This is a genomic window from Pantoea sp. JKS000250 (genome assembly GCF_003201065.1).
In the GTDB taxonomy this organism is placed as follows: domain Bacteria; phylum Pseudomonadota; class Gammaproteobacteria; order Enterobacterales; family Enterobacteriaceae; genus Pantoea; species Pantoea vagans.
On sequence record NZ_QICZ01000001.1, the window covers coordinates 3094954 to 3207904 of the forward strand.

Sequence of the window (112951 nt, forward strand, 5' to 3'; positions counted from 1 at the left end):
GATTACGAATTTTCCAAGCTGAACCGCGGCATTGAGAAAACCGAAACCTTCTGCAAAATTACCGACAGCCTGGCACTGGCGCGTCGAATGTTTCCCGGCAAGCGTAACAGCCTTGATGCGCTCTGCTCACGTTACGAAATAGACAACACCAAGCGTACCCTGCACGGCGCACTGCTCGATGCCGAGATTCTGGCTGAAGTGTTCCTGACCATGACCGGCGGGCAGACGTCACTCTCCTTCTTATCAGAAAGTGAAAGCGCCCGGCAGGCACAGGGAGAGAGCATTCAGCGCATCGTGCGTCCCGCTTCTGCACTGCGTGTGGTGACGGCCAGCGAAGAAGAGGTCGTTGCTCATGAGTCCCGTCTGGATCTGGTGATGAAAAAAGGCGGCAGCTGTCTGTGGCGCGGCTGAAGAGCCTGTTTTTGTGGATAAAATCAGCGCCAAGCTGAAAAAAACAGCAAACGATTCATTCACCTGGAAAAAGCGTTGACGCCGTAACGGCCTGCCATTACTATGCGCCTCGTTCCCGACGGGGAACAAAGCGCGGAGCGGTAGTTCAGTTGGTTAGAATACCTGCCTGTCACGCAGGGGGTCGCGGGTTCGAGCCCCGTCCGTTCCGCCAATCTCTTTAAAAAAGCCGATTCAGAAATGAATCGGCTTTTTGCTGTCTGCTATTCAGCGGCGGCTTGCTTCTTCTGCGCCATTCCCTCGCTATGCCAGCGGGTCACATCCTCCTTCTCGCGATCTTCACGGGCGATAAAGCGATAGCAGCCTGCCGCCAGACCGGCACCAATAAACCAGCTGAAGTTCGCCACCTGATGCAGGGAAGGAATAAAGCTAATCACCAGGCAAATCGCTACCGACGGCAGCAGCGCGCCAATCGCTTTGGGGTTAAAGCCACCGCGATACCAGTAACGGCCTGCTGGCGTATCGTTAAACAGGTCATCGACCGAGATACGTGCACGTTTAATCAGGTAGAAATCGGTCAGCAGAATGCCGAACAGTGGTCCGATGAACGATCCCAGTACATCCAGCGTGTAATGAATCAGCTCAGGGGACTGGAACAGGTTCCACGGCGTTAACAGCACGGAACCCACGGCGGCGATCATGCCACCGGTGCGGAAGCTGATTTTCTGCGGTGAACAGTTGGAGAAGTCAAAAGCAGGTGATACGAAGTTCGCCACGATATTGATGCCGATGGTAGCAGTAATCATCGTCAGCAGGCCAATCGCCACCGCCAGATCGTTGCCGACCATGCTCACGGTTTCGATGGGATCGGTAATCATCTTGCCAAACAGCGACTGGGTACCTGACACAATCACCACCGTCACCACAGAGAACAGCAGGAAGTTGAACGGCAGGCCCCAGCGGTTGCCACGGCGAATCTCGGACATGTTTTTGCCATAGCGTGAAAAGTCACCGAAGTTCAGCAATGGACCGGAGAAGTAGGAGACCACCAGCGCCGTGGCCGTAATCATCTGCCACGTCTGCTCACCTGCAGTCAGTGATTTGCTGGCAAGGGTAAAGGAGATCCCATCGAAGCCGGTCTTGTATACAATCCAGCCCGCCAGTGCCACCATCACCACATAGACAGCCGGTCCTGCGACATCAATAAAGCGTTTAATCGCGTTCATGCCGTGCCAGAACACCATCGCCTGCAGTAACCACATAATGCCAAAGCAGCACCAGCCCAGCAGCGACAGGCCCAGCCAGTGCGGTACGGTCATCGACGTTAGCGACGGCGCGAACTTCAGCAGCACCAGCATCAGGGCGTTCGCCGCCAGGTAGGTCTGGATGCCATACCACGCGAACGCGATCAGCCCGCGGATCACTGCCGGAATATTGGCGCCAAACACGCCAAACGCCTGACGGCAAATCACCGCATAAGGTACGCCCGCCATCTGGCTCGGTTTCGCCACCAGATTCGCACAGATCTGCACGATGCAGATCCCGGCCAGCAGACAGAGCAGCACCTGCCAGCTGGCTAATCCCAGCGTGAAGAAGCTGGCGGCCACCACATAACCACCCATGCTGTGCACATCGGACATCCAGAAGGAAAAAATGTTGTACCACGACCAGTTCTGATCGCGTGTCGGTGCCAGGTCTTCGTTACAGAGCCGTGGGCTGTAACGGGCACTGGCTTCAGAGGCCGTGCTGGCCACCGTTGATTGATTTGGCATGAAACCTGCTCCTATACCCGAGAGTGAAATGAATAATCTGGTAAAACGGTATTGCAGGATTCAGGCCAGATCTCTTTTCTTGTATACAATATTTAATTCTCACGTATACGATAGTGGCACACAGCGAGCGACCGGAGCAGGTAATGACGAGTAAAACAGGCCAGCGAGACGCCACCAGGCTGCAGGATAAGGATGAAGGGATCTACCAGGCGCTAATGAACGCCATTGTTGAGCACCAGCTGCCGCCGGGCAGTAAATTGCCGGAAGAGGCCCTTTCCGGAGTATTTGGCGTGAGCCGCACCGGCATCCGCAAAGTGCTGCAGCGCCTCGCGGCGGTGCAGATGGTCACCCTGACGCCCAAACGTGGTGCGCAGGTGGCGACACCCGGTGTTGAAGAGGCGCGGGACATCTTCTCTACCCGCAGTTTAATGGAGTGCGCCAATCTGCCTGCGGTACTGGCGCATCTGCAGCCGCCTCATCTGGTGGCGCTGGAGCAGCTTATCGCGCAGGAGAATCAGGCCCTTGCCGATCAGGATGGTCCGGCAGCGATCCGGCTCTCTGCGGCATTTCATATCCAGCTGCAGGCGATCTCCGGCAATCAGGTGCTCACCGGCATGGTGACCAGCCTGACGCAGCGCTCGTCGCTGGTGATTGCCGCTTATGGCGCGCCGTGGCAGCGCGGCTGCCGTTGTGACGATCACGCGAATCTGCTGAAGTTACTGCGCGCGCGTGCGCTGGAACCGCTGACGCAGGCGCTACAGCATCACTTTGAGCATATCGTTTCCAGCCTGCATTTTGAGCGCAGCGGGGAAACCCTGCCTGATTTCTCCCGGCTGTTTGCCGCAGGCTCTGGAGTTGCCTCATGAGCGTGATTCAGGTCATTAACCCCAACACCAGCCTGGCGATGACTGAAACCATCGGCCAGGCCGCCCGTGCGGTCGCCGCGCCAGGCACCGAAATTCTGGCGGTCTCACCGTCGCAGGGCGTGCCCTCGATTGAAGGCCACTTCGATGAAGCGATCGCCGCCATCGGCGTGCTGGAGCAGATCAAACTCGGCAGGGAGCAGGGCGTCAGCGGTCATGTGATTGCCTGCTTTGGCGATCCGGGTCTGCTGGCGGCACGCGAGCTGGCCAGCGGACCGGTGATCGGTATTGCGGAAGCGGCGATGCATACCGCCACGCTGCTGGCGACGCGTTTCTCCATTGTTACCACGCTGCCACGCACCCTGGTGATTGCGCGTCATCTGCTGCAGCAGTATGGCTTTACCCATCACTGTGCCGCGCTGCACGCCATCGATCTGCCGGTACTGGCGCTGGAAGATGGCAGCGGCCTGGCGCAGGAGAAAGTGCGGGAACGCTGTATTCAGGCGAAACGGGAAGATGGCAGCGGGGCGATTGTGCTGGGCTGTGGCGGAATGGCCACGCTGGCTGCTTCGCTGACCCAGGAGCTGGGGCTGCCGGTGATCGACGGCGTCAGTGCGGCGGTGAAAATGGTGGAGTCGCTGGTGGCGCTTGGCTTTGGCACCAGCAAACATGGCGATCTGGCCTGGCCTTTGCAGAAACCTCTCTCAGGTGCGTTTCAGCATCTAAACTAACGGAACTTTCCCGATTTAAGACAGGAAGCGAGTGATGACTGACGCTGCAGAGAAGAAAGAGTACAGCTTTAACAAAAACTATCCGCGCGATTTAATCGGTTATGGCGCTAATCCGCCGCACGCCGCCTGGCCCAACAACGCCCGTGTGGCGGTGCAGTTTGTTCTGAACTATGAAGAGGGCGCAGAAAACAGCGTGCTGCATGGCGATGCGGGCTCAGAACAGTTCCTTTCGGACATCATCGGTGCAGCCAGCTATGCCGATCGTCACATGTCGATGGAGTCGCTGTATGAATATGGCTCCCGCGCTGGTTTCTGGCGCATTCACAATGAGTTTCAGAAGCGCGGTTTGCCGCTAACCGTGTTTGGCGTGGCGATGGCGCTGGCGCGTCACCCGGAAGTCGTCGAGGCGATTAAACAGGCGGACTACGATGTGGTCAGCCACGGCTGGCGCTGGATCCACTATCAGGGCATGGATGCAAAAACCGAACGTCAGCATATGCAGCAGGCGGTTGATGTGCTGGTGGATCTGTTTGGTAAAGCACCGACCGGCTGGTACACCGGCCGGGATAGCCCGAATACCCGCCGGCTGGTGGTGGAGCAGGGTGGTTTCAGCTACGACAGTGACTACTACGGCGACGATCTGCCGTTCTGGACGCAGGTCACCTGTCAGGATGGCACGGTGAAACCGCACCTGATTATTCCTTACACCCTGGAATGCAATGACATGCGCTTTGCCTCGCCGCAGGGTTTTAACACCGCCGAACAGTTCTTCACCTATCTGCGGGACACCTTCGATGTGCTGTATGAAGAGGGGGAAACCGCGCCGAAGATGATGTCGATCGGCATGCATTGCCGCCTGCTGGGGCGTCCTGGCAAATTCCGCGCGCTGCAGAACTTCCTCGATCACATTCAGCAGCACGATGACGTCTGGATTTGTACCCGTCAGCAGATCGCTGACCACTGGATCACCACGCACCCGGCTCCGTAAGCCCGGTCCGGCGCTTGCCCCGTGCTGATTGGGCGAAGCGCCGGAGGCCGTCAGCTCATCAGACTGACCTGCGCCGCCACGATGCACCAGCCGTGGGGCATGCGCACCCAGGTCTGCTGCTGGCGGCCAATTTTATCGCTGCCGGTGCGGGTAAATTCGGTGCTGCAGACCGCATAATCCTCACCAAAGGTGGTAATCACGGTGTTGCGCAGCGTCCGGTCCAGCCCGGCTGACGGACGCGCGGCACGGAAGGCCCGAATCTCATCAATGCCATACAGATTCTCACCCGCGCCGAGGCGCACGGTTCGCGGGTCGTGCCAGAACAACGCATCCAGTTCGTCCACATCATTGCTAACCAGCGCCTGCTCGTAGCGGTAAAACTGCGCCGTCACCTCGCTGAGCACCTGCGGTAAATTAATCTCTCTGTTCATCAGGCTCCTGCCATATTGATTTGCGGTATCGTAATGCCCTGTTGTTCCAGTGCCCAGGCGGCGCGTAGCACTGCCTCTTCGTTAAACGGACGGGCGATAAGCTGTAAACCAATCGGCAGGCCGCTCCGGGTCGCCAGCGGCACGGTACAGACCGGCAATCCCAGGAAGGAGATTGGCTGAGTCAGCATCCCCATGCTCGCTTTAGCGGGCAGGGATTCATCCTGAATCGACAGCGTCTGCTGGCCGATCGTGATCGCGCTGCAGGGCGTTGCCGGGGCGATCAGCACATCGAAATGATCAAACAGCGGTAACACCTGCTGCTGGAAATGACGACGGAAGCGCTGCGCCTGCACATACCAGGCGCCTGGCATCATGGCACCCGCCAGCAGACGCTCGCGTGAGTTCGGTTCAAACTGCTCCGGCATCTGACGCAGGGCAGGCAGATAGTGATTGCCGCCTTCTGCGGCGGTCATGATAAACGCCGCCGAGCGTGCCAGCTCCGCGTCGGGCATCAGCACCTCTTCCTGTGCATCCAGCGCGGCCGCGACCACCGCGACGGCATCGCGCGCGTCATCATCGCACCAGCGGGAAAAAAAGCCGCCCAGCACGCCGCAGCGTAAGCCTTCGCTGCCCTGTGACAGCCCCGGCAGCGTCGCGGCAAGCGGACGATCGGCCTGAAACGCATCGGCGTGGTCTGCGCCCTGTAACAGATCATAAACCAGCGCCAGGTCTTCAGCCCGCCGGGCCAGCGGCCCGATATGGTCAAGGCTGGCGACAAACGGATGGCTGCCGCTACGCGACAGACGGCCAAAGGTGGGCTTAAGACCAAAAATACCGCACAGCGACGCGGGCACCCGAATCGAACCGTTGGTATCGGTGCCCAGCGAAAAGTGGACCAGCCCGGCGGCTACCGCGGCGGCTGAACCGCCTGACGAGCCGCCCGCCACGCGGCTGAGATCGCGCGGATTGTGGGTCGCACCATAATGGCTGTTCTCGGTGGTAAAACCGTAGGCATAGGCATCCATGTTCAGCATACCCGACAGCAGCGCACCAGCATGACGCAGCTTATCAACGGCAAACGCATCTGCCTGTGCCGCAGGGCGATCGCGGAACAGGCTGGCACCGGCCAGGGTGCTGTGACCCACCACATCAAACAGGTTTTTCACCGCATACGGAATGCCCGCCAGCGGTGGCAGCGTTTCGCCGCGCTGCCGCTGTGCATCAATGACGCTGGCCTCTTTTAACATGCGCGGCCCGGTCACTTCCGTCCAGGCATTCAGCGCCGGGTTGTGCTGCTCAACCGCCTGCAGCGTGTGCTTCGCCACCTCCAGTGCGCTGATCTCACCCTGCTGAATCGCCCGTTGCAGCGTCTGAATTGAAACATCACCTAATCTCATGCCTGATATACTCCTGCGACTTCCAGCCGGTCATCCAGCGGAAACGCCATCAGCGGCGCAGCCATTTCCGCAATGCGTGAAAGCTGGATCAGCAGCTCAGCGCGACGTGCCTCATCCAGTTCCAGTTGCAGGATCTGCTCCATATGGCCGATGTAGCTGGCCCAGTCGTGTTGATTCATGATTCGCTCCTGTTAAAAACCGGCAGCGCTGCCGTTACTACGCGGGTCGCTTGCGCCCTCAAACATGCCGTTGCTGTGACGCACAATCGCGCCCGCATGACCTACGGATTCGCTGAAGTCCGGCAGCCGTTCCACCTCATGTCCCCACAGGCGCAGCATCAATACCGTTTCGTCGTCAAAGCGGCCTTCCAGTTTTAATGAGTCGGACGATTGCCCCCAGGTCCGGCCCAGCAGCCAGCGCGGTGCACTGACCGCCTGCTGTAACGGCAGCCCCTGAATCACATGGCGGGTAAAAATCGCCGCCTGAGTCTGCGGCTGCCCATCTCCGCCCATCGCGCCATACACCATTGTCCGGCCATCTTTCAGCCGCGCGGCGGCGGGATTGAGGGTATGGAACGGCTGCTTACCGGGCGCGAGCGCCAGGAGATGGTCAGGGTCGAGGCTGAACGCAGCGCCCCGGTTCTGCCAGGTGATGCCCGTGCCAGGCAGCACCACACCGCTGCCAAACTCGTGGTAAATACTCTGAATAAAGGAAACAGCCAGGCCGCTGCTGTCCATTACGCCCATCCAGACCGTATCGCCCGGTCCGCGTCCGCTGCCCCAGGCGGCGGCCTCGCCATCGGCGATCTGGCTGGCGAGCGTATCGAGATGATCACTATCCAGCAGCGCCTGCACATCTTCGGTGACGTGACGCGGATCGGTGATGTGTTTGTCGCGCAGCGCAAAGGCTTTTTTGGTGGCTTCCACGATGCGGTGCACCGTCTGCGCGTCGTCAGCCTCCGTCATCTCCAGCCGATCGGTGATGCCGAGGATCGCCAGCGACACGACGCCCTGGGTTGGCGGAGCGATATTCCAGATGTCGCCTTCGCTGTGGGCGAGATGCAGCGGTGTCGTGCGACGAGCGTAATGCTGCTGCAGATCGGCCAGCGTCACCGGCATGCCCAGCGTCGCCATCTCACCGGCCATATGGTGAGCCAGCGGGCCGCGATAAAAGCTGTCGAGTCCCTCTTCGGTGAGCTGGCTCAGGGTGTTCGCCAGCGCGGGCTGGGTAAAACGGCTGCCCGGCTGCGGCACATCGCCGTCGGGCATAAAATGGGCACGAAAGCCGGGCTGATGCTGCAACTCACTGAGGAAGTTCGTGGTCGCGGCGGTCTGTGAGGCGGTCACCGGAATCCCGTCGGCGGCGTAGCGAATCGCATCCCGCAGCAGACGGGCCAGCGGCAGTGGCGGGGTGGCCATCTCTGCAGAGAGCGTCAGTGCCTCCTGCCAGCCGCTGACCGTACCGGCCACCGTCAGCGCCGCTTTCGGCCCGCGATGGGGGATCTTCGGGTGATCGGCGTAAAAATCGCGGTGCGCCAGTGAACCGGCCGCGCCGCTGGCGTCGATAGCGACCGGATCGCCGCCAGGCGGCAGAATCAGCCAGAAGCCATCGCCGCCCAGTCCGTTCATGTGCGGATAGACCACGGCGATTGTTGCGGCAGCAGCCACCATCGCTTCAATGGCATTACCGCCATCGCGCAGCACCGCGAGCGCACTTTCACTCGCCAGATGGTGTGGCGTCACCGCCATCCCCTGCGGGGCCATATTGCTTTGAATCATCTTTTTCTCGTTCTTTGGGTGACAGAACCCATAACAAAGCAAGAGCTGTTCCAGTTTTCATGCTCAGCTGACAATGCGCCGGTTAACCTGGCGTAAATTGTGCTAGCTTCTGCTGAAACAAAAGTTACAGGACGCCTTATGAAACAGCTTGATGAACGACTCAGAAGTCACTATCCCCAGCTCTCTCCGCAGGAGCAGCGTATTGCCGACTTCGTGTTTGACCACTTCGATGACCTGATCAGCTACAACAGCGCCGAGCTGGCGCGGCTCAGTGGCGTGTCGAAAGCCACGGTCAGTCGACTGTTTAAGCGTCTGGGCTATGAGAAGTACAAGGATATGCGTGATGAGCTTCGCATCCTGCGGCAGAGCGGCATGCCGCTGACCGATAACCGTGATGCGGTGCAGGGCAATACGCTGCTGGCGCGCCACTACAAGCAGGAGATGGCTAATCTGACGCAGTGGGTAAACAGCCTGGATGCCCGACACTTTAATGAGGTGATTCAGCAGCTGGCGCAGGCTAAACGTGTCTTTATTATCGGCATGCGCAACGCCTATCCGGTAGCGCTGCATCTGCGACAGCAGCTGGTGCAGGCGCGTTCGCAGGTGCATATCCTGCCGCAGCCAGGCCAGACGCTGGCTGAGGAGCTGGTGGATATCACGCCGGACGACATGGTGATCGTGATGGCGTTTCGCCGCCGTCCGCGCATCATCCGCCCGCTGATGCAGCAGCTGCAGGCGGCGGGCATCCCGCTGCTGGCGCTGTGTGAGCCGCAGGCGCAGACGGTAATTTCGCTGGCGCGCTGGCAGCTCTGTACGCCACTCGACAGTGTTTCCGCCTTCGACAGCTACAGTGCCGCCATGAGTCTGGTTAATCTGATCGCCAATGCGCTGCTGCATGAAATGCTGGCACAGGGACGTCAGCGTATTCATCAGATCGCCGACCTTTACCAGCAGTTTGACGAGCTGGAGCACCGTTAACAGGCACCGTTTTGGTGCTTTGCCCCATTTCAGAACACCACTTCCCCGGCGTGATTGCCCCGATTACGCCGTATTTACACTGAAATCTCTGCCGCTTAACCCTTTTTCTGTTGCCGCCCGTATTGGCACATTAGTTGCAGATTGCTTGTCAAAGAATCTTTTGTTTCACGTTAATCTCACCGGGGTGCATAATGAAAAAAGTTTTGATGGCAGTTGCGACAGCGGCATTACTGATGGCACAAACGGGCAGCGCGTTGGCCGATCAACTGCAGGATATCCAGAAGCGCGGCGTCATCCGTGTCGCCGTGCCGCAGGATTTTCCGCCGTTTGGCTCGGTCGGCACTGACCTGCAGCCGCAGGGATATGACATCGACACGGCGAAATATCTGGCGAAGCAGATGAAACTTAAGTTGCAGCTGGTGCCGGTCAGTAGTGCCAACCGCGTGCCTTATCTGCAAACCGACAAGGTCGATCTGGTTATCTCCAGCATGGGTAAAAACGCCGAGCGTGAGAAAGTGATCGACTTCACCCGTGCCTATGCGCCGTTCTTCCTGGGCGTCTTCGGACCGAAGGGCGATGAAATCAAAGCGGCGTCGGCTCTGAGCGGCAAGTCGATTGGCGTCACGCGCGGTGCGGTAGAAGATATGGTGCTCAGCGAAGTGGCCCCGAAAGATGCGCAGGTGAAACGCTACGAAGATAACAACACCACGTTGTCTGCGTATCTTTCTGGTCAGGTGCAGTATGTCGCAACCGGTAACCTGGTCGTCGCCGCGATTGCGCGCCAGAATCCGGCCAAAGCGCCCGTCGCGCAGTTTATGCTGAAAGATTCACCCTGCTATATCGGCCTGAAAAAAGATGAGCCTGCATTGAAAGCGAAAGTGAATGAGCTGATTGAGCAGGGCATTAAAGACGGCACGCTGAATAAACTCTCAGAAGAGTGGCTGAAAGCACCGCTGCCTGCGAACCTCGGCGCCTGAGGACGGATTCATGATCGGGCAACTTAACTTTCCCGCCCTGTGGCCCTACTGGCCGGAGCTGCTCTCCGGTCTGTGGGTCACCATCCAGCTGACGGTGCTGGCGACCACCGGTGGCGTGGCGCTCGGCATTGCGGGTGCGGCGCTGCGCAGCGGCAAACCGAGCTGGATGAGCCGTCTGTGGGGCATCTATGTCGAGCTGATCCGCAATACGCCGTTTGTGGTGCAACTGTTCTTTATCGTTTTTGGTCTGCCTGCGCTGGGGCTGAAACTCACTGCGGGTGAGGCGGCACTGCTGGCGATGCTGATTAACCTTGGCGCCTACAGCACCGAGATTATCCGCGCCGGGATTCAGGTGACGCCCAAAGGGCAGTGGGAAGCGGGACGGGTGCTGGGATTAACCCGCAGCCAGACTTTTCTGCGGGTCGTGCTGCCGCCTGCGCTGCAGCGCATTTATCCGGCGCTGGTGAGTCAGTGCATCATCGTGATGCTGGGCTCGTCGGTGGTGTCGCAGGTCTCCTATGAGGAACTGACCTTCGCCGCCAACCTGATCCAGTCGCGCACCTTCTTAAGTTTTGAGGTCTATCTGGTGACCACGCTGATCTACCTGGCGTTGTCGATTGCGATGCGCCATCTGCTGCTGGCGATTGGCCGTAAATGGTTTGGAGTGCAGCCATCATGATGACGACCTTTACCGACTGGGACATCCTGCGCAACCTGCTGCTGGCGGCGCGCTGGACCCTGTTGCTGTCGCTGGTGGCCTTTATCGGCGGCACGCTGGTGACGCTGCCGCTGCTGTTTATGCGGCTGCTGCAGCGTAAGTGGCTGACGCGCCTGATACGCGGTTACACCGCGCTGTTTCAGGGCACGCCGCTGCTGATGCAGCTGTTCCTGGCATTTTTCGGCGTCGGCCTGTTTGGGATCGATGTCGCCCCCTGGACCGCCGCCTCACTGGCGCTGACCTTCTACACCAGCGCCTTTCTGGTGGACATCTGGTACGGCAGCATCCGCGCCCTGCCGAAAGGGCAGTGGGAAGCGTCGCGCTGCCTCGGCCTGACCTTTGGTCAGACGCTGTGGCGGGTGGTGGCACCGCAGGCGATCCGCATCGGTATCGCCCCGACGGTGGGATTCGCCGTGCAGGTGATCAAGGGCACCGCGCTGGCGTCGATTATCGGCTTCATCGAGCTGACCAAGGCCGGCACCATTCTCAACAACGTCACATATCAGCCGTTTAAAGTCTTTGGGCTGGTGGCGCTGGGCTACTTCCTGATGTGTTATCCGCTGTCTCGCTACAGCCAGTATCTGGAGAAAAAATTCAATGCCGCTCATCACCATTAATCAGGTGCAAAAATATTACGGCGACAACCATGTGTTGAAAGGCGTGGATCTGGATATCGACATGGGCGAGGTGATCTCGATCATCGGTCGCAGCGGATCGGGTAAAAGCACGCTGCTGCGCTGCATGAATGGGCTGGAAGGTTATCAGGAGGGCAGCATCAAGCTGGGCGGAATGACGATCACCGACCGCGATTCGCAGGCGCGTGAAATCAGCCGCTCGGTCGGAATGGTGTTTCAGAGCTTCAACCTGTTCCCGCACATGACAGCGCTGGAGAACGTCATGCTGGCACCGCGCCGCGTGCTGAAGAAAAGCGAGGCCGAGTGCCGGGCGCTGGCGGCACAGATGCTGGAGAAGGTCGGACTGGGCGAACGCCTTAACTACTATCCTGCCAGCCTCTCCGGCGGTCAGCAGCAGCGCGTGGCGATCGCCCGTGCGCTGGCGATGACGCCGAAAGTTTTACTCTGTGATGAGATCACCTCCGCGCTCGATCCTGAACTGGTGGGCGAAGTGCTCAAGGTTCTGGAGCAGCTGGCGGCAGAGGGCATGACGCTGATCCTCGTCACCCATGAAATGAACTTCGCCCGCGACGTGGGCGATCGTGTGGTCTTTATGCATCAGGGGCGCGTCTGGGAGCAGGGCGACAGTAAAACGCTGTTCGCCCAGCCGCAGACGGCGGAGCTGAAGCAGTTTATTTCTTCGGTTCGTCTCTGAGTCTTAGAAAAGGAAATGATGATGGATATAACACAATTCCCGCAACTCAATCCGCCACAGCGTTTGCTGATGGGACCGGGGCCGATCAACGCCGATCCCCGTGTGCTGCGCGCCATGTCGAGTCAGCTGTTGGGTCAGTACGATCCTGCGATGACCCACTACATGAACGAAGTGATGGCGCTCTATCGCGGCGTGTTCCGCACCGAAAACCGCTGGACGCTGCTGATCGATGGCACGTCACGTGCCGGTATCGAAGCGATTCTGCTGTCGTCTATTCGCCCTGGTGACAAAGTGCTGGTACCGGTGTTTGGCCGTTTCGGTCATCTGCTGTGCGAAATTGCTCGCCGCTGTCGTGCGGACGTGCACACCATTGAAGTGCCGTGGGGCGAAGTCTTTACCCCGGACCAGATTGAAGATGCGATCAAAAAAGTACGGCCGCGTCTGTTGCTGACGGTACAGGGCGACACCTCGACGACCATGCTGCAACCGCTTGAGCAGCTGGGCGCAATCTGCAAACAGTATAGCGTGCTGTTCTACACCGATGCGACCGCGTCGCTGGCGGGTAACGCGCTGGAAACGGACGCCTGGGGACTTGATGCGGTGTCGGCGGGGATGCAGAAATGCCTGGGCGGGCCATCGGGCACCTCGCCGGTCACCCTGAGCGCAGAGATGGAAGCGGTGATCCGCAAACGCAAATGCGTAGAGCAGGGGATCCGCACCGAGGCACATCAGGATGGCGAAGAGGAGATGATCTACTCCAACTATTTTGATCTCGGCATGATCATGGATTACTGGGGCCCGGAGCGGCTTAACCATCACACTGAAGCGACCAGTGCGCTGTTTGGCGCGCGCGAATGCGCTCGTCTGATCCTGCAGGAGGGGCTGGATAACGGCATCGCCCGTCACAAGCTGCACGGTGAAGCGATGCTGAAAGGCATTCAGGGGATGGGGCTGGAGACCTTCGGCGACCTGAAAAACAAAATGAACAACGTGCTGGGCGTGATGATCCCGTCCGGCGTGAATGGCGATCAGGTGCGCAAGCTGATGCTGGAAGATTTTGGCATTGAGATTGGCACCTCATTTGGTCCGCTGCATGGCAAGGTCTGGCGCATCGGCACCATGGGCTACAACGCGCGCAAAGATTGCGTGATGCAGACCCTGTCGGCGCTGGAAACGGTGCTGACCTACGTCGGCTATCGCACGCCGCAGGGTGCCGCCGCACAGGCCGCGTGGGATCACTACGGGAGCCACGCATGATGATGAGCGCCAGCGAAGCCCAGGTCGCGGCACAGCGCGTGATGGCGCGCTGCGATACGCTGGCCGCGATCAGCGAAACGGCTGAGGGACTGACCCGCGTCTACCTCTCGCCAGAACATCTGCGCGCTAACGCCTGCGTCGGTGAGTGGATGCAGGCGGCGGGAATGCAGGTGTGGCAGGATGAAGTTGGCAATATCTGTGGGCGCTACGAGGCGGCAGAAGCGGGTGCGCCTGCGCTGCTGCTCGGCTCGCATCTCGACACGGTACGCAACGCCGGGCGCTATGATGGGATGCTGGGCGTGCTCAGCGCCATTGAAACCGTGCAGTGGCTTAACGAACATCAGTGCCGTCTGCCGCTGGCGATTGAGGTGATTGGCTTCGGCGACGAAGAGGGCACCCGTTTTGGCATTACGCTGCTCGGCAGTCGCGGTATTACCGGCAGCTGGCCGCAGAGCTGGGTGACGCATCCTGACGGCAACGGCATCACCGTGGCCCAGGCGATGACCGATGTCGGGCTCGACAGCGACAGGATCGTATCTGCGGCGCGGCGGGTTGAGGACATCGTCGGATATCTTGAGCTGCACATTGAGCAGGGCCCCTGTCTGGAGCAGGAGGAGCTGGCGCTGGGCGTGGTCACGGCGATCAACGGTGCGCGCCGCCTCAACTGCCGTTTTACCGGCGAAGCGGGCCATGCGGGCACGGTGCCGATGACGCACCGCAAAGATGCGCTGGCCGCCGCTGCCGAGTGGATGGTGTTTATCGAGCAGACCACCCGTGAGCAGGACCCGCAGCTGGTCGCTACCGTCGGTACGATTAACTGTGCGCCGGGTGCGGTGAATGTCATCCCCGGCGAGGTGTCGCTGTCACTCGACGTACGTGGTCCGCTGGACACGCCGCTGGAGACGCTGCTCTCCAGCCTGTTAACCCAGGCAGAGGCGATTGCACTGCGCCGTGGACTTCAGTTTGAATCGAACGAATATTATCGCATCGGTGCCACCGCCTGTGACTCTGCGCTGCAACAGGCGCTGAGCCATGCGGTGGAAACGGTGCAGGGTCGCAGTCTGTCGCTGCCGAGCGGTGCCGGACACGACGCTATCGCCATCGCTGAACGCTGGCCGGTCGGCATGTTATTTGTGCGTAACCATCGCGGCATCAGTCACCATCCGGCGGAGTCGGTGGCGGTGGACGATGTGGCACCTGCGCTGCAGGCCTATTTACAGGCGGTCTCGCTGATTGCCGGACGGAGCTGAACATGGAATTAGCCACATTTAATCAGCTTTCCGCTGACGAAGCGCAGGCGGCCATCCGGCACTGTGTGGCGATCCCGCACTGGCAGCAGGCGCTGGTGGCGGCCCGGCCTTTTGCCAGCACCGATGCATTACTGGCTACTGCCGATACGCTGGCGCGTCAGTGGCAGCAGCCTGAACTGGAGGCCGCCCTGTCGGCACATCCGCGCATCGGTGAGCGCGTGAACGGCGCAGATAAGGAAGCCGCGTTGTCACGTGGCGAGCAGTCTGCAATGCAGCAGGCCGATCACGCGCTGCAACGGGCGATGCAAAAGGGAAATGACGCGTACGAAGCGCGCTTTGGCCGGGTGTTTCTGATACGCGCTAAAGGGCGCAGCGGCGAGCAGATGCTGGCAGAGTTGCAGCGTCGGTTGCAGAATGATGATATTGCCGAGCAGCAGGAGGCGCTGGATCAGCTGCGTGAAATTACCCTGTTACGCCTTAAGGAGATGATGCAATGAGTACCGTGACGACCCATATTCTTGACACGGCGCTGGGCAAACCGGCCAGCGCCGTGGCGATTTCACTGGAGCAGAACAGTCCGGAAGGGTGGTTTCCGATTTCACAGGGTGAAACGGACAGCGACGGACGTCTGAAAGATCTGACGCCCGAGCCGCTGACGCCGGGCCATTACCGTTTAACGGCGGAAATTGGCGACTATTTTGCCGCTGCCGGTCGGGATGCGCTCTACGTCAGCGCCCAGATCGATTTTGTCATTGCCGAGGCGGGCAGCCACTTCCATCTGCCGTTTCTGATTTCACCCTGGTCGTGGTCAACCTATCGCGGCAGCTAATCGTCGGTGGTTTACAGCGAAAAACGATCCGCATCCTGCCACGCCGGGAAACGCTCGCGGTAGGCCTTCAGCGCGTCCAGCGACAGCTCAGCATCCAGCCGGGCGCGCTGATGCGGCTCGGCCGCGCTGAGGATCTCGCCCTGCGGCGAAATAATCTGACTGTCGCCGCTGTAGTGATGCTGATTGCCGTCACTGCCAACACGATTACAGCCTGCCACATAAGCCTGATTTTCAATCGCCCGCGCTAACAGCAGCGCCTGCCAGTGCAGCGTACGTGGCGCTGGCCAGTTGGCAACATAGAGCGCCAGATCGTAATCGTTGCGGTTGCGCGAGAAAACCGGAAAGCGCAGGTCGTAACAGATTTGCGGCAGAATGCGCCAGCCGCGCCACTCAAACACCTGACGCTGTTCGCCGGGCAGATAGTGGTGATGTTCATCCGCCATGCGGAACAGGTGACGCTTGTCATACTGATGCAGCGTGCCGTCCGGCTCGACCAGCAGGAAGCGGTTAACCGCGCCATTGTCGGTCTGAATCGCCGCGCTGCCGCCGACCAGGGCATCGGTGCGGCGGGCATGCTGATGCAGCCATTCAACCACCTGCGCCTGTGGCAGCGAGCTTTTCGCTGCCTCCATCGCAAAGCCGGTAGTAAACATCTCCGGCAGCAGAATCAGGTCACGTCCGGTGAGTCCGGCCAGCTGCGCGTCAAAATGTCGCAGGTTGTCCTCGCCATCCATCCAGCTCAGCGTCTCCTGCAAAACGGTAATTTTTAAAGCTGACATAAGCGCTCCGCGGCGGCATCTAATGTCGCCGGCTGTTTGGCAAAACAGAGGCGGATCAGTTTATGAGGGAAAGCATCGGCGCAGAACACCGACAGCGGAATCGCGGCGACGCCCACTTCGCGGGTCAGCCACTGGCAGAAACTGACATCATCCAGATCGGAGATGGCGCTGTAATCGACCAGCAAAAAGTAGGTGCCTTCGCAGGGCAGTACCTTAAAGCGGCTGTTGCTCAGCGCCGTCGCCAGCCGATCGCGCCGGTCACGATAAAACGCCGGCAGCTCAAAATAGTGTTCCGGATGCTCACGCAGCATATCGGCAATTGCCAGCTGCGCAGGGGTATTCACCGAGAAGGTCAGGTACTGATGCACCTTGCGCAGTTCAGCGCTAATCGCCGCAGGAGCAATGCAGTAACCCACTTTCCAGCCGGTCATGTGGAACGTCTTGCCAAACGATGACACCGCAATGGCGCGCTGGCGCAGTTCAGGATGGGCCAGCACGCTGGCGTGGCCCGCCTCATCGAAACAGATGTGCTCATACACTTCGTCGCTCAGCACATAGATTGGGTGCTGAGCAATCGCCTGCCACAGCGCGGCGAAATCCTGCTGCTGCCAGACGGTAGCCGAAGGATTGTGCGGCGTATTCAGGATTACCAGCCGGGTCTTGTCACTCAGCAGCGCAGCAAATGCCTGCCAGTCCACCCGGAAGGCAGGCGGCTGCAGCGTAATGCGTTTCATCACGCCGCCCGACAGCTCCACCGCAGGGGCATAACTGTCGTAGCTGGGATCAAAGCAGATCACCTCATCGCCCGGCCGCACCAGCGCGGTAATCGCCGCATAGAGCGCTTCGGTCGCGCCCGCCGTCACCGTAATTTCCGTTTCCACATCCGGACGATAGTCATAAAGCCGCGCGGTTTTCTCTGCAATCGCCTCACGCAACGGCAGCGCACCGGTCATCGGCGCATACTGGTTCGCGCCCTGGCTGACGTGATACGCCAGGCGCTGCTGCAGATAGTCCGGGCCGCTGAAATCGGGAAAGCCCTGGGAGAGATTGATGGCGTTATGCTGCTGCGCCAGCGCACTCATCTGGCTGAAAATCGTGGTGCCGAGCAAAGGGAGTTTGCTCTCGGGGATCAGGTTGTGCTGCGTCATGGTGTCAGGCCTTAAGCGCGAAGATTGATGCGGTGTCACCCGGTGTTTGTGCCACTATAAACAGGATGGTAGTATTTGGCAATCAAGACGCTTAGACGGCTAAATGCGTCATGCTCCGCACCTCAGCTTCGTTAGCTTCGTTTGCTTACCCCGGTCACTGACAAGTGTCAGCTCCCGGGGATGCGCGCACTCGCTGCCTCGCTGAGATGCGGATCATTTAGCATTTACATGCTTCATGAGCCGCGCGTCGGCGGCGTTGGCTACGCGTACTTACCCGGAATCTCATTTCACCGCAAGGAACCATTATGTCGCAGAGTCTTCCGTTAGATCAGCTGGTCGCCGCCTGTCACTGGATTGGGGCAAAAGGCTGGGCACCTGCCACTGGCGGCAATATGTCCGTGCGCCGCGATGAACATGTCTGCCTGCTGAGTGAATCAGGCAAAGATAAAGGCACGCTGACGCGGGATGACTTTATCGAGGTCGACATTGCCACCAGCCAGTCGCTCTCTGGCCGTAAGCCGTCGGCTGAAACCGGGCTGCACACGATGATCTATCGCCTTTTTCCCGAGGCGGGTGCGGTGCTGCATACCCACACGGTGAATTCGACCGTGCTGTCGCGGGTGGAGCAGGGCGCGGCGCTGCTGCTGCACGGCTATGAGATGCAGAAATCGTTAAGTGGCCAGCACACCCATCTGGATACGCTGGCGATTCCCGTATTCGACAACAGCCAGGACATTGCGGCGCTGGCGTCAGAAATTGAAGATTACGCCGCCCGCTTTCCGCTGCGTTACGGCTTCCTGCTGCGCGGCCACGGCTTAACCTGCTGGGGCCGGGATGTCAGCGAAGCCCGCCGTCATCTGGAAGGTCTGGAATTTTTATTCGAATGTGAACGTCAACGTCGCCTGCTGGAGAAAGCATGATTCGCGCCATTGTTACTGATATCGAAGGCACCACCAGCGATATTCGCTTTGTACATAACATCCTGTTTCCCTATGCCCGCCAGCACCTGCCGGACTTCGTGCGTGACAATGCGCAACAGCCTGAGGTGGCGGCGGCGCTGCAGTCGGTGCGTGAAGAGGCCGGTCAGCTGCAGGCCGATCTGGACGGGGTGACGGACATTCTGCTGGGCTTTATGGACCAGGATCGCAAATCCACCGGCCTGAAAGCGCTGCAGGGGATGATCTGGCGCGACGGCTACGTGAACGGCAGTTTTACCGGTCATCTCTATCCCGACGTCCTCCCAGCACTCACCCGCTGGAAGGCACAGGGTATTGAAATTTATGTATATTCCTCCGGATCGGTTGCGGCGCAGAAATTGTTATTTGGCTACAGCGACGAAGGTGATATTACTGGCCTGTTCAGCGGCTATTTTGACACCCGCGTCGGCGCCAAGCGTGAAGTCACGGCTTATCGCGCTATCGCCGCTGAAATTGGTCAGCCAGCGGCGCAGCTGCTGTTTCTCTCCGATATTCATCAGGAGCTGGATGCCGCCGCGGAGGCGGGCTGGCAGACGTTGCAATTACTGCGTGGCGAGGCGGATGACGAGAGCCGCCATCGTCAGGTGACGGATTTTTCCCAGATTAACCCGGAGTCGATTTAGGATGAGCGCACTGACTATTTTTACCGACCGCGAAGCCAGCCAGCCGGTGTGGCACAGCACCGACGCAGAAGCGATTCGTGACCGTCTGAATGCTAAAGGCGTCCGTTTTGAACGCTGGGAAGCCGATCGCGATTTGGGTGAAAACCCGGATGCCGAAACGGTGATCAACGCCTATCAGCATGCGATCGATCGGCTGGTGGCGGAGAAGGGCTATCAGAGCTGGGACGTGATCAGCATGCGTGCCGACAATCCGCAGAAAACCGTGCTGCGCGAGAAGTTTCTCAATGAGCATACGCACGGTGAAGATGAGGTGCGTTTCTTTGTCGAGGGGGCCGGGCTGTTCTGCCTGCATCTGGATGGCGAGATCCTGCAGATCCTGTGCGAGAAAAACGATCTGATCTCGGTGCCTGCGGGCACGCCGCACTGGTTTGATATGGGATCGTCACCGCACTTCACGGCGATCCGGATTTTCGATAATCAGGAAGGCTGGGTGGCGAACTTTACCGGCGACAAGATCGCGGATGCCTATCCGCGTCTGGCGTAATCTGTCAGCCTGCACGGTGAGGCGTCTGCCATCAGCGGCAAACGCCTTGCAGCGCGTTACTGCGGCTGGAAGATGCCGTTCTGTACCTGGTCAGGCGTGACCACGCCAGTATCCAGTACCCAGCCGCTGATCAGGGCGGCAGGCGTGACATCGAACGCCGGGTTGTAAACCTTCGCCGCTTCCGGTGCCCACTGTACGCTGCCAAAACTGCCGGCCACGCCCGTCACTTCGCTGGCGGCGCGCTGCTCGATGGGAATCGCTGCGCCGTCAGGACAGCTGCGATCCAGCGTGGTATGGGGAGCCGCCACGAAAAATGGAATCTGATGATAATGCGCCAGTACCGCCAGGCTGTAGGTGCCAATCTTATTGGCGACATCGCCGTTGGCGGCAATGCGGTCAGCGCCAACCCACACCGCATCCACCTCGCCACGGGCCATCAGGCTGGCGGCCATGGAATCGGTGATCAGCGTGTAAGGAACCGCCAGTTCGCCCAGCTCCCAGGCGGTCAACCGGCCACCCTGTAGCAGCGGGCGGGTTTCATCCACCCAGACATTCTTAGCCAGTCCCTGCTGATGGGCGCGGGCAATAACGCCCAGCGCGGTGCCCACGCCAGCAGTGGCCAGCCCGCCGGTATTGCAGTGGGTCAGCAGCTGGCTGTTGGGTTTTACGAGTGTGCAACCTGCGTCAGCGATCGCATCACACAGCTGCTTATCCTCCTGCACGAGCCGCCAGGCTTCTTCAACCAGCGCGGAGGCAAAGTCCGGCTGAGTCAGCGCCACTTTCATCCGGTCAAGATTGTTCATCAGGTTGACGGCAGTAGGGCGGGCGGCGCGCAGCGTCTCCAGCGCCTGTGCCAGTTCAGCGCGCGTCAGTCCCTGTTCTGCCAGCAGCGCCAGCAACAGCGAAGCGGAGAGACCAATCAGCGGCGCACCGCGCACCCGCAGCGCATGAATATGTTCAACCAGCTGAGGCACGCTGTGCGCAGGCAGCCAGTTTTTCTGCTGCGGCAGCGCCTGCTGATCCAGAATCCAGAGCTGATTGTCACGAACCTGTAAACTGGTGGTTTGAAGTGTCTGCATTGTGGGTGAAATCCATGTTGCGTTAATGATGCGTATTGTGCCAACATGCTGGACGGATGTATAGACGTCTGAACGGCTTATTACACCAGGTTATCCCCCTTCGAACGATAAGGAACAGGCAATGTCGCAATACCGTACCTTTACTGCTGCTGATGCTGTGGACTATGCCCGACAATTTGGCGGCGTGGACAATCCTGCCGCGCTGAGCAGCGCAGAAGAGATTGGTGATGGCAACCTCAACCTGGTGTTTAAGATTTATGACGATCAGGGCAACAGTCGCGTCATCGTCAAGCAGGCACTGCCCTATGTGCGCTGCGTGGGGGAGTCCTGGCCGCTGACGCTGGATCGGGCGCGGCTGGAAGCGCAGACCCTGGTCGAGCACTACAAGTATTGTCCGCAGCACACGGTGAAGATCACCCATTATGATGCGGAGCTGGCAGTGATGGTGATGGAAGATCTTTCCAGCCATCGCATCTGGCGCGGCGAGCTGGTGAAGGGCGTGTATTATCCGGAAGCGGCGCAGCAGCTAGGCGACTATCTGGCGCAGACTCTGTTCCATACCTCCGATTTCATCCTGCATCCACATCAGAAAAAAGCGGAAGTGGCGCGTTTTATTAATCCGGAAATGTGTGAAATCACCGAAGATCTTTTCTTCAACGATCCCTACACCAACCATGAGCGCAACAGCTATCCCGCGGCGCTTGAGCCGCTGGTCGCCAGCCTGCGTGATGATGATGCGTTACGCATTGCGGTGGGCGGCCTTAAACATCGCTTCTTTGCCCACGCTGAAGCGCTGCTGCATGGCGATATTCATAGCGGCTCAATTTTTGTTGCGGACGGCAGCCTGAAAGCGATTGATGCGGAATTTGGCTATTTTGGCCCTATCGGATTTGATATTGGCACTGCTATCGGCAATCTGCTGATTAACTACTGTGGTCTGCCGGGGCTGCTGCCTCCGCGTGAGGCTGCCGATGCACGTGAACAGCGTCTCAGCGATGTTCACACCCTCTGGACGACCTTTGCGTCAGGCTTCCTGGCGCTGGCAGCTGAGAAAACCCGCGATGAGGCGATGGCTTATCCAGGCTATGCGGCGGCGTTTCTGCGTAAAGTGTGGGCCGATACCATCGGTTACTGCGGCACAGAGCTGATTCGCCGCACGGTGGGGATGTCACATGTAGCGGATATGAAGCTGATTGCCGATCCGGCGATGCGTATCGACTGCATCCGTAATGCGATTAACCTGGGACGCACGCTGATTCTGGCCGCCGATCACGTAGAAGATGTGGATGCGCTGATTGCCCGTATCCGTCAGGCGGGATAAAAAAGGCCGACGTGATGTCGGCCTCTAAAAACAGTACTGGCTCAGGGAGCATACGCCCTCCGTAAAGGCGCCAAAGACGCCATCCCTGGCTGGCTCAGCGCGGGCCATCCCTGGCCCGCTATGCTTTACTCCGGGCGTATGCTCCCATCGCTTTAAATTCAGTACCCGATGCCGACATCACATCGGCACTGAATCCTATGCCGCCTCACTCGCCCGTGACGCAGGCTGAGGGGCTTTCTCCGGCACCGGGACTGCCAGTGCCTCCGGCTCAAACTCATCAACGTTAATCGACCGCAGACGACTGGCTTCAGCACGCTGCAACACATCCGCCTCTTTAGCATCAATCCAGCCCTGCTCCAGCGCGCGCTTCGCCAGCGCGTCCAGCCGGGTAAAGGAGAGATGCTGCTTCGTCTGTTTGCACAGCCTGTCGTGGATCACTTCTGCCGCCATTACATCCTGCAGAGCCTGTTCCAGCTGACCGGCAGGGTTGTGCTCGCTCGGCGTCAGGTACATGCCACGTCCCAGACGGCTACGGGTAGCTGACGGCTGTTGCAGCATTTTTGCCAGTTGATGATCCAGGCGATCAGATGGCGCAGGACAGTGATGACCGCCAGCAAAAATGGTCATCCGCAATGCGCCCGCCACCAGACGGTTGGGGAAGTTACGCAGCAGATCGTCGATAGCCACTTCCGCCTGATGCAGCGCATCCTGCACGCCCCAGTGAACCAGCGGCAGATCGGCTTCGTTACGGCCTTCATCGTCATAGCGTTTCAGCGTCGCGGAAGCGAGATAGAGCTGGCTCAGCACATCGCCCAGACGCGCCGAGATACGCTCGCGACGTTTCAGGCTGCCGCCCAGTACCGCCATCGACACATCAGAGAGCAACGCCAGATTGGCACTGATGCGGTTCAGGTGCTGGTAATAACGGCGGGTGCCATCGCGGGTCGGGCTGGCGCTGGTACGTCCGGCGGTTAAGCCCAGCCACAGACTGCGCAGGGTGCTGCTGCCCACATAACCGATATGGCTGAACAGCGCGTGATCAAACGCGTTCACATCGTTGCTGGCGGCGGCTGCCATCTCCTGCAGCACATAAGGATGGCAGCGAATCGCGCCCTGTCCGAAGATAATCATGCTGCGGGTCAGAATGTTAGCGCCTTCCACCGTGATAGCGATCGGTGCGCCCTGATAGGCACGGGCCAGGAAGTTGCTGTTGCCGAGCATGATGCCTTTACCGCCCGCAATATCCATGGCGTCGATAATGGCGCGCTGGCCGCGATGGGTGCAGTGATATTTCACAATCGCCGACAGCACCGCCGGTTTTTCACCCTGCATAATCCCGGCGGTAATCAGCGTCGCTGCCGCATCCATCACGTAAGCGTTACCGGCGATGCGTGCCAGCGGCTCTTCAATCCCTTCCATCTTACCGATTGAAACCCGGAACTGACGGCGGATATGGGCATAGGCCCCTGTCGCCAGCGCCACACTTTTCAGGCTGCCGGTTGAGTTCGAGGGCAGCGTAATGCCGCGGCCCACTGACAGACACTCCACCAGCATCCGCCAGCCCTGTCCGGCCATTTCCGGCCCGCCGATAATATAGTCAATCGGTACAAAGATATTATTGCCGCGCGTTGGGCCGTTCTGGAATGGTACGTTAAGCGGGAAGTGGCGATGGCCAATTTCCACGCCGGGGGTATTCGTTGGGATCAGCGCACAGGTAATGCCCGGATTCTCGTTGTCGCTGAGCAGATGCTCCGGGTCAGAGAGTTTAAACGCCAGGCCCAGCACGGTGGCGATCGGTGCCAGCGTGATGTAGCGCTTGTTCCAGGTCAGGCGCATGCCCAGCACCTGCTGACCCTTCCATTCACCCATGCAGACGACGCCGGTATCGGGGATTGCGCCGGCATCTGAACCCGCTTCCGGGCTGGTCAGCGCAAAGCAGGGGATCTCATCGCCGCGTGCCAGCCGCGGTAAATAGTGATTTTTCTGCTCTTCGGTGCCGTAATGCTGCAGCAGTTCGCCCGGACCCAGTGAGTTAGGCACGCCTACGGTAATCGCCAGAATCCCGGAGACGCCAGACAGTTTCTGCAACACACAGGCCTGCGCATAGGCGGAGAAATCGAGTCCGCCATACTCTTTTTTGATGATCATCGCGAAGAAACGATGCTCTTTCAGATAGGCCCAGAGTTCCGGCGGCATATCGGCCAGCTCATGGGTGATCTGGAAATCGTTAGCCATGCGGCATGCTTCTTCAACCGGGCCATCAAGAAAAGCCTGCTCTTCGGCGGTGAGGCGCGGCTGCGGATAGTTGTGCAGCTTCTGCCAGTCCGGTTTGCCCTGGAACAGATCGCCTTCCCACCAGGTGGTGCCCGCATCAATCGCCTCTTTCTCGGTGCGCGACATCGGCGGCATCACCTTCTGGAAGCGCTGAAAGATCGGTTTTGAAAACAGGCTGCGGCGCAGTGACGGCAGGTTAAATGGCAGCAGGACGATCGCCAGCGGCAGCAGCAGCCACGGCGTCCAGAGGTGAGCAACAGCCATCGCCGCAGTCCACAGCAACAGGATTGCGCTGCTGAGCCGTAACGACAGGCGGTGATAGAACAGAGCGCCAATCAGCGCCAGCGTGGCAAATATTGAAACAATTATCATGATGAACCGCTCCAGGAAGTAAGAGGTCTGACCTGTTGTGTAGAGAGGTTTAGAGTAGTTGGCGGGATTTATCAATTTGTTTACATCGCAATTACAACCTGCCTCACAAAAACCGTTTTTAGCCCATTTTTGCATCAACTGTGGCAATGTTAATCGCCGCCACTGCCTGGCCGGACATGGCATGACGCTTTGCGCTGACCGGCCATTCCGTTAAACTTGCTGCGATTAACCTCTCCTAAAAAAGGACATCCCTATGTACCAGGACATCATCCGCTCTGAGCTTAATGAAGCTGCTGATACGCTGACAAAATTCCTCAGCGATGACGCCAATATTCATGCGATCCAACGTGCTGCGGTGCTGCTGGCTGACAGCTTCAAGGCGGGCGGCAAGGTGCTTTCCTGCGGTAACGGCGGTTCACATTGTGATGCCATGCACTTCGCCGAAGAGCTGACCGGTCGCTACCGTGAAAATCGTCCTGGCTATCCGGCGATTGCCATCTCAGATGTCAGCCATCTCTCCTGCGTCAGTAATGACTTTGGTTATGACTATGTCTTTTCGCGCTATGTGGAAGCGGTAGGACGACCAGGCGATGTGTTGCTGGGCCTCTCAACCTCCGGGAACTCTGCCAATATTATTAAAGCGATTGAAGCTGCACGTGCGCAGGGGATGAAAGTGATCACCCTGACCGGTAAAGATGGCGGTAAGATGGCAGGCAGTGCCGATATTGAAATCCGCGTGCCACACTTTGGTTATGCCGATCGCATTCAGGAGATCCACATTAAAGTGATCCATATCCTGATGCTGCTGATCGAAAAAGAGATGGTGAAGTAACAGCGTGGGCCTCCCGCCTGACGGGAGGCCTCAAAATCAGAGGTGGTGGCTATGTGCGAATTGCTCGGGATGAGCGCCAATGTTCCCACGGATATCTGTTTCAGCTTTACCGGACTGGTTCAGCGTGGCGGTGGAACCGGGCCTCACAAAGATGGCTGGGGCATTACCTTTTACGAAGATAAAGGTTGTCGTACGTTTAAAGATCCGCTGCCGAGCTTTAACTCGCCGATTGCGCGTCTGGTGCAGGAGTATCCGATCAAATCGCATTCGGTGGTGGCGCACATCCGCCAGGCGAATCGCGGACAGGTGTCGCTGGAAAACACCCATCCGTTTACCCGCGAGCTGTGGGGGCGAAACTGGACCTATGCGCACAACGGTCAGCTTAAGGGCTATCGTCAGCTGGAGACCGGTACATTCCGGCCGGTGGGTGAAACGGACAGTGAGAAGGCGTTCTGCTGGATCCTGCATCAGCTGGCGACGCGCTATCCACGCACGCCGGGCAACTGGCCTGCGGTGTTTCGTTTTATCGGAGAGCTGGCCGGTTCGTTGCGGCAGAAGGGCGTGTTTAACATGCTGCTGTCAGATGGCCGCTATCTGATGGCCTTCTGCTCCACCAACCTGTTCTGGATCACCCGCCGGGCACCGTTTGGCCGGGCGCAATTACTGGATCAGGATGTGGAGGTTGATTTTCAGCAGCACACCACGCCGCATGACGTGGTGACGGTGATTGCTACGCAGCCACTGACGGCCAATGAAACCTGGCAGCGGATTGCGCCAGGTGAATGGGCGTTATTCTGCCTTGGAGAGCGCCAGGAATGAACGTGAAGCGGCTTCGGGACTGGCTAACACCGGTGCCGGGCTGCTGTTCATCACATATTTCCCGCTGGTAACATTGACCATCGGCGGCTGGTGATATTTCGCAAAGTACGCATAGCCCGGCTGCAACTGCTGCCAGAAACTGGCGTCGCTGGAGTAGCGGTGACGCTGCATGTTGCTGTCGGTCATGCGGAACGGATAGATGCTGATGCCAACATCCTGCTGACCGTTACGCAGCGCCGCGTTCACATAGGTAAAAATCTCATCCATATAGGCGTTCGTCATGGCATAGCAGCCAATTGACTTACAGTCGCCATGAATCATCAGGTAGTTGCCGCTATACCCCTGATTACGATCGTACTGATTTGGGAAGCCGATGTTGATCGCGCGATAAAAGCGGCTATCCGGCTTCAGTTGATTCAGCTTCACGTTGTAAAAACCTTCCGGGCTTTTGAAATCGCCTTCACGACGTTTCGGGCCGAGGCCGCCAGAAAAGTTACAGATGCGATAGGTATCCAGCAGGCGGAATTCGTTACCGATTTTGCCGTAGAGTTCGAGCGTGCGTTCTTCCTTGAAGATCTGGATATAGACCGGGGTGCCGAGTAACTGCTTTTTTAATTCTTTGCTGACCGGTGCCGCTGAGACGGGTTCGGGTGTCATTGCCATGCTGAGGGCTGGCAGTAAAATCATCGCAAACAGGAGTGCGATTTTGCCCATGCTGTGTATACCTTGAGGTGAAGAGAACGTGACGCAAATTGTGCGTCTTTGTTTGCATTATCGGAACTGTCCGCTACCGCAGCGCAACATTAAACATTGTCTGTTTTTTTAGCAAGACGCCGACAGCCAGATTCGCGATTTACTGAAAGATATTCGGCCACAAATTTGTAAACTTTAATTGTGGGCCCGACAAATATTGCAGTTACCCCTGCCAACTGTATACTTATCCAGTGCCGGAGGGGTATGCGTAAAATCATTCATGTCGATATGGACTGCTTCTATGCCGCGGTGGAGATGCGTGATAATCCCCAGCTGCGCGATATCCCGATCGCCATTGGCGGCAGTCGCGAACGCCGTGGCGTGATCAGCACTGCCAACTATCCGGCCCGCAAATTTGGCGTGCGCAGTGCGATGCCAACCGGCATGGCCCTCAAGTTATGCCCGCATCTGCGCCTGCTGCCAGGCCGTTTCGACGCCTACAAAGAAGCCTCCGCACAGATTCGCGACATTTTTACCCGCTACACACCGCTGATTGAACCGCTCTCACTCGATGAAGCCTATCTGGATGTCACCGACAGTCCGCACTGTCACGGCTCCGCCACGCTGATGGCGCAGGAAATCCGTGCGACCATCTTCCGTGAAACCGGGCTTACCGCGTCAGCGGGTATCGCGCCAATTAAGTTTCTGGCGAAGATCGCCTCGGACCTGAATAAGCCGGACGGACAGTATGTAATTACCCCGCCGGAGATGGCCGGTTTTCTGCTGTCCCTGCCGCTGGCGAAAATTCCCGGTGTCGGCAAGGTCTCGGCCAAAAAGCTGGAGGAGATGGGGCTGGTCACCTGTGGCGACGTACAGAAGGCTGATTTAGCGCTGCTGCTGAAGCGCTTTGGTAAGTTTGGCCGGGTGCTGTGGGAACGCAGCAACGGCATTGATGATCGTGAGGTGATCGTCGAGCGCGAGCGTAAATCACTGGGGGTGGAACGCACGCTGGCGGAAGATATCAGCGACTGGGACGCCTGCCTGGAGATTATCGACTTTCTCTATGCTGAACTGGATCGCCGGCTGACGCAGATTCGACCGGACAAGCAGGTGGCGCGGCAGGGCGTGAAACTGAAGTTCAGCGATTTTCAGCAGACGACCCAGGAGCATATCTGGCCGGTGCTGAATAAAGAGGACATGATTGCCATCGCCCGGAAAACCTGGGATGAGCGTCGCGCCGGGCGTGGCGTGCGGCTGGTGGGACTGCATGTCACCATGGTGGATCCCCAGCTGGAGCGTCAGCTGCTGCTGGGTCTGTAACGGTCAGCCTCACCAGCCGGCAAGGCTGACGCCGGATTACTTCTTGTATTTCGCCTCAAGGGTCGCAAACCACGGTGCGATGAAATCTTCATTGCCGCCCCAGCCCGGAATAATCTTGTTCAGCGAGGCAACGTTCACCGCGCCAGGCTGACTGTTGAGCTGCTGCTGGGAGATCGACGCGGCTTTAAACTGATACGTCGCTGGCGTCTCTTCACCGGCAATTTTCTTCGCTACCAGACGCATATTCACCGCGCCGATGGTTTTAGGATCGACCGCCACCGTCTGCACCCATGGGCTGTTTTTCTCGCGCATCAGCTGCAAATCCTGGTTCGAGACGTCGATGCTGTAGAGCTTGATCTCGGTTCGGCCATTCTCCTGTAGCGCTTTGTAAGCACCCTGACTGAAGGCATCCCAGGCGCCCCAGATGGCATCGATTTTGCCTTTCGGGTATTTCGCCAGAATCGCGCCAATCTTGTTGGCGGTGTCGCCCTGAACGTCTGTTGACACTGCGCCAATCGACTCCAGCTGATGAATGCCCGGGTTCTCTTTCAGCAGTTTTTCATACACGACCTGACGGCGCTCCATCGGCGGGAAACCGGCGACCCACAGCTTGACGATGTTCGCTTTGCCGTTGAAATCGTGGATAAGCTGACCCAGCGACAGCTGCGCCAGCGAAGCATCATCCTGCGCAGTGACGGTGACGCCATGAATCGGGTTATCCACCGGGGTATCAAACACGGACAGCTTAATACCGGCATCGGCAATACGCTTCACCAGTCCGCTGGCGTAGGGTGCTTTGCCGTGCGACAGCACGATGCCGTCATATTTCTGGCTGATCGCCTGATTCACGAAATCCTGGAAGCGCGCATCATCGCCGTTGCTGAGAAAGGTGCTGACCTTAAAGCCCAGCTGGCGACCCTGCTGTATGGCACCGGCAACAAACTGGGTGGTGTTGTCATCGGAGCCGAGGTTGCGGATCACCGCAATACGAATCGGGCCATCATGGCTGGCGATTGCCGCAGGCACCGGGGTGACGGTGTCCGCGAAGGCGGCGCTGGCGTTCAGCAGGCTCATGGCCAGCAGCGAGAGTGTTATTTTTTGCATTGTTATCAACTCCGGTAAACGCGCCTCAGCGGCGCTGGATATAGGTAATCGCCAGTGCTAACGCCAGCACCAGTCCTTTAATAATGTCCATGGCGTAGTAGGGCACAGAGAGCATGACCAGGCCGTTCTGCAGCACGCCGAGGATAACCGCGCCGACCAGCGTGCCCAGCGCGTTGGGCTTGCCGGAACCGGCCAGCGAAAAGCCAATCCACGCCGCCGCGACCGCATCCATCAGGTAGCCGCTGCCGGCATTGACCTGCGATGAACCGATACGTGAAGCAAGCAGGATGCCGCCCAGACCGGCGAGCAGTGAGGCGATCACATAAGCCAGCACCCGGTAGCGGGTGGTACGGATGCCCGAGAGGCGCGCCGCTTCCGGATTACCGCCCAGCGCATACATGCGGCGGCCATGCTTAGTCAGCGACAGCGCCAGCTGTGCGGCAAGGGTCACCACCAGCATAATGATGACGATGGTCGGCACCTGACCCAGCAGGCCAAACGCGGCCGGAATAGTGCCTTCCGCCATATCACCGCTCGGCAGCACCATGTTCTCGGTGATCGATCCGCCAAAGCTGTAGGTCATCGCCACACCCTGAATCACAAATAGGGTTGCCAGCGTCGCCAGCATGTCGGGGATGCGCAGGATCACAATCAGGAAGGCGTTGAACAGCCCGACCAGGGTGCAGAGCGCCAGGGTAATCAGGATTGCGGTCGTGGTGCCGAAGCCGTACCAGACAAACAGCGAAATCACTAACGCATTGGCGAGTGAGGCGGTTGAGCCGACCGACAGATCAAAGCCGCCCACGGTCAGCGAGATGGACACGCCGATCGCAATCACCGTCACAATCGCAATCGATCGCAGAATGTTGATGATGTTGTTGGGCTCAAGGAAGCTGTCAGAGGCCAGGCCAAAGGCAGCGATCAGGATCACCACCGTGAGTAACATGCCCCATTTATAGAGAAAGTCGAACAACTGGTGACGCCACGGCGCGGCCGTCAGGTTCAGGCTGGTTTCTTTGCTGCTCACGCAGGGGTTCCTCCGGTGGAATAGAGCAAAAGCGTCTCTTCGGTGACGTCGCGTGCGGCCAGTTCGGCCACAATACGTTCATCCCAGAGCACGCAAATCCGGTCGCATAAGCCGACCAGTTCAGAAAATTCACCCGACGCGTAGATGATGCCTTTCCCCTCGCGCGCCAGGTTGTCGATCAGGGAGAACAGCTCGGTTTTGGCTTTAATATCGACGCCTTTGGTCGGCTCATCGAAAATCAGCACGTCAGCGTTGTTGCGCAGCCATTTGCCAATCGCCACCTTCTGCTGGTTGCCGCCGGAGAGACGCCGCAGTGTCTGTGCCGGGCCGGTGGTGCGTACCTGCAACTGCCGGATAACCTGCTCCGCCCAGCGCCACGCCTGGCGATGCCCGAACAGGCTCCAGCGCGAAAAGCTGTCGTCGGCGCTGACGCTAAGGTTCATCGCCACCGACTCATCGATAAAGATCCCCTCTTTGCGCCGCTCTTCCGGCACCAGCGCCATGCGGCGACTGACGGAGTCGTGCGGCGAGCGCGGCTGCCACGGCTGACCGTGCAGTTCACCGCGACTGACGCGGCTTTTGCTGGCACCAAACAGCGCCTTGCAGAGTTCGGTTTTGCCGGCACCGGCCAGTCCGGCGATGCCCAGAATTTCGCCTTTGTGCAGCCGCAGCGAGATATCCTGCAGCAGCTGCTCATCGTGCAGTCCTTCCACCGCCAGCAGCAGCGGCTGTGTCTGCTGTTCACGGCGGGCCGGGAAGATATCGGTGAGCTGATGGCCCAGCATCTTCTCCACGATCTGCTCGCCGCTCAGCGCCGCCATCGGGCCGGTTTCGATCAACCGGCCATCACGCAGCACCGTCAGCTGGTCGCAGATGGCTTTCAGTTCATGGATGCGGTGAGAGATAAACACTATGCCGATCCCACTGGCCTGCAGACGACGTACCACGGCAAACAGTCGCTCGCTTTCGTGCTGATCCAGCGGGGCAGTGGGTTCATCCAGAATCAGGAAGCGGCAGTGGTGCGACAGCGCCCGCGCCAGCAGAATTTGCTGCTTTTCCGCCAGGGTGCAGCGCTCCACCAGACGGTTGACGTCCAGTGCCACGTCGAGCTGCGTCAGCAGCGCCCGCGCCTGACGGCGGATCTCACCCCAGCGATAGCGGTGGCCGGGTTCTGCCAGCCGATCCAGCAAAATGTTTTCCGCCACGCTGAGCTGCGGCACCAGCGCCACGTCCACTTCCTGCTGAACCAGATGGATACCCAGCTGTTTTGCATCACGCGGCGTGCGGATGGAGACCGGTTCACCATCCAGCAGGATTTCGCCGCTGTAGTGGCTGTGCGCGCCGGAAAGGATCGCCATCAGGGTAGATTTACCCGCACCGTTCGCGCCGGTCAGGGCATGAACCGAATGGCCGTCACTGCGGAAATCCACCGACGATAGCGCGGCAAACCCGCCAAAAGCGATGGAGATGTTACGCATCTCAAGGCGGTTTAACCCTGGCATGTCATTACTCTCCTGAAGAATCACTGGCCGCATTTTTTCCTGAACCTTCAGGCGCGGCAACAGCCGAAAGCGCATAAGCTAGCACGAAATCTTATTAGCCATCCAGACATCCGGACATAACGGCGGCTGTGACCAGCGAAGCGCGGGAACGTGGCGGAATAGCGGGGTAAAGCGCGGAAAAGGCAGCGAATTATGCTGGGGATAAGTGACAGGCATAAAAAAACCAGGCCCGAGCCTGGTTTACTTTTTTTGTGACAGAATTACTTTTCTGGCACCACATTCAGCAGGGTGGTCAGTAATTTCCAGTAAAGACCAACGCTTTCGATGTGAACCTGCTCATCCGGCGAGTGCGGCCCGGTGATGGTCGGCCCAATCGAGACCATATCCATATCCGGATAAGGCTTTTTGAACAGACCACACTCCAGACCGGCGTGAATCACCTGAATGTTCGGGGTCTTATCAAACAGCGCGATATAGGTCTGACGGGTCAGTGCCATGATGGCGGAGTCCGCATCCGGCTGCCAGCCTGGGTAGCCACCTTTCGCTTTGGTCTGCGCGCCCGCCAGCTGGCCCAGCGAGGTCAGCATCTGCACCACATAATCGCGACCGGTGTCGATCAGCGAACGGATCAGGCAGTTAATCTCTGCGTGGTCATCTTCCATCGTCACCACACCGATATTCAGTGAGGTTTCGACCACACCTTTCGCCACGTCTGAATTGCGGATCACGCCGTTTGGCGTGCTGTTCAGCAGATTCAGGAAGCGATCGCGGCTGTCAGTGCTCAGGGCATTACCCTGATGCGCCAGCGGCTCGGTGACCAGTGCGATATTTGGCTCTTTAACGCCGTGCTCGTTTTTGATGGCGCTCAGGAAGTGCGCCGCTGCGGATTTCAGCGCATCCGCTTTGTGGCTCTCGACGGCTACGGTAGCAAAGGCTTCACGCGGAATCGCGTTGCGCAGCGTACCGCCGCTGAACGCCAGCAGACGCAGATCCAGTTCAGCCGCGTGTGCCGCCAGGAAGCGTGCCAGCAGTTTGTTGGCGTTGCCGAGGCCCATATGAATGTCGGCACCGGAGTGACCGCCACGCAGTCCCTTCAGCGTCAGCTTAAGGGTCTGAAACTCAGCAGGCACGGCTTCGCGGGTCAGTGGCAGGGTAGAGACGAAGTCGATACCGCCTGCACAACCCATGTAGATCTCACCTTCTTCTTCGGAGTCGGTGTTGATCAGGATTTCAGCCTGCAGCCAGTTGGGTTGCAGACCGAACGCGCCATCCATGCCAGTCTCTTCGGTCATGGTCAGCAGCACTTCCAGCGGGCCATGCGTCAGGCTGTTGTCAGCCAGCACCGCCAGCGCAGAAGCCATACCGATGCCGTTGTCCGCGCCCAGCGTGGTGCCGCGTGCTTTTACCCACTCGCCGTCAATCCAGGGCTGAATCGGGTCTTTGGTGAAGTCATGCACGGTGTCGTTATTTTTCTGCGGCACCATGTCCAGATGCGCCTGCAGCGCAACCGGGGTACGGTTTTCCATGCCTGCGGTGGCGGGCTTACGAATCAGGATGTTGCCGACCTGATCGCGCTCACACCAGAAGCCCTGCTCTTTAGCCCAGCCGGTGATGTAGTTCGCCAGCGCTTCTTCGTGAAAAGAGGGATGGGGAATAGAGCAGATCTTAGCGAAAATATCCCACAGTGGCTGTGGAGAGAGTTGAGACAATTCAGACACGACAGGTCTCCTGTGTCAGTGTACCGGCGAGGCCGGACATCGCGAGTTTCCAGTGAAAAATCGCCGTCAGAGAATCTGACGAGCCAGGCCTGAGAATATCACTGTTTTTTACCGGGTGCGCTCTCAGACGCGCTAAAAAGCCGCAACCAGCGCGCGGGTGCTGGTTTTTAGTGCGTCAACTCCTTATAATCTCGCGCAACCTTTTCCCCGTTGCACATTTTTACGCCACCTCGGTTGGCTGGGATTTCTATTTTATGAGCGAAAAATACGTCGTTACCTGGGACATGCTTCAGATTCATGCCCGTAAACTGGCCCAGCGCCTGCTTCCTGTTGAACAGTGGACAGGCATTATCGCGGTGAGCCGCGGCGGTCTGGTACCGGCTTCGCTGCTGGCACGTGAACTGGGTATCCGCTACGTTGATACCGTCTGCATCTCCAGCTATGACCACGATCATCAGCGCGAAATGAAAGTGCTGAAGCGTGCGGAAGGCGACGGTGAAGGCTTTATCGTGATCGATGACCTGGTGGATACCGGCGGCACCGCTCAGGCGATTCGCGAGATGTACCCGAAAGCGCGTTTCTGCACCATTTTCGCGAAACCCGCTGGTCGCTCACTGGTTGATGATTATATTGTCGATATTCCGCAGGATACCTGGATTGAGCAGCCGTGGGATATGGGCGTGGTCTACATTCCGCCGATTGTAAAAAACTGATTGATACACATCAGACAACGCCCGGTTTTCCGGGCGTTGTGCTTTCTGAGCCTCGCACCCCGAATTGCCGTACAGTACACTTAGCCATCGCCGTTCTGTTGCAGGAGAAGTGAGTATGACGAGCAAAAATCTCAGCGAGGAGCTATTCAAGCCGCGCTTTAAGCATCCTGAAACCTCTTCCCTGGTTCGCCGCCAGCATCACGCTACCCCGGATATCCACTCAGCCCTGGATGGTGACAGCCAGCGTGGCTGGTATCGCATGCTGAACAAGCTGATGTGGACATGGCGCGGCCTGACGCCGCAGGAGATCAGTGAAGTGCTGGCGCGTATTGCCATCAGCAACGTTGAACATACCGATGAGACGCTGCTCGATACGGTAATCGGTTTCCGCAGCGGTAACTGGCATTTTGAATGGTGCAGACAGGCAGGCATCTGGCAGCAGAAAGCGCTGGAGGCGACCGACGACAGCGAGGCGGGTGACTACTGGCTGCACGCGGCGCACCTCTATAGCGTTGCCGCTTATCCCTATATAAAAGGCGATGAGCTGGCTGACCAGGCACAGACGCTGGCCAATCGCGCCTATGAAGAGGCCACTCAGCGGTTGCCAGGCGAACTGAAATCCCTGACGTTTGCCATCACGGGCGGCAGTCCGGTTAGCGGCTTTCTGCACATACCACCGGATGTCGAAGCGCCTTATCCCACCGTGCTGTTCTGCGGCGCGCTCGACTCGTTACAGAGCGATCATTACCGCCTGTTCCATGACTATCTTGCCCCGCGCGGCATTGCGATGCTGACCATTGATGTGCCGTCGGTGGGTAACTCGGTGAAATGGACGCTGAATCAGGACACCAGTTTTCTGCATCAGCAGGTGTTGCGCGATCTGAAAAACGTGCCCTGGGTTGACCATACCCGTGTGGCGGCGTTTGGCTATCGCTTTGGCGCGAACGTGGCGGTGCGGCTGGCCTATCTGGAATCGCAGCGGCTGCGCGGCGTCGCCTGTCTTGGCCCGATTGTGCATGCGCTGCTGACGCAGACGGCGTTGCAGGATGAGATCCCGGATATGTATATGGATATGCTGGCAAGCCGGTTAGGCATGGCGACCGCTTCCGACAGCGCGCTGCGCACCGAACTCAATCGTTATTCGCTTAAAACCCAGGGATTGCTGGGCCGCCGGACGCCGACACCGATGCTGTCGGGTTACTGGCAGAACGATCTTTTCAGTCCGGAAGAAGAGAGCAAGCTGATCGCTAACTCGTCGTCAGACGGCAAAGCGCTGCTGATTCCGGTGAAGCCGATGATGGCCAGTTTCGACAAGGCGCTGAATGAGATTTGCGACTGGCTGGAGAAGCGTTTAAAAAGGTAACTGGCAAAATTTACAGTATTTGCTACAACTAGTAGCGGAATTCTTCCGGGCGGCCTTATAAAGGCTTATGACGTAATCGGGCCGCCCGGAAATCAAGGCTGTATAGCGGTCAAAACCTATGGAGAATCAGCATGACGTTACCAAGTGGTCATCCCCGCAGTCGCCTGCTTAAGCGTTTTACCGAGCTTGGGCCTTATATTCGCGATGGGAAATGTGGCGAAACCCGCTTCTTCTTCGACTGTCTGGCTGCCTGCGTCAATGTGAAACCGGCACCGGAACTGCGTGAGTTCTGGGGCTGGTGGATGGAGCTGGAAGCGCAGGCTGACCACTTTACCTATGTCTATCATATTGGTCTGTTCGATAAAGAGGGCGACTGGTCGGTGGTAAACATCAAAGGTAAAGAGAACACGGCACGTGTGGAAGAGACCTTACGGAATTTCCATACCCGCCTGAAAGCGATGCTGAAGGAGTTAGAGCTGGATCTTATCCCGGCCAGCGACTTCGATGAGAAACCGGTGAAGCTGAGTGCTTGATTAGGTAGTTCAGTAAAATAAAGACGAAAAAAATGGCGAGTTTAAAAACTCGCCATTTTTGTTGAAGTCTGGCCCGCTGTTAGATCGCGTTTTCGCAGAGAACACGGTCAGATCGGAAAGACGCAAAAGCCGCTATCCATGGCACGCTTTGCTCACGCAATTACGCACCTCATCCCTGAGGTGCGTCCGTAAACGGGCCAACGCTTTGCGTTGTTCAAAAACGCTCCCGGCGTTTTTGTCCGTGGCGTGGGACGCTTTCCTCTTCTGACCGTGTTCCCTGCGTGTTGAATTTATGCGTTGCTGCCAGATCCAAATCCGCCCGGTTTTCGAGCCTCAAATCAGAACTGGTAAGTCACACCCATTGCCACAATGTCGTCGTTGTTGATCGACAGCGCGTTGTCATCATCCAGCTGGTTGATTTTGTAATCCACGAAGGCGGACATGTTTTTGTTGAAGTAGTAGGTTGCACCCACATCGATATATTTCACCAGATCCGCATCGCCGATACCGTTTTCGATATCTTTGCCTTTGGTCTGCACATAGCCAATAGAAGGACGCAGGCCGAAATCAAACTGATACTGCGCCACCAGTTCGATGTTCTGCGCTTTGTTGGCTGCGCCCGCGACGGCAGCGCCGGTATTACGGTTGGTGCCGCTGATTGGCGTCATGTTGCGGGTATCGGTGTAAATCGCCGCCAGGTAAACGCTGTTGGCATCATACTTCACCCCTGCGCCCCAGGAATCTGCGCGGTCACCGCCGCCATAGGCGCGCGCCTGCTGCTGGTTGGTGCGGTCAGATGAGGTGATGGCACTCATCAGGCTCACGCCGCTATCACCCAGCGCATAGCCCAGTGAAGCACCGTAGCCGTCGCCGTTCTGGCGGTTAATGTCAGTACGGCTGTTGGCGCTGGTGGCGTCGTTCTTGCCCTGATACTGCAGCGCAAATTTCAGGCCATCGACCAGACCAAAGAAGTTGTTGTTGCGGTAAGTCGCGACGCCGGTGGCGCGCTGGGTCATAAAGTTATCGGAACGGGCCGTGCCGTCCCCACCGAATTCCGGGAACACGTCGGTCCAGGCTTCAACGTCATACAGCACGCCATAGTTACGGCCATAATCCACCGAACCATACTGCGAGAATTTCAGGCCTGCAAAACCCAGGCGGGTCTTGTTGCCGTTATTGGCGTCGCTGCCTTCAGAGTTATTAACGTTGTACTGATATTCCCACTGACCGTAACCGGTCATCAGGTCATTAATCTGCGTCTGGCCTTTAAAGCCGATACGGGTATAAGACTTGTCACCGTCTGCGCTGGCATTATCGCTGATGTAGTGCTCAGCTTTAACTTTGCCGTATAAATCCAGTTTGTTGCCGTCTTTGTTATAGATTTCGGCAGCGTGCGCGGCAGAAGCCAGCGTCAGCGTGGAGACGATCATGGCCAGTGTGCTTTTCTTCATTTGCTATCAATCCCAATGTGAACGCCGTAAAAAAACGAAAGTTTTTGTAAAACACCGACTTTTTACCCGTCTGTGATGAACTTTTTATGACACTTTTCCGGATTTCTTGTTAATGCTGAACTTTTGGTCTACCGCCTTGTCCGCGTAAATTCGTGCTTTTCCCCCGCTGGCTGTTGGCTTCCGTATCGACTCCTGTTAAAACGTCCTTTCGTAAAAAATTTTTCACTACGGCAGGAAATATGAGTGGCAGTCAGACCTTAGTGGTCAAGTTGGGTACCAGCGTTCTTACCGGCGGCTCTCGCCGGTTAAATCGGGCGCACATGGTGGAACTGGTTCGTCAGTGTGCGCAGCAGCATGCCGCAGGCCACCGCATTGTGATCGTCACTTCTGGCGCGATGGCCGCCGGACGCGAACATCTGGGCTACCCCGAACTGCCACCCACCATCGCCTCAAAGCAGCTGCTGGCTGCGGTGGGGCAGAGCCGTCTGATTCAGCTGTGGGAACAGTTATTCTCCATCTATGGCATCCATATTGGTCAGATGCTGCTGACCCGTGCCGACATGGAAGATCGCGAACGTTTCCTGAATGCCCGCGATACGCTGCGCGCGTTGCTGGATAACCACATTGTGCCGGTGATCAACGAGAACGATGCGGTTGCTACCGCTGAAATCAAAGTGGGCGACAACGACAATCTTTCGGCGCTGGCGGCGATGCTCGGCGGTGCCGACAAGCTGCTGCTGCTGACCGATCAGCAGGGTCTGTTTACCGCCGATCCGCGCAACAATCCTGACGCTGAGCTGATCAGCGACGTCCACGTGATCGATGATGCGTTACGCGCGCTCGCGGGTGACAGCGTATCCGGTCTCGGCACCGGCGGTATGTCGACCAAGCTTCAGGCGGCGGATGTTGCCTGCCGCGCCGGAATAGACGTGATTATCGCCTCGGGCAGTCGCAGCGGTGTGATCAGCGATGTGATTGACGGTAAGCCGGTTGGTACGCGATTCCATGCACAGCAATCGCCGCTGGAGAACCGTAAACGCTGGATTTTCGGTGCGCCACCGGCGGGTGAACTCACCGTCGATGACGGGGCACTGGCGGCCATCATTGAACGCGGCAGTTCGCTGCTGCCCAAGGGCATTCGCGCAATTCAGGGGAATTTCTCGCGCGGTGAAGTGATCCGCATCCGCAGCCTGCAGGGCCGGGATATTGCTCACGGTGTTTCTCGCTACAACAGTGACGCGATGCGCATGATTGCCGGCCATCACAGCCAGCAGATCAGCGAAATTCTGGGATATGAATATGGCCCGGTGGCCGTTCACCGCGACGACATGATCGTCAGTTAAGGAGCGGACAATGCTTGAAGAGATGGGAAAAGCGGCGCGTGCCGCAGCGTATACCGTGGCCGATCTGTCGACGGCTGAGAAGAATCAGGTTCTGATGACCATTGCTGACCGCCTTGAGGCGGAGAGCGCAGACATTCTGGCTGCTAACGAGCTGGATTTAGCCGATGCGCGTCAGAACGGCATGAGTGCCGCGCTGTTAGACCGGCTGACACTCAACCCGCAACGCCTCGCCAGCATCGCCAGCGATGTGCGTCAGGTCTGTCAGCTGGCCGATCCGGTGGGACAGTTAATCGACGGCGGTCAGCTCGACAGCGGACTGCGTATTGAACGCCGTCGCGTGCCGCTGGGCGTTGTTGCAGTCATTTATGAGGCGCGTCCTAACGTCACGGTTGATGTCGCCAGCCTGTGTCTGAAAACCGGCAACGCCGCCATTCTGCGTGGCGGCAAAGAGACCTGGCGCACCAATGCGGCCACCGTCCGGGTGATCCAGAACGCGCTGAAACAGCACGGTCTGCCGACGGCTATCGTGCAGGCGATTGAAAATCCGGATCGCGAGCTGGTGAATAAGCTGCTGAAGCTGGATCGCTACGTCGATATGCTCATCCCGCGTGGCGGAGCCGGGCTGCACAAGCTGTGCCGGGAAAACTCCACTATCCCGGTGATTACCGGCGGCATCGGCGTCTGTCACATCTACATTGATGAGACGATGGAGATTGAACCGGCGCTTGATCTGATCGTCAACGCCAAAAAACAGCGTCCCAGCGCCTGTAACTCGCTGGAAACGCTGCTGGTGGATCAGGCGATGGCCGAACGTTTCCTGCCCGCTTTCAGCGCGCGTATGGCGCAGGAAGGCATCGCGCTGCATGCTGACAGCAACGTGCTGGCGCAGCTGCAGCAGGGCCCGGCTTCGGTCATCCAGGTTAATCCTCAGCAGTACAATGATGAGTGGCTGTCGCTGGACCTTAACGTCAAATTAGTGGCGGATATGGATGAGGCGATCGATCACATCCGTACGCACGGCACGCAGCACTCGGATGCCATTCTGACCCGTGACACCCGCAACGCCGCGCGTTTTGTTCGTCAGGTCGACTCCTCAGCGGTCTATGTTAACGCCAGCACCCGCTTCACCGATGGCGGGCAGTTTGGCCTGGGTGCCGAAGTGGCGGTCAGTACCCAGAAGCTGCATGCACGCGGCCCAATGGGATTAGAGGCGCTGACCACCTATAAATGGATTGCCTGGGGCGACGACACGCTCCGGTCATAGCTACGATAATTTTTAACAAAACGGGAGTCTTTCAGAGACTCCCGTTTTTTTTAGCCCGGCTTTCCGGTCCAGTGAAAGATAGAGTTTTCTGCCCATCTGATCAATTTTCATTCCCATCCTGTCACCGTTGCCCGCTATGCTGGCTGAATTTCACGCAATTTCTTACGGAACATTCCTGAAAGGCGGGGCTATATGCGGCCTGAGGCAATATTTTTTGTTCAGCTGCAGGCCGAAGCGGATAATGATAATTAGAAATGCTTGATAAAGCGGTTAGGTAGTAAACGAGCGGTAATATAAAATGAACTGGTAGCAATAATGAAAATAACATCCAGTATCTCTTCTATGGCTGATTATTAACTAATGGTTAAAAAAGAAAGTACAAGACAAGCTTTCACCACCAGGCTGATAGCGGCGTGTGAGAGTGCCGGCATTGTCGGACATGGACGAAACAAACAGGTTGCCAGAGCCCTGCAGCAGCAGGGCTGTAAGATTTCAACACCAGGAGTGTGGAAGTGGTTTAACGCGCAGTCAGTGCCTGATGGCGGCAATTTACTGGCGCTCAGCCAGCTGCTGGGAGTCAGGGTAGAGTGGCTGCAATACGGTATGGAACAACCCGCAGACCCGGTAACGCTGAGTACGTTTACCGGCCATAAGAATGTGTTTCGGGTGGATAGCCTTGATATCGGGCAGCGAAGCGCTGCGGGTCTGCCCGCGCGTGATGAGTTTGTAGAGACCATCCAGGCGATCGAATATGGTCTGGATGAGGCGCGGGTGCTATTCAACGGGCGGCCGGCGGAGAACATCCGGTTAATTGCCATCAATAGCGACTCTATGGCTGACACCTTTGCACCGCGCGATCAGCTGTTTGTGGATATCAGCGTGCGGATGTTCGACGGTGATGGCATCTATATTTTTACCCTCGATGAGCAACTCTATCTCAAGCGTCTGCAGCTGCAGCATAAGAAAATTGCTGTAATTTCAGATAATAAACGCTATGAAACCTGGTATCTCAATCACGACGACGTTACCAGCCTGAAGGTCCTGGCAAAAGTGATCATGAGTCAGGCGCGTCACTATCAGATCCTCGGCTAAGGCCGCTTTTGCCGCCTTTCTCAGACAGGCTGCAAAAAAATAATCGGCATAAATTCATAAATTTAACCAGCAGTAAATAAAAAATTAACCAACAGTGTTTGATAAAGCATAAGAACCTGTTAATAATTTGGATATGGATGAACGAAGCAGTTCTTTCACGGATGAGCCGCTCTTAAACAATTGAGGCGCTGCACAAGCGCGAATCATACCACCCAAAAGTCAGTGAACTTTGGGATGGGGTGGATGCGCAAAATGCAGCGTCGTCAGATGCCGTTTATTTCCCCTCGCTTACTTTCCACCTGGCTGCTAACGCAGCCGGGCGGCGAGCGTGCGAGCGCGATACACGTCATTCGGGCCCGTTCGGATCACCGAAAGCTCGCGCCTGCCACCCCATCGCCAAAGACTCATTCACAGGAGGAGTTATGGCGATAATTCACTATGGCAAAAGCGTTTTTGTGGGCAACGCACGTACTCGTCGCCATCGGCGGCGCCAACCTCTCAGCAGCCTGACTCAGAGCATCGACCAGGCCCTGAACTTCCCAACTGAACCCCCCGTCCTGAGACGTGCAGAGCAAATCTGCCAGCGTCAGGTCGCCCCGCGCGTTGATCGCGCAATCACTGCACCCCGCGTCACCAGTCAGGAAACACCCAGTTTCGACAATTGCTGTCTTCCGCATGTTCACCTCTACGCCGTGAGCTGAAGCGCGAAGAAAGCGTGCATTTCCGTTCCGGCTAACTCTTCGTTATCTCCAGCTCTCACTGGACGCAATTTGCTGAATTACTGTTCAGTTTTGCTGCAGGGTCAGTCAGGCCTCTTGCCGCGCCTGAACGGGTAATGATCAGCAGGCGTTATGTATTTCTTTTCACAATGGTGAATTGCTTTAACCCGTCATTAAGGAGTCGTTATGAGCCAGATAATTGCAGTACTGAATTTTGAAGAGGGATATGTCGACACGCCTTACCTCGACACGCTGGGCTTTCCCACGGTCGCGGGCGGTATCCGCATCGGGCCTAAGGGGGCATCGCTGAGTAATTACACTTTCCGCGTGCCACGGCGCGTCGGGGATGTCTGGAAGCAGTGCATTCTTGAAAACAAAGTTCAGGAGATGCAGGGCAGGGATCTGCTGCGTAACGCGCTGGCGAAGTGCAATGACGCCCGCACGGATGTGTTGCTGAGCATGACCTATCAGCTGGGCGTCGAAGGCGTTATGCAGTTCAAAAACATGCTCACCGCCATCGCTGCTGAACAATTCAATGAGGCAGCTGACGCGATGATGAACAGCCTCTGGGCCCGCCAGACACCGGGCCGCGCCCGGCGTCATGCGGAGATGATGCGCAGCGGAACCTATGCGGTTTACAGGGGGCTGCTATGAGATGGCTCATGTTTCTCGTCGCCGTACTGACGGCGATCATCATCCTGCTGCTGTTGCAGCGCTTCACCACCCTGCAATTTGTCTCTCATGCCCGCCTGCTCTTCAAAACCTGGTCCGTCTGGCTCGCGTCGCTGGGATCCATGCTCAGCGCCTGGGCACAGTCATTCCCTTCTGCCGCCGTTGATGCCTGGAACGTGCTGCCGGAGGACGTGAAATCGATTCTGCCACACAACTACCTGGGGTTTGTGGGGGCGTTCATGGTGGCGATGGGCGTGATTGCACAATTTGTTCGTCAGAAAAATCTGCTTAACGCGAAAGAGCAAACGGAAGGAGCGAAACCATGACGCTGATTACCACTTTACTGGGCGGCAGCTGGCACTGGCTTGCTGCACTGGCCGGCATCATTGCGGCACTGGGCGCCAGTTATTTCGGCGGCAGGAAAATCGGCAAAGTGCAGCAAAAAGCGCGATCTGACGTCGCAAACGCGCAACAGGAGGCGTCCCGCGTCAGCGCAGTGGCGCAACAACAACAACATAACCGCGAGGAGGCTAACCGTGTGGCGACTGACAACCATAGCCTTGATGACGCTGCTGCTCGCGACAAGCTGCAGCAGTCGAAATACCACAAACCCTGAGCCGGTGGCGATCACCGACTCTGCCTGCGTACTTTTTTCCCCTCTTTATACCTACGGCGATGACGCGCAAAAAATGGACGTCAGGACAGTGCGCGCCATCAACACCCACAACGACATGTGGGACACCCTTTGCGGCCATCCGGCTGCGGCTAAGTAGTGCGCTGATGGTCAGCGCGATATCTCAATGATCCTGAGGAGGATTCTATGATCGAAGTTAACTCTTTTGCTGAACTGCGCACCACTGTTCCACCAAAATCAGGTGAAGTCGCGAGCCTGAAACGCTATTACGACAAAGACTCCAGCTTCCGTGGCGGCGCAGACTTTGTCGGTTTCCTCACCACCACGCCGCTGAAAGATGATGGCGGTACAGTGGCGGTGGGTAACGGTTTCTACTGGAAGCGCACCATCAACGATCCCGCCGAAGTGAATGTCCTGCACTTTGGCGCGAAAGGGGATGGCGTCACCGATGACACTGATGCCTTTAAGCGCATGCTGGCATGGACGCAGAGCTACAACACCTATGCGAAAGCGATTCCGGTACGTTTTCCGGGTGGTCGCTTCCTGATTTCACCTATCGATATCAGCGATACAGAGTTGCCGTTCTTTGGTCTGGCAGGTGACGATATCGAACTCGGCTCGTCACCGCGCACCACTATTATTTCTGACAAAAGTGCTACTCCGGTGTTTAAGGTTAATGCGCGTAAAATCGCCATCAAAGGCATCTGCTGGCACGGACAGGCTAATGCCGGGACTGTCGACACCACACTCAAAGTCACCGTCACGCCTGAACAGTGCAGCAACGTTCAGCCGTTCTTCGAAAACACGATTGTCGGCGGCCAGATCGTCAATATCTTCTGCTTCAAGGCGCAAAGTACCGGGGGAACCGTCTTTAAGCTGCAGGATACGCTCGACAGTAAGTTCGATCAGATCTACACCTCCACGACCTATTCACGCGTGTTTGATGTCGGCTGGTCAAACACACCGAAGGGGAACTGGGACCACTCAACCGCCATTGAGCTCTGTAATGCCAACTTCCAGTCGGGCTACGGCGACGCCACGCTCTACATGCCGCGCGTTACGCAGGGCGTCATGCGCAACGTCTGGATTGAGCACACGACTAACCCGGGGGATCTGTCGGACGGCGGCTGGAACATTGAGACGCTCAATATTGAAGATTGCGCCACGCCGCTCAATCTCAATAATGCCCGCGTGGTAATGCGCCATATTAACCTGCAGGCGGGGGCGAAAATCACTAATGATCTGGCCGGGAGTAAGTGGTTATCGACCTTTGAATATGGCTATCGTCGGGATGAGAACTACGGCACGTTCATGACCGGTTCGCTGCGTGCTGGCTATTACAGCGGCTATAAAGTGGTGAATAACACTGCGACCGACAACTGGTATCGGCTGGGGCAGCTCTATTTCCCGGCGCCTAACCAGCAATGGGTGATGGAACTGATCAGTAAAGCGGATGCCACCACGCCGTCCGGCACCGCCGGTTCACCGGTCAATATGCCTGCCACTGGTAAAACCCTGATCAACCTGCAGCGACTGGAGACGGTCTGGGCCGATGCTTACCACATGGGACAGCCTTCCGTGCTGGACATTCGTTATGGCCGGGTAGGGACCACCTATGCCGTCATCTGGGTCAAGCTGAAAGCCAACAGCGGCGAGACCATGTTCAACCTGAAGACCACCGGTCCGACCCGTTTCGACACCGGTTCCTGCTCGCTGTTCCAGTCGGATATGTCGGTGGTGACGGACATCACCAATATCAGCAACCTGAAACCTGCGGCACGCTTCGGCATGCACAATGGACTGGCAGGTATTGGTGCTAACGAGAAGGGCGTGGTGACGCTCGCGACCGCTGCGGGTACACCGACCAATAAAACCGCGCCAACCGGTTTTGTGCTGATCAATATCAACGGCGTTGACCGCAAGGTTCCTTACTACGATTGATGATCGGCATGTTTTGGGCGAGGCTCCGGCCTCGCCCTTTTTTAACCGGTAACAAAAGTCAGGTGAAAATATCATTGTCATATGGGTAAATATGAATGCTTTTCAAACAAGTGCACTTGACGTAATAACGGCTCTTTTTTACCGTAGCACCCGTACTTCTCATCCTTGCCGGTATAGCTCAGTTGGCAGAGCAGCGCATTCGTAATGCGAAGGTCGCAGGTTCGACTCCTGTTTCCGGCACCACTCCGCTCTTTTTCAGCCTCACGCCGGAATAAATTTCTGCAGGCCATTCTTAAGCCTTCATTCTGATTAAAGAACCCACACTGAGAATTTACTGTCGCCAGCCGCTATCTGCTGGCGCGGCAGGGTTTGTCTGCCATAAACAATGCGCGCTCTGGCCAGGTTGTCAGTCCGGAACGCTGAACCGTTCACTCATCGCCGCTAAGTTCAGGCCACGCTATTTGCGTTTAATTTGAATAACGGCTTGCGTCGCCTGGTGAAGTGTGGCCTAATGAATCGTCGGTTTGATTAACAGACACTATCAAAGTAAGTAACCAAAGCAGTTCTCATCTCTAAGTTTGTCGCGAGACATCCCTTCTTTTTGAGTCTTCTCTTACGTTCTGATTAAAATCTGTTCTCAGGCCATTATGCCGGAAGGCTCGATATATTAAGGATTTAAGCATGTCTAACAAAATTCGCGGTACCGTTAAATGGTTTAACGCAGAGAAAGGCTTCGGTTTCATCTCTCCTGCAGACGGCAGCAAAGATGTATTCGTACATTTCTCTGCAATCCAGGGCACCGATTTCCGTTCATTAGACGAAGGTCAGCAAGTTGAATTCACAGTAGAAAATGGCGCCAAAGGCCCAGCTGCTGCGAACGTTGTTGGTCTCTAAGGACTGAAAATTACTTTTAAATGTCCTCACTGTAATGGCTCACAGTTTCGTACATCACATTTTGATGTTACAAGAGCCAATCCGCATGGAGCGAAATGCATTTTCTGCAAATCTGTCGTTGTTCAGGTGAACGCGGCGAGGATTGCAATTCAGAGCCAGCTTCGCGCTCTCTGATAAAGGCTAGTGAGCTTTATAGCGTTGTTGCATTTACAGTAATAAAAGGCTGCCTCTGGCAGCCTTTTTTGTTTTCTGCTGTTCCCCTCCGCCATCCCTCATCCTTTCTTCTGTACCCGCCGGAATACCTTAGCTTACCTGCGTAATTCTTTGCTCAACCACCTGTAACCTGTTCGTTTACTGTCACCGATCTGAAACAGGCCCGCCGGAGCAGGCCATTAAAGGGAATCAGCGAAGAACGGGTTGCAGTGCGAGCTTGCCGGTATTAAACACGCTCATCGCCTGCGCCATACGCTCAGCCTGATCCTGCAGTGCCTGTGAAGCAGCTGATGCTTCCTGAACCAGCGCGGCGTTCTGCTGCGTTACCGCTTCCATCTGGGTAATCGCCTGATTGATCTCATTGATGCCGCTGCTCTGCTCGCTGCTGGCAATGGTGATTTCGCTCATGATGTTCGCCACGCTCTGCACGCTGTTTACCACCTCACCGATGGTCGAACCCGCATGAGTGACCAGTTTGCTGCCTTCATCGACTTTAGCGACCGAATCTTCAATCAGTACCTTAATCTCTTTAGCCGCGGAGGCTGAGCGCTGTGCCAGATTACGCACTTCACTTGCAACCACCGCAAAGCCGCGACCCTGTTCACCCGCCCGCGCCGCTTCAACGGCGGCGTTCAGAGACAGAATATTGGTCTGGAAGGCGATGGAGTCGATAACGCTGATGATATCGACAATTTTGCGTGAGGAGAGGGCGATCGCTTCCATCTTCTCGATCACTTTTTCCATGACCACGCCACCCTCACGCGCTACGCTGGAAGTCGTCGATACCAGGTGATTAGCTTCACGTGCGTTGTCGGCATTGTGTTTCACGGTCGACGTCATCTGCTCCATGGCAGAGGCGGTCTCTTCCAGCGAACTGGCCTGCTGTTCGGTGCGGGTCGAGAGGTCCAGGTTACCACTGGAGATTTGATTAGAGGCGACTGCGATAGTGTCGGAGCCGGTGCGTACTTCAGTCACAATCGACAGCAGGTTATCGTTCATTCGCTGCAGCGCCTGCATCAGGACGCCAGTTTCATCGCGCGAGGTGACCTGCATCTGGGTACTCAGATCGCCCGCGGCAACGCGTTCAGCAACGTCAACCGCAGCAACCAGCGGACGCACAATAGAGCGGGTCAGGAAGTAGCCCAGCATAATCGCGGCCAGAATCGCCAGCGCGGAGAAAATCAGCGTGATGGTGATGGCGGACTGACCATTTTCCACAATACCCTGACCTTCGCTGCGCAGCTGCGAGTCCTGAGAGTTGGCAAAATTTACCGCATCCTGCAGGAATTTATTCTGGGTGGCGGTCATCGATTTCAGGACATAGGCGCTGGCTGCATCAAAATTGCCCGCTTTGATCAGGCCGATCAATTCAGTTTTGACCTGCTCAAATGCGTGAGACGAGGCCAGCAGACCAGCGATCTTTTTCTTACCGACGGGTGTAACCTGGATGTCCTCAATCTTTTTCATCGCGATGTTAGTGCGTTGTGTGGCTTCATCCAGCTGCCCATAACGTTTCACATTCATTTCCGGACGGTTTGTGTCGATCACCATGCCGCGCAGGTATTTGATCTGATCGTTGACGCCATCGCGCACATCAAATGCCAGTCGTACTTTCACATAGCGATCGTCAACGATCGATGAGATCGCGGTATTAATACTGTTAATTCTGGTAATGGATGTTACGCCAATCACTATCAGTAACGTCACAATAATACCGAAGGCTGCTGCGAGCCGCATTCCCACCTTCATATTCTTGATACTGAACATGTTCTCTTCCCCGTTTTATTATTAATCAGTTTGTTAGCAACACTCAGGTTCTCTGCTGTTGTGCGCAGTGCCTTGCTGATGTCTGTGGTCACAGCCGCAGGCAAAAAGGTGATCTCGCGCATACAGTTATCGGAGCACAAACATGTACCTTTAATAATTTTTAAGTAATAACGGTGCGTGAATAAATAGTCACTGAAAAGCTTCAGAAAGGGTTAACAAATAAACAAAGGGAAAACTCAGGCAAAAAAAAGGGCCGTCAGCAGGAATGCTGACGGCCCGATCCAGACAAGCATGACCGGATTCAGAAAACTAAGAAGTAGAGGCCTACCCAGAATGCGACACTTAACGTGACGGCGGTAATCCAGGCCAGCTGGCGTAAACGGCCACGCAGCACTTTCTGAGGAGAAGGGGTAGCAGGTGCCGGTGTAACAGGTAAAGTTTCAATATGCATAGTCGGTTCCTGATCAGGCCAGTCATTCTGCTGGCTAAAAAGTAAAAACATACCGGGCATTCTTCGCGGCCCGGATTTGTTTAGCGTGCAGTGTCGAGAACGTTGAAAATCACGTCTGACAGCTCATTCAGTTCAAACTTCGCCACATAACCGTCGGCACCCACTTTGCGCACATGATCTTCGTTGGCGCTGCCAGAGAGTGAGGAGTGAATGACGACCGGCAGAACCTTGAGAATCGGGTCCCGCTTAATGTTGCGGGTCAGCGTAAAGCCATCCATCTCTGGCATCTCCAGATCGGTCAGGACCAGCGCAATTTTGTCGTGAATCGACTCGCCCGCAGCCTGTGCTTCCTGGCTCATCAGCTTAATTTTTTCCCAGGCTTCCAGACCGGTATTAAACATCAGCGCCGGAATGCCCATGCTCTTCAGACCCTGCTCCAGCAGCTGACGCGCCACTTTAGAATCTTCTGCCACAATGGCGACTGCACCAGGACGATAGTTGAACGCACGCGGTCTGGCCGCTTCCGGTTCAACGCCGCGCACTGAAGGAATGATGTCATACAGAATCTGCTCAACGTCCAGCACCATCGCCAGCTCGTTGCTCTGTTTGTCGCTGTCCAGGCAGGCGATGCTGGTAATATTGCGGCCGCTGATACCGGCTTCAGCGGTATGCACCTGGCTCCAGTCGAGACGCACGATGTTCTCAACTGACTCCACGGCAAACGCCTGGGTGTTACGGGCATACTCGGTCACCAGCAGCAGGTTAAGACCGGTTTCAGGCACACAGCCCGCTACTGCAGGCAGGTCGATCACCGGAATGAACTGACCACGAATACTCGCCATCCCCAGCAGCGGCGAACGCATGCCCGCGGCTTTAGTGATGGTCGGCATCGGTACAATTTCACGCAGCTTGAAGACGTTAATGCCAAACAGTTCAGACTTGCCTTTCAGCTGATCGGAACCTAAGCGAAACAGCAGCAGCTCAAACTTGTTCGATAACGCGAGGTTCGCTCTTTCATCGATCTCTTTTTGAAAATTATCCATGGTTGCCTCTGCATTAACGCAGCTGGTGAAATAGGGTGTGAACAGGTTATCGGCAGCAAAAGGAAAAAGGTGAGAAGAGAAGGGTGAAATAAAACGGATGCCAATTATTGTGCCAGGCTTAACCCTGAAGGTTCAACATGGACACCTTTCCAATAAAGGAGTGTGAAATGAAAAAAGTGATTTTAGCGTCGTTGCTGGTGATGATGAGCACGGGCGTTTCAGCTGAAGAGGGCGGATACAAATCAGGCGATACGCCGCCGCCGCAACACAAGCAGGATGCCGGCTATAAAGGGTCAGAAGATACCGGCCAGACCCACATCGATCAGATCCGCGATTTCCGTCAGGGCGGATATGTGACGCTGGAAGGCTACATCGTGAAGAAAGAGCAAGGCGAGCGGTATCAGTTCCGCGACAACACCGGGACCTTACCGATTATTGCCCCGAAGAAGACCTTTGATGGTAAAACCTACACCGCTGAGGACAAAGTACGCGTCAGTGGCAAGGTACAGGGTAAAGGCGATAAAACCACGCTGCACGTGTCACGCATCGAAGAGCCATAACAGACCGGGCGAGGTCATGACCTCGCCCTTTTTTATTTAGTCTTTCAGCAGAATCGCCCGGCAGGTTTTGCCTTTGATTTTGCCCTGCTTAAGTTTCACCAGCGCCGCTTTGGCCTGATTTGCCTCAATCGCTACGTAGGCATGGGTCGGGGTCAGGACAATTTTCCCAATCTGCTCAGCGCGATAACCCGCTTCACCCGTCAGCGCACCCAGAATATCTCCCGGACGTATCTTGGCTTTACGGCCACCATCAATGCACAACGTCATCATGGCGGCAGGCAGTGGCTTACTGCTGCCCTTTTTCAGCGTGCTGGCCGAGACCCACGGCAGTTTCTGCTGCAGGAAATCTTCCAGCGCATGCGCACGCGCCATCTCATCGGCCGCGACCAGGCTGACGGCAACACCATGCTCGCCTGCACGCGCCGTACGACCAATGCGGTGCAGGTGAACTTCAGGGTCCCAGGCGAGCTGATAGTTGACCACCATCGCCAGCGATTTGATGTCGAGTCCGCGCGCGGCGACATCGGTGGCGACCAGCACACGACCGCTGCCGTTCGCGAAGCGAATCAGCACGCGTTCACGATCGCGCTGCTCCAGGTCGCCATGCAGTGGCAGGGCGCTGATATCACGCGCGTTAAGTGCTGCAGCAACATCATCACACTCACGTTTAGTGTTGCAGAAGACCACGCAGGATGAAGGCTGACGATCGCTGAGCAGGGCTATCAGCAGGCCCAGTTTTTCATTGTGGCTGGCTTCAAAGAACTGCTGGTCGATTGAGGGCAGTTCGCTGACATCTTCAGTGACAACGCTCAGTGCATCACGCTGAAAGCGGGTGCTGATAGCGGTGATGCCGTCGGGCCAGGTAGCGGAAAAGAGCAGCGTCTGACGCGAGGCGGGCGTCGCTTCAATGATCGTTTCCATATCATTGAGAAAGCCCATCTCCAGCATCCGATCCGCCTCATCCAGCACCAGCGTGCTGAGCTGGTCCAGCTTGAGGTTTTCGCGGTTGATGTGGTCGAGGATACGACCCGGCGTGCCGACCACAATATGCGGTGGATGCACCAGCGAATCACGCTGCGCGCTCATTGGCTGTCCGCCACACAGGGTCAGGACTTTGATGTTGCGGGTGAAGCGTGCCAGCTGGCGCAGCACGTTACCCACCTGATCCGCCAGTTCACGGGTCGGACAGAGGATCAGTGCCTGCGTCTGAAAGCGGGTGCTGTCGATATGGTGCAGTAAACCAATACCAAAGGCAGCCGTTTTACCGCTGCCGGTTTTCGCCTGCGCACGCACGTCGCGTCCCTGCAGAATGGCGGGCAGCGTAGCGGCCTGCACGGGCGTCATGCTGGTGTAGCCCATCTCGCGCAGGTTATCGAGCTGGCTGTCGGGAAGCGAATTGAGGGTAGAAAAAGCGGTCACGGGCGCGGCCTCTGAGGCTGAAAGTGTCGGGCATTATTGCGGGGCAAGTCTGGCAGAAAGCACGCCTGACAGCAACGGGAACCTCGATGGTTAGCGGTATGAAACTAAATCTGCCGGTGCGCTTAGGAATAAGCTGAAGTTTACTGAAAAAAGGTGGTTTATTTTTATAGATTAACGCCGGCTTAACGTGGTTGTACCAGAGTGACGATCGGTTAATACCAGTAATTATTTTATAAGTAACCGTTTTTAAAAAAATATTTCATTGTTAATCAGATAAATCCTCAACTAAGACTCCAGTAATAGAATTAATCATTAAAAAATATCACCACTGGTGCCGATAAAAATCCTGATCTAATTGCTTTATATTTATCGCGCCATATTCCTGGTACAACGACCGGTAGAGGGTATTTGCATTGAGTAATAGCATCCAGGGACCACATGAAAATGTGCTTAAAATAGTAGGCCGCGCCGTACTGACACTGCATGTTCATGGCGAGAGTTTATCTGCGGATAAAATCGCATCCATGATCGGCTGTTATGCGGAAGATGAGCCCTGTGATCAGGAAGATCGTCGCTTATACGCGCTGGCAATGGAATTAATGTCGAATGATCAATGGGCCAAAAGCGCGTAACCCGCACTCCGCTCAGGTAAATGCAGAGCCTCCCGTGTGGAGGCTCTGTTGTTTTTAGGGGGCGTATGAGGGGGACATGTTCAGGCAGTAAGGTCGCTGCTGGCAAATCCTGAGCAGGTATGTGTTAGCCGCAGAGCAGGCTTCAGGGAGTATATGCCCTCGACAAAGACGCAAAACTGCTATCTGTGGCCCGCTATGCTTTGCTACAGGCATAGGCTCCCTTCGCTTCACGTCCGGCAGACGCTTCCCGTTCAGGACCGTCGCTGCTGGTAAATCACGGGCACTGAGAATCTATCAGCAATAAACAAGCTTAAAGCGCAGGGAAGCCGGTCAGGAGAGGAAAGCGTCCCGACGCCTGGATAAAAACGGCGGGAGCGTTTTTGAACAACGCAGAGCGTTGGCCCGACTACGGGCGCACCTCAGGGATGAGGTGCGTAATCGTGCGGGCAGAGCGGCCATGGATGGCTTAAGCGCCTTTTCGATCTGACCGGTTTCCCTGAGCAGGCTCGATCTCACCGCTAGCTGAGAAGGCTCAGGCCGAGGCCAGCGCAAAGACCGGCTTACCGCGTGAGAAGGTCGCCACTACCGGTGAAATGCGCGCCACGGCTTCAGCGGAACAGCTCGCTGCTACCAGCATCATGCTCGCATCATCGCCCGGCGCAGGCCACTGACGATCGCCCTGAGCAGAGAGCGGCAGCCGATCGTCTGTGGCGATGGCCAGCGCTCGCGACAGCGAGAACTCGTCCGAACCACGATAGAGCTGTGCATAGAGATTCGCTTTTTCCAGCATGCTGCCGGTGCCAAACGGGGACCAGTGATCGATCACGCTGTCGGTGCCGGTCATCACCTTTATGCCCGCCGCCTGCAATTGAGGAATCGGCATAGTGAGCCTGCCAATCGGCAACGTGGAAGCGACGCTGAACTGCTGCTCCGCCAGCCCTTCGATCATGTTATCCAGCGCACTGCCGGTGAGCGTCGCCAGCGCAAAACCGTGGCTCAGCGTCACTTTACCTTTCAGCACCGGATTCTGCGCCACGGTGTCAATCATGTACTGAATCGCCGTCACGCCAGCCGGTGAGGTTTCATGCAGATGAATATCCACACCGCGCTGATAGTCGAGCGCAATCTGAAACATGGCATCCAGCGACTTCTCCATCGCACCATCCACGTTGGTGGGATCCAGCCCGCCGACATATTCAACGCCGTTCTGCATCGCCTCACGCATCAGGCCATCAACCTGCGAATGCAGCAGGCCGTGCTGCGGGAAGGCAACAATTTCACAGGAAAAAGCAGGATGACGGGCTAATGCCGCCTGCAGATGTTCCAGACTTTTCAGGCCGCTGACCGGATCGATATTGCAATGGCTGCGGGCGCGGGTAGTACCTTTGGCGTGCAGCAGGGCGATCAATCCTTCGGCACGGGCCTGGGAGTGCGGCAGCAGCTGCGGAATCAGCACCTGCTCGCGCGCAATCATATCCATGATGGTTTTGCCCTGACGTGGACGTGGAGCCTGCCACGGACCACCGTAGAAGGTTTTATCAAGATGGATATGCATATCCTGCGTCGCGGGCAGCAGCAGCGCCTCCTGCGCATCCCACGACGATAGCGTGCTGTCACCCTGGCCCGCCGAGGTCAGTTGGTCAATTTTGCCGTCGCGCACGCTGATGTCGTAAAGACCGGTCCGGGTCGCGACGACGTCGTCACCCTCGCGGATAAAACTCTCTTCCAGTCGCACATTGCGCAGCAGATAGTGGTCCTGTCGGGGCAGGGCGGCGGGCTGGTCGGGATTGATGGCGGACAACGATGAGCGGGTGGCGGCACTGGCCTGACCGAGACCGGCGGCCAGCAAGCCGCCTGCGGCGGTCCAGCGAACGCTTTGCCCCAGGAAATCACGGCGGCTCGGCGAAGAGGAAATAGGCATCAGAGGCTCCTGCAAAGTGAACAAGGTCTTAATCTGACAAACGACGCGTCACCCTGCTGCGTTATTTTCCACTGACGGCTATTCGATATTTCACTGCCAGCGCAGCTTGCCGAATGCCGCCAGTGACGCCGCCAGTTCGCGCTGCAGCGGATCCTGAGGATGACGGCAGAACAGCGCCAGTTCAAAGGTATTAATCACCGGCAGACCCTGTTCAGGACCCAGAACCCGGTGCTCCGGCAAACGGCAGCTGGCAGGCAGTAACGTCAGCCCCAGCCCCTGTGCACTGGCGGCGGCCAGCGCGACCAGGCTGGCGCTGCTGTAGCTGATGCGCCAGCTTCGGCTCAGCGCATCAAGCGTCTGACAGACCTCATCGCGATAGAGCCCCTGCTGGGGAAACAGCACCAGCGGCACCGGCGTCTGCTCAAAGCAGGGCCACTCTGCGCTGTCGAGCCACAGCAGCGGTTCAGGACGCGACGCCAGCGGACGGTCGCCAGCGGGCTGTTTAATCAGCATGATGTCCAGCTCTTCACGCTGCCAGGCACGACGAAGCTCCACCTGCATACCGCTCATCACATCCAGCCGCAGCTGCGGATGATCACGACTGAAGTGCGCCAGCAGACCGGCCGTGGGGGCGGCAAAATCTTCCGGCACGCCAAGGCGCAGCACGCCATCGCGCCACTGGTTACTCAGTACATCGTGCGCTTCCCCGTTCAGGGCAATAATCCGCCGGGCGTAACCTAAAAGTTTATCGCCTTCTTCGGTGATCTTTACCTGATGCGAGGAGCGGACCAACAGTTCTTTACCGACCATCTCCTCCAGCCGCCGCACCTGCTGGCTGACCGTAGACTGCGACAGGTGCACTCTGTCGGCGGCGCGGGTAAAGCTGGCGGTTTCGCACACCGCCACAAAGCTGAGCAGCTGTTGCGGAGTGAACATCGGCTGACGATTCATTTTTCCACTACCTGGCAGAGTAATATTTCATTTCCAGATAGTAGCGACTGCTGTCAGGCTGGCAACTTTTAATGGCGTAGATTTCATATGAAGAGAGAGAACAACCTGCTGCTGGCGGCGCTGGTGCTGGCCGGACTGAATATGCGGCCACTGATGACCTCTGTCAGTCCGTTACTCGGTGAGCTGCGGCAGAGCATCGGTCTGTCACCGCTGGCGGCCTCGCTGCTGCCTGCGGTGCCGATGATGATGATGGGTGCCATTGCCCTGGTCAGTGCGCCGCTGATGCAGCGCTTTGCGGTACGTAAATTACTGCTGGGCGGGCTGTTGCTGCTGTTGCTGGCGCTGGTGAGTCGATGGTTTGTGACTGACGGACGCGGGCTGGTGCTGACTGCCGTGCCGGGTGGGGCGGGCATTGGTATCGTCCAGATGGCGATGCCGGGATTGATTCGTCAGCGCTTTGGCAGCCGCAGTGCGGGCGTGACCGGACTATGGGCAGCGGCGCTGATGGGCGGCGGCGGGATTGGCGCGGCGATCTCGCCGTGGCTGAGTGCACATGCTGGCTGGCAGGGGACACTGAGCAGCTGGGCGCTGCCGGTGGTGCTGGCTATCCTGCTCTGGCTGTTGATCACCACCACGCCACCCGCAGCCCGCACGCAGGCTGACGCAGTGCCTTCGCTGTGGCGAAAAACCCGCGCCTGGACGCTGGCGCTGAGCTTCGGGCTGGTGAACGGTGGTTACGCCATTTGTGTTGCCTGGCTGCCCGATTTTTACCATCAGCGTGGCTGGAGTGCGCAGGCGGGCGGTTCACTGCTCGGTATGATGATCGGCTGTCAGGTTACCGGTGCGCTGCTGCTGCCGTTGCTGGCGCGGGGCCGCGATCGTCGTCCATTGCTGCTGCTCACCCTGGCTATACAGTTCTGCGGCATGCTCGGCTTCCTGTTTGCACCACAGCTGGCACCATGGTTCTGGGCGGGGATAGCGGGCTTCGGGCTGGGCGGGGCGTTTCCGCTGGCACTGGTGCTGGCGCTGGATCATCTGGAGCAGCCCCATGCTGGCGCGCGGCTGGTGGCCTTTATGCAGGGCGTCGGCTTTATTATTGCGGGCAGCATGCCGTTTATCGCCGGTCAGCTGCATGCGCTCACCGGAAATTTCACCAGCGTCTGGATTCTGCAGGCGACGGTCACGCTGCTGCTGATTGTGCTTAATCTGCGTTTTCATCCGCACAGCTATCAGCGCGCCTTCCCGGAGATAAATCGCTGATTTTGGTCCGACCAATTCCGGTAATATTTTTCTCTGGTTCACACTCCGGGAAAATTCGCCCAACTTCTGTTGCCATAGATTAACAATGCATTAACTATCTGTTGCCATAAGCCCCAATACAGCGGTTTGGTCTGACCAATCCGGGGGCAGATGGCATACAGTACTGCATCTGCATGCCACATCACCTTTTCCTCTGGAGATACTGGCATGCAGATCTGGCAACAAAACTACGATCCGCTGGGTAATATCTGGCTCTCAAGCCTGGTCGCGCTGATCCCGATTCTGTTTTTCTTCTTTGCACTGATTAAGCTGAAGATGAAAGGCTATCTGGCCGCCACCACCACCGTGGTGCTGGCGCTGCTGGTGGCGCTGTTTCTCTATCAGATGCCCGTTGCCCAGGCGCTGGCCGCCGTGGTGTACGGTTTTCTCTATGGGCTGTGGCCGATTGCCTGGATTATTGTCGCCGCCGTGTTCGTCTACAAAATCTCGGTCAAAACCGGTCAGTTCGATATTATCCGTGCATCTATCCTCTCCATTACCCCCGATCAGCGTCTGCAGATGCTGATTGTCGGCTTCTCGTTCGGGGCGTTTCTGGAAGGCGCGGCAGGCTTTGGAGCGCCGGTGGCGATTACCGCGGCGCTGCTGGTGGGGCTGGGATTTAATCCGCTCTACGCTGCCGGGCTCTGCCTGATTGTGAATACCGCGCCGGTCGCTTTTGGCGCAATGGGCATTCCGATTATCGTGGCGGGTCAGGTCACCGGACTGGATAGCTTCGCCATCGGCCAGATGGCCGGACGCCAGTTGCCGCTGCTGACGCTGATTGTGCTGTTCTGGATTATGGCGATTATGGATGGCTGGCGCGGCGTGAAAGAGACCTGGCCAGCGGTCGTTGTGGCGGGTGGATCCTTTGCCCTTGCCCAGTTCCTCAGCTCCAACTTCCTGGGGCCGGAGCTGCCCGATATTATCTCGTCGCTCGCCTCGCTGATTTCGCTAACGCTGTTCCTGCGGGTCTGGAAACCGGTACGCATCTTTCGTTTTGCCGATGCAGAGGCGAAGCACGGCGATGTGCTGCAACCGCCACAGAAGTATCGGCTGGGGCAGGTGATCCGGGCGTGGATGCCGTTCCTGTTTCTCACCGCCACCGTCACGCTCTGGAGCATCCCGCCTTTTAAAGCGCTGTTCGCCAAAGGTGGTGCACTCTATGAGTGGGTGCTGGCGGTGCCGGTGCCGATGCTGAATGAGCTGGTGGCGCGGATGCCGCCCGTGGTCGGCAGCGCCACGCCTTACCCGGCGATCTTTAAGCTGGATCTGATTTCCGCCACCGGCACCGCCATTTTAATTGCGGCGATTATGGCGATGCTGTTCCTGCGCATGAAGCCAAAGGCAGCGCTGCAGACCTTTGGTGAAACGCTGAGAGAGCTGGCACTGCCGATCTACTCCATCGGGATGGTGCTGGCCTTTGCGTTTATCTCCAACTATTCCGGTCTCTCTGCCACGCTTGCTCTGGCACTGGCGCACACCGGCCATGCATTTACTTTCTTCTCGCCGTTCCTGGGCTGGCTGGGCGTCTTCCTGACCGGATCCGATACCTCATCGAATGCGCTGTTTGCCGCGTTACAGGCGACTACCGCCCAGCAGATCGGCGTTTCCGATGTTCTGCTGGTAGCGGCTCATACTACCGGCGGTGTGACGGGTAAGATGATCTCGCCGCAGTCGATCGCCATCGCCTGTGCGGCGGTCGGGCTGGTGGGAAAAGAGTCCGACCTGTTCCGGTTTACGGTTAAACACAGCCTGATTTTCACCTGTATGGTGGGGGTGATTACCACACTTCAGGCCTACGTCTTCCCCTGGATGATCCCATGAGCAACACTGCCGATCCGCTGGTGACACGCCTGCGGGCCTATATCACCGAACATCAGCTCGAGCCGGGCATGCGCCTGCCCGCCGAGCGCCAGCTCTCTGCTGAACTCGGCGTCTCACGTTCCTCGCTGCGTGAAGCGATACAGCAGCTGATCAGCAGCGGCATACTCATCAGCCGGCGCGGCGGCGGCACCTGGATTCGTCAGCAGCTGGCACCCTGGTCGGAACAGCGCATCGTCGAACCGATTCGCCAGCTGCTGCGCGACGATCCCGACTACCGCTACGACATTCTGGAAGCGCGCCATGCCATCGAGGCCAGTACTGCCTGGCATGCGGCACTGCGCGCCACCGATGCCGACAAAGAGAAGCTGCAGTACGCCTTTGACGCCACCCTGAAGCTGAAAGAGAGTGACGATCCCGACCTCGCTGCCCAGGCGGATGTGCGCTTCCATCTGGCGATTGCCGAGGCGTCACACAATGTGGTGCTGCTGCAGACCATGCGCGGCTTTTTCGAGCTGCTGCAGTCGTCGGTGATGCAGAGCCGTCAGCGCATGTACACCCAGCCAGCCATTTTTGCCCGCCTGACGGAACAGCATCGGGGGCTGCTGGATGCGATCCTCGCGGGCGACGCCGACGCGGCCCGTCAGGCGGCGATGCAGCATCTGGGCTTTGTCCATACCACGCTGAAAAGTCTCCATGAAGATGAAGCGCGCCAGGCGCGCATCACACGCTTACCGGATAACGACACACGCAACCCAAAGGAATCTGACTGATGATTATCTCAGCTGCCAGTGACTATCGCGCCGCCGCGCAACGTATCCTGCCGCCGTTCCTGTTTCACTATCTTGATGGCGGGGCTTACGCCGAGCACACCCTGCGACGTAACGTGGAGGACCTTTCTGACGTGGCGCTGCGCCAGCGCATTCTGAAGAACATGTCGGAACTTAGCCTCGAAACGAAATTATTTAATGAAACCCTGTCGATGCCGGTTGCGCTGGCACCGGTCGGCCTGTGCGGCATGTATGCCCGTCGCGGCGAAGTGCAGGCGGCGCGTGCGGCAGCCCTGAAAGGCATTCCGTTTACCCTGTCGACAGTCTCGGTCTGCCCGATTGAAGAGGTGGCCCCGCAGATCAATCGTCCGATGTGGTTCCAGCTTTACGTGCTGCGTGACCGCGGCTTTATGCGCAATGCGCTGGAGCGTGCAAAAGCCGCTGGTTGTTCAACGCTGGTGTTTACCGTGGATATGCCGACGCCGGGCGCGCGCTATCGCGATGCGCACTCCGGGATGAGCGGTAATCACGCGGCGCTGCGTCGTTACTGGCAGGCGGTCACCCATCCACAGTGGGCGCTGGATGTGGGACTACAGGGCCGTCCGCACGATCTGGGGAACATCTCCGCCTATCTCGGCAAGCCGACCGGGCTGGAAGATTATATTGGCTGGCTGGCGAACAACTTTGATCCCTCGATCTCGTGGCGCGATCTTGAGTGGATCCGCGAGTTCTGGGACGGGCCGATGGTGATCAAGGGCATTCTCGATCCGGAAGATGCACGCGACGCGGTACGTTTTGGCGCGGATGGCATCGTGGTCTCTAATCACGGCGGACGCCAGCTGGATGGCGTGCTCTCCTCAGCCCGTGCGCTGCCAGCGATTGCCGATGCGGTCAAAGGTGACATTACTATTCTGGCAGACAGCGGTATTCGCAACGGGCTGGATGTGGTGCGGATGATTGCGCTGGGGGCAGATAGCGTGCTGCTGGGACGTGCATTTATCTATGCGCTGGCGACCCATGGACAGCGCGGCGTGGAAAACCTGCTGAACCTGATTGAGAAAGAGATGCGCGTGGCCATGACGCTGACCGGCGCAAAATCGATAAGTGAAATTACCCGCGATTCGCTGGTGCAGGCGGAGGCGCTGCTGACACCAACAGGCACGGTATCACGTCCCCGCGCGGTGAGTTAGCCTGCGAAAATGAATGTATTGTCTATACTTAGCTTCTTTACCAACAGGAGGAATGACATGACCATTCATAAGAAAGGTTCGGCGCACTGGGAAGGCGATATTAAAGGCAAAGGCACCGTCAGCACCGAAAGCGGCGTGCTGAGCCAGCAGCCTTATGGCTTTAATACCCGTTTCGAAGGCGTCAAAGGCACCAACCCGGAAGAACTGATTGGTGCAGCGCATGCGGCCTGTTTCTCCATGGCACTGTCGCTGATGCTGGGCAATGCGGGCCATAAACCGGAAAGCATTGATACCACGGCTGATGTGTCACTGGATAAAAAAGGCGAGGGCTTTGCCATCACCAAAGTGGCGCTGACCAGCACCATCTCCCTGCCAGGCATTGATGAGTCGACCTTCGACGAAATCATTAACAAAGCCAAAGCGGGCTGCCCGGTTTCTCAGGTACTGAACGCGGAAATTACGCTGGATTACACCCTGAACAACTGATGCCGGCAACGGGTCGCCTTTTGGTGGCCCGGACGTTATGCTATGCCTCCCGGTCCTGTTGCTGACCGGAACAGATGCGCCTTCTGGCGCATCTTCGCTTTCTGATTAGGGGAGACCGAGGTGACAAGATACCGGGCGGCCAAAAAGTACTGGAAGATGGTGCTGGTTCTGTTGTGCATTTGCGGCGCGCTGCTGCTGATACGCTGGGCTGCCATGATCTGGGCCTGAGCAGATGAAGTGGATTAGTCGCCACTCGCTGGGCATATTAGTGATGGTAATTATCGTACTGGAAGTGGTTTATTTTCTGCTCACCGCCTCGTGGCTGCCGTGGCGATAAACGCATTCAGACAAAGGCATCCTCGCGCCGTTTAGTCCGCACATCGCTGCGCGCAATGCGATAAGCCTTACGCGGATCGCCCACCACAAACTCAAACGTTGGCGTGTAATAAAATGGCAACCAGCCGCCATAGCTGCTCTCCCACTCCCATCGGACGGGGCAGGGCCACAGAATGCCATCATACAAAAGATAGTAAACCCAGCGTCCACCAGGACGACGGGGGCGTGATGTTTTCATGGGATTCACAACGGTAATGGGTAACAACAGCTTATATTTTGTACGCTAAAGCGCCAGCTTGCAATGTTGCAGCCCTGCTTTATTGAATCTGGTCCTGAATCAGCGATGGACCTCACCACAAAGCAGGACCACATTCGGTCTGACTTTATGAATACGGTTTGCCATCGTTTCACAGTCCACCTTCGTCGGATAAATGCGCTCCGAGACCGGCAGCGCTTCGCAGGCGTCGTAGCCACACGCGCTCACTAACAACACAAATCCTATCAACATAGATCCTCTCCTTTACACGGTCTGGTGGTCCGGACTGTGGTGCTTTTTATCCCTTTTTAACATCCAGTATAGACAAACGTGACGGGGCGGCATTGTCAGTGTGAGCTATGACCTGCCAGGAAGCGGTCTGCGGCAGGATGAGGGCTGTGTAAGACAAGGACGCAGGCGGGGAGTCAGCCAGCGAAATACCAGGCGGGCAGCAGCGCAATCAGGTTATTCAGGGTGTGCAGGAAAATGGGCAGCGCCAGACTGTTACTCCGCAGCCGCGCATAGCAGAGCAGCAGTGAAAACAGCGTCAGAGCGATAAGGGTCTGCCAGTGCACATACTGTGTATGCATCACCGCAAACAGCAGTGAGGTCAGCAGCATGCAGGCGAAACGGCTGCGCGGCGCCCACAGCAGAAAACCCTGTAACAGGAAACCGCGGAACATCACCTCTTCAAACACCGGCGCCAGCAGTACGGCGGTCAGCAGCAGGATCAACAGCGAATTGCGTCCCTGCTGGGCCTGCATCACCAGCCAGCCTTCCGGCTGCATGAACTGCATCTGTGCCGCCATCAGCACAAACAGCGCGCCGGTAAACAGCAGGGTTTGCAGCGTATAAAGTTCACCCAGCGGCAAATCGGTGCGGCGCTGGCAGTAGAAGCGATAAAGCGGATAGATAACAGCAAATTCAAACAGGCAGAGTACGGGCACCAGCAGGCCGTCATTACGCAGCACGCTGTAATTAGGGAACAGCGTGATCAGCATGGTAACCAGGTAATAGACCACAAAGCTGCCGACGTAGAACAGCGTCAGGGTCACTCTGTCGGAATTGGTGTTCATAGGCGACTCAGCCAGCGAAGGTAAGCGCATAGTAGCAATGCACCCGATCGCTGTCGAGTGAGCCTGTTACACATTATTTAAGCGCAAAATGTTAGCCGCAGACTAAACACCAGAGCACCCAGGCCGATAACTGATGAAACTAATCTGGCCAGCAACGCATGTTGTATTGCAGGTCTGTGATCTCAACCCCTGGCTGTGTAGTGAGCACTCTTAATGACTTTTAACCCTCCGGCGCCGCCGTCGCCGCCATTCAGACATGCCGCTGAAGATCGCACTGTCCGCTTTACGCGGCGCAGCCTGCGTACGCTTTCGCTGCTGCTGTCTGGTGTGCTGGTGCTCTCGATGCTGATGGTGCTGACGATTGCGCAGCGTCAGAACAGCGCATCGGTTGAGCATGACCGCATGCTGATGCAGCAGACGTGGCAAAATCGTCAGGAGGCGATGGTCACCGATATCCGGGATTATGCCTTCTGGGGAGAAGCCTGGCGCAATCTCCATGTCAGGGTGAACAAGGTCTGGGCGTTTGACGAAGAGAACTTCGGACCGGGTCTTTACGAAGAGTATCACTATGAAGGCGTGTTCGTGGTTGACGGCAAAGGCCGCACTACCTACAGCGTGATTAATGGGCAACTGGCGGATACGTCGCTGGAAGCCTGGCTGGGTAATGAAACACCGTTGCTTATTGCGGCAGCGCGTCAGCTCAATAATAAAGCGATGACCCGCAATGCGCTGATCAATCATCTGCCCGCGATTGTGGTGGCTGCACCTATCAGCAGCGGTAAACTGCCGAACGTGCCGCCTATGGCCGGACCTGCGTCTATCATGGTGTTCGTGAATCTGTTCACACCCGCCAAATTACAGGCACTCGGCGCGACGCTGGATGTGCGCGAACTGCGTCTGCCCGCCAGTGAAGAGGATGCCCTGCGTGAACCGCGAATGGTACTCCCGTTGCCAGGCAGCGAGCCCATTGTGCTGCGCTGGACGTCAAAAATGCCGGGCATGGGCCTGATCGGGTTGCTGTTGCCACTGCTGCTGCTGACGGCGATCATCATCGGCATCATCACCCATCGCGTCAGCCGCCATGCGCTCTCTAATGCGATTCTCTCTGACCGCCGCTTTGCCATGCTGGCAATCAGTCAGCAGGAGCTTGCCAACAGTGAAGCGCGGTTTCGCGATCTCGCTGAGGCGGCGTCAGACTGGATCTGGGAAACGGATGAAGAGGGCCGTCTGGTCTATCTGTCAGCGCGTTTTCATACCCTTACCGGCCATGACATCACACACTGGCTGGGACGTCACATCGATCACCTGCTGACTCATCCCAGCCATTCGCTGGTCGCCTGGCTGCTGCGGCAGGAGGCGGAAGAGCAACAGATGCCGCTGCGCTGTCAGTTTATGTCGGCTCAGGGTCACCGCCGCATCGGTCAGCTGGTAGCGAAAACCATCTGGCATGATGCGCGACGTATCGGGTTTCGCGGCACGGTATCGGACATTACCCAGGGCATGGAAGCGGAGGCTCGCATTCAGTTTCTGTCGCGTCACGACGTTTTAACCGGTCTCTCGAACCGCGTGCAGCTGCTGGAGTTTCTGACGCTGCACCTTGCGCTGCCTGATGGCGCTGCGCCGCTGACGCTGATTACTCTCGATCTCGATCAGTTCCGGCCAATCAATGAAACCTGGGGCCATGCGGCGGGCGATGAGGTACTGAGCCAGATAGCGCAGCGTCTGAAGCACTGTATCGGCCCGCAGGAGCTGGTGGCGCGGCTGAGCGGAGATGAATTTGTCCTGGTGTTGCGGGAAACGAACCGTGAGCGGATCGATCAGCGTTGTGCTCAGCTGGTGCACGAGGTTCAGCAGCCAGTCAGCACCGGCCAGCATGTCCACTATCTCACCATCAGCATGGGCATTGCCTGTGCGCCGCAGGATGCCAGCCATCCGGAAGCGCTGCTGCAGATGGCGGATATCGCACTGAATGAAGCACGCGATGCGGGACGTAATCAGTGGGTCTGGTACGCCAATGAAATGGCGAGCCAGCGCGAAGATAAGCGTGAAATGGCGCGGCGCATTGAGAAAGCGCTGACTAACAACGAATTTCGTCTGCACTATCAGCCCCGTTATCAGCTGCTGACCGGTCAGCTGGCCGGCGCTGAAGCACTGATTCGCTGGCAGATTGCCCCGGATCAGTGGATTACGCCTGACCACTTTATTCCGCTGGCGGAAGAGAGCGGTCTGATCGCCACTATCAGCGACTGGGTTCTGATGCGCGCCTGCCAGGATGCGCTGGGCTGGGGCGGCGATCGCTATGTGTCAGTCAATATTTCGCCGATGGAGTTTCGCACCAGCGATCTGGTGCAACGGGTGGCAGATGCGCTGGCGAAAAGTGGTCTGCCAGCGACAAGGCTGGAGCTGGAGATCACGGAGAATGTCACCTTTGAACATCCACAGCATGCGCTTGAGGTGATGCAGGGCTTACGGTCGCTGGGCGTGAGATTAACCGTTGACGATTTCGGCACCGGCTATGCCGCGCTGGGCTACCTGAAGACCTTCCCGTTTAACGGTCTGAAAATTGATCGCTCCTGGATGAAAGATTTCCCGGAGTCGCAGCAGGCGCAATCGGTCGTGGCGGGCATTATTGCGCTGGCACGTGCCTTTGCCCTGACGATTACGGCGGAGGGAATTGAGACAGAAGCGCAGCTGAACCAGCTAAAACAGCTCTCGTGCGAAGAGGGGCAAGGCTACTTCCTCGGTCGGCCGATGCCGTTGGCTGCATTCAGTACGCTTCTGGAAAGAACAACGCAGAATCAGGCTGAGCCGGTCTAACGGACTTTGACCGCCACGGCGGTCATCAGTATTGCGCAGACAACAAAAATAATCAGTTCCATCATGACCTCCACAGGGCTAAGAATAGTCTTAAGATAGTGTAGCGGCTCACTGTGCTTTTTTTAGGTAGTGAGTGCGATTAATCTTAAAAAACGACCCTGTGAGACACCCGGATAAGCGCTCACTGTAACAACTTTACCTTTTCCGGCTTCTGGTCAGCAGGCACGCTTTGCTACTCTTGGGGCAGGTTTTACACGTCCAACAGGAGAACAAACGTGAAATTTTATGGAAAAGGGCTGCTGGTAGTGGGTCTGTTTGCATTAACCGCCTGTCAGTCTGCCAGTAAACCTGACACCGCCAGTGTGCCGCAGGATCCTGAAGCCGACCGCTGCGGTGCCTCTCAGTTTCAGAACTATGTCGGCAAATCGTTAACCGTGCTTCAGGGTCAACACTTTGAACAGCAGGTGCGTCCAATCCCCTACAATTCTGCGGTCACCATGGACTTCAACCTCAACCGGCTTAACTTCCTGGCCGACAAAAATGGCAATATCAGCTCAGTTTATTGTGGCTGACGGCCGGTCTGTCATAGGCTTGTCATAACGGCAGGCGAGGATAGCAGCGCGTTTAAGAAACTTCCTCGTCACACAATAAATAGTGCTCGTCTTGTTTATTCCCGCCCCGGCGGGAATTTTTTTAGCGCCTTCGGGCCGGAACAGGAGCGGAGAAGATGAAACGCATCATCGTGGCACTGCTGCCCACGTTGTTACTCAGCAGCACGCTGGCACAGGCATCCAGTGAAGCAGCCTGGCAGAAGAGCCGTCAGATCATGACACAGGCGTGTATTAACGCCAGCCACCTGAGCAAAGTAAAGGTGCTGGGCGAGCCGATTGAGTATGACGACAACACAGGTTACAGCGCACTGTTGCTGGAGGGGCGCTATCCCCAGCAGCATATGAAAAACAGGCGTGGACGGGAGCTCTGCCTGTTTCAGCGCAGCAGCGGACGGGCCAGCGTCAGCGAAGCGGATAAACTGCGCTGGGTGAAGTAAACCGCCGTTTTATACCGACGGCTGCGTGTCGATGAGCTGTGCCAGCAGGGTGCGATACCGCTGTAACTGCGCTTCATCGCCTTCCACTTCCAGTTTGTCGATCACCCGCGCAATCAGTGCCTTACTGGTTGCGGGTTCTCCCGCCTCCATAATTTCACGCAGAATAACCGCCAGCAGATCGGACTCTGGCGGTGTTCGCCAGTTCGGGCTGTTGAAATAGTCACTGATAGCGCGGCTGGCACTGTTCGTTTGCACTCTCATTTCCCTACCTCCGCTGAAACACTACCCCGACCCTTACACAGGTGTAAGGGCATCTATGCATGTCATAAGCTGAACTGCCTCGCGTAGCCGGATGGCCTGGACCGTTTTTTAGCGGAGGACGTCGCGCCAGGCAGAATGAACGCCATATCGCCACGACTGGCGATTTTTTAAACATAGAAGCGGCGTGAATCGTTGTCAGTAACAGAATGACATATTTTTCCATATTGATGAGGCATGGTTGAGGAAGAGGGTGCCAGGGCAGGCCGTTGGCCACGGGATTCACGCTGTAAACCGCTGGTCAGAGAAAATTTTCGCGGGTAATTGCGCTGAATCAAGAGGAATCCGGTCTTTTGCCGTTTGTGCCATGTTATGTCGGTCACGTTAAGAATCGTCGCGTTAAACTAAGTACTCCCTCTCTTTGAATTATCTGCTCATGCCACGCATTATTGAACCCTAGAAGATAAACCTGATCTCGGTCTGGTTTGGCTGTTTTTTTACTGGCCTGGCCATCAGCCAGATTATCCCGTTTCTGCCGCTCTACCTTGAGCAGCTTGGCGTCACCGGAGGCGAGTCCCTGAGTCTCTGGTCGGGGCTCACCTTCAGTATCACCTTCGTGGTTTCGGCGGCGGTCGCCCCGCTGTGGGGCAGTCTGGCCGATCGCAAAGGCCGTAAATTGATGCTGCTGCGTGCGGCGTTTGGTATGGGCGTGGTGATCCTGCTGCAGGCTTTTGTCACCGAAGCCTGGCAGTTGCTGCTGCTGCGCGCCCTGATGGGGCTGACCTCCGGCTATATCCCCAACGCGATGGCGCTGGTGGCGGCTCAGGTGCCGCGTGAACGCAGCGGCTGGGCGCTGAGCTGTGTCTCCACCGGACAGATTGGCGGTGTGATTCTGGGGCCGATGCTGGGTGGGCTGCTGGCTGACTGGGTCGGTTTGCGCACGGTATTTATCGTCACCGCGGCGCTGCTGATGGTCAGCTTTCTGGTGACGCTGTTCCTGATTAAAGAGACCGGTTACACCCCGGTGAGTAAAAAAGAGAAACTCAGCGGACGCGAGGTTTTCCGCTCGCTGGACAACCCCAGGCTGATGCTCTGCCTGTTTTTCACCACCATGGTGATCCAGATGTGCAATGGATCGGTGAACCCGATCCTGACGCTGTTTGTGCGCGAGCTGGCGCCCACCGCAGAGAATATCGCGTTTCTCAGTGGCGTAATTGCGGCACTGCCCGGCGTCTCTGCACTGCTGGCCGCGCCACGTTTGGGACGACTCGGTGACCGCATTGGTACGCAGCGTATCCTGCTGGCGACGATGGTTATCTCGCTGCTGCTGTTTATCGCGATGTCTTTTGTAACCAGTGCCACGCAGCTGGGCGTCTTACGTTTTCTGCTGGGCTTCGCCGATGGCGCGATGATGCCTGCGGTACAGACGCTGCTGGTACGTCACTCGCGTGACAATATCACCGGCCGGATCTTCGGTTATAACCAGTCGTTTATGTATCTTGGCAATGTTGCTGGCCCCTTACTGGGCGCAGCAGTATCGGCGGTGGCAGGTTTCCGCTGGGTCTTTTGTGCCACCGCCGTTGTGGTGCTGATTAACGTGCTGTTTCTGAAACGCTTTTACCGGCGTCCGAAGACTGTGTTGCCCGCGTCGGCTGACAAATCTTCAGTTCAGCCTGCCAGCGCTGCTGAGTCAGCAAAAACTCAGGACTGACGCTGGGGCTCCAGGAGTCATCACCGCCTACGCCCATATGGAAGGCATCCAGATGCAGCCAGCAGCCCGCCTCCGGACGCAGAAGGTGGCGGTGGGATGCCTCACGCAGCTGTTCCAGACTGAAGCGGCTCAGTGAGAAAGCAAAATCGCCGCTGACCTGCCAACTGCCGCTGTCGAGCTGGCGGGTGCCGCCACGCAGACCATTCTCACCGGGGAAAACGTAGGGTGTTGAAAGCTGATCCAGCGGTAGTTGCCAGCGTGAGAACTGCGCGGCCAACTGGCGATCGGGATAGTTTTCATGTGGTCCCAGGCCGAGCCAGCTTACCTGCTGCGGGATCTGCGCCAGCTCGCAGCGCAAGCCGATACGCGCGGGTGGCGGTAATCCGCGCGATTGCTCAACGGAAAGCTGTAACTGCAACTCCCCCTGCGCATTGATCAGATAACGCTTACGGCTGATAAAGGCGAGCTTGCCACTGGCGAGCCAGCTATGCAGCGTTTCGATCTGCACCGCCTGCGGCAACGCATACGCGGCTATCGACACCAGCTGGCTGCTCATCTGGTCATATCCTGCCGCCTTCCAGCGTTCGACCCACGCATTGGGATCTACCCTTTCCGCTTCGCTGGTGCCGATGTCATTGTCCAGCGGCGCGCGAATAAAGCAGTCCTGAAGCGGCGAGAGTAGCGTCGGTGTCTCATTGACGAACCACTGCGTCAGTTCGCCGCTGTGGCGAGAAAAATGCCAGCGTTGCTGTTGATGGGTGACGACAATCTCACTGGCGTCATCATGGAGGGCCGGTGCTTCAGCTTTTTCCGGCAGCGGGGGCAGCGCCAGCAGCGAAGGCAGCGCCCACTGATGCCAGGCGACACGCCAGTCGGCAGCACTCCAGCGGGTCGGGTGAATCTGATGAACAGCAACATTAAGCCAGCATTCGCCCTGTAAGGCGGGCGGTGACGGCAGAGTGATCCGCTGCTGACCCTGTGGGCCGATATCCAGTAAAACTTCACCTTCCGTCACTACCAGGCCTTCCTGCTCAATGCGCCAGCGCAGCACTTCATTGTCACTGTGACGGAATAAGTAGTCGCTGCTGACCGTAACGCTCAGCGGGTCGCCGGGATCGACGGTGAACTGCCAGAACTGCTGTGCGCGCTGCGCCTCATACAGCGCCGGATGCGGCGTGCGATCGGCAAACACCAGCCCGTTCATACAGAATTGACGATCGTTGGGCTTATCGCCAAAATCACCGCCGTAAGCCTGCCACGGGTTGCCCTGATCGTCATAGCGGGTCAGGCTCTGATCCACCCAGTCCCAGACGAAGCCGCCCTGCAGGCGCGGGAACTGGCGGAAGGCCTCCCAGTATTTCGCGAAACCGCCAAAGCTATTGCCCATGGCATGCGCATACTCACACAGGATCAGCGGACGCGTTTCGCCCGGCAGGCCGATCCACTTTTTCAGCGACCACTTCGGCACCGCCGGGAATGGCTGATCTTCATCGACCCTGGCATACATCGGGCAGATGATATCGGTCGCGGCGGTGTCCGCACCACCGCCTTCATACTGAACCGGACGGGTAGGATCGCTGCTTTTCACCCAGCGGTAGAGCGCGTCATGCGTGGCGCCATGTCCCGACTCATTGCCCAGCGACCAGATAATAATGCTGCAGTGATTACGATCGCGCTGCACCATACGCGTCACACGTTCGCTAAAGGCAGCGAACCAGCGGGGATCGTCGGAGAGCCGGTTCATCGGCTGCATGCCGTGGGTTTCGATATTCGCTTCATCCACCACATAAAGCCCGTACTGGTCGCACAGCCGATACCAGAGCGGATGATTGGGATAGTGCGAACAGCGCACCGCGTTGAAATTGTGCTGCTTCATCAGCTCAATGTCGCGGCACATCGTTGCCTCATCCACCACCTGACCGAGCTCCGGATGGTGTTCGTGGCGATTAGTGCCACGGATCAGCAGCGGTTTGCCGTTGAGACAGAGCAGGCCGTTATCGATAGTGACCTGACGGAAGCCGACATCATACGCTTCCACCTCGATCAGCTGCTGATCCCCATCCAGCAGCGCCAGCGTGGCGCGATAGAGGTGTGGCGTTTCAGCGCTCCACAGCGCGGGCCGTTCCACCGGCAGGCTGAGCAGGGCGCGTTCAGGATAGTGACCCCGCTCGTCAATAATGGCACTGCCCAGCAGCTGCTGACACTGCGCAACCGGCTGTTCACCCTGCCATAGCGTCAGGCGCAGCTGATAGCGCGAGGTGAGGTCAGGCGGCAAGGCAACGCGGACCTGGGCGCGCAGCTCGGCACGGGTAAACTCCGGGCTGAGCCGGGTTTCCAGTTGCACGTCAGCCAGATGCACCTGCGGCTTATGCAGTAACGTGACATCGCGGAAAATGCCGCTCATCCGCCACATATCCTGATCTTCAAGATAGCTGCCGTCGCTCCAGCGCAGCACCATCACCGCCAGCCGGTTTTTGCCCGGTCGCAGATAAGGGCTCAGGTCGAATTCGGCGGGCAGGCGGCTGTCCTGAGAGTAGCCAATCCACTGTCCATTGCACCACAGATGAAAGGCTGAATTGACGCCGTCAAAGATGATGCGTGTCTGCCCGGAAGTGAGCCAGGCGGCGTCCGTGCTGAATGTGAGCGAGTAACATCCTGTCGGGTTCTCTTTGGGTACAAACGGGGGATTAACCGGAATGGGATACTGCACGTTGGTGTAAATAGGCGCATCAAAGCCGTGCATCTGCCAGTTTACCGGCACCGGAATCGTGCTGGCATCCGGTAGATCCTGCAGTAACCAGCTGGCCGGGACCGCCTCAGGCTGCGCAAAGTAACTGAAACCCCACTCCCCATTCAGGCTCTGCAGTGACACCGAGGGCGTGTCATCACGCGCCGCTGCTTCGTCCCGCCAGCTGGCAAAAGGCGGGTGCGCATCCAGCCGATGCAGCGAGGTCACGACCGGATTTTCCCAGTCGCGCCGGGAGAGGATGTCACTGAAAGCAGCCTGTGAGAGAGTCATGGTTATATCCTGTAAATGTGATGCGCTCACAATGCGCAAAATTGTTCAGGCTGTAAAGCGTTCGCCATCCCGATTTGCACAAATAGTTTTCCCCGATAGCGGGCCGCAGTGTTGAGAATGTGGCGGCTTACTGACTGTAAAACGTTAAGTCTGGTCAGCAAAGATGAATAGCGGCCGGATGCGGAGGAATCTCACTTGTCGCCATGCGGGTGGCTTCATACACTCAGCCCGATTTCATCACCCTGAGGTAAATATGGTACGAATCGTTAAGCTGGCTGCCGTTGTGGCATTAGTGACTGCATTAAGCGGATGTCTTTTCCCGCCTCCTGGCGGCGGCGGTGGAGGAGGTGGTGGCTGGGGCGGACCTGGCGGCGGACCGGGCCGCGGATTTGTCGATCCGCGTTAAGTCTGCTTATTGAATGCTGGCAGGCGAAACGTTTAACAGCGGTGATGTTTGTCCGCAAAACGTTTCGCCTGCAAAGTTAGCCGGAAATCGCCGTGAAAAGCGCAGCGGTGCAGGCTAACTCGCTGAAAAAAGGTGAGTTGCCCTCTGTTTTTTTAGCCAGCGTGTGATAATTTCAGCTTTTCTTCACCGCTGAGACAACAGCATGAAAAACCTGATTGCTGAACTACTGGTTAAGCTGGCTGAAAAAGAGGTGACAGCGAAAGAGCAGATAGCGCAAATTGAGGCGCTGGAAATTGTTGTAACCGCACTGGTTAGCAAGCTGGATCCGCAACAGCATCTGGACATGATGACCACGACTGAAACCGCCATGGACAACGTGGCCGATGCAGACAATGACGATGTGCGCCTGCTGCGCAATTACATCGAAAAACTGCTGCGGCATCCCCGCCAGTAACGAGCCCGGTACCAATCTGGAATGGGATCTTCACATCACTTTGACATGAAACATTTTCCGCTTTGCTTATTCGCTGCCAGAATAACAGGGGACAATCCATTGTGGAGATAACAAGATGAAAGTCGGTTTAATGGCGATGATGATGGCGGGCCTGCTGGTCAGCGGGCTGGCGGGTGCGGCGGAGAAGACCCCGCAGCAGGAAAAGATGACGATGTGTAACCAGCATGCTAAATCACAGGATCTCAAAGGGGATGCACGTAAAACCTTTATGAGTGAATGCCTGAAAAAAGACAGCAAACTGTCACACATGTCGCCGCAGCAGATGAAAATGAAAAGCTGTAACGGCGAAGCTGGCGATAAAAAGCTGGCAGGCGATGCGCGTAAAACCTTTATGAGCCAGTGCCTGAAAAAAAGCTGATCCTTCCCCACGGCCACGCAGGTGGCCGCTTCTTCTTTCCGCGCAACAGTGATTCAGTTCCGTTTAACGCTGATTAAATTACCTTCCACAACAAAACCTTAACCTTCTGACAAACATTCCTCATCAGGCTTCCCGGTTCTTTTGCCACACTTACTGTTTGTGGGGATTTGCGCAGGCTTTGTTTTACCGCGCAGCACCAGACCCGAAACAGCGAAAGGAGCCATGCCGTGAACTATCAATTTACCGCCGACCTGAACGATCTGCCGCAGCGACAGCCGGTTAAGAAAACGCTGGGTGAGGTAGAGGTGTTACTGATTCGCGACGGGGACAACGTACGCGCGTATCAGGCGAAATGTCCGCATGCGGGCGCGCCGCTGGAGCAGGGCGCGATTTGTGGCGACCGGCTGGTCTGCCCGTGGCACAAAGCCGCGTTTCATATCGCCGATGGCAAAATGCGTGAACCGCTGGCGCTGGCCGATCTTAAGCAATATCCGCTGCGCATTGAAGAGGGCCGGGTGCTGGTAAACCCAAAAGCGATGTCTCCCGCTGCACCCATTGGCAGCGGAGCAGACGCACCGGTTTATGTAGTGCTGGGTGGTGGCGCTGCGGGCAGCGCAGCGCTGTGGCGTCTGCGTCATGACGGCTTCAAAGGCCGCCTGATTCTGGTTGAGCGGGAAGCGGACGCGCCTTACGACCGCACTGCGCTGACCAAATTTGTGCCGTCGGGCAAAATGGACATCAGCGAGGTGCCACAGCTGCTGAAAGCGGATGTGATGGATCACGTTGAACGCGTGCAGGCTACCGTGAGTCGCCTTGATACGCAGCAGCAACGGCTGATCTTCGACGATGGCGAAACGCTTGCCTTCGACAAACTGCTGATCGCCAGCGGCGCAAAGCCTGTCCGTCCCGATTTGCCAGGCAGCGATCTTGAAGGAGTTTATTTGCTGCGCAGCAAAGCGCAGACCGATGAGCTGCTTCAGGCGGTGGATGCCAGCCATAAAATCGTGATTATCGGCAACAGTTTTATCGGCACCGAGCTGGCGTCGGCACTGCGTAATCGTGACATCGACGTTACGGTGATTGCCCGTCAGGCGCTGCCCTTTGCAAAACGGTTTGGCGATCAGATAGGCCGCTATTTCTACCAGCTGCATGAGCAAAACGGCGTGAAGTGGGTGCAGGGCGAGATTGAAGCTATACAGGGCGACCAGCAGGTGAGTGGCGTACAGCTTAAGGGTGGACGGCAGCTGGATGCGAACGTTGTGCTGTTTGCTACCGGCGTAAAACCGGCTACCGACTTTATCCACGATCTGCCGCTGGCAGAGGATGGCAGTCTGCAGTCAGACGAGCATTTACGGGTCGCTGACACTATCTGGGTGGCGGGTGATATCGCCACGTATCCGTCGGCACAGGGTCCGCTGCGCATTGAGCACTATCGCGTCGCGCATCAGCAGGGACAGACCGCCGCATGGAATATGCTGGATCAGAACGTTGCCTTTGATCGTGTGCCGTTCTTCTGGACCACGCAGTATGGCACCCGTTATGAGTATGTTGGCCATGCGGCAGAATGGGATAATTTCGAGCTGATCGGCTCGCTGGAGGACAAAAAGTTTATGGCGTTTTATGGTCAGCAGGGGCAACTGGCGGCGATCTGCTCATGCGGTATGTATACGCTGACTGCTGAGCTGGTGGAGCGGATGCAGCAACCGATGTCGCTTGCCGACGCGGTGGCGCTCGCTCAGGCGCACATCAGTTAAGTTGCGCACAAGGCGGGCCGCGAGCCGGTCCGCCCTGCGCAGTGCCTGAACGCTTAGCTGCGGCTTAGTTTTTCGGACTTCGCCATGCACTGCTGCATTGCTTCAATCACCGCCGAGCGCATCCCTTTCTCTTCCAGCACCTTCACGGCTTCAATGGTGGTGCCGCCAGGCGAGCAGACCATATCTTTAAGTTCAGCCGGATGTTTGCCGCTGGTCAGCACCATCTCCGCCGCCCCTTTTACCGCCTGTGCAGCAAACTGATAGGCCTGGGCGCGCGGCATGCCGCCCAGTACAGCCGCATCCGCCATCGCCTCGATAAACATAAAGACGTAGGCCGGTGCAGAACCGCTGACGCCGACCACGGAGTGAATCAGATATTCATCCACCACGGCCGCTTTGCCGAAGCTCTCAAAAATCGCGACGACCTCGTCGATCTCCGCCTGCTCAACCAGCACGTTGGGCGTGACCGAGGTCATGCCTTCGCTGACCAGCGAGGGCGTATTCGGCATCGCCCGGACAATTTTACGATCGTAGCCCAGCACCGATGACAGCGAATCCAGCGTCACGCCCGCCGCAATCGACACTACCAGCGCCTCTTTTTTCAGGCTGCCGGCCAGCTCTTTTAATACTTTCAGAATCACATTGGGTTTTACCGCGCCGAACAGGATGTCCACCTCACGCGCCAGCGCATCCGCGCTCTCAGCTGCGTTGATGCCATACTGCTCTGCCATCGCCTGGTTGGTCTCTGCTTTGCGATCGTAAACGAAGATATCAGACGGGGCGATTTTGCCGCTGTTGACCAGCCCGCCGATAATGGCTTTCGCCATGTTTCCCCCGCCGATAAACCCGATTTTTTTTGCCAGCATCGCCATCTCCTTAGGACATTATTCGGTTTTCTCAGTGGGCTAGCTTACTTCAGCCAGCCCGAATAACAAGTCAGCCGGATGCGGGCTGGAAAGCGTGCCGCAAATAAAATTTGCCATTCAGGGAGAACCCGGCAAGATCTCAGGCTTCTCTGACTGTAAGGAATCATGATGTTTATCTGGGTCGATGCCGATGCCTGTCCGAATGTGATCAAAGAGGTGCTCTACCGTGCGGCGGATCGCACCTCCACCACGGTCACTTTTGTGGCAAACCAGTTTCTGCGCGTGCCGCCATCGCCTTATCTGCGCACCCTGCAGGTACCAGCCGGATTTGATGTGGCGGACAATGAGATTGTCAGGCGTTGTCAGCCTGGCGATCTGGTGATCACCGCCGATATTCCGCTGGCGGCTGAGGTGATTGAGAAGGGGGCGGCAGCGCTGAATCCACGCGGTGAACGTTACTCATCGGCGACAATACGTGAACGCCTGACGATGCGGGATTTTATGGATACTCTGCGGTCAAGCGGCGTGCAGACCGGCGGCCCCGCGACGATGAGTCCGCGTGACCGCCAGCAGTTTGCGAATGAGCTGGATAGCTGGCTCACTCAGCAGAAACGCTGAATTTAAACGAAGCTGTCGTCATCGTCGAAATCACCGCCGCCAAAATCGTTCAGATCGCTGTTGTCAGCATAATTACTGTCCCAGCCTGAGTTCTGATCGAGGAAGGCGTTATCGTTACCGCCGTTAAAGGCATCGGCGTTGTCATCGCCACCGTTAAAGGTGTTGAGATTATCATTCACCTCCGGCAGCGGCGGCTCATTGATGATGTTCACAATCTCTTCCGGCTGTGAATGGTGGAACATGCTGGTCAGCATATCGGCCATCACCACACCCCCTGCCACGCCCACTGCTGTTTGTAGTGCGCCGCCAAGAAAACCGGTGCCGCGTGGCGCTGCTGCCTGAGCAGGGGCATATTGCTGCTGTGCCGGTTGTTGCGGCGCACTGTTCCACGGCGATGGTTGCTGTTGCTGCTGCTGAACGGGCTGCTGCTGGCGCGAACCGCTGCCAAACAGTCCCGACAGAAAGCCGCCGCTGCTCTGTGCGGGTTGTTGCTGCTGTTGCTGCTGCAACTGTGCAACCTGGCTTTCCAGCGCTGACACTTTCTCATTGAGTTTTTTCAGCGCCGCTTCCTGAATCAGGATCGCCTGCGCCATGTAGTAAGGCGCGCCCGGCTGCGCCTGAAGATGCTGGTTAATCAGTTGTTCGGCTGCGGCATCGCGTGCCGCGGTCTGGCTTTCAGCCTGTTTCAGACGGCTGAACAGCCCTTCAATCAGTTGTTGTTCTTCGCGTTGCATGATGACTCTCCTGTGGCAATGGTTATCAGTATATGTGGGCGCTGGTAAGAAAAGTAAAATCGCGGCGGTAAGCAAATATTGCCAGCGCATTCCGGACGCTGTTTTGCGCGTTTTTTATCGTCCTGTTAGCGCCGTGATGCACAAAACGTGCATGCTTTTCCCGTTGAAAACACAAAGATTATCGCTGTTCAGGTAACGAAAATGCGTAAATCATGCCTGACAGGTGGAGGCAATAATAATTTCCAGTTATCATGCGTCGCATTATTAAGCTAACCATGCAGCCGCATCGCGCGGTCAGGCGGAGGAACGGCCCTGATGTCACTACCCATCTTTTTGATTGGCGCTCGCGGTTGCGGCAAAACCACGGTCGGCGAAGCGTTGTCGCAGGCGCTGGGCTACGCCTTTACGGATACCGATCATCATCTGCAACTTAGCACGCAGCGCAGCGTGGCCGAGATTGTTGCGGCAGAAGGCTGGGAAGGTTTTCGCGCCCGTGAAACGGAATCGCTTAAAGCGGTGACGGCACCCGGGACTGTGATTGCCACCGGTGGCGGGATGATTCTGGCTGAAGAGAACTGCCGTTTCATGCAGGAGCAGGGCCGGGTGATCTGGCTCAGCGCGTCGCCCGAAGTGCTGGCAGAACGACTGGAAAGCGAACCTGAAGCGGCTCAGCGTCCGACGCTGACCGGACGTCCGATTGCCGATGAAATGAGTGATGTTCTGCGTGAGCGCGCGCATCTCTATCAGTCCGCAGCCCATCATCAGGTGAATGCCATGCAATCGCCTGAGTGCGTAGTGGAAGAGATTTTGCTTTCCCTCTCTCTGGCGCGCGCCAGCTAACCCTCAGATTTCTCCCGCTTTGATCCCGCTTCGGATGGCATTGTCTATACTGATCCTATGACAGGCAGCAGCCTGTCCTGCGGAATGTTATTCAGACAAGAGGGACACACTATGCCGACCAGACCACCCTACCCACGTGAAGCGAAAGTTGTGCCTGTTGAAAAGGGTCCTGAGGGAAACAAAGTAACCTTCTACGAATTGCGTGCTGATCATCCCAAACCGAATTCATTAATCAGTGAGCACGAAACGGAAGAAGAAGCGCGTGACGCCAAAGAGCGTTACGAAGATGTCGAGAAAGAGTAAAGCTTTGCTGCTGGCAGGGACGCCAGCCTGTCATGTCTGATAACCCTGTCTTTTTCAGCGCAACGCTGTTCCAGTACAACGCCTTTTTGCCCTCATAGCGACCTGATTATTAAAGAAGCGAAATTTACGCAGATTTACTGTCGTATGCTTTCTGCTCATGCGTCTGTTCTGCACTCTCTTCACGTCGCCATATAAAGCCCCGCTAATCATTTCTGTCACATTATTTTCTCTGCTGCCGATAACGATAAGTGTTGAATTGTCGCTTGACCGATTCAGCGTCACGTTTTACTTTCGTCAAACTAACAGAGGAACTTAGTTCCATATAGTGGAATATGTTACATGACCACACTTGAAAATGCGGCTGCCGTACTCCGATTGTTTCAGCACAAAGGTGTGACGCAGGGGCATGTCGGTTTCTCATTCAGTGAGGTGGCTGAGGCGCTGACGCTGCCGAAGAGCACCGTTTCACGTCTGCTGGCCACGATGGAAAGTCAGGGGCTTCTGGAGCGGGATGCCGACACGCGCGGTTACCATATTGGTCGCGTGTTGCTGGCCGCCGCCGGTCATTATCTCTCGGCACCGCTGGTCGATAGCGTTTCAGCGGCGATGGTCCGGCTGGCTGCGAAGACCGGCTGCATGGGATACGTGTCGAAGCTCGATGGACGGGAAGTATTAGTAATGCGCATGTTTCATGGGCGTCACTTTACGCAGATGGTCACACCGCCCGGCAGTCGAATGCCTGCCGCTGCGACGTCAACCGGTCGGGCGCTGTTAGCGCAACTCAGTGACGAAGAGGTCATAGCGCGCTTCCATGATCACTGGCAGGCTGGCCCGGCGAACTCGCCGCAAAGTCCCGAGGCGCTCTGTGCCAGACTGGCTGAAATCCGCCAGCACGGCTGGTCACTGGCCCGCAATGAATCACTGCCAGGCATCAGCTCGCTGTCGGTCATTGTTCATAACAAACATCATGGCGAAACGGTGGCACTCTGCCTGTCGTTTCTGTCACAGGAGAGTGAACCGGGTTTCCCGCCAGCGCTCCTTGAAGCACTACGTGCAACGGCCACAGAGATGACCGACAAATATGGCGCGTAACTTCACCACGATTTTATCGGCGTAATACTTTCGCCACACCAGGGAAAACCAGGGCCTTCGGGCCTTTTTCTTTCAATCTGATCGCTACGTTGTCCGCAGCAACCCCGTTGCCTGTGTTCGTCTCCCCCTGTCTCCTGTATCGGTTCAGCATCCGGGGTGACGACCATCTGCAATGGCTGTTGCTATGCGGCGCGCATCAGGGCAGTGAACCAGAAAACCGGCGTAAACCTGACATCAGGCAGGCGGACGTTATTTCATTTCTTCTCAACAAGGACTGGCGGGGACATATGGAACGGGTAAATCCAATCAGGCACGTTGGCGTGGCACTGGTTTTAATTTTTCTTTCTATCGCGGGTGCCATTATTGGCATTCAGCTGATTACGACGATTGGCGTAACGCCTAATACCTCCATTATCGGGGCGCTGTTTGCCATGCTGCTGGCGCGTATTCCGCTGCAGGCATTTCGCCGTTATCGTTCGATTGAAATCCAGAACCTGGCGCAGACCGCCATCTCTTCAGCGACCTTCGGGGCGGCTAACAGTCTGCTGATGCCGATTGCTGTGCCCTGGGCGCTGGGTGAGCCTCAGCTGGTGCTGCCGCTGTTCTGTGGCGTCAGCGCCGCGATGCTGCTCGATGCCTGGCTGCTCTATCGGCTGTTTGATACCCGCGTCTTTCCGGCCAGTAATGCATGGCCACCAGGCGTTGCAGCAGCAGAAGCGATTAAAGCGGGGGATAAAGGCGGACGCCAGGCGTGGCTGCTAGTGGCGGGCATTGCCGGTGGCGTTGTCGGCGCCATGCTGAAGATTCCGATGTCCGCTTTTGGCACCGCGTTTATTGGCAATATCTGGGCGCTATCGATGCTCGGCATCGGTTTTCTGCTGCGCGCCTACGCGCAGCCGGTGGCCGGTATTGATATCAATGCGCTCTATATTCCGCATGGGGTCATGGTCGGTGCCGGTCTGGTGGCGCTGATTCAGGTGGTGATGGTCATCCGCAGCCGTAAAAATGATGCGCTGACGGTGAGTCGCAACGGTAATGAAGTGCAGCGGGCGCTGGGTTTCGGCAGCGTGGGGTATATCGTGATTTCGGCGCTGCTGGCCCTGGCGGGGGGCCTGTGGAGTGAGATGGGCATCGCGATGCTGCTGCTGTTTGTTCTCTATGCTGCGTTTGCCGCTTTCGCCCATGAACTGATAGTCGGCATTGCCGCCATGCACTCCGGCTGGTTCCCGGCCTTTGCCGTGGCGCTGATTACGCTGATTATCGGCATTCTGATCGGCTTTCCACCGCTGGCGCTCTGCCTGCTGTGCGGCTTTACAGCCGCTACCGGCCCGGCGTTTGCTGACATGGGTTACGACCTGAAGGCGGGCTTTATCCTGCGCGGTAACGGGGCGGATCTGCAGCAGGAGTTGTGGGGACGTCGTATTCAGCTGATCGCGGCCATGATCGCCTTTGTGGTGTCGATTCCCCTTGTCTGGTACGCGCATACTCTTTTCTTTACAGACAATCTGCTGCCGCCGGTGGCGCGGGTGTATGCCAAAACAATTCAGGCGGGTGCTGAACCCGGTATCGCCGGAAACCTGCTGATGTGGGCTATTCCGGGTGCCCTTATCCAGCTGATCGGCGGGCCGAAACGCCAGCTGGGCGTGCTGCTCGCCACCGGTTTATTAATTAATAACGCGATGGCGGGCTGGGCGGTGGTGGTGGGGATCGCCTTACGCATTGTGATCATTCGCATCTGGGGCGAACGCGGCCGGTCGCCCATGGAGGTCATGGCGGCAGGCTTCATTGCCGGTGATGCTCTCTATAGCTTCTTTCATTCGCTGTTTGCCAGCAGCAGCAAAAAATAAAGGATAAAGCATGAGCTTGCAGCAGACCCTGGCGGTTTTTGAGTTACTGGATAGTGCCCACATTGACGGGCAGCAGGTCGTGGATCTGTTTACCTCTTATCCTCTCGTTATGGCCCGCTTTACCCGCGTCACCGGCCCCAAAGGTCGTACTGATTTTGTGCGCATTGATATCCCGGGTACGGAGGGTAAATCAGGCGGCGGGTCTGCACCGACGCTGGGCATCATCGGTCGCCTGGGTGGCATTGGTGCCCGTCCTGGGCGTATCGGCATGGTATCCGATGCGGATGGCGCAATAGCGGCGATCGCCAGTGCGCTTAAACTGGCGCAGATGCAGAGCAAAGGCGACAGGCTCGCCGGCGACGTAATCATCACTACTCATATCTGTCCCGATGCACCGACACGGCCGCATCAGCCGGTCGATTTTATGGATTCGCCGATTGATGATGTCACCATGAATGATAATGAAGTGGTGGCGGGCGTGGATGCGATTCTGTCGATCGATACCACCAAAGGTAACCGCATTATCAATCACAAAGGCTTTGCCCTGTCGCCGACGGTGAAAGAGGGCTATATCCTGCGGGTTTCGGAAGATCTGCTGCGCATTATGGAGATGACCAGCGGCCGTCCGGCGGTGACCTTTCCTATCACTACGCAGGATATTACCCCTTACGGCAACGGTGTTTATCACCTCAACAGCATCCTGCAACCCTCGACCGCCACCGATGTGCCGGTGGTCGGTGTGGCGATCACTGCCGAGTCGGTGGTGCCGGGCTGCGGAACCGGGGCCAGTCATGAGGTGGACATTGCGGCAGCGGCGAAGTTTGCCATTGAGGTGGCGAAGGCGTTTGGTCGTGGAACCTGTCACTTCTATGACGCTGAAGAGTATGCGCGGCTGATTACGCTCTATGGCAGCCTGGCGCACCTGCGCCACCGGAACCACTAAGATGGCGAAATCACTAGCGACCCTGACAATCGGGCAGTCACCACGCAGCGATATTCTGCCGTTGCTGCGTCAGCATCTGCCGGATGCGGTGACCGATCATGCCGGTCTGCTGGATGGACTGGACGCTACTGAGATTGCCGACCACTTCACGCCAGCCGCAGGCGACAGGGTTCTGGTGTCTCGGTTACAGAGTGGCGAACAGGTGCGGCTGTCGGCGTCGAAGGTGGAGCAGGGATTACAGCGTAAAATCAGCGCGCTGGAGCAGATGGGGTATGACACCATTCTGTTGCTATGCACCGGTGAATTCAGCCAGCTCGTTACCCAGCGTGCGCTGCTGCTGGAGCCGGATCGCATCATTCCTCCGCTTATCCGCGCCATGGTGCAGCAGCAGCGGGTCGGGATTGTGGTGCCGGTTGAGGAGCAGATTGTTGAACAGGCCGGCAAGTGGCAGCCACTGCCCGCGCAGCCCTGTTTTGCGGTCGCCAGCCCCTATCAGGGCGATGAGGCAACCTTCGCCGATGCCGCAAACCGCCTGAAAGCGCAGGGCGCAGAGCTGGTGGTGCTTGACTGCATGGGATATCACCAGCAGCATCGGGCATGGTTACAGCAGCGGCTGGACGTGCCGGTTCTGCTCTCTAATCAGCTGGTAGCCCGACTGGCGGCGGAGCTGCTGCCCTGACGCAGGCGATCACAAACCGCCATCATTTCGCGTGACAGATCAGCGGGTTCCCTTCTACACTGCCTGACACACAACATGTGCTCTGGAGAACTATTATGCTCAACGTAAGTGAGTATTTTGACGGAAAAGTTAAATCTATCGGTTTTGACAGTGCGAGCACCGGCCGTGCCAGCGTGGGCGTGATGGCTGAAGGTGAATACACATTTGGTACCGGCCAGCCGGAAGAGATGACCGTGGTCAGCGGCTCGCTTAAGGTGCTGCTGCCAGGTGAGACCGAGTGGAAATGGTTTGAAGCGGGTTCGGTGTTTAACGTGCCGGGCCACAGCGAATTTCATCTGCAGGTTGGCGAGCCAAGTTCCTATCTCTGCCGTTACCTGAAAGATAAAGATTAAAAAAGGGCCGCTAAGCGGCCTTTTTTGACAAATTCTGACCCGAACCGTGGTGGGATCATGCCCCAGCTCAGGGAACAGGGTCAGATCGGAAAGACGCTAAAGCCAATCCCTGGCCGCTCGGCCCGCGCGATTACGCACCTCATCCCTGAGGTGCGCCCGTTGCCGGGCCAACGCGTTGCGTTGTTCAAAAACGCTCCCGGCGTTTTTGTCCCAGGCGCGGGACGCTTTCCTTTTCTGACCCTGTTCCCAGCGCTTTATGCTTTTCCGCTGCTGTCAGATCGACCTTGTTGGCATAGGTGCTTAAATGGCCGCTAAGCGACCATTTTTTTGGCATAAAACGTTTTTCTGGCAACCCTGCCTGTTGAATTAACGCTGGGCTTCGCCGCCTAACGCTTCCACCAGATTGCTGGTCAGTGCCGCCAGTTCGCTGGTCATCAGAATAAAGTCTGCATCAAAGCGCTGGGCAAAATCTTCGCGATCGATATCGTCGTTCTGGTCGCGCAGCGTGTCGCTGAACTTCAGACGTTTTACCGAACCGTCATCCGCCAGCACGAACTGAATGCGCTCCTGCCAGTCGAGTGCCAGTTTGGTCACTACCTTACCGGCTTCGATATGGTTGGCGATCTCGTCACATACCAGATCCTGTTTCTTGCAACGGATCACGCCGCCATCTTCCAGCAGCGCTTTCAGCTCCGCTTCATCCATCAGCGCAAACCCGGCTGGCAGGTCGCCCGAACGCACCCATTGGGTCAGCGTCAGCTCGATCGGGTTTTCCAGCGTCAGCGGCACCACCGGCAATGAACCCAGACTTTTGCGCAGCAGCGCCAGAGTATCTTCCGCTTTTTTCGCGCTGGCACAGTCAACCATAATCAGGTTATTGACCGTATCGATCCACAGATAAGTCTGGCTGAAACGGCTGAAGGCGCGCGGCAGCAGGCTGTGCAGCACTTCATCTTTCAGCGAATCTTTTTCGGTCTTTTTGAGCTTGCGGCTCTGCTCAGATTCCAGCTTGTCGATTTTCGCTTCCAGCGCCTGTTTCACGACCGGCGACGGCAGGATTTTCTCCTCTTTGCGGGCGCAAATCACAATCTGGCCTTTGTTCTCGTGGGTCAGCGCATCGCTGCGGTTACCCATCGGCGGGACCCAGCCGGTCTTGCTCATATCCTGACTGCCACACGGTGAAAACGTGAAGGCGTCGAGCTGTTTTTCCATCTCATCTGCGGACAACGGAATGTCACGATTCAGACGATAAACCATCATATTTTTAAACCACAACATCGGGATTCCTTACCGGGGCGCGATCGGGCGCACAAGTCTGCGAGAGTCAGCGCGCATGATAGCGAAACATCGGAGTGGTTTCATTGCCTTTAAGGCAGCCGCCTTCTACTGTATCTCTCACCTGAACGAATAACGAGGACGTAACCTTGCGCATAGGCATAGATCTGGGTGGCACCAAGACAGAAGTGATTGCATTGTCGGATAAGGGACAGGAGCTGTTCCGCCATCGGGTGAATACCCCGCGTGACGACTATCAGGCCACGGTGCAGGCGATTGTCGATCTGGTCACACTGGCCGAGCAGAAAACCGGCGAGACCGGTACGGTCGGCCTTGGGATCCCTGGCTCGCTTTCGCCCTTCAGTAAGCGGGTGAAAAATGCCAACTCCACCTGGCTCAACGGCCAGCCGCTGGATAAAGATCTGGCTCAGGCGCTGAACCGGGAAGTGCGCATCGCCAACGATGCTAACTGCCTGGCCGTGTCGGAAGCGGTTGATGGGGCGGGAGCCGGACAGTCGCTGGTGTTTGCCGTGATCATCGGCACCGGGTCGGGCGCGGGAGTGGCGATCAACGGGGAGTCTCGCATCGGTGGCAACGGCAATGCTGGCGAGTGGGGCCACAATCCGCTGCCGTGGATGGATGAAGATGAGCTGCGCTACCGCCAGGAAGTGCCCTGTTATTGCGGGCAGCAGGGCTGCATCGAGACCTTTGTTTCCGGCACCGGTTTTGGTATCGACTATCAGCGGCTGAGCGGCGTGCATCGCAAAGGCGCAGAGATCGTTTCGCTGCTGGCACAGCAGGATCCGATCGCCGAACTGGCGATGAGTCGCTATGAGCTGCGGCTGGCAAAATCGCTGGCGCAGGTGGTGAACCTGATCGATCCCGACGTGATCGTGCTGGGTGGCGGGATGAGCAATGTGGATCGTCTCTATCAGACCGTGCCGGTGCTGATGAAGAAGTGGGTGTTTGGCGGGGAGTGTGAAACGCCGGTGCTGAAGGCGCAGCATGGCGATTCCAGCGGCGTGCGCGGTGCGGCGTGGCTCTGGCCGCTTAACGGCTGATGCCGATCCTGCCCGCGGTTCAGCACCTGAAGCCCGGGTGCTGAACCGTTAACCTCTGGCGCAGCATCCTGCCGCGCCGCGGTTATTCGCCAGCCAGCATCGTGTCCTGCGGTGCCCGATCGCGCTGCGCTCTGGTGGAGAGGAAGTAGAGATAGCCGACCACCATGATGGCGACAAACAGCGCGCCAATCACCGGATTAAACCACAACATCGCCAGCAGGCAGACGACTGACAGCAGCAGGGCGATGCCCGGCACAATCGGATAACCCGGCGCGCGGAAGCTGCGCACCATCTCCGGCGCGCTGCGGCGCAGTTTAAACAGGCTCAGCATGCTCATGATGTACATCACAATCGCGCCAAACACCGCCATGGTGATCATCGCTGCCGTCAGCGTCATCCCCTGCAGATTAATCACGCCATCGCTGTAAATCGCCGCGATGCCCAGCACGCCGCCGAGAATAATTGCGCGATGCGGAGTCTGGAAACGCGACAGTTTTGCCAGCGAAGGGGGCAGATAGCCCGCGCGGGCCAGGGCAAAAAACTGCCGTGAGTAGCCGAGGATGATGCCGTGGAAGCTGGCAATCAGGCCAAACAGCCCAATCCACACCAGCATATGCATCCAGTTAGAGTGTTCGCCAACGATCATTTTCATCGCCTGCGGCAGCGGATCGTTAATGTCAGCAAGTTTACGCCAGTCACCTGCGCCGCCTGCCATCAGCATCACGCCAATTGCCAGCACCACCAGCGTCAGGATCCCGCTGATATAGGCACGTGGAATGGTCCGGGTGGGATCTTTCGCCTCTTCAGCCGCCATCGCGGCGCCTTCAATAGCAAGGAAAAACCAGATGGCGAAAGGAATGGCGGCGAAAATGCCGGAGAAGGCGGGCAGTCCGAAGCTGTCGCTGCCCGCCCAGCCGTGCGCAGCAAAGTTTGCCAGGCTGAAGCCAGGCGAGACCACGCCCATAAACACCAGCAGCTCAATGACCGCCAGCACGGTGACAACCAGTTCGAACATCGCTGCCAGTTTTACGCCGAGAATATTCAGCGTCATAAACACCAGGTACGCGCCGACCGCCGCGGTTTTCGGGTTCAGTTCGGGATACTGCACATTGAGATAAGCCCCGATCGCCATGGCGATCGCCGGTGGTGCAAAGACAAATTCAATCAGCGTCGCCAGCCCGGCAATCAGCCCGCCGGTTTCGCCAAAGGCGCGACGGCTATAGGCAAAGGGGCCGCCCGCATGGGGGATCGCGGTGGTCAGCTCGGTGAAGCTAAAAATAAAGCAGGTGTAGAGCGTGGCGATCAGCGCCGTGGTCACCAGAAATCCCAGCGTGCCTGCCACAGCCCAGCCGTAACTCCAGCCAAAATATTCGCCTGAGATCACCAGGCCAACCGCAATCCCCCACAGATGCAGGGTGCCCAGCGTGGGCTTGAGTCTGTTTGTCATACTGTTATCCCCGTCGTTGTTGGTCTCACGCGGCGTTTCACCGCCATAACTACTAAAGTAAGGGGATAATGCCGTTGCATTACTCACCACGACTTGACGCGGGCGCAGTGACTTCTGTCCTCCACGGTCAACTCACAGGCAACAACCTGGCCAGCTGCACGCTGCGGTCAACTTTGTCTCCTCTGAGGTCAAGCAGCTCACCTTCTGGCAACGCATGCTGAGATAACGCAAGTGAAAAGGAGCCGGATGATGAGCGCTAAACAATATGACAACCTGACTGATTCCCAACTCACCCTGATGGCGCAGCAGGCGCTCGCCTGCTATCCCGCCGCACTGCAGGGTCAGCTCAGCCTGCTGTGCCGCTCAGAGAACGCCACGTTCCTGGTGAAAGCGGCAGGCCGGCGTTATGCGCTGCGGCTGCATCGCGGCGATTACCATCAGAAAGCAGATATCCTCAGCGAACTGCTGTGGCTCGATGCATTGCGTGAAACCGGCATTATGGTACCGGAAGCGGTGCCGGACAACGCGGGCGAAACGGTGCTGACGCTGCGGCTGCCGGATGGCAGTGAGCGCTACGTGGTGCTGTTCCACTGGATCGACGGCGAGATGCCGACCACCGACGTTGATCCCCGCGCCTTTCAGCAACTGGGCCAGATTACCGCGCGGCTGCATCAGCACAGCAAACAGTGGCAGCCGCCCGCGGGTTTCCAGCGGATTATCTGGGATCACCACACGATGACCAGCGCTGAGAGTCACTGGGGGCGCTGGCAGGATGCGCCGAATCTGCCTGTTGCCGATCACAGCGTCGTCGAACAGACGATTGCGCAGGTCGGCGCGGCGATGGCGCAGTTTGGTAAGGGATCGGATCGCTATGGCCTGATCCACGCCGATCTGCGGCTGACCAATCTGCTGCTGCACAAAGGCGAAACGCGGGTGATCGACTTCGATGACTGCGGACTCGGCTGGTATCTGCACGATCTGGCGGCCGCGATCAGTTTTGTTGAGCATCACCCGCGCGCGCCAGAGTGGATCGATCACTGGATACGCGGTTATGAGCAGGTGGCGCATATCAGCGATGCGGAGATGGCCATGCTGCCCGCGCTGCTGATCCAGCGTCGTATTCAGCTCACCGCCTGGGTAGGATCGCATGCTGAAACCGAAATGGCGCGCAGTCTCGGCCCTGAGTGGGCCAGTCACTCGGTCCGACTCTGCCGCGATTATCTGGAGGGTAAAGCGCTGCCGGTTGGTGTCTGATGCACCAGCGGCGGGCGTGGCTGCGCCGCCGCAGTGCCGGATGCCGTGTCCGCGCGCAGTCCGGACCGCCCGCAGGCGGGGCTTAGCGACCTGGTATGGAATTTGCTCTGATCTCAGGAACGGGTGATCCACCTGACTTCTGACTGAGGCGACCATGAATCCGACACTGATCAAGCCCGATGCGTTTGCGGCCTGCTCTGCCGCGGCAGGGGCAGGCAATCACGGCGTACTGGCAGCGGCGGCGACCGGCTTAAGCGAGTTTATTCATACTCAGGGCGGCGATGTTGATCGCATATTTGGCATCAGCGGCATCGATCCGGAACGTCTGGCCAGTCCGACGCTAAGCCTGGGGCTGGTGAACTACTGTCGGGTGCTGGAAGAGGCGGCGCGCCACTCTGGTTTTGATAACTTCGGTTTGCACTACGGCAGGCAGTTTAAACCGCAGTCATTAGGCCTGATCGGCTACATTGGCTTGTGCTCCGCCACGCTGGAACAGGCGCTGCACAATGTGGTTAACGCGTTTCCCTGGCATCAGCACGACACCTTAACCCGGCTGGTGGATAAGGGAGAGTGCTGGCGGCTCGACTATCAGGTGCGCCACGGGGCTATTCTGTCGCGCCGTCAGGATGCCGAGCTGACGCTGGGGATGTTTATGAATCTGATCCGGCACGTCGCGGGCAGACACTGGGCGCCGCGCGAAGTCCATTTCGAGCATCCGCGTCCCGGCCAGTGGCACGATCACTGCAAAGTGTTTGATGCGCCGGTCTGGTTCGATCAGCCGTTTAATTCGCTGGTGATCCCGAAACGCGATCTGCTGCGCGCGATGCCGGAGAGCGATCCGATCCTGTTGATGGTGATGCAGGATGCGATACGGCGGCTGAACCGCGGGACGTCTCAGCAGAGCATGATTGAGCAGGCGCGTTCGCAGGTTAATTTATCGCTGATGCAGGGCGAGCCGGTGCTGGAAGAGGTGGCGGATAAACTCGGGCTGTCGAGCTGGTCACTACAGCGGCGGCTGCGCGAAGAGGGCAGCAGCTTTACTGCGCTGGTGGATCAGGTGCGCTGCGAAATGGCGACGTACTATCTGCAGCAGAAGCAGCTGCCGATCTCGGAGATGGCGCTGCTGCTGGGCTACTCGGAAGTCAGCGCGTTCTCACGCGCATTTCGCCGCTGGTTTGGCATCAGTCCGCGCCAGTGGCGCCAGGAAGGTCTGGCCAGCTAACCACGCGGCGCAAAGCCAAACCACGCCGGTTGTCCCGGCTCCGGCGGCGGGGGCAGATCGCGCGTTTGTGCCACCAGCTGCCAGGCACGCAGGCAGAGCGCCTCATCCCCCTGAGTCTGCGTCACGGCATAATGTCTGCTGTGTTGTTGCCACTCCATCCGTACCAGACATTGCTGACCGGCGTAACGCGCCGCATCAGTAAACTGTCGATTCAGTACCGGCTGCATTTGATTAGTCCAGTGACAGGATTTGCTGTCCGGATCTTTCGCAGGCTCACACAGGTTTGCCACGCTATCCCGTTGCTTTGTCACAGGTTGCTGACAGGCGCTGAGTGCCATTGCAATAATCACACCTGGCAATACTCTCACTATTGTATTAATTAAATTCATTAAATTAGCCACTTTTTTCTAAAGATCTTCCGGTCTGCTGCCGACAGTCTACAGACCGGCCTGCTGAATGCTATGGCATTCCTCCGACTGTCGGCAGAACCAGAATTTACCGCCCCTGTGCGGATGATGTCTTTTTTCACTTCATGGATTAGAAATGCAGAAAAAATATGCCTTTGCGGCACTCTCCTTGTTAACCACCTCGCTAATCAGCGGCTGTGCTACCGAATCTTCCCGTGCTATTCAGGCTCCGCAGGTTCGTGCAGCCAGCCAGCCGGTTTATCAGGGCGTGCGCAGCCCGATTGCGGTAGGTCAGTTCGATAACCGCTCCTCGTACATGAACGGCATCTTCTCTGATGGTGTCGATCGGCTGGGTAATCAGTCGAAAACCATTCTGATTACCCATCTGCAGCAGACCAATCGCTTCAGCGTGCTGGATCGCAGCAATCTGAAAGAGTTGCAGCAGGAGTCAGACTTCAAACGCAGCCAGCAGAATATCAAAGGCGCGAACTACATCATCACCGGTGATATTACCGAGTTTGGCCGCAAAGAAGTGGGCGATCAGCAGCTGTGGGGCATTCTGGGCCGCGGCAAAACCCAGATCGCCTATGCCAAAGTGAATCTCAACGTGGTGGATGTCACTACCTCTGAAGTGGTTTACAGCACCCAGGGTGCAGGCGAGTACCAGCTTTCGGCGCGTGAAGTGATCGGCTTTGGCGGCACTAGCAGCTATGACTCGACGCTGAACGGCAAAGTGATGGATCTGGCGATTCGCGAAGCGGTCGATCATTTAGTGGATGGAATCAACAACGGCGCATGGCGTCCGGCTAAATAAGGAAGCAGTAAATGAAAATGATGACACTGAGCAGCCTGCTGATGGCAGCGGCGCTGCTGGCCGGCTGTGCGCCAAAAGCGCCGAAAACGATCTACTACTGGGGCGACTATCAGGAACAGATTTATAGCTACTATCAGCAAAGCGGCGATCCGCTGAAGCAGATCGATGCGCTGAGTCTGGATGTGGAAAAAGCCCGTGCTGCGGGTCAGCCCGTACCGCCAGGCCTGCATGCGCAGCTCGGCCTGCTCTACGCTAAAACCGGTGATACCAATAAAGCGTTTGGTCAGTTCGCCACCGAGAAGCAGCTGTTCCCCGAATCAGCACCTTACATGGATTTTCTGATGAGTAAAAAACAAGGAGTGGTACAGTGAAAAAATGGATTGCCCTGAGCGGCGCGCTGATGGTGCTGTTGCTGACTGGCTGTGCGCAGCCAAAAAAACCGTACGACTACACTGCGTTTCGTGCCAGCAAGCCTGCCTCGATTCTGGTGCTGCCTGCCGCTAACACCTCGCCGGATATCAACGCCGCTCACAGCCTGAACTCGCTGGTGACGCGTCCGCTGGCCGAAGCCGGTTACTACGTCTTCCCGGTGGCGGTGGTTGAAGAGACCTTTCAGCAGAACGGCCTGACCAGCGCCAGCGACGCCCAGGCGGTCAGCGCGAAACGTCTGAATGAGATCTTCCACGCCGACAGCGCGCTCTATATCTCGATCAGCGACTATAGCAGCAGCTATCGGGTGATCGACAGCGTGACCACCGTGACCGCCAAAGCACGGCTGGTGGATTTACGCAGCGGCAAAGAGATCTGGCAGGGTACCGCTACCGCTACCGACAATGATCAGGGCAATAATAACAACAACGGCGTGATTGGTATTCTGGTCAGCGCGGCGATCAAGCAGATTTCCGACAACGTCACTGACAAAGCGCATACCGTGGCCGGACTGACCAGCAATCGTCTGCTGTCACAGAACGAGCAGGGTGGATTACTCACCGGCCCTCGCTACAAGGTCGTCAGCGCCCGCTGATCAGACTCAGACGGGCGCTCTGGCGCCCGTTATCCCTGCGGCAATTCCAGCTGGCTGTACCCTAATCCATTCATCTTGCGCACTTTAATCTGCACCGGGATACGCTCTTTCATCGCTTCCACGTGGCTGATCACCCCGATGGTTTTGCCGCTGGCGTTCAGCGCGTCCAGGGCATCCAGCGCGGTATCCAGCGTCTGAGCATCCAGCGTGCCGAACCCCTCATCCAGAAACAGCGATTCGATGCGCGTTTTGTGGCTGACCAGATCCGATAACGCCAGTGCCAGCGCCAGACTGACCAGGAAACTCTCGCCACCTGACAACGTGCGGGTATCGCGAGCCGCGTCGGCCTGCCAGGTATCGACGACATCCAGCTCCAGCAGATCCTGCGCCCGGCGCTGCAGCAGATAACGGCCATGCAGCCGATCGAGCTGACGGTTGGCAAGCGCTACCAGATGATCCAGCGTTAACCCCTGGGCGAAGCGCCGGAATTTATCGCCGCTGGCGGAGCCGATCAGATCGTTGAGCAGGCTCCACTGCGCCAGCACCACACCATCCTGTTCAATCTGCGTCATCAGGCTCTGTTGTCGGGCGCGGAGGCTGGCGTCGCTGTGCAGCTGCTGCTGAATCTGACCCTGCTGGCTGGCGTTGTCGCGCAGGGCCAGCCGTAACTGCTCCAGCTGCTGCGCCAGTGCTTCGGCGGATTCCGGCATCGCATCGGGTTTCGCCTGCTGATGAACGCTGAGCCGCTGCTGCAGATCTGCCAGTCGCGCCTGCTGCTGCTGGCATTGCTGATCGAGTTGCTGCAGCTGCTGACGCAGTTGCAGCGCGGTCTGCTCATCCAGCAGCGCCGCGCGCAGGCTGGCTTCATCGGTAAATCCGGCGCTCTCCAGTGCCTGCTGCAGCACGCTTTCCGCCTCTGCCAGTTTGCCGCTGAGCGTCTGACGCTGATTTTCCAGCCCCGACAGCTCACCCTGCAGGCGACTGACCTCGGCCTGCGCCTGCTGCAGGGCGGTGAGCTGCTGTGCCAGCTGTTCATCAGCGTGCTGAACGCGGGCCTGCAGCTGCTGACGGGCGTTGGCGACATCGCGATCGCCAAACAGCGCCAGACGGGCACGACGCATTTCGCTGAGCTGCGCCTGGCTCTGCTGCTGCTGCTGCTGACGGGTGGCGAGCTGCTGCTGTTCCTGCTCTGCCTGTTGTTGCAGGGCAGTGAGCTGGGTTTCCCCTTTTAACAGCTGCGGCTGCAGGTTAGCGAGCAACTGCTCACTTTCCTGCCAGCGCTGCCAGCGCCGCTGTTGCTCCGCCAGCCACGCATCGCGATCGGCGGCATCGGGCAGGGCAAGATGGTGCGCGCTGAACTGCTGCTCCAGACGGCTCTGCAACTGCTCCCAGGCCTGCTGTTCCTGCTGCTGACGCTGTTGCAGCGCATCCAGTGCCTGTTGCAGGCTGGTCAGCGACTGCTGCGCCAGCTGTTCGGCCTGCTGGTGCTGCTGCCAGGCCTGTAGCTGCTGAAGATGGTGATCTTTCGCAGCCTGGCGCGTTTGTTCAGCGGCTTCCTGAGCCTGTCGCTGCTGCTCAAGCTGACTTTCACGGTCGCTTTGCTGCTGCTGCCACGCGGCTAAGGCTTCGCGATCGGCAAGCGGGAAGGTAAGTGCCAGCTCACCGCTCAGCGCCTGCCATTGCTGCTCAAGCTGATCAAGCTGTTGCTGCATCCCGGCGATTTCATCGCGCAGGGCCTGCTGCTGCACTACTGACTGCTTCAGCTGTTCATTTTTTGCCGTGCCCGCTTCACGCAGTACCTCGGTTTGCTGCTGCAGCGCAGCCCGGCGCTGCTGGTTAGCACTCACTTCAAGTGTGCTGTAGGCCTCAACGGCGGGATGGGTACAGGAGCCGCACAGCGGGCAGGGCTGATCGGCGGTGAGCCGGGCGCGGTAATCGTTGAGGTCGACAATCTGCTGCTCCAGCGCGCAGATTTTTTCGACATCATCCAGCTGCTGTTTTTCGCGTTTCCAGGTCTCGCGCAGGCTCTGGAGTTCTGCTTCACTCTGCTGATGCGCTTTTTCCAGCGCGCTCAGCCTGTGCTGGCGCTGGCCCAGCTGCTGATGCAGCGGCTGCCACTGCGTTGAGAGCAGCAGCAGTTGCTGACGCGCCGGACGGCTGTTCTGCAACTGGCTTAATGCCTGCCGCAGTGCGGCAGGCGGATGCTGCTCCTGAAGCGAAGTGAGTACCTGCTCCGCCTGCGACAGCGCCCGGCGGGCCTGTTGCTCTGACAACTGGCGCGGCAGTGCCTGTTGTGCCTCTTGTTGCTGTTTCGCCTGTTGCGCATCGATCTGTTGCTGCTGCTGTTCGCGCTGTTGCGTCAGTCCCGCCAGTGTCGCCTCACGCTGTGCCAGCAGGGCAAAGTTCTCCTGCCATACCGGCAGCGAAGCGCCCCAGTGCGCCAGATCGGCCAGCTGCTCGCGTAACTGATGCTGTTCGGCAATCGCCTGCTGCCAGGCCGCGACCTGCTGCTTCTGCTGCGTCAGGCTGGCCTGGGTCTGGTCGGCATGCTGCTGCTGCCGGGCATTTTCCTGCTGCTGCTCTGCAAGCTGTTGCTGCAGCGTCGTGATGTGCTGATCCAGCGGCAGCACCTGTTCCGTCAGCAGGTTCTCCTGCTGCTGCTGTTCCTGCTGCGCCAGCTGGCGGGCGGTCTGAGCGGCCGCATAATTCTGCTGATGCTGCTGCTGCTGGTTCTGCGCCTGCTGCTGCGCCGCGGTAAGCTGCTGATAGCGGCTCTCAGCCTGCTGCTGTTCACTGCGCAATGTGTCACGCTGCTGCAGTTTAATCCTCAGTTTTTCAGCCGGTTCGCTGCGAGCCAGCCGCTGGCGGTCGGTTTCAGCCGCCTGTGACGCGGCCTGTGCCTGCTGTAGCGCTGCTTCAGCCTGCGCACTCTCCTGCTGTAACTGCTGTGCCTGTTGCTGCCACTGCTGCTGTTGCTGCGCCTGCTGATAATCCGCGCTGAGTTGCTGTTCAGCCCTGGTCAGATCGCTGAGCTGCTGTTGCAGCGCGTCGCGGGCGTCGCTATCCAGCAGCGCCATCGCTCCCGCCTGGCTGCGCAGCAGATCCAGCTGGGTTTTCGCCTCTTTATGACGCTCGTAGATGGCTGCGGAAATCAGGCCGTAAATTTCGGTGCCGGTCAGCTCCTCCAGCAGTTCGGCGCGTTCACTGGCTTTCGCGTTGAGAAAGGCGGCGAATTGTCCCTGTGACAGCATCATTGAGCGGGTGAAGCGTTCGAAATCAAGACCTGACAGGGTTTCGATCAGCTTCAGCTTGTCACCGACCTTATCGGCAACAATGGTGTTGTCGTCACAGCGCGCCAGCTCAACGCGCGGCGCCTGTAGCTTGCCGTCAGCGGTGCCGCGCGCGCGGTTCTGGCTCCAGAAGGCGCGCCAGGCTTCACCTTTGATCTCAAACTCGACCTCAGCCAGACATTCTGCGCAGTCGCGGGTCATCAGCGCATTCTGGCTCTGGGAAATCGCGCCCAGGCGCGGTGTCTGGTGATAGAGCGCCAGGCAGATGGCGTCCAGCAGCGTGGTTTTACCCGCCCCGGTGGCCCCGGTTATCGCAAACAGGCCGTTGCTGGCAAAAGGCTCGGCGCGGAAGTCGATGAACCATTCACCGCGCAGGGCATTGAGGTTTTTAAACCGTAGCGTAAGGATCTTCATTGGGTCTCTTCCATGGCGGCCAGCGTCTGGCGGAACAGGATGATCATCTCGTCGATTTGCGCCGGTTGCAGCTCCTCATCCAGCGCCAGGCGGCGGGCAAAGACCTCTTCCACCTTTAGCTCACTCAGCGTTTCGTTGTCGAGCCGCGCCAGGCTCTGCTGCCGCTGTTCACGGCTGCGGCGCAGCAGCAAGACTTCGACCGGCAGCGTAGCGGTCAGGGCTTCGACCTGACGTTGCAGATCGCTGAGGTACTCCTGAGTGGTGACTTCGATGTCGAGCCAGGTCGGTTTTTCCTGCTCTGCCGAACTGAAGGCATTTAGCTGTTCCGCTATCTGCGCCAGCGACCCTTTCAGCACCTGCATCGGCTGCGCCTGTGGCACCACCAGCGGCGTGACTGACTGCAGGCCGCTGGCCGCCAGTTCCAGCAGAAAAACGCTTTTTTCAGTCCCCAGCTCATCAAAGCTCAGCGGAATCGGTGAGCCGCTGTAGCGGATATGCTCGCTGCCCGCCACGCGCTGGGCGCGATGAATATGGCCGAGCGCAATATAGTCAGCAGCGGGAAACGCGCTGGCGGGAAACGCGTCCAGCGTGCCGATGTAGATGTCGCGCACCGAATCGCTCTGGCTGACGCCGACGGTGGTGAGGTGACCGGTAGCAATGACGGGCAGCGCATAGCCCAGCGCCTGGGCGGCGGCGAAACGCTGCTGATAGTGGTGGGCAATCGCCTCCAGCAGCGAGGTCTGTTTGTCGCGGCCCGACTGTCCCGCCCGGCTGCGCAGGATATCGCGCGGGCGCAGATAGGGAATGGCACACAGCAGCGCACCCGGCTCGCCCTGGCGGGTGTTGAGCAGCAGCACATCATCCTGCGCCTGCGGTGTAGCGATTACCCGCGTGTTGAGACAGGCCAGCAGTTCGCGTGACTCGTTCAGCGTTGCCACGGAATCGTGGTTACCCGCCAGCACAATCAGCTGACAGCCCGCAGGCTGCAGCGCCACCACGAAGCGGTTAAACATCTCGCGGGCGTAGCTGGGCGGCGTGCCGGTATCAAACAGGTCGCCTGCAATAATCAGCGCATCCACCTGATGCTGTTCAATCTGGATCAACAGCCAGTCGAGAAACGCCTGATGTTCCGCCGCCCGACTTTTGTTGTAGAAGAACTGCCCCAGATGCCAGTCCGCAGTATGAATAATGCGCATGATGAGTCCCTGCCGTTGTGATTCGCCGGGCGATTATACTGGCTCTGCGGCCAAAGCAAAAAAATGTCGCTGCGCTGTCATAAATGATTACCAGTGAGGTTACAGGCAGGTTATGTTTTTCATAAAAGTGTCACAAATCTGACGCATAATGGCGCCGCGAATCTCAGTGACAGCCGTCATAATCAGCAGGAGTAATAATGGCTAAGCGCATTTTGGTTGTGGAGGATGAAGCCCCCATCCGTGAAATGTTGTGTTTTGTTCTGGAGCAGAACGACTATCAGCCAATCGAGGCGGAAGATTATGACAGCGCCGTTGGCAAGCTGATTGAACCCTGGCCCGATCTGATTTTGCTGGACTGGATGTTACCCGGTGGCAGCGGGATTCAGTTTATCAAGCATCTGAAGCGCGAGGCGATGACCCGCGATATCCCGGTGATGATGCTGACCGCGCGCGGCGAAGAGGAAGATCGGGTACGTGGCCTGGAAGTGGGCGCCGACGATTACATTACCAAGCCGTTTTCACCTAAAGAGCTGATGGCGCGGATCAAAGCGGTGATGCGCCGCATTTCGCCGATGGCGGTGGAAGAGGTGATTGAGATGCAGGGGCTGAGTCTGGATCCCTCCTCACATCGCGTGATGTCCGAAACCACGCCGCTGGAGATGGGCCCCACCGAATATAAGTTGCTGCACTTCTTTATGACGCACCCGGAGCGTGTCTACAGCCGCGAACAGCTGCTGAACCACGTCTGGGGCACCAATGTGTATGTGGAGGATCGCACTGTCGATGTTCACATTCGCCGTTTACGTAAAGCGCTGGAAGTCTCCGGCCACGATCGCATGGTACAAACCGTCCGTGGAACAGGGTATCGTTTCTCTGCCCGCTACTAAACGGAGCCTTTACCGTGCTGGAACGCCTCTCCTGGAAGAGATTACTGACAGAACTGCTGCTGGCCTGTCTGCCTGCGGCGCTGCTGGGCCTGCTGTTTGGCGGCCTGCCCTGGTGGCTGCTGCTGAGCGTACTGGTGGTGCTGTTGTGGCATTTCCACAATCTGATGCGGCTGTCGCACTGGCTGTGGCTCGACCGCACCATGACGCCACCGACCGGGCGTGCCAGCTGGGAACCGCTGTTTTATGGGCTTTACCAGATGCAGCTGCGCAACCGGCGGCGGCGGCGTGAACTCGGCAATCTGATTAAGCGTTTCCGCAGCGGGGCCGAATCGCTGCCGGATGCGGTGATCCTGACCACGGAAGAGGGCACTATTTTCTGGTGTAACGGCCTGGCGCAGCAGCATCTGGGCCTGCGCTGGCCGGAAGATAATGGCCAGAATATCCTCAATCTGCTGCGTTACCCGGAGTTCTCCCGCTATCTGCGCCAGCGCGATTTTGACAAGCCGCTGACGCTGGTGCTGAACAACAAACTTCATATGGAGTTCCGCGTCATGCCCTATAGCGAAGGGCAGTGGCTGCTGGTGGCGCGTGATGTGACGCAGATGCATCAGCTGGAAGGGGCGCGCCGCAACTTCTTTGCCAACGTCAGCCATGAGTTACGCACGCCGCTCACCGTGCTGCAGGGCTATCTGGAGATGATGAATGACTCGGTGATGAGCGAGCCGTCGCGCAGCAAAGCGCTGCACACCATGTCGGAGCAGACGCGCCGCATGGACAGCCTGGTGAAACAGCTGCTGACGCTGTCGCGCATTGAAGCCGCGCCCGCGATCGATCTCAAAGAGAAGGTCGATGTGCCGGTGATGCTGAAGCTGCTGCAGCATGAGGCGGCGACGCTGAGTGGCGGTCGTCACGATATCCATTTCCATACCGATCCCCATCTGAAAGTGTTCGGCAACGACGAACAGCTGCGCAGTGCGATTTCCAATCTGGTGTACAACGCGGTGAATCACACGCCGGAGGGCACGCGGATCGATATCAGCTGGCTGCGTGGCAAGCAGGGCGCGACCTTCCGGGTGTGCGACAACGGGCCGGGTATCGCGTCAGAACATATTCCGCGTCTGACCGAGCGGTTCTACCGGGTTGATAAGGCGCGTTCGCGTGCCACCGGCGGCAGCGGGCTGGGCCTGGCGATTGTGAAACATGCGCTGAGCCACCACAACGCGCGGCTCGATATCACCAGCGTGCCGCATAAAGAGACCTGTTTTACCTTTACGCTGCCCGTGAGGTTGATTGTCAGCAGCGTGATGCAGGAGAATGCCGTTCATTAATCGCTGCCGGATCTCTCTGATGCGCCTCCTTCTTTTGTTAATCGTCTCTCTGCTGCCGGGTCTGGCGCTGGCCCAGCCCGGTACGCTCTCCGGCAATCTCAGCAGCGTCGGATCCGACACGCTCGGCTATCTGATGACCCTGTGGGGCGAAGATTTCAGCCGCCAGGCACCAGGCGTCAATGTGCAGGTTCAGGCTTCCGGTTCGTCTACCGCGCCGACCGCGCTGGCGGCGGGTGCCGCACAGCTCGGGCCGATGAGTCGCCCCATGCAGGCTGATGAACGTCAGGCCTTTGAGGCGCGCTACGGCTATCCACCGCTGGCGGTGCCGGTGGCAATGGATGCGCTGGTGGTGGTGGTCAATCAGCGCAATCCGCTGCAGCATATTGAACCGCGCCAGCTCGACGCGATTTTCTCCATTACCCGCCTGTGTGGCGCGCACAGTGTGCCGCTGCGCTGGGGCGATCTTGGTTTAACCGGCGACCGGTGGCGCGAACGGCCGATTCAGCGTTATGGGCGCAACTCCGCCTCCGGCACCTGGGGGTTCTTCAAACAGCAGGTGCTGTGTAAAGGCGATTTCCGCAGTGACGTAGCGGAGTTTCCCGGCTCGGCGGCGGTGGTGCAGGCGGTGGCTGGTAATTCGCGCAGCATCGGCTATGCCAGTTTCGGCTTTCACCTCAGCGGCGTAAAAATGCTGGCGGTGGTGAATGACCAGGGCCAGGCGATTGCTCCGGATGCCGACGCTATCCGCAGCGGCCGCTATCCCTGGGCGCGTCCGCTTTATCTCTATGTCAACAAAGCGCCCGGCAAACCGCTGCCACCGCTGGTAGCCGCGTTTCTGCAGCAGGTGCTTTCCGTGCAGGGACAGCGGCGCGTCAGCGAAGCGGGCTACCTGCCGCTCTCTGACAGCCAGATGGCGCAGGCGCGCGCAGCGCTGCAATAATCTTCCAGCATGAATTTTTTTCATCATCGCTGAATTTTCTTCAGTTGCAGACTGAGGTTACTCGTGTCACTCTGCATTCAGACATATAGCCATCCAGATGGCTATTTATATCAGAATGTAATTATTTCCTGCCGTAATCATTTGCAGGAAGGACAGGAGTGATCATGCAAAGAGAAACCGCCCCGTTCCGCGCCGACACCGTTGGCAGCTTCCTGCGTCCCGCTGCAATTAAGCAGGCACGCGAACAGTTTTCAGCCGGAGAGATTGATGCCGCCGCCCTGCGTCAGGTTGAAGATGCGGCAATCCGCGATGTGGTCGCGAAACAGCGTGAAAATGGCCTGAAAGTGGTGACAGACGGCGAGTTCCGTCGCGGCTGGTGGCACTTCGACTTCTTCTATGGTCTTGACGGCGTTGAGAGCTATGAAGCGGAACAGGGCATCCAGTTTAATGGCGTGCAGACTAAAGCGCATGGCGTGAAAGTGTTGAGCAAACTCGGTTTCCCGGCGGATCACCCGATGCTCGACCATTTCCGCTTCCTGCAGAATATTGCCGGTGATGCGGTACCGAAGATGACCATTCCCAGCCCCAGCGTGCTGCACTTCCGCGGTGGCCGCAAAGTGATTGATTCGGAAGTCTATCCCGATCTGGCGGACTACTTCGACGATCTGGCGCAGACGTACAAACAGGCGATCAAGGCGTTTTACGACGCGGGCTGCCGCTATCTGCAGCTGGATGACACCGTCTGGGCGTACCTCTGTTCTGAAGATCAGAAGCGCGATATCCGCGCTCGTGGCGACGATCCGGACCAGCTGGCACAGACGTATGCTCAGGTGCTGAATAAAGCGCTGGAAGATAAACCTGCCGATCTGACCGTGGGTCTGCATGTCTGCCGCGGGAATTTCCGCTCAACCTGGATCTCTGAAGGCGGCTATGGCCCGGTGGCCGAAATCCTGTTCGGCAGCGTCAACGTGGATGCATTCTTCCTGGAGTATGACAACGCCCGTTCCGGCGGCTTTGAGCCACTGCGTTACGTTAAGCCGGGCCATCAGCAGGTCGTTCTGGGGCTGATCACCACCAAAGTGGGTGAGCTGGAAGATCCGGCGCAGGTGAAAGCCCGGCTGGAAGAGGCGACACAGTATGTCAGCCTGGACCAGATCTGCCTCAGCCCGCAGTGCGGCTTTGCCTCTACCGAAGAGGGCAACAGCCTGAGCGAAGCCGAGCAATGGCAGAAGATTCGTTTAGTGGTCGATATCGCTAATCAGGTATGGTAATGCTGTAACGTTGTGCAGACAGGCGCGTAAAACGCGCCTTTTGTGTATCTTCTGGCCCGTTTATGCGGGGTTTTCTCACGCTCTGTCTGTTATTTAAGCACATCATCTTGTGTGCCTGCGGCAAAAATTAACGCTATCCACTGCCTTTTGAAAAAATGGCGGCATAACCTTCTGGTTTTCCGATCCCGTATTGCCTTTCACCGCTATAAACGTTTTACTTAGCGCCGTTGTCGATCCATCCCTCTGTGAACAGAATAAAAGCAGCTTAAATCACCTGCGCTTTACCCTGCGACGAGCATAATGCGCTGACATTGTCAGCCAGATCGCGGTTTGCACGCAGCGAGGGGACAACACTAACCCAACTTCCACCGCAACATCAGTGACAGGCCGTATGACACATCGTTTAACTTCGAAGGACATTCTCGCGCTGGGCTTTATGACATTTGCCCTGTTTGTTGGCGCGGGCAACATCATTTTCCCGCCCATGGTCGGTATTCAGTCTGGCGAACACGTCTGGACAGCCGCCATCGGCTTTCTGATTACCGCTGTTGGTCTGCCCGTGATGACCGTGATCGCCCTGGCCCGCGTCGGCGGCGGCGTGGATGCGCTCAGCACCCCGATTGGCAAGGTCGCTGGCATCGTGCTGGCCACCGTGTGCTATCTGGCTGTCGGGCCGCTGTTTGCCACGCCGCGCACGGCAACCGTCTCGTTTGAGATGGGCATTGCACCGCTGACCGGCGATGGCGCGCTGCCGCTGTTCATCTATAGCCTGATCTACTTTGCGCTGGTGATTGGCGTGTCGCTCTATCCGGGCAAGCTGCTCGACACGGTAGGGCACTTCCTGGCACCACTAAAAATTATCGCGCTGACCGTGCTGGGCGTGGCTGCACTGGTGTGGCCCGCAGGCGGCACCATTCCGGCGACCGCGGACTATCAGCGTGCGGCGTTCTCCAGCGGTTTCGTTAATGGCTATCTGACCATGGATACGCTGGGCGCGCTGGTGTTCGGCATCGTGATCGTTAACGCCGCCCGTTCACGTGGTGTTGATAATGCCGCGCTGCTGACCCGTTATACCGTGCTGGCAGGACTGATTGCCGGTCTGGGCCTGACGCTGGTCTACCTCTGCCTGTTTAAACTGGGCGCAGGCAGCGGGGCGCTGGTGGATCAAAATGCTAACGGCGCAGCGATTCTGCACGCGTATGTTCAGCATACCTTTGGCAGCATGGGCAGCTTCTTCCTGGCCGCGCTGATCTTCGTCGCCTGTATGGTGACCGCCGTCGGCCTGACCTGTGCCTGTGCGGAATTTTTTGCGCAATACCTGCCGTTGTCGTATAAAACGCTGGTGTTTATTCTGGGTCTGTTCTCGATGGTGGTGTCGAATCTCGGCCTGAGCCACCTGATTCAGATCTCCATCCCGGTACTGACGGCGATCTATCCGCCCTGTATCGTGCTGGTGGTGCTGAGTTTCACCCTTAACTGGTGGAATAAGAGCAGCCGGATTATCGCGCCAGCGATGCTGGTCAGCCTGCTGTTTGGCATTGTTGATGCGATTAAAACCACCGGGTTTAAAGATTTGCTGCCGGCATTCAGTCAGCACCTGCCGCTGGCTGACCAGGGTCTTGCCTGGTTGCCACCGTCACTGGTAATGCTGCTGATTGCCGCTGTTGTGGATCGGGTGAAAGGACCGGAACAGGTGACGGTTCACTCGTAACAGAGCGCACTGATTCTTCTTTAACCACGGGCTTGCCCGTGGTTTTTTCATTTCACAGGTACAGGTTGTTATGCAAGAAACCAACAAGCTCAAACGCGGACTGAGCACGCGCCACATCCGTTTTATGGCGCTGGGATCGGCGATTGGCACCGGGCTGTTTTACGGTTCCGCTGACGCGATAAAAATGGCCGGACCGAGCGTGCTGCTCGCCTACATCATCGGCGGGGCAGTGGCGTATATCATCATGCGCGCGCTGGGTGAGATGTCCGTTAACAATCCTCAGGCCAGCTCTTTCTCCCGCTACGCGCAGGACTATCTTGGGCCGATGGCGGGCTATATCACCGGCTGGACCTACTGTTTTGAAATCCTGATTGTGGCAATAGCGGACGTTACCGCGTTCGGCATCTATATGGGCGTCTGGTTCCCTGAGGTGCCGCACTGGATTTGGGTGCTGAGCGTGGTGCTGATCATCGGTGCCGTCAATCTGATGAGCGTGAAAGTGTTCGGCGAAGTGGAGTTCTGGTTCTCCTTCTTCAAAGTCGCCACCATCATCGTGATGATTCTGGCTGGTTTCGGCATGATTATCTGGGGGATTGGCAACGGCGGTCAGCCGACCGGTATCCATAACCTGTGGACCAACGGCGGCTTCTTCGCCCACGGCGTCGTCGGCATGCTGCTGTCGCTGCAGATGGTAATGTTCGCCTATGGCGGCATCGAAATCATCGGTATCACTGCGGGTGAAGCGAAAGATCCGGAGAAGTCGATTCCGCGCGCGATTAACTCGGTGCCGTGGCGCATTCTGGTGTTCTACGTTGGCACGCTGTTTGTGATTATGTCGATCTACCCGTGGAATCAGGTAGGAACCTCGGGCAGCCCGTTTGTGCTGACCTTCCAGCATCTGGGGATCGCGGCAGCCGCCTCTATCCTCAATTTCGTCGTGCTGACCGCGTCGCTCTCGGCGATTAACAGCGATGTGTTTGGCGTGGGCCGTATGCTGCACGGGATGGCGCAGCAGGGTCATGCGCCGAAAGTCTTTATGAAGGTCTCGTCGCGCGGCATTCCGTGGGTGACGGTGGTGGTGATGATGTTCGCTATGCTGATTGCGGTTTATCTCAACTACCTGATGCCGGAAAAAGTCTTCCTGGTCATCGCCTCGCTGGCGACCTTTGCAACGGTGTGGGTCTGGATCATGATTCTGCTGTCGCAGATCGCCTTCCGTCGCAAAATTGGCAAAGAGGCGGCGAGTAAGCTGCAGTTTGCACTGCCAGGTGGCAGCTGGACGGCTGGCGTCGGCGTGGCGTTCCTCTGCTTTATTATCGGGCTGATTGGTTATTTCCCCGATACCCGCATTTCACTCTATGTTGGCATGGTGTGGATTGTGGTGCTGCTGCTGGGCTATAAGCTGGTGCGTAAACCACGCTAATCTCCTGTTCTGCTCTCCCGATTTATGGGGGAGCAGAACCCGCTATTTCCCTCTTTTATTTCCTCCCATCGCTATTTATTTTTGTGATCTTCGCCACAACGCTGAATTCTTTTATTACGCGTTAACGCTCTGTCAGAGAAATAAGACTCTGCGCCGGTTTATTACGGCCAATGTATCCCTAAAAGATTACTCAAACGGGCAGTGAATATCGCTGAAGATTACAGGCGGGAAAAATTGTTGAAGGGGCTTCATGCGCAGGAATGTGCCGCTATATGGGCACTGACCCGCTAAAAAAGCAGAGAGGCGGAAATAAAAAACGGCGAAACCAGTCGCCGAAATACGCAAGAATTACAGGAAAATAGATAATAAAGGGATGATTGACAGGACTATCGTAAATCAAAATGCGTGGCGCTGATAGTCAGGCGAATTAAATAAGAAAAGGTCGGAGTGGCGTTAATTAACAGCGGTTAACATTATTAAGGCCGCATTGCGGCTGCGGCCTTAATTTGATTAGCCACGGACTCAGGGCAATATAACCGAAACCGGCAGCACAGCGCTGTTATCCAGGTTTTTACGCAGCTGAGTCAGTGTGGATTGATAAGGGCAGAGCAGGCCGACAGCGGTAACTCTGCAGTCGGGCTGATGCCATTCCTGCCGTAATAACGGATGTTTATCATCAATCGGTTGCAGCTGGCGGATGCCATCCAGACTCTGCGCCTGAAAATAGAGCCGCAAAAAACGCTCGCCGCTACGGGTGTCGCGCCAGCGCTCCAGCACCAGACTGCTGCCCGGCGGAATGTTACCGCGAGAATAGCCGGGTAACTGCCAGTTAAAGTCCATCAGGGTGCGCACCATCGCAATGTTGGTGTCATGCGCCACCAGAACCAGCCAGCGGCCCGGTGAGCTGTCGGCAGCGATCGCTTCCAGCATCGTGTTGAGCAATATCGAGCCACGGCGCTGTGCCAGGTAGAGTACGTCGTTGCTGAGATCGTAGTTGGCGGTCAGCAGCGGCAACAGTGAGGTGATCTGCGCGGCCGTGGTGATGTGTCCCCAGGCGAGCTGATCAAACGGCAGATTTTCGCTGTAGCCCAGTCGCAGCGTCTCCACCATGCTCGCCATCACGCTCAGCCCGTAAACGTAACTATTCCCGTTGCGGGTTTGCCGGAACGTCCAGGGCGCCTCAAACAGGGGACAATCCGTTGCGGGGGGACAGACGGCGGCTTTCAGCTGCTGAATCGCCGGTTGCAGTTGCTGTTGCAGGTGTGCCAGATCGCCCGCTTTCTGCTGTTTAGCAGCCAGTTCCTGCGCGGGATCGGTCCGGGTGACCGTCAGCTTTTCACTCTGAAACAGGGGATCAACATCGCCCGCGACGTGATGTACGGTTACGCCGCAGCCGGGAAACGCGCCGTCCGTCAGCGCCGCAGCCGTGGCGCGGGTGCGCTGCAGCGGGCTGGCGCGCACGTAGACCTGAGCGGCATCCGGACAGCCCGTGCCCAGCAGGCCAAGCTGGCGATAGTGCTCGCCTTCCCAGCGTCCTTTATTCACTACGGCACTGTAGCCGTGACCCGTCAGCTCGCCATCGGCAGTGGTCCACTGTGTCCAGGGTTGCTGGCTGGCGGCTTCCATCTCTTTACGGTTGCCTGGCGTGGGTGGACGTACGCCGTGACGGCTCAGTTCAACCACTTTCTCCAGCTGGTAATCCGCCGCCTGTGTCGCCGGGCTTAACAGCCAGAGAGAACCGAGGATTAGCGCACAGCGGCACAGGGTTGGCAGCGTCATTTACCCTTCCAGTGCGCCATTACCGGTCAGCGCTTTAATTTTTGGATACAGAGCCGCATTGGCCAGCAACACCGGGTTACCGTTTTTCAGGCCTTCATTACGCAGATAATCATTGGTGACACCGCCTGCTTCGCGCATAAGAACGATGCCCGGCAGACTATCCCACGGATGCATATGCGCTTCGTAGTAACCAATCAGCCGACCGGCTGCCGCCCAGGCGCTGGTCAGCGCACCCGAACCGATGCGAATAAACATACCACCCTGTTCAATTAAGCCGCTGATCAGGCGTGAGACGCTTTCGCCCGGCGTCCGGCTGGAGTTACTGATGCCAAGTAAACCCTCGTTGAGATGCGTAGCGCTATGAACCTGCAGGCGGCTTTCATTCAGCCATGCCCCCTGGCCTGCCCGTGCGTGGAACAGCTCCTGATGATTGGGATCGCAGACTACGCCGATCACCGGTTCCCCTTCGCAGACCACCGCCAGTGAAACGCACCAGTTAGGCAGGCCGTTGACGAAACAGGCGGTGCCATCGATTGGATCGACAACCCAGATAAAGGGCGCACCCTCAACCTCGCCGCCGCTCTCTTCGCCATAGACGATATCCTCAGGAAAACGTTCAGCGATTAAGGTCTTAATTAATGCCTCAACGTTACGATCAGCCTCGCTGACTACGTCCTGCAAATCCCTTTTGTGTTCCACGACCAGTGTCTGACGCTGCTGATACCATGACAGGGCCCGGCTGCCCGCTGCACGGGCGATGTCGCAGGCGTAACGGTAACGCGCGTCTATTTCAGAATGCGAAGCGGATGACATCTTTTCCTCTTATGATTTTTTTGCCATAACGAATGGAAGGCGCGCCTGAACAGGCGGTCTGGCTGTGATGTTTACTTCACTATTGTTAAGAAAGGCTTCATTAAGCCGCAGATAAGCAGCAATGGCAAGATGGTGCTGAGCCGGGCTGCTGGCTTTTTTCATCAGGCAAAAGCGCATGTCCGTCAGCCCGGTAGCAGAGGATCGGGTTTTACAGGGTTCTGCTGGTCGCCAGCGCCATTAAACGCGGATAAAAAACAAAAAACAGCGCTTCCAGCTGATCATAATGTTGCGTGAAATCGTGGTAGGAGTCGCGTAGTGCCGCCAGGCGTGGACGGCGGCTGGCCATGCCGTGCAGCACCCGCTCCAGCCGCGCAGGCTGGGCATAATGCTCAAACCAGCGCTCGCGCCACATCACCGCGTTGAGTGCCTGAAATTCAGGAGGCGTGTCGGCCAGCTGCGGCAGGATTTCGCGCTCGGCGGTGGCAGAAAACTGCACCAGCGTCTGGTCGGGCGTAAATTGCTGCCAGTGACGGGCCAGAAAATGGTCCCAGATAACGTCCAGCGTAATGGGGGCGACGCGATAGGTTTCCGCACGGAACAGCTGACGGGCGCTGCGCACTTCCGGTAGCGCATCCGTCATCACATCCAGACGACGATGCATCAGAATGCCGTCTGCGACAGGCGCGGACCAGTGCTGGTGCGGGTTGCCACGCACAAAGTCGGCCATTAAATTGCCGAGTAAGGAGCTGTCGGCCAGCTTAGCCAGATGGAGATGCGCAAGAAAGTTCATGCCGCATTATAGGCTGAACTGCCTTTGCGCAGCCAGTTGTTCAGAATTGGTCGGTTTTCCGCTAAACTGTGCCGCCTGTTTTTGCCTGAGAAAGAACATTTCAATGCGTGTCGCCGATTTTGCTTTTGAACTGCCCGAATCCCTGATTGCTCACTATCCCCAGGCGCAGCGCAGCGGCTGTCGTCTGCTGTCGCTCGACGGTCCCAGCGGTGCGCTGTCGCACGGTGTTTTCACCGACGTGCTGGATAAGCTGAATCCAGGCGATCTGCTGGTGTTCAACAACACCCGTGTGATTCCGGCGCGCGTGTTTGGCCGTAAAGCCAGCGGCGGCAAAATCGAGATGCTGGTGGAGCGGATGCTCGACGACAAGCGCGTGCTGGCACATGTGCGCGCCTCAAAAGCGCCGAAGCCGGGGGCAGAACTGCTGCTGGGCGAAGATGAGAGTGTGAAAGCGACCATGGTGGCACGCCACGATGCGCTGTTTGAGATCGTGTTTGATGATGAGCGCGCGGTGCTCGATATCCTCAACAGCGTCGGTCACATGCCACTGCCGCCGTATATCGACCGTCCTGATGAAGAGGCGGATCGCGAGCTTTATCAGACGGTTTACAGCGCCCGTCCGGGTGCCGTCGCGGCTCCGACAGCTGGTCTGCACTTCGATGAACCGCTGCTGCAGGCGTTGAAAGAGAAGGGCATTGAAATGGCCTTTGTGACGCTGCACGTCGGTGCAGGCACCTTCCAGCCGGTGCGTGTCGAAACCATCGAAGAGCATCACATGCACGCGGAGTATGCCGAAGTGCCGCAGGAGGTTGTCGACGCCGTGCTGGCCTGTAAGGCGCGTGGCAACAAGGTTGTTGCTGTCGGCACCACTTCTGTCCGTTCGCTGGAGAGCGCCGCCAAAGCAAGTCAGGATGCCCTGATTGCGCCGTTCTTTGACGATACCCAGATTTTCATCTATCCGGGCTATGAGTATCAGGTGATCGATGCGCTGATCACCAACTTCCATCTGCCCGAATCGACTCTGATTATGCTGGTCTCGGCGTTTGCCGGTTATCAGCACACCATGGCCGCGTACCGCGCAGCCGTGGCTGAGCAATATCGTTTCTTCAGTTATGGAGATGCGATGTTTATCAGCAAAAATCCGCAGGCGCCGCTGGAAAAAGTGGGCGACTGATTTATTAACCGATAGCCGGAATCGCCTGTCGTGCGACTGAAGGTTATCTGCATCGGACTGTTTCTCCGATGGAGGCTTTGTGAAATTTGAACTTGATACCACAGACGGGCGCGCACGCCGTGGCCGTCTGATTTTTGATCGCGGCGTGGTGGAAACCCCGGCGTTTATGCCCGTTGGCACCTACGGCACCGTGAAAGGCATGACGCCGGAAGAAGTGCAGGAAACCGGCGCGCAGATCATTCTGGGCAATACCTTCCACCTCTGGCTGCGTCCGGGCCAGGAGATCATGAAACTGCATGGCGATCTGCATGACTTTATGCAGTGGAAAGGCCCGATCCTGACCGACTCCGGCGGCTTCCAGGTCTTCAGCCTGGGCGACATCCGTAAAATCACCGAAGCGGGCGTGCATTTCCGTAACCCGATCAATGGCGACCCGATCTTCCTGGATCCCGAAAAATCAATGGAGATTCAGTACGACCTGGGTTCCGACATCGTAATGATTTTCGATGAATGTACGCCGTACCCGGCTGACTGGGACTACGCCAAACGCTCTATGGAGATGTCGCTGCGCTGGGCGCAACGCAGCCGTGATCGTTTCGACAGCCTCGGGAATAAAAATGCCTTATTTGGCATTATTCAGGGCTCGGTTTACGAAGATTTACGAGATGTCTCGGTGAAAGGTCTGGTAGAGATTGGCTTTGATGGGTACGCTGTGGGCGGCCTGGCGGTGGGTGAGCCTAAGCAGGACATGCACCGTATTCTTGAGCACGTCTGTCCGCAGCTTCCGCAGGATAAACCGCGTTATCTGATGGGTGTCGGCAAGCCAGAAGATCTGGTTGAAGGCGTCCGTCGCGGCGTTGATATGTTTGATTGCGTGATGCCAACCCGTAATGCGCGAAATGGTCACCTGTTTGTCACCGAAGGTGTGGTGAAGATTCGCAACGCCCGCTACAAAGATGACACTGCGCCGCTGGATGCGGAGTGTGATTGTTACACCTGTCGCAATTATAGCCGTGCCTACTTGTATCATCTCGACCGTTGTAACGAAATACTGGGCGCGCGTCTGAATACTATCCACAATTTGCGCTACTACCAGCGTCTGATGGCAGGTTTACGCCAGGCCATCGAAGAGGGTAAATTAGAGCGCTTTGTAACTGAGTTTTACCAACGGACGGGCAAAGAAGTTCCGCCATTAACGTCTGATAATTCATCAATGAGGGAAATTTAATGAGCTTATTCATTTCTGACGCCGTGGCCGCAGCAGGCGCTCCGTCTCAGGGAAGTCCGTATTCTCTGGTGATCATGCTGGTGGTGTTTGGTCTGATTTTCTATTTCATGATCCTGCGTCCGCAGCAGAAACGTGCGAAAGAGCACAAGAAGCTGATGGATTCCATCTCTAAGGGTGATGAAGTGCTGACCAGCGGTGGCCTGGTAGGCCGCGTAACGAAAGTCTCTGACACGGGCTACGTAGCTATCGCGCTGAATGACACCAATGAAGTCGTCATTAAACGTGATTTCGTCGCCGCCGTGCTGCCGAAAGGCACTATCAAGGCGCTGTAATTCTTTCTTCCCTAAGGGAACTGCCGTGTTAAATCGTTATCCTTTGTGGAAGTACGTAATGCTGGTCGTCGTGATTCTCGTCGGCCTGCTCTATGCGCTTCCCAACCTGTATGGTGAGGATCCGGCCGTTCAAATCACTGGTGCGCGCGGAAGCGCCGCCAGTGAGCAGACGTTGGATCAAATTCAGTCCGCATTAAAACAAGACAATATCCAGAGCAAATCTGTTGCGCTGGAAAATGGTGCGATTACCGCGCGTTTCGCTAATACGGATGTGCAGTTACGCGCCCGTGAAGCGATCATGAAAGCGCTGGGTGAAAACTACGTTGTCGCGCTGAACCTTGCGCCTGCCACGCCGCGCTGGCTGACGATGCTGTCAGCAGAGCCGATGAAACTCGGTCTCGATCTGCGTGGTGGTGTGCACTTCCTGATGGAAGTGGACATGGACACCGCGCTCAGCAAGCTGCAGGAGCAGAATGCTGACACGCTGCGTAGCGACCTGCGCACCAAAAATATCCCCTACACCAACGTCAATAAAATCGCGAACTACGGCGTGGAAATTCGTTTCCGTGACGCTGCCAGCCGCGACGCGGCGATCTCCTGGCTGAGCTCGCGTCATCAGGATCTGGTGATCAACAGCAGCGGCAGCGATGCACTGCGTGCCACCATGAGCGATGCCCGTCTCAGCGAAGCGCGTGAATATGCGGTTCAGCAGAACATTACGATTCTGCGTAACCGTGTAAACCAGCTGGGCGTAGCTGAACCGCTGGTTCAGCGTCAGGGTTCCGATCGTATCGTGGTTGAGCTGCCGGGTATTCAGGATACGGCGCGCGCCAAAGAGATTCTGGGTGCCACCGCGACGCTGGAATTCCGTCTGGTGAACACCAGCGTGGATCCGACTGCGGCGGCCAGTGGCCGTGTACCGGGTGACTCTGAAGTTAAAGACATGCGTGATGGCCAGCCGGTCGTGCTTTACAAGCGGGTGATCCTGACCGGTGACCATATCACCGACTCAACCTCCAGCATGGATGAGTACAACCAGCCACAGGTGAACATTTCACTGGATGGCGCAGGCGGTAACATCATGTCCAACTTCACCAAGGACAATATCGGCAAGCCGATGGCGACCCTGTTTGTGGAGTACAAGGACAGCGGTAAGAAAGATGCCAATGGCCGTTCCATTCTGGTGAAGCAGGAAGAGGTGATTAACGTCGCCAATATCCAGTCTCGCCTGGGGAACAGCTTCCGCATCACCGGTATCAACAACCCGAACGAAGCGCGTCAGCTGTCGCTGCTGCTGCGTGCCGGTGCGTTGATTGCGCCAATCCAGATTGTGGAAGAGCGTACTATCGGGCCGACCATGGGTCAGCAGAACATTACTCAGGGTCTGGAAGCCTGCCTGTGGGGTCTGCTTGCCTCGATCCTGTTTATGGTGGTGTTCTATAAGAAGTTTGGTCTGATTGCGACGAGTGCACTGCTGGTGAACCTGGTGCTGATTGTCGGCATCATGTCCCTGCTGCCGGGCGCGACCCTGACCATGCCGGGTATTGCCGGTATCGTGTTAACGCTGGCGGTGGCAGTCGATGCCAACGTACTGATTAACGAACGTATTAAAGAAGAGCTGCGAAACGGGCGCTCGGTTCAGCAGGCAATTCATGAGGGCTACAAAGGCGCCTTCTCCAGTATTGTCGATGCGAACGTGACCACCCTGATCAAAGTTATCATTCTTTACGCGGTCGGCACCGGTTCGATCAAAGGCTTTGCGATTACCACTGCAATTGGTATCGCGACCTCAATGTTCACCGCGATTATCGGTACCCGTGCCATTGTTAACCTGGTTTACGGTGGCAAACGCATCAACAAGCTGTCTATCTGAGGAGTGCGTTGTGGCACAGGAATATAACATTGAGCAGTTGAACCACGGGCGTAAAGTCGTCGACTTTATGCGCTGGGATAAGCTGGCCTTCATCATTTCGGGACTGCTGATTGTGGCCGCGATTGCGATCGTGGGCGTGCGTGGTTTTAACTGGGGCCTCGATTTCACCGGTGGTACGGTGATTGAGATCGCGCTGGAGAAACCGGCCGACCTCGACACGCTGCGTAGCGAACTGGTGAAAGCGGGCTTTGACGAGCCGCTGGTGCAGAACTTTGGCAGCAGCCGTGACGTGATGGTGCGTATGGCACCGGTTACCGGCCCGGCAGGTACCGAGTTAGGCAATAAAGTGGTGTCGGTGATCAACCAGACTACGCAGCAAAACGCGACCGTTAAGCGCATTGAGTTCGTGGGGCCGAGTGTGGGCAGCGACCTGGCGCAGGCGGGTGCGATGGCGCTGCTGTCGGCACTGATTGCGATTCTGATCTATATCGGCTTTCGCTTTGAGTGGCGTCTGGCGCTGGGCACTGTGCTGGCGCTGGCGCATGACGTGATCATCACCTGCGGCCTGCTGGCGCTGTTCCGCATTGAAATCGACCTGACGATTGTTGCCTCGCTGATGTCGGTGATTGGCTACTCGCTTAACGATAAAATTGTGGTCTCTGACCGTATTCGTGAAAACTTCCGCAAGATCCGTCGCGGCAGCTCTTACGATATTACCAACGTGTCACTGACCCAGACGTTAAGCCGTACCCTGATTACCTCGCTGACGACGCTGGCGATGATCCTCATCCTGTTCATATTTGGTGGTGCGCTGCTGAAAGGCTTCTCACTGACCATGCTGATTGGTGTGACGATTGGTACGATTTCATCCATTTATGTCTCTTCAGCGCTGGCGCTGAAGCTGGGTATGAAGCGTGAACATATGATGGTGCAGAAAGTCGAGAAAGAGGGCGCCGATCAGCCTTCTATCCTGCCTTAATCGCGCGTCAGAAATAAAAACGGGCAGCCTTTTGGCTGCCCGTTTTTTTTGCACCACGGCTAAGGATTAGCGGGTGCCGCAGGGGAGGTCGGGGGCGGTGCGTCAGCGGTCACGTTATGCACGCGGACATAACCCAGTTGCTCCGGTGTCAGGCCGCTGAGTCGAAGCGGAA

At 57.5% G+C, this 112951-nt stretch carries 113 protein-coding genes and 2 tRNA genes (2 of these 115 running past the window's edge); 76 read left to right on the forward strand and 39 right to left on the reverse strand.

Annotated features, from left to right (window positions below; translation table 11 throughout):
- Window positions 1-411, forward strand: the 3' portion of a protein-coding gene (gene dnaQ, locus BY447_RS14545) for a DNA polymerase III subunit epsilon (RefSeq protein WP_013356870.1). 321 nt of this gene lie to the left of the window's left edge; only the last 411 of its 732 coding nucleotides appear in the window; its start codon lies beyond the left edge, outside the window; it ends in the stop codon at window positions 409-411.
- A gap of 134 nt (window positions 412-545) precedes the next feature.
- Window positions 546-622: transfer RNA gene (locus BY447_RS14550), tRNA-Asp, on the forward strand.
- A gap of 49 nt (window positions 623-671) precedes the next feature.
- Here the strand turns inward: BY447_RS14550 and BY447_RS14555 are convergent.
- The gene (locus tag BY447_RS14555) at window positions 672-2180 is read right to left on the reverse strand and encodes an NCS1 family nucleobase:cation symporter-1 (protein ID WP_110331405.1); all 1509 of its coding nucleotides are present in this window, start codon (window positions 2178-2180) and stop codon (window positions 672-674) included.
- Window positions 2181-2323: 143 nt separating this feature from the next.
- Here BY447_RS14555 and BY447_RS14560 point away from each other — a divergent pair, with 143 nt between their 5' ends.
- From BY447_RS14560 to puuE, 3 genes are read left to right on the forward strand one after another with little or no spacing between them, the layout of a single operon-like run.
- On the forward strand, window positions 2324-3046 hold the full coding sequence (locus BY447_RS14560) for a GntR family transcriptional regulator (RefSeq protein ID WP_110331406.1): 723 nt from the start codon (window positions 2324-2326) through the stop codon (window positions 3044-3046).
- A complete protein-coding gene (gene hpxA, locus BY447_RS14565; RefSeq protein WP_110331407.1) occupies window positions 3043-3774 on the forward strand; it encodes an allantoin racemase in 732 nt (243 codons plus the stop codon). The genes BY447_RS14560 and hpxA overlap by 4 nt, the downstream gene beginning before the upstream one ends.
- A 34-nt stretch (window positions 3775-3808) precedes the next feature.
- Complete coding sequence (puuE, locus tag BY447_RS14570) at window positions 3809-4762, forward strand: allantoinase PuuE (RefSeq protein ID WP_013356874.1); 954 nt, start codon at window positions 3809-3811, stop codon at window positions 4760-4762.
- A 50-nt stretch (window positions 4763-4812) separates the two neighbouring features.
- On the opposite strand, the gene hpxZ is transcribed toward puuE, so the two are convergent.
- From hpxZ to BY447_RS14590, 4 genes are read right to left on the reverse strand one after another with little or no spacing between them, the layout of a single operon-like run.
- Window positions 4813-5193: an oxalurate catabolism protein HpxZ gene (gene hpxZ / locus BY447_RS14575; protein WP_110331408.1), complete on the reverse strand. Its 381-nt coding sequence runs from the start codon at window positions 5191-5193 to the stop codon at window positions 4813-4815.
- Window positions 5193-6590, reverse strand: coding sequence for an AtzE family amidohydrolase (locus BY447_RS14580; protein WP_110331409.1), 1398 nt, complete (start codon window positions 6588-6590; stop codon window positions 5193-5195). Before BY447_RS14580 ends, hpxZ begins: the two co-directional genes overlap by 1 nt.
- On the reverse strand, window positions 6587-6769 hold the full coding sequence (gene hpxX / locus BY447_RS14585) for an oxalurate catabolism protein HpxX (RefSeq protein ID WP_033731661.1): 183 nt from the start codon (window positions 6767-6769) through the stop codon (window positions 6587-6589). Before hpxX ends, BY447_RS14580 begins: the two co-directional genes overlap by 4 nt.
- 12 nt (window positions 6770-6781) lie before the next feature.
- On the reverse strand, window positions 6782-8368 hold the full coding sequence (locus BY447_RS14590; protein ID WP_110331410.1) for a gamma-glutamyltransferase family protein: 1587 nt from the start codon (window positions 8366-8368) through the stop codon (window positions 6782-6784).
- A gap of 138 nt (window positions 8369-8506) precedes the next feature.
- Between BY447_RS14590 and hpxU the strand changes: the two genes are divergently transcribed.
- The 9 genes from hpxU (at window position 8507) to uraH (ending at window position 15706) form a co-directional block, all read left to right on the forward strand.
- Window positions 8507-9346 carry a MurR/RpiR family transcriptional regulator HpxU gene (gene hpxU, locus BY447_RS14595; RefSeq protein WP_033781959.1) on the forward strand — a complete coding sequence of 280 codons (840 nt, stop codon included), beginning with the start codon at window positions 8507-8509 and terminating at the stop codon, window positions 9344-9346.
- A 191-nt stretch (window positions 9347-9537) separates the two neighbouring features.
- The gene (locus BY447_RS14600) at window positions 9538-10323 is read left to right on the forward strand and encodes a transporter substrate-binding domain-containing protein (RefSeq protein WP_033731666.1); all 786 of its coding nucleotides are present in this window, start codon (window positions 9538-9540) and stop codon (window positions 10321-10323) included.
- A gap of 10 nt (window positions 10324-10333) precedes the next feature.
- The gene (locus BY447_RS14605) at window positions 10334-11002 is read left to right on the forward strand and encodes an amino acid ABC transporter permease (RefSeq protein WP_013356881.1); all 669 of its coding nucleotides are present in this window, start codon (window positions 10334-10336) and stop codon (window positions 11000-11002) included.
- Window positions 11002-11658, forward strand: coding sequence for an amino acid ABC transporter permease (locus BY447_RS14610; protein ID WP_033784498.1), 657 nt, complete (start codon window positions 11002-11004; stop codon window positions 11656-11658). The genes BY447_RS14605 and BY447_RS14610 overlap by 1 nt, the downstream gene beginning before the upstream one ends.
- On the forward strand, window positions 11639-12370 hold the full coding sequence (locus tag BY447_RS14615) for an amino acid ABC transporter ATP-binding protein (protein ID WP_013356883.1): 732 nt from the start codon (window positions 11639-11641) through the stop codon (window positions 12368-12370). The genes BY447_RS14610 and BY447_RS14615 overlap by 20 nt, the downstream gene beginning before the upstream one ends.
- A gap of 21 nt (window positions 12371-12391) precedes the next feature.
- Complete coding sequence (locus tag BY447_RS14620) at window positions 12392-13627, forward strand: pyridoxal-phosphate-dependent aminotransferase family protein (RefSeq protein ID WP_107319358.1); 1236 nt, start codon at window positions 12392-12394, stop codon at window positions 13625-13627.
- Window positions 13624-14877, forward strand: coding sequence for an allantoate amidohydrolase (hpxK, locus tag BY447_RS14625; protein WP_095707650.1), 1254 nt, complete (start codon window positions 13624-13626; stop codon window positions 14875-14877). Before BY447_RS14620 ends, hpxK begins: the two co-directional genes overlap by 4 nt.
- Before the next feature lie 2 nt (window positions 14878-14879).
- Window positions 14880-15374: a 2-oxo-4-hydroxy-4-carboxy-5-ureidoimidazoline decarboxylase gene (gene uraD / locus BY447_RS14630; RefSeq protein WP_110331411.1), complete on the forward strand. Its 495-nt coding sequence runs from the start codon at window positions 14880-14882 to the stop codon at window positions 15372-15374.
- Window positions 15371-15706: a hydroxyisourate hydrolase gene (uraH, locus tag BY447_RS14635; RefSeq protein WP_013356887.1), complete on the forward strand. Its 336-nt coding sequence runs from the start codon at window positions 15371-15373 to the stop codon at window positions 15704-15706. The genes uraD and uraH overlap by 4 nt, the downstream gene beginning before the upstream one ends.
- An 11-nt stretch (window positions 15707-15717) precedes the next feature.
- Here the strand turns inward: uraH and BY447_RS14640 are convergent, their stop codons facing one another.
- The gene (locus BY447_RS14640; protein WP_110331412.1) at window positions 15718-16485 is read right to left on the reverse strand and encodes an amidohydrolase; all 768 of its coding nucleotides are present in this window, start codon (window positions 16483-16485) and stop codon (window positions 15718-15720) included.
- Window positions 16473-17633, reverse strand: a complete 1161-nt coding sequence (locus BY447_RS14645; protein WP_107319359.1) for a pyridoxal phosphate-dependent aminotransferase — start codon at window positions 17631-17633, stop codon at window positions 16473-16475. The genes BY447_RS14640 and BY447_RS14645 overlap by 13 nt, the downstream gene beginning before the upstream one ends.
- Before the next feature lie 305 nt (window positions 17634-17938).
- On the opposite strand from BY447_RS14645, the gene BY447_RS14650 reads away from it, so the two are divergent.
- From BY447_RS14650 to BY447_RS14660, 3 genes are read left to right on the forward strand one after another with little or no spacing between them, the layout of a single operon-like run.
- The gene (locus tag BY447_RS14650) at window positions 17939-18553 is read left to right on the forward strand and encodes a methylthioribulose 1-phosphate dehydratase (protein WP_013356890.1); all 615 of its coding nucleotides are present in this window, start codon (window positions 17939-17941) and stop codon (window positions 18551-18553) included.
- Complete coding sequence (gene mtnC, locus BY447_RS14655) at window positions 18550-19233, forward strand: acireductone synthase (protein WP_110331413.1); 684 nt, start codon at window positions 18550-18552, stop codon at window positions 19231-19233. Before BY447_RS14650 ends, mtnC begins: the two co-directional genes overlap by 4 nt.
- Before the next feature lies 1 nt (window position 19234).
- Complete coding sequence (locus BY447_RS14660; RefSeq protein ID WP_061061694.1) at window positions 19235-19777, forward strand: 1,2-dihydroxy-3-keto-5-methylthiopentene dioxygenase; 543 nt, start codon at window positions 19235-19237, stop codon at window positions 19775-19777.
- A gap of 56 nt (window positions 19778-19833) precedes the next feature.
- Here BY447_RS14660 and mtnA read toward each other — a convergent pair whose 3' ends face one another.
- The gene (gene mtnA, locus BY447_RS14665) at window positions 19834-20856 is read right to left on the reverse strand and encodes an S-methyl-5-thioribose-1-phosphate isomerase (protein WP_110331414.1); all 1023 of its coding nucleotides are present in this window, start codon (window positions 20854-20856) and stop codon (window positions 19834-19836) included.
- Window positions 20857-20977: 121 nt separating this feature from the next.
- On the opposite strand from mtnA, the gene mtnK reads away from it, so the two are divergent.
- Window positions 20978-22177, forward strand: a complete 1200-nt coding sequence (gene mtnK, locus BY447_RS14670) for an S-methyl-5-thioribose kinase (protein ID WP_110331415.1) — start codon at window positions 20978-20980, stop codon at window positions 22175-22177.
- A 195-nt stretch (window positions 22178-22372) separates the two neighbouring features.
- On the opposite strand, the gene fadE is transcribed toward mtnK, so the two are convergent.
- The gene (fadE, locus tag BY447_RS14675; RefSeq protein ID WP_013356895.1) at window positions 22373-24823 is read right to left on the reverse strand and encodes an acyl-CoA dehydrogenase FadE; all 2451 of its coding nucleotides are present in this window, start codon (window positions 24821-24823) and stop codon (window positions 22373-22375) included.
- Window positions 24824-25076: 253 nt separating this feature from the next.
- On the opposite strand from fadE, the gene lpcA reads away from it, so the two are divergent.
- Both lpcA and BY447_RS14685 read left to right on the forward strand, forming a co-directional pair.
- A complete protein-coding gene (gene lpcA, locus BY447_RS14680; protein ID WP_013356896.1) occupies window positions 25077-25655 on the forward strand; it encodes a D-sedoheptulose 7-phosphate isomerase in 579 nt (192 codons plus the stop codon).
- A 51-nt stretch (window positions 25656-25706) separates the two neighbouring features.
- Window positions 25707-26474, forward strand: coding sequence for a class II glutamine amidotransferase (locus BY447_RS14685; RefSeq protein ID WP_013356897.1), 768 nt, complete (start codon window positions 25707-25709; stop codon window positions 26472-26474).
- Here BY447_RS14685 and dpaA read toward each other — a convergent pair.
- On the reverse strand, window positions 26445-27188 hold the full coding sequence (dpaA, locus tag BY447_RS14690; protein WP_033781979.1) for a peptidoglycan meso-diaminopimelic acid protein amidase: 744 nt from the start codon (window positions 27186-27188) through the stop codon (window positions 26445-26447). The genes BY447_RS14685 and dpaA overlap by 30 nt on opposite strands.
- 243 nt (window positions 27189-27431) lie before the next feature.
- On the opposite strand from dpaA, the gene dinB reads away from it, so the two are divergent.
- A complete protein-coding gene (gene dinB, locus BY447_RS14695; RefSeq protein WP_107319364.1) occupies window positions 27432-28487 on the forward strand; it encodes a DNA polymerase IV in 1056 nt (351 codons plus the stop codon).
- Window positions 28488-28523: 36 nt separating this feature from the next.
- Here dinB and BY447_RS14700 read toward each other — a convergent pair whose 3' ends face one another.
- From BY447_RS14700 to pepD, 4 genes are all read right to left on the reverse strand, one after another.
- Window positions 28524-29591 (reverse strand): sugar ABC transporter substrate-binding protein, encoded by a 1068-nt coding sequence (locus tag BY447_RS14700; RefSeq protein WP_110331416.1) that lies wholly within the window; start codon window positions 29589-29591, stop codon window positions 28524-28526.
- Window positions 29592-29616: 25 nt separating this feature from the next.
- Window positions 29617-30618 carry an ABC transporter permease gene (locus BY447_RS14705; RefSeq protein ID WP_110331417.1) on the reverse strand — a complete coding sequence of 334 codons (1002 nt, stop codon included), beginning with the start codon at window positions 30616-30618 and terminating at the stop codon, window positions 29617-29619.
- On the reverse strand, window positions 30615-32120 hold the full coding sequence (locus BY447_RS14710) for a sugar ABC transporter ATP-binding protein (protein WP_110331949.1): 1506 nt from the start codon (window positions 32118-32120) through the stop codon (window positions 30615-30617). The genes BY447_RS14705 and BY447_RS14710 overlap by 4 nt, the downstream gene beginning before the upstream one ends.
- Window positions 32121-32380: 260 nt before the next feature.
- Window positions 32381-33838, reverse strand: coding sequence for a beta-Ala-His dipeptidase (pepD, locus tag BY447_RS14715; RefSeq protein WP_013356903.1), 1458 nt, complete (start codon window positions 33836-33838; stop codon window positions 32381-32383).
- Between the two features lie 254 nt (window positions 33839-34092).
- Here pepD and gpt point away from each other — a divergent pair, with 254 nt between their 5' ends.
- The 3 genes from gpt to crl all read left to right on the forward strand — a co-directional run bounded on the left by gpt (window position 34093) and on the right by crl (window position 36447).
- Window positions 34093-34551, forward strand: a complete 459-nt coding sequence (gpt, locus tag BY447_RS14720; protein WP_003851171.1) for a xanthine phosphoribosyltransferase — start codon at window positions 34093-34095, stop codon at window positions 34549-34551.
- A 115-nt stretch (window positions 34552-34666) separates the two neighbouring features.
- Window positions 34667-35914, forward strand: coding sequence for an esterase FrsA (gene frsA, locus BY447_RS14725; protein ID WP_095707642.1), 1248 nt, complete (start codon window positions 34667-34669; stop codon window positions 35912-35914).
- 131 nt (window positions 35915-36045) lie between these two features.
- On the forward strand, window positions 36046-36447 hold the full coding sequence (crl, locus tag BY447_RS14730) for a sigma factor-binding protein Crl (RefSeq protein ID WP_110331418.1): 402 nt from the start codon (window positions 36046-36048) through the stop codon (window positions 36445-36447).
- A 338-nt stretch (window positions 36448-36785) separates the two neighbouring features.
- On the opposite strand, the gene ompC is transcribed toward crl, so the two are convergent.
- Window positions 36786-37898, reverse strand: a complete 1113-nt coding sequence (gene ompC, locus BY447_RS14735; protein ID WP_013356907.1) for a porin OmpC — start codon at window positions 37896-37898, stop codon at window positions 36786-36788.
- 239 nt (window positions 37899-38137) lie between these two features.
- Here ompC and proB point away from each other — a divergent pair, with 239 nt between their 5' ends.
- The 11 genes from proB (at window position 38138) to BY447_RS23510 (ending at window position 46631) form a co-directional block, all read left to right on the forward strand.
- Window positions 38138-39241 carry a glutamate 5-kinase gene (gene proB, locus BY447_RS14740; RefSeq protein ID WP_013356908.1) on the forward strand — a complete coding sequence of 368 codons (1104 nt, stop codon included), beginning with the start codon at window positions 38138-38140 and terminating at the stop codon, window positions 39239-39241.
- Between the two features lie 10 nt (window positions 39242-39251).
- On the forward strand, window positions 39252-40505 hold the full coding sequence (gene proA / locus BY447_RS14745) for a glutamate-5-semialdehyde dehydrogenase (protein ID WP_110331419.1): 1254 nt from the start codon (window positions 39252-39254) through the stop codon (window positions 40503-40505).
- 360 nt (window positions 40506-40865) lie between these two features.
- Window positions 40866-41597 carry a S24 family peptidase gene (locus BY447_RS14750; protein WP_013356910.1) on the forward strand — a complete coding sequence of 244 codons (732 nt, stop codon included), beginning with the start codon at window positions 40866-40868 and terminating at the stop codon, window positions 41595-41597.
- Window positions 41598-42019: 422 nt separating this feature from the next.
- Window positions 42020-42298 (forward strand): hypothetical protein, encoded by a 279-nt coding sequence (locus tag BY447_RS23505; RefSeq protein WP_033731690.1) that lies wholly within the window; start codon window positions 42020-42022, stop codon window positions 42296-42298.
- 204 nt (window positions 42299-42502) lie between these two features.
- The gene (locus tag BY447_RS14760; protein WP_013356911.1) at window positions 42503-42970 is read left to right on the forward strand and encodes a glycoside hydrolase family protein; all 468 of its coding nucleotides are present in this window, start codon (window positions 42503-42505) and stop codon (window positions 42968-42970) included.
- Window positions 42967-43314 (forward strand): hypothetical protein, encoded by a 348-nt coding sequence (locus BY447_RS14765; protein ID WP_013356912.1) that lies wholly within the window; start codon window positions 42967-42969, stop codon window positions 43312-43314. The genes BY447_RS14760 and BY447_RS14765 overlap by 4 nt, the downstream gene beginning before the upstream one ends.
- Window positions 43311-43604, forward strand: coding sequence for a hypothetical protein (locus BY447_RS14770; protein WP_013356913.1), 294 nt, complete (start codon window positions 43311-43313; stop codon window positions 43602-43604). The genes BY447_RS14765 and BY447_RS14770 overlap by 4 nt, the downstream gene beginning before the upstream one ends.
- Window positions 43605-43808: 204 nt before the next feature.
- Window positions 43809-45563 (forward strand): glycosyl hydrolase family 28-related protein, encoded by a 1755-nt coding sequence (locus tag BY447_RS14775; RefSeq protein WP_110331420.1) that lies wholly within the window; start codon window positions 43809-43811, stop codon window positions 45561-45563.
- A 167-nt stretch (window positions 45564-45730) separates the two neighbouring features.
- A tRNA-Thr gene (locus tag BY447_RS14780) sits at window positions 45731-45806 on the forward strand.
- 438 nt (window positions 45807-46244) lie between these two features.
- Window positions 46245-46457: an RNA chaperone/antiterminator CspA gene (gene cspA, locus BY447_RS14785; protein WP_003854408.1), complete on the forward strand. Its 213-nt coding sequence runs from the start codon at window positions 46245-46247 to the stop codon at window positions 46455-46457.
- 3 nt (window positions 46458-46460) lie between these two features.
- The gene (locus BY447_RS23510; RefSeq protein WP_098053076.1) at window positions 46461-46631 is read left to right on the forward strand and encodes a cold-shock protein; all 171 of its coding nucleotides are present in this window, start codon (window positions 46461-46463) and stop codon (window positions 46629-46631) included.
- 228 nt (window positions 46632-46859) lie between these two features.
- On the opposite strand, the gene BY447_RS14795 is transcribed toward BY447_RS23510, so the two are convergent.
- The 3 genes from BY447_RS14795 to BY447_RS14805 form a co-directional block, all read right to left on the reverse strand.
- Window positions 46860-48437 (reverse strand): methyl-accepting chemotaxis protein, encoded by a 1578-nt coding sequence (locus tag BY447_RS14795; protein WP_110331421.1) that lies wholly within the window; start codon window positions 48435-48437, stop codon window positions 46860-46862.
- A gap of 301 nt (window positions 48438-48738) precedes the next feature.
- Complete coding sequence (locus BY447_RS23380; RefSeq protein ID WP_167493438.1) at window positions 48739-48888, reverse strand: hypothetical protein; 150 nt, start codon at window positions 48886-48888, stop codon at window positions 48739-48741.
- An 80-nt stretch (window positions 48889-48968) separates the two neighbouring features.
- The gene (locus tag BY447_RS14805) at window positions 48969-49931 is read right to left on the reverse strand and encodes a chemotaxis protein (protein WP_110331423.1); all 963 of its coding nucleotides are present in this window, start codon (window positions 49929-49931) and stop codon (window positions 48969-48971) included.
- Window positions 49932-50098: 167 nt separating this feature from the next.
- On the opposite strand from BY447_RS14805, the gene BY447_RS14810 reads away from it, so the two are divergent.
- The gene (locus BY447_RS14810; protein ID WP_110331424.1) at window positions 50099-50491 is read left to right on the forward strand and encodes a YgiW/YdeI family stress tolerance OB fold protein; all 393 of its coding nucleotides are present in this window, start codon (window positions 50099-50101) and stop codon (window positions 50489-50491) included.
- Window positions 50492-50527: 36 nt separating this feature from the next.
- On the opposite strand, the gene dbpA is transcribed toward BY447_RS14810, so the two are convergent.
- The gene (gene dbpA, locus BY447_RS14815) at window positions 50528-51910 is read right to left on the reverse strand and encodes an ATP-dependent RNA helicase DbpA (RefSeq protein ID WP_013356918.1); all 1383 of its coding nucleotides are present in this window, start codon (window positions 51908-51910) and stop codon (window positions 50528-50530) included.
- Window positions 51911-52323: 413 nt separating this feature from the next.
- Here dbpA and BY447_RS14820 point away from each other — a divergent pair, with 413 nt between their 5' ends.
- The gene (locus tag BY447_RS14820; RefSeq protein WP_013356919.1) at window positions 52324-52542 is read left to right on the forward strand and encodes a hypothetical protein; all 219 of its coding nucleotides are present in this window, start codon (window positions 52324-52326) and stop codon (window positions 52540-52542) included.
- A gap of 532 nt (window positions 52543-53074) precedes the next feature.
- On the opposite strand, the gene BY447_RS14825 is transcribed toward BY447_RS14820, so the two are convergent.
- Both BY447_RS14825 and BY447_RS14830 read right to left on the reverse strand, forming a co-directional pair.
- Window positions 53075-54463, reverse strand: coding sequence for an amidohydrolase (locus BY447_RS14825; RefSeq protein ID WP_110331425.1), 1389 nt, complete (start codon window positions 54461-54463; stop codon window positions 53075-53077).
- Window positions 54464-54553: 90 nt separating this feature from the next.
- Window positions 54554-55414 (reverse strand): LysR family transcriptional regulator, encoded by an 861-nt coding sequence (locus BY447_RS14830; RefSeq protein WP_110331426.1) that lies wholly within the window; start codon window positions 55412-55414, stop codon window positions 54554-54556.
- Window positions 55415-55501: 87 nt separating this feature from the next.
- Between BY447_RS14830 and BY447_RS14835 the strand changes: the two genes are divergently transcribed.
- The 6 genes from BY447_RS14835 to yniD all read left to right on the forward strand — a co-directional run bounded on the left by BY447_RS14835 (window position 55502) and on the right by yniD (window position 61208).
- Window positions 55502-56674 carry a cyanate transporter gene (locus BY447_RS14835; RefSeq protein WP_110331427.1) on the forward strand — a complete coding sequence of 391 codons (1173 nt, stop codon included), beginning with the start codon at window positions 55502-55504 and terminating at the stop codon, window positions 56672-56674.
- Window positions 56675-56881: 207 nt separating this feature from the next.
- On the forward strand, window positions 56882-58537 hold the full coding sequence (gene lldP / locus BY447_RS14840; RefSeq protein WP_110331428.1) for an L-lactate permease: 1656 nt from the start codon (window positions 56882-56884) through the stop codon (window positions 58535-58537).
- Window positions 58534-59307 carry a transcriptional regulator LldR gene (lldR, locus tag BY447_RS14845; RefSeq protein ID WP_110331429.1) on the forward strand — a complete coding sequence of 258 codons (774 nt, stop codon included), beginning with the start codon at window positions 58534-58536 and terminating at the stop codon, window positions 59305-59307. The genes lldP and lldR overlap by 4 nt, the downstream gene beginning before the upstream one ends.
- Complete coding sequence (lldD, locus tag BY447_RS14850) at window positions 59307-60494, forward strand: FMN-dependent L-lactate dehydrogenase LldD (RefSeq protein ID WP_110331430.1); 1188 nt, start codon at window positions 59307-59309, stop codon at window positions 60492-60494. Before lldR ends, lldD begins: the two co-directional genes overlap by 1 nt.
- A 57-nt stretch (window positions 60495-60551) precedes the next feature.
- A complete protein-coding gene (locus BY447_RS14855) occupies window positions 60552-60980 on the forward strand; it encodes an OsmC family protein (RefSeq protein WP_013356926.1) in 429 nt (142 codons plus the stop codon).
- A gap of 120 nt (window positions 60981-61100) precedes the next feature.
- Window positions 61101-61208: a small membrane protein YniD gene (gene yniD, locus BY447_RS23515; protein WP_022625163.1), complete on the forward strand. Its 108-nt coding sequence runs from the start codon at window positions 61101-61103 to the stop codon at window positions 61206-61208.
- 115 nt (window positions 61209-61323) lie between these two features.
- Here the strand turns inward: yniD and BY447_RS14860 are convergent, their stop codons facing one another.
- The 3 genes from BY447_RS14860 to BY447_RS14865 form a co-directional block, all read right to left on the reverse strand.
- Window positions 61324-61554: a hypothetical protein gene (locus tag BY447_RS14860; protein WP_033731707.1), complete on the reverse strand. Its 231-nt coding sequence runs from the start codon at window positions 61552-61554 to the stop codon at window positions 61324-61326.
- Between the two features lie 99 nt (window positions 61555-61653).
- Window positions 61654-61824 (reverse strand): hypothetical protein, encoded by a 171-nt coding sequence (locus BY447_RS23385; RefSeq protein WP_003850083.1) that lies wholly within the window; start codon window positions 61822-61824, stop codon window positions 61654-61656.
- 173 nt (window positions 61825-61997) lie between these two features.
- The gene (locus tag BY447_RS14865) at window positions 61998-62648 is read right to left on the reverse strand and encodes a CPBP family intramembrane glutamic endopeptidase (protein WP_110331950.1); all 651 of its coding nucleotides are present in this window, start codon (window positions 62646-62648) and stop codon (window positions 61998-62000) included.
- A gap of 213 nt (window positions 62649-62861) precedes the next feature.
- Between BY447_RS14865 and BY447_RS14870 the strand changes: the two genes are divergently transcribed.
- The 3 genes from BY447_RS14870 to BY447_RS14880 all read left to right on the forward strand — a co-directional run bounded on the left by BY447_RS14870 (window position 62862) and on the right by BY447_RS14880 (window position 66513).
- Window positions 62862-65465, forward strand: a complete 2604-nt coding sequence (locus BY447_RS14870) for an EAL domain-containing protein (protein ID WP_110331431.1) — start codon at window positions 62862-62864, stop codon at window positions 65463-65465.
- Window positions 65466-65740: 275 nt separating this feature from the next.
- Entirely contained in the window at window positions 65741-66037 is a 297-nt protein-coding gene (locus BY447_RS14875; protein ID WP_110331432.1) for an I78 family peptidase inhibitor, read from the forward strand.
- A gap of 155 nt (window positions 66038-66192) precedes the next feature.
- Window positions 66193-66513, forward strand: a complete 321-nt coding sequence (locus BY447_RS14880) for a hypothetical protein (protein WP_110331433.1) — start codon at window positions 66193-66195, stop codon at window positions 66511-66513.
- Between the two features lie 9 nt (window positions 66514-66522).
- Here BY447_RS14880 and BY447_RS14885 read toward each other — a convergent pair whose 3' ends face one another.
- The gene (locus BY447_RS14885) at window positions 66523-66774 is read right to left on the reverse strand and encodes a biofilm development regulator YmgB/AriR family protein (protein ID WP_110331434.1); all 252 of its coding nucleotides are present in this window, start codon (window positions 66772-66774) and stop codon (window positions 66523-66525) included.
- A gap of 460 nt (window positions 66775-67234) precedes the next feature.
- Here BY447_RS14885 and BY447_RS14890 point away from each other — a divergent pair, with 460 nt between their 5' ends.
- Window positions 67235-68482 carry a multidrug efflux MFS transporter gene (locus BY447_RS14890; protein WP_323859506.1) on the forward strand — a complete coding sequence of 416 codons (1248 nt, stop codon included), beginning with the start codon at window positions 67235-67237 and terminating at the stop codon, window positions 68480-68482.
- Here BY447_RS14890 and BY447_RS14895 read toward each other — a convergent pair.
- A complete protein-coding gene (locus BY447_RS14895) occupies window positions 68364-71501 on the reverse strand; it encodes a beta-galactosidase (protein ID WP_146210999.1) in 3138 nt (1045 codons plus the stop codon). The two genes, BY447_RS14890 and BY447_RS14895, sit on opposite strands and share 119 nt — an antisense overlap.
- A gap of 253 nt (window positions 71502-71754) precedes the next feature.
- Here BY447_RS14895 and BY447_RS23390 point away from each other — a divergent pair, with 253 nt between their 5' ends.
- From BY447_RS23390 to BY447_RS14910, 4 genes are all read left to right on the forward strand, one after another.
- A complete protein-coding gene (locus tag BY447_RS23390) occupies window positions 71755-71907 on the forward strand; it encodes a hypothetical protein (RefSeq protein ID WP_167493437.1) in 153 nt (50 codons plus the stop codon).
- A 202-nt stretch (window positions 71908-72109) separates the two neighbouring features.
- On the forward strand, window positions 72110-72361 hold the full coding sequence (iraP, locus tag BY447_RS14900) for an anti-adapter protein IraP (protein ID WP_110331435.1): 252 nt from the start codon (window positions 72110-72112) through the stop codon (window positions 72359-72361).
- Between the two features lie 115 nt (window positions 72362-72476).
- The gene (locus tag BY447_RS14905; RefSeq protein ID WP_013356938.1) at window positions 72477-72779 is read left to right on the forward strand and encodes a PsiF family protein; all 303 of its coding nucleotides are present in this window, start codon (window positions 72477-72479) and stop codon (window positions 72777-72779) included.
- A 227-nt stretch (window positions 72780-73006) separates the two neighbouring features.
- Window positions 73007-74533, forward strand: a complete 1527-nt coding sequence (locus BY447_RS14910) for an FAD-dependent oxidoreductase (RefSeq protein ID WP_110331436.1) — start codon at window positions 73007-73009, stop codon at window positions 74531-74533.
- A gap of 53 nt (window positions 74534-74586) precedes the next feature.
- Here the strand turns inward: BY447_RS14910 and proC are convergent, their stop codons facing one another.
- A complete protein-coding gene (proC, locus tag BY447_RS14915) occupies window positions 74587-75399 on the reverse strand; it encodes a pyrroline-5-carboxylate reductase (RefSeq protein ID WP_013356940.1) in 813 nt (270 codons plus the stop codon).
- A 168-nt stretch (window positions 75400-75567) separates the two neighbouring features.
- Between proC and BY447_RS14920 the strand changes: the two genes are divergently transcribed.
- Window positions 75568-76017, forward strand: a complete 450-nt coding sequence (locus BY447_RS14920) for a YaiI/YqxD family protein (protein ID WP_110331437.1) — start codon at window positions 75568-75570, stop codon at window positions 76015-76017.
- Window positions 76018-76019: 2 nt separating this feature from the next.
- Here the strand turns inward: BY447_RS14920 and BY447_RS14925 are convergent, their stop codons facing one another.
- Window positions 76020-76751, reverse strand: a complete 732-nt coding sequence (locus tag BY447_RS14925; RefSeq protein ID WP_013356942.1) for a DUF2076 domain-containing protein — start codon at window positions 76749-76751, stop codon at window positions 76020-76022.
- A gap of 315 nt (window positions 76752-77066) precedes the next feature.
- On the opposite strand from BY447_RS14925, the gene aroL reads away from it, so the two are divergent.
- The 7 genes from aroL (at window position 77067) to ppnP (ending at window position 82847) form a co-directional block, all read left to right on the forward strand.
- Window positions 77067-77591: a shikimate kinase AroL gene (aroL, locus tag BY447_RS14930; protein ID WP_110331438.1), complete on the forward strand. Its 525-nt coding sequence runs from the start codon at window positions 77067-77069 to the stop codon at window positions 77589-77591.
- A 111-nt stretch (window positions 77592-77702) separates the two neighbouring features.
- Entirely contained in the window at window positions 77703-77894 is a 192-nt protein-coding gene (locus BY447_RS14935; protein WP_110331439.1) for a YaiA family protein, read from the forward strand.
- A 339-nt stretch (window positions 77895-78233) separates the two neighbouring features.
- On the forward strand, window positions 78234-78986 hold the full coding sequence (locus tag BY447_RS14940) for an IclR family transcriptional regulator (RefSeq protein ID WP_110331440.1): 753 nt from the start codon (window positions 78234-78236) through the stop codon (window positions 78984-78986).
- 287 nt (window positions 78987-79273) lie between these two features.
- Complete coding sequence (locus BY447_RS14945) at window positions 79274-80833, forward strand: OPT/YSL family transporter (protein ID WP_013356945.1); 1560 nt, start codon at window positions 79274-79276, stop codon at window positions 80831-80833.
- A 10-nt stretch (window positions 80834-80843) separates the two neighbouring features.
- Window positions 80844-81776: a DUF1177 domain-containing protein gene (locus BY447_RS14950; protein ID WP_110331441.1), complete on the forward strand. Its 933-nt coding sequence runs from the start codon at window positions 80844-80846 to the stop codon at window positions 81774-81776.
- Between the two features lies 1 nt (window position 81777).
- The gene (locus BY447_RS14955) at window positions 81778-82455 is read left to right on the forward strand and encodes an AroM family protein (RefSeq protein ID WP_041456664.1); all 678 of its coding nucleotides are present in this window, start codon (window positions 81778-81780) and stop codon (window positions 82453-82455) included.
- A gap of 95 nt (window positions 82456-82550) precedes the next feature.
- Window positions 82551-82847: a pyrimidine/purine nucleoside phosphorylase gene (gene ppnP, locus BY447_RS14960; protein ID WP_013356948.1), complete on the forward strand. Its 297-nt coding sequence runs from the start codon at window positions 82551-82553 to the stop codon at window positions 82845-82847.
- Window positions 82848-83031: 184 nt separating this feature from the next.
- On the opposite strand, the gene BY447_RS23255 is transcribed toward ppnP, so the two are convergent.
- Window positions 83032-83181: a hypothetical protein gene (locus BY447_RS23255; RefSeq protein ID WP_158280079.1), complete on the reverse strand. Its 150-nt coding sequence runs from the start codon at window positions 83179-83181 to the stop codon at window positions 83032-83034.
- Window positions 83182-83213: 32 nt separating this feature from the next.
- On the reverse strand, window positions 83214-84125 hold the full coding sequence (gene rdgC / locus BY447_RS14965) for a recombination-associated protein RdgC (protein WP_033782014.1): 912 nt from the start codon (window positions 84123-84125) through the stop codon (window positions 83214-83216).
- Window positions 84126-84271: 146 nt separating this feature from the next.
- Between rdgC and mak the strand changes: the two genes are divergently transcribed.
- Complete coding sequence (gene mak, locus BY447_RS14970; protein ID WP_013356950.1) at window positions 84272-85183, forward strand: fructokinase; 912 nt, start codon at window positions 84272-84274, stop codon at window positions 85181-85183.
- A gap of 82 nt (window positions 85184-85265) precedes the next feature.
- On the opposite strand, the gene eat is transcribed toward mak, so the two are convergent.
- Window positions 85266-86630, reverse strand: a complete 1365-nt coding sequence (gene eat, locus BY447_RS14975; protein ID WP_110331442.1) for an ethanolamine permease — start codon at window positions 86628-86630, stop codon at window positions 85266-85268.
- Window positions 86631-86879: 249 nt separating this feature from the next.
- Here eat and BY447_RS14980 point away from each other — a divergent pair, with 249 nt between their 5' ends.
- Window positions 86880-87884 (forward strand): phosphotransferase enzyme family protein, encoded by a 1005-nt coding sequence (locus BY447_RS14980; RefSeq protein WP_110331443.1) that lies wholly within the window; start codon window positions 86880-86882, stop codon window positions 87882-87884.
- 154 nt (window positions 87885-88038) lie between these two features.
- Window positions 88039-89106, forward strand: coding sequence for an AraC family transcriptional regulator (locus BY447_RS14985; RefSeq protein ID WP_013356953.1), 1068 nt, complete (start codon window positions 88039-88041; stop codon window positions 89104-89106).
- On the opposite strand, the gene BY447_RS14990 is transcribed toward BY447_RS14985, so the two are convergent.
- The gene (locus BY447_RS14990) at window positions 89103-89495 is read right to left on the reverse strand and encodes a cell envelope integrity TolA C-terminal domain-containing protein (RefSeq protein WP_061061744.1); all 393 of its coding nucleotides are present in this window, start codon (window positions 89493-89495) and stop codon (window positions 89103-89105) included. The two genes, BY447_RS14985 and BY447_RS14990, sit on opposite strands and share 4 nt — an antisense overlap.
- Window positions 89496-89649: 154 nt before the next feature.
- Here BY447_RS14990 and BY447_RS14995 point away from each other — a divergent pair, with 154 nt between their 5' ends.
- From BY447_RS14995 to BY447_RS15005, 3 genes are read left to right on the forward strand one after another with little or no spacing between them, the layout of a single operon-like run.
- Complete coding sequence (locus tag BY447_RS14995) at window positions 89650-90327, forward strand: CsgG/HfaB family protein (RefSeq protein ID WP_013356955.1); 678 nt, start codon at window positions 89650-89652, stop codon at window positions 90325-90327.
- Between the two features lie 11 nt (window positions 90328-90338).
- Entirely contained in the window at window positions 90339-90698 is a 360-nt protein-coding gene (locus tag BY447_RS15000; RefSeq protein ID WP_013356956.1) for a DUF4810 domain-containing protein, read from the forward strand.
- On the forward strand, window positions 90695-91351 hold the full coding sequence (locus tag BY447_RS15005) for a DUF799 domain-containing protein (protein WP_110331444.1): 657 nt from the start codon (window positions 90695-90697) through the stop codon (window positions 91349-91351). Before BY447_RS15000 ends, BY447_RS15005 begins: the two co-directional genes overlap by 4 nt.
- A gap of 29 nt (window positions 91352-91380) precedes the next feature.
- On the opposite strand, the gene BY447_RS15010 is transcribed toward BY447_RS15005, so the two are convergent.
- Both BY447_RS15010 and sbcD read right to left on the reverse strand, forming a co-directional pair.
- Window positions 91381-95055: an AAA family ATPase gene (locus tag BY447_RS15010; RefSeq protein WP_110331445.1), complete on the reverse strand. Its 3675-nt coding sequence runs from the start codon at window positions 95053-95055 to the stop codon at window positions 91381-91383.
- The gene (gene sbcD / locus BY447_RS15015) at window positions 95052-96251 is read right to left on the reverse strand and encodes an exonuclease subunit SbcD (RefSeq protein ID WP_110331446.1); all 1200 of its coding nucleotides are present in this window, start codon (window positions 96249-96251) and stop codon (window positions 95052-95054) included. The genes BY447_RS15010 and sbcD overlap by 4 nt, the downstream gene beginning before the upstream one ends.
- Before the next feature lie 197 nt (window positions 96252-96448).
- Between sbcD and phoB the strand changes: the two genes are divergently transcribed.
- The 6 genes from phoB (at window position 96449) to proY (ending at window position 103811) form a co-directional block, all read left to right on the forward strand.
- Complete coding sequence (gene phoB, locus BY447_RS15020; protein WP_003852491.1) at window positions 96449-97138, forward strand: phosphate response regulator transcription factor PhoB; 690 nt, start codon at window positions 96449-96451, stop codon at window positions 97136-97138.
- A 14-nt stretch (window positions 97139-97152) separates the two neighbouring features.
- Window positions 97153-98466: a phosphate regulon sensor histidine kinase PhoR gene (gene phoR / locus BY447_RS15025; protein WP_110331447.1), complete on the forward strand. Its 1314-nt coding sequence runs from the start codon at window positions 97153-97155 to the stop codon at window positions 98464-98466.
- Between the two features lie 19 nt (window positions 98467-98485).
- The gene (locus tag BY447_RS15030) at window positions 98486-99406 is read left to right on the forward strand and encodes a PstS family phosphate ABC transporter substrate-binding protein (RefSeq protein WP_110331951.1); all 921 of its coding nucleotides are present in this window, start codon (window positions 98486-98488) and stop codon (window positions 99404-99406) included.
- Between the two features lie 164 nt (window positions 99407-99570).
- On the forward strand, window positions 99571-100677 hold the full coding sequence (locus tag BY447_RS15035) for a cobalamin-independent methionine synthase II family protein (RefSeq protein WP_061061746.1): 1107 nt from the start codon (window positions 99571-99573) through the stop codon (window positions 100675-100677).
- Between the two features lie 391 nt (window positions 100678-101068).
- Complete coding sequence (brnQ, locus tag BY447_RS15040; RefSeq protein ID WP_013356963.1) at window positions 101069-102388, forward strand: branched-chain amino acid transporter carrier protein BrnQ; 1320 nt, start codon at window positions 101069-101071, stop codon at window positions 102386-102388.
- A gap of 70 nt (window positions 102389-102458) precedes the next feature.
- Window positions 102459-103811, forward strand: coding sequence for a proline-specific permease ProY (gene proY, locus BY447_RS15045; protein ID WP_033731734.1), 1353 nt, complete (start codon window positions 102459-102461; stop codon window positions 103809-103811).
- 522 nt (window positions 103812-104333) lie between these two features.
- Here the strand turns inward: proY and BY447_RS15050 are convergent.
- The 4 genes from BY447_RS15050 to BY447_RS15060 are packed head-to-tail and all read right to left on the reverse strand — an operon-like array spanning window position 104334 to window position 107193.
- On the reverse strand, window positions 104334-105590 hold the full coding sequence (locus BY447_RS15050) for a histidine-type phosphatase (RefSeq protein WP_110331448.1): 1257 nt from the start codon (window positions 105588-105590) through the stop codon (window positions 104334-104336).
- Window positions 105591-106403 carry an inositol monophosphatase family protein gene (locus BY447_RS15055; protein WP_110331449.1) on the reverse strand — a complete coding sequence of 271 codons (813 nt, stop codon included), beginning with the start codon at window positions 106401-106403 and terminating at the stop codon, window positions 105591-105593. It abuts the gene before it with no gap.
- A 9-nt stretch (window positions 106404-106412) separates the two neighbouring features.
- Window positions 106413-106565 carry a hypothetical protein gene (locus BY447_RS23260; RefSeq protein WP_158280080.1) on the reverse strand — a complete coding sequence of 51 codons (153 nt, stop codon included), beginning with the start codon at window positions 106563-106565 and terminating at the stop codon, window positions 106413-106415.
- 46 nt (window positions 106566-106611) lie between these two features.
- The gene (locus BY447_RS15060) at window positions 106612-107193 is read right to left on the reverse strand and encodes an ACP phosphodiesterase (RefSeq protein ID WP_033731737.1); all 582 of its coding nucleotides are present in this window, start codon (window positions 107191-107193) and stop codon (window positions 106612-106614) included.
- Between the two features lie 103 nt (window positions 107194-107296).
- Here BY447_RS15060 and queA point away from each other — a divergent pair, with 103 nt between their 5' ends.
- From queA to secF, 5 genes are all read left to right on the forward strand, one after another.
- Entirely contained in the window at window positions 107297-108367 is a 1071-nt protein-coding gene (queA, locus tag BY447_RS15065; protein WP_110331450.1) for a tRNA preQ1(34) S-adenosylmethionine ribosyltransferase-isomerase QueA, read from the forward strand.
- 79 nt (window positions 108368-108446) lie between these two features.
- The gene (gene tgt, locus BY447_RS15070; protein WP_013356969.1) at window positions 108447-109595 is read left to right on the forward strand and encodes a tRNA guanosine(34) transglycosylase Tgt; all 1149 of its coding nucleotides are present in this window, start codon (window positions 108447-108449) and stop codon (window positions 109593-109595) included.
- A complete protein-coding gene (gene yajC / locus BY447_RS15075; protein WP_009091760.1) occupies window positions 109595-109927 on the forward strand; it encodes a preprotein translocase subunit YajC in 333 nt (110 codons plus the stop codon). The genes tgt and yajC overlap by 1 nt, the downstream gene beginning before the upstream one ends.
- 25 nt (window positions 109928-109952) lie before the next feature.
- Complete coding sequence (gene secD, locus BY447_RS15080) at window positions 109953-111800, forward strand: protein translocase subunit SecD (RefSeq protein ID WP_013356970.1); 1848 nt, start codon at window positions 109953-109955, stop codon at window positions 111798-111800.
- Window positions 111801-111810: 10 nt separating this feature from the next.
- Complete coding sequence (secF, locus tag BY447_RS15085; protein ID WP_013356971.1) at window positions 111811-112779, forward strand: protein translocase subunit SecF; 969 nt, start codon at window positions 111811-111813, stop codon at window positions 112777-112779.
- 59 nt (window positions 112780-112838) lie between these two features.
- Here secF and BY447_RS15090 read toward each other — a convergent pair whose 3' ends face one another.
- Window positions 112839-112951, reverse strand: partial view of a DUF3251 domain-containing protein gene (locus BY447_RS15090; protein ID WP_107319378.1) — the 3' portion only. It continues 466 nt past the right edge of the window; the window shows 113 of its 579 coding nt (coding positions 467-579); its start codon lies off the right edge, out of view; its stop codon occupies window positions 112839-112841.

Coding starts and splice junctions, on each gene's coding strand:
- BY447_RS14555 (WP_110331405.1), bottom strand. CDS start 2,180: ATGCCAAATCAATCAACGGTGGCCAGCACGGCCTCTGAAGCCAGTGCC.
- BY447_RS14560 (WP_110331406.1), top strand. CDS start 2,324: ATGACGAGTAAAACAGGCCAGCGAGACGCCACCAGGCTGCAGGATAAG.
- hpxA (WP_110331407.1), top strand. CDS start 3,043: ATGAGCGTGATTCAGGTCATTAACCCCAACACCAGCCTGGCGATGACT.
- puuE (WP_013356874.1), top strand. CDS start 3,809: ATGACTGACGCTGCAGAGAAGAAAGAGTACAGCTTTAACAAAAACTAT.
- hpxZ (WP_110331408.1), bottom strand. CDS start 5,193: ATGAACAGAGAGATTAATTTACCGCAGGTGCTCAGCGAGGTGACGGCG.
- BY447_RS14580 (WP_110331409.1), bottom strand. CDS start 6,590: ATGAGATTAGGTGATGTTTCAATTCAGACGCTGCAACGGGCGATTCAG.
- hpxX (WP_033731661.1), bottom strand. CDS start 6,769: ATGAATCAACACGACTGGGCCAGCTACATCGGCCATATGGAGCAGATC.
- BY447_RS14590 (WP_110331410.1), bottom strand. CDS start 8,368: ATGATTCAAAGCAATATGGCCCCGCAGGGGATGGCGGTGACGCCACAC.
- hpxU (WP_033781959.1), top strand. CDS start 8,507: ATGAAACAGCTTGATGAACGACTCAGAAGTCACTATCCCCAGCTCTCT.
- BY447_RS14600 (WP_033731666.1), top strand. CDS start 9,538: ATGAAAAAAGTTTTGATGGCAGTTGCGACAGCGGCATTACTGATGGCA.
- BY447_RS14605 (WP_013356881.1), top strand. CDS start 10,334: ATGATCGGGCAACTTAACTTTCCCGCCCTGTGGCCCTACTGGCCGGAG.
- BY447_RS14610 (WP_033784498.1), top strand. CDS start 11,002: ATGACGACCTTTACCGACTGGGACATCCTGCGCAACCTGCTGCTGGCG.
- BY447_RS14615 (WP_013356883.1), top strand. CDS start 11,639: ATGCCGCTCATCACCATTAATCAGGTGCAAAAATATTACGGCGACAAC.
- BY447_RS14620 (WP_107319358.1), top strand. CDS start 12,392: ATGGATATAACACAATTCCCGCAACTCAATCCGCCACAGCGTTTGCTG.
- hpxK (WP_095707650.1), top strand. CDS start 13,624: ATGATGATGAGCGCCAGCGAAGCCCAGGTCGCGGCACAGCGCGTGATG.
- uraD (WP_110331411.1), top strand. CDS start 14,880: ATGGAATTAGCCACATTTAATCAGCTTTCCGCTGACGAAGCGCAGGCG.
- uraH (WP_013356887.1), top strand. CDS start 15,371: ATGAGTACCGTGACGACCCATATTCTTGACACGGCGCTGGGCAAACCG.
- BY447_RS14640 (WP_110331412.1), bottom strand. CDS start 16,485: ATGTCAGCTTTAAAAATTACCGTTTTGCAGGAGACGCTGAGCTGGATG.
- BY447_RS14645 (WP_107319359.1), bottom strand. CDS start 17,633: ATGACGCAGCACAACCTGATCCCCGAGAGCAAACTCCCTTTGCTCGGC.
- BY447_RS14650 (WP_013356890.1), top strand. CDS start 17,939: ATGTCGCAGAGTCTTCCGTTAGATCAGCTGGTCGCCGCCTGTCACTGG.
- mtnC (WP_110331413.1), top strand. CDS start 18,550: ATGATTCGCGCCATTGTTACTGATATCGAAGGCACCACCAGCGATATT.
- BY447_RS14660 (WP_061061694.1), top strand. CDS start 19,235: ATGAGCGCACTGACTATTTTTACCGACCGCGAAGCCAGCCAGCCGGTG.
- mtnA (WP_110331414.1), bottom strand. CDS start 20,856: ATGCAGACACTTCAAACCACCAGTTTACAGGTTCGTGACAATCAGCTC.
- mtnK (WP_110331415.1), top strand. CDS start 20,978: ATGTCGCAATACCGTACCTTTACTGCTGCTGATGCTGTGGACTATGCC.
- fadE (WP_013356895.1), bottom strand. CDS start 24,823: ATGATAATTGTTTCAATATTTGCCACGCTGGCGCTGATTGGCGCTCTG.
- lpcA (WP_013356896.1), top strand. CDS start 25,077: ATGTACCAGGACATCATCCGCTCTGAGCTTAATGAAGCTGCTGATACG.
- BY447_RS14685 (WP_013356897.1), top strand. CDS start 25,707: ATGTGCGAATTGCTCGGGATGAGCGCCAATGTTCCCACGGATATCTGT.
- dpaA (WP_033781979.1), bottom strand. CDS start 27,188: ATGGGCAAAATCGCACTCCTGTTTGCGATGATTTTACTGCCAGCCCTC.
- dinB (WP_107319364.1), top strand. CDS start 27,432: ATGCGTAAAATCATTCATGTCGATATGGACTGCTTCTATGCCGCGGTG.
- BY447_RS14700 (WP_110331416.1), bottom strand. CDS start 29,591: ATGCAAAAAATAACACTCTCGCTGCTGGCCATGAGCCTGCTGAACGCC.
- BY447_RS14710 (WP_110331949.1), bottom strand. CDS start 32,120: ATGCCAGGGTTAAACCGCCTTGAGATGCGTAACATCTCCATCGCTTTT.
- gpt (WP_003851171.1), top strand. CDS start 34,093: ATGAGCGAAAAATACGTCGTTACCTGGGACATGCTTCAGATTCATGCC.
- frsA (WP_095707642.1), top strand. CDS start 34,667: ATGACGAGCAAAAATCTCAGCGAGGAGCTATTCAAGCCGCGCTTTAAG.
- crl (WP_110331418.1), top strand. CDS start 36,046: ATGACGTTACCAAGTGGTCATCCCCGCAGTCGCCTGCTTAAGCGTTTT.
- ompC (WP_013356907.1), bottom strand. CDS start 37,898: ATGAAGAAAAGCACACTGGCCATGATCGTCTCCACGCTGACGCTGGCT.
- proB (WP_013356908.1), top strand. CDS start 38,138: ATGAGTGGCAGTCAGACCTTAGTGGTCAAGTTGGGTACCAGCGTTCTT.
- proA (WP_110331419.1), top strand. CDS start 39,252: ATGCTTGAAGAGATGGGAAAAGCGGCGCGTGCCGCAGCGTATACCGTG.
- BY447_RS14750 (WP_013356910.1), top strand. CDS start 40,866: ATGGTTAAAAAAGAAAGTACAAGACAAGCTTTCACCACCAGGCTGATA.
- BY447_RS23505 (WP_033731690.1), top strand. CDS start 42,020: ATGGCGATAATTCACTATGGCAAAAGCGTTTTTGTGGGCAACGCACGT.
- BY447_RS14760 (WP_013356911.1), top strand. CDS start 42,503: ATGAGCCAGATAATTGCAGTACTGAATTTTGAAGAGGGATATGTCGAC.
- BY447_RS14765 (WP_013356912.1), top strand. CDS start 42,967: ATGAGATGGCTCATGTTTCTCGTCGCCGTACTGACGGCGATCATCATC.
- BY447_RS14770 (WP_013356913.1), top strand. CDS start 43,311: ATGACGCTGATTACCACTTTACTGGGCGGCAGCTGGCACTGGCTTGCT.
- BY447_RS14775 (WP_110331420.1), top strand. CDS start 43,809: ATGATCGAAGTTAACTCTTTTGCTGAACTGCGCACCACTGTTCCACCA.
- cspA (WP_003854408.1), top strand. CDS start 46,245: ATGTCTAACAAAATTCGCGGTACCGTTAAATGGTTTAACGCAGAGAAA.
- BY447_RS14795 (WP_110331421.1), bottom strand. CDS start 48,437: ATGTTCAGTATCAAGAATATGAAGGTGGGAATGCGGCTCGCAGCAGCC.
- BY447_RS23380 (WP_167493438.1), bottom strand. CDS start 48,888: ATGCATATTGAAACTTTACCTGTTACACCGGCACCTGCTACCCCTTCT.
- BY447_RS14805 (WP_110331423.1), bottom strand. CDS start 49,931: ATGGATAATTTTCAAAAAGAGATCGATGAAAGAGCGAACCTCGCGTTA.
- BY447_RS14810 (WP_110331424.1), top strand. CDS start 50,099: ATGAAAAAAGTGATTTTAGCGTCGTTGCTGGTGATGATGAGCACGGGC.
- BY447_RS14825 (WP_110331425.1), bottom strand. CDS start 54,463: ATGCCTATTTCCTCTTCGCCGAGCCGCCGTGATTTCCTGGGGCAAAGC.
- BY447_RS14830 (WP_110331426.1), bottom strand. CDS start 55,414: ATGAATCGTCAGCCGATGTTCACTCCGCAACAGCTGCTCAGCTTTGTG.
- BY447_RS14835 (WP_110331427.1), top strand. CDS start 55,502: ATGAAGAGAGAGAACAACCTGCTGCTGGCGGCGCTGGTGCTGGCCGGA.
- lldP (WP_110331428.1), top strand. CDS start 56,882: ATGCAGATCTGGCAACAAAACTACGATCCGCTGGGTAATATCTGGCTC.
- lldR (WP_110331429.1), top strand. CDS start 58,534: ATGAGCAACACTGCCGATCCGCTGGTGACACGCCTGCGGGCCTATATC.
- lldD (WP_110331430.1), top strand. CDS start 59,307: ATGATTATCTCAGCTGCCAGTGACTATCGCGCCGCCGCGCAACGTATC.
- BY447_RS14855 (WP_013356926.1), top strand. CDS start 60,552: ATGACCATTCATAAGAAAGGTTCGGCGCACTGGGAAGGCGATATTAAA.
- BY447_RS14860 (WP_033731707.1), bottom strand. CDS start 61,554: ATGAAAACATCACGCCCCCGTCGTCCTGGTGGACGCTGGGTTTACTAT.
- BY447_RS23385 (WP_003850083.1), bottom strand. CDS start 61,824: ATGTTGATAGGATTTGTGTTGTTAGTGAGCGCGTGTGGCTACGACGCC.
- BY447_RS14865 (WP_110331950.1), bottom strand. CDS start 62,648: ATGAACACCAATTCCGACAGAGTGACCCTGACGCTGTTCTACGTCGGC.
- BY447_RS14870 (WP_110331431.1), top strand. CDS start 62,862: ATGACTTTTAACCCTCCGGCGCCGCCGTCGCCGCCATTCAGACATGCC.
- BY447_RS14880 (WP_110331433.1), top strand. CDS start 66,193: ATGAAACGCATCATCGTGGCACTGCTGCCCACGTTGTTACTCAGCAGC.
- BY447_RS14885 (WP_110331434.1), bottom strand. CDS start 66,774: ATGAGAGTGCAAACGAACAGTGCCAGCCGCGCTATCAGTGACTATTTC.
- BY447_RS14895 (WP_146210999.1), bottom strand. CDS start 71,501: ATGACTCTCTCACAGGCTGCTTTCAGTGACATCCTCTCCCGGCGCGAC.
- BY447_RS23390 (WP_167493437.1), top strand. CDS start 71,755: ATGGTACGAATCGTTAAGCTGGCTGCCGTTGTGGCATTAGTGACTGCA.
- iraP (WP_110331435.1), top strand. CDS start 72,110: ATGAAAAACCTGATTGCTGAACTACTGGTTAAGCTGGCTGAAAAAGAG.
- BY447_RS14905 (WP_013356938.1), top strand. CDS start 72,477: ATGAAAGTCGGTTTAATGGCGATGATGATGGCGGGCCTGCTGGTCAGC.
- proC (WP_013356940.1), bottom strand. CDS start 75,399: ATGCTGGCAAAAAAAATCGGGTTTATCGGCGGGGGAAACATGGCGAAA.
- BY447_RS14920 (WP_110331437.1), top strand. CDS start 75,568: ATGTTTATCTGGGTCGATGCCGATGCCTGTCCGAATGTGATCAAAGAG.
- BY447_RS14925 (WP_013356942.1), bottom strand. CDS start 76,751: ATGCAACGCGAAGAACAACAACTGATTGAAGGGCTGTTCAGCCGTCTG.
- aroL (WP_110331438.1), top strand. CDS start 77,067: ATGTCACTACCCATCTTTTTGATTGGCGCTCGCGGTTGCGGCAAAACC.
- BY447_RS14935 (WP_110331439.1), top strand. CDS start 77,703: ATGCCGACCAGACCACCCTACCCACGTGAAGCGAAAGTTGTGCCTGTT.
- BY447_RS14940 (WP_110331440.1), top strand. CDS start 78,234: ATGACCACACTTGAAAATGCGGCTGCCGTACTCCGATTGTTTCAGCAC.
- BY447_RS14945 (WP_013356945.1), top strand. CDS start 79,274: ATGGAACGGGTAAATCCAATCAGGCACGTTGGCGTGGCACTGGTTTTA.
- BY447_RS14950 (WP_110331441.1), top strand. CDS start 80,844: ATGAGCTTGCAGCAGACCCTGGCGGTTTTTGAGTTACTGGATAGTGCC.
- BY447_RS14955 (WP_041456664.1), top strand. CDS start 81,778: ATGGCGAAATCACTAGCGACCCTGACAATCGGGCAGTCACCACGCAGC.
- ppnP (WP_013356948.1), top strand. CDS start 82,551: ATGCTCAACGTAAGTGAGTATTTTGACGGAAAAGTTAAATCTATCGGT.
- BY447_RS23255 (WP_158280079.1), bottom strand. CDS start 83,181: ATGCCAAAAAAATGGTCGCTTAGCGGCCATTTAAGCACCTATGCCAAC.
- rdgC (WP_033782014.1), bottom strand. CDS start 84,125: ATGTTGTGGTTTAAAAATATGATGGTTTATCGTCTGAATCGTGACATT.
- eat (WP_110331442.1), bottom strand. CDS start 86,630: ATGACAAACAGACTCAAGCCCACGCTGGGCACCCTGCATCTGTGGGGG.
- BY447_RS14980 (WP_110331443.1), top strand. CDS start 86,880: ATGAGCGCTAAACAATATGACAACCTGACTGATTCCCAACTCACCCTG.
- BY447_RS14985 (WP_013356953.1), top strand. CDS start 88,039: ATGAATCCGACACTGATCAAGCCCGATGCGTTTGCGGCCTGCTCTGCC.
- BY447_RS14990 (WP_061061744.1), bottom strand. CDS start 89,495: ATGAATTTAATTAATACAATAGTGAGAGTATTGCCAGGTGTGATTATT.
- BY447_RS14995 (WP_013356955.1), top strand. CDS start 89,650: ATGCAGAAAAAATATGCCTTTGCGGCACTCTCCTTGTTAACCACCTCG.
- BY447_RS15000 (WP_013356956.1), top strand. CDS start 90,339: ATGAAAATGATGACACTGAGCAGCCTGCTGATGGCAGCGGCGCTGCTG.
- BY447_RS15010 (WP_110331445.1), bottom strand. CDS start 95,055: ATGAAGATCCTTACGCTACGGTTTAAAAACCTCAATGCCCTGCGCGGT.
- sbcD (WP_110331446.1), bottom strand. CDS start 96,251: ATGCGCATTATTCATACTGCGGACTGGCATCTGGGGCAGTTCTTCTAC.
- phoB (WP_003852491.1), top strand. CDS start 96,449: ATGGCTAAGCGCATTTTGGTTGTGGAGGATGAAGCCCCCATCCGTGAA.
- BY447_RS15030 (WP_110331951.1), top strand. CDS start 98,486: ATGCGCCTCCTTCTTTTGTTAATCGTCTCTCTGCTGCCGGGTCTGGCG.
- BY447_RS15035 (WP_061061746.1), top strand. CDS start 99,571: ATGCAAAGAGAAACCGCCCCGTTCCGCGCCGACACCGTTGGCAGCTTC.
- brnQ (WP_013356963.1), top strand. CDS start 101,069: ATGACACATCGTTTAACTTCGAAGGACATTCTCGCGCTGGGCTTTATG.
- proY (WP_033731734.1), top strand. CDS start 102,459: ATGCAAGAAACCAACAAGCTCAAACGCGGACTGAGCACGCGCCACATC.
- BY447_RS15050 (WP_110331448.1), bottom strand. CDS start 105,590: ATGACGCTGCCAACCCTGTGCCGCTGTGCGCTAATCCTCGGTTCTCTC.
- BY447_RS15055 (WP_110331449.1), bottom strand. CDS start 106,403: ATGTCATCCGCTTCGCATTCTGAAATAGACGCGCGTTACCGTTACGCC.
- BY447_RS23260 (WP_158280080.1), bottom strand. CDS start 106,565: ATGAAAAAAGCCAGCAGCCCGGCTCAGCACCATCTTGCCATTGCTGCT.
- BY447_RS15060 (WP_033731737.1), bottom strand. CDS start 107,193: ATGAACTTTCTTGCGCATCTCCATCTGGCTAAGCTGGCCGACAGCTCC.
- queA (WP_110331450.1), top strand. CDS start 107,297: ATGCGTGTCGCCGATTTTGCTTTTGAACTGCCCGAATCCCTGATTGCT.
- yajC (WP_009091760.1), top strand. CDS start 109,595: ATGAGCTTATTCATTTCTGACGCCGTGGCCGCAGCAGGCGCTCCGTCT.